At 57.3% G+C, this 112,991-nt stretch carries 115 protein-coding genes and 1 tRNA gene (1 of these 116 running past the window's edge); 64 read left to right on the top strand and 52 right to left on the bottom strand.

Annotated features, from left to right (window positions below):
- The 6 genes from CFB02_RS00585 to tkt form a co-directional block, all read right to left on the bottom strand.
- Positions 1-310, bottom strand: partial view of a chaperone modulator CbpM gene (locus tag CFB02_RS00585; protein WP_088556417.1) — the 5' portion only. 47 nt of this gene lie to the left of the window's left edge; only the first 310 of its 357 coding nucleotides appear in the window; it begins with the start codon at positions 308-310; its stop codon lies off the left edge, out of view.
- Positions 311-323: 13 nt separating this feature from the next.
- The gene (locus tag CFB02_RS00580) at positions 324-1,295 is read right to left on the bottom strand and encodes a DnaJ C-terminal domain-containing protein (RefSeq protein WP_088556415.1); all 972 of its coding nucleotides are present in this window, start codon (positions 1,293-1,295) and stop codon (positions 324-326) included.
- Between the two features lie 154 nt (positions 1,296-1,449).
- Positions 1,450-2,514 carry a class II fructose-bisphosphate aldolase gene (gene fba, locus CFB02_RS00575; protein WP_088556413.1) on the bottom strand — a complete coding sequence of 355 codons (1,065 nt, stop codon included), beginning with the start codon at positions 2,512-2,514 and terminating at the stop codon, positions 1,450-1,452.
- Between the two features lie 54 nt (positions 2,515-2,568).
- Positions 2,569-3,729, bottom strand: coding sequence for a phosphoglycerate kinase (locus CFB02_RS00570; RefSeq protein WP_088556411.1), 1,161 nt, complete (start codon positions 3,727-3,729; stop codon positions 2,569-2,571).
- Between the two features lie 47 nt (positions 3,730-3,776).
- On the bottom strand, positions 3,777-4,820 hold the full coding sequence (gap, locus tag CFB02_RS00565; protein WP_088556409.1) for a type I glyceraldehyde-3-phosphate dehydrogenase: 1,044 nt from the start codon (positions 4,818-4,820) through the stop codon (positions 3,777-3,779).
- Positions 4,820-6,820 (bottom strand): transketolase, encoded by a 2,001-nt coding sequence (gene tkt, locus CFB02_RS00560; protein WP_088556407.1) that lies wholly within the window; start codon positions 6,818-6,820, stop codon positions 4,820-4,822. Before tkt ends, gap begins: the two co-directional genes overlap by 1 nt.
- Positions 6,821-7,055: 235 nt before the next feature.
- Between tkt and CFB02_RS00555 the strand changes: the two genes are divergently transcribed.
- The 7 genes from CFB02_RS00555 (at position 7,056) to CFB02_RS00525 (ending at position 14,275) form a co-directional block, all read left to right on the top strand.
- Positions 7,056-8,057, top strand: coding sequence for a metalloregulator ArsR/SmtB family transcription factor (locus tag CFB02_RS00555; protein ID WP_088556405.1), 1,002 nt, complete (start codon positions 7,056-7,058; stop codon positions 8,055-8,057).
- A 149-nt stretch (positions 8,058-8,206) separates the two neighbouring features.
- Entirely contained in the window at positions 8,207-9,397 is a 1,191-nt protein-coding gene (gene metK / locus CFB02_RS00550; RefSeq protein WP_062781245.1) for a methionine adenosyltransferase, read from the top strand.
- Positions 9,398-9,465: 68 nt separating this feature from the next.
- Positions 9,466-10,860 carry an adenosylhomocysteinase gene (gene ahcY / locus CFB02_RS00545; protein ID WP_088556403.1) on the top strand — a complete coding sequence of 465 codons (1,395 nt, stop codon included), beginning with the start codon at positions 9,466-9,468 and terminating at the stop codon, positions 10,858-10,860.
- Positions 10,861-10,872: 12 nt separating this feature from the next.
- Positions 10,873-11,742, top strand: coding sequence for a methylenetetrahydrofolate reductase [NAD(P)H] (gene metF / locus CFB02_RS00540; protein WP_088556401.1), 870 nt, complete (start codon positions 10,873-10,875; stop codon positions 11,740-11,742).
- Positions 11,743-11,993: 251 nt separating this feature from the next.
- Positions 11,994-12,752 (top strand): transporter substrate-binding domain-containing protein, encoded by a 759-nt coding sequence (locus CFB02_RS00535; RefSeq protein WP_088556400.1) that lies wholly within the window; start codon positions 11,994-11,996, stop codon positions 12,750-12,752.
- A gap of 91 nt (positions 12,753-12,843) precedes the next feature.
- A complete protein-coding gene (locus tag CFB02_RS00530) occupies positions 12,844-13,515 on the top strand; it encodes an amino acid ABC transporter permease (RefSeq protein WP_014578168.1) in 672 nt (223 codons plus the stop codon).
- A gap of 13 nt (positions 13,516-13,528) precedes the next feature.
- The gene (locus tag CFB02_RS00525) at positions 13,529-14,275 is read left to right on the top strand and encodes an amino acid ABC transporter ATP-binding protein (RefSeq protein ID WP_088556398.1); all 747 of its coding nucleotides are present in this window, start codon (positions 13,529-13,531) and stop codon (positions 14,273-14,275) included.
- 38 nt (positions 14,276-14,313) lie between these two features.
- Here the strand turns inward: CFB02_RS00525 and CFB02_RS00520 are convergent, their stop codons facing one another.
- Positions 14,314-14,607 carry a type VI secretion system PAAR protein gene (locus tag CFB02_RS00520; protein ID WP_088559118.1) on the bottom strand — a complete coding sequence of 98 codons (294 nt, stop codon included), beginning with the start codon at positions 14,605-14,607 and terminating at the stop codon, positions 14,314-14,316.
- Between the two features lie 249 nt (positions 14,608-14,856).
- Between CFB02_RS00520 and CFB02_RS00515 the strand changes: the two genes are divergently transcribed.
- From CFB02_RS00515 to CFB02_RS00500, 4 genes are all read left to right on the top strand, one after another.
- Positions 14,857-16,209 carry an adenosylmethionine--8-amino-7-oxononanoate transaminase gene (locus CFB02_RS00515; protein WP_062781235.1) on the top strand — a complete coding sequence of 451 codons (1,353 nt, stop codon included), beginning with the start codon at positions 14,857-14,859 and terminating at the stop codon, positions 16,207-16,209.
- 29 nt (positions 16,210-16,238) lie between these two features.
- Positions 16,239-16,973: a 16S rRNA (uracil(1498)-N(3))-methyltransferase gene (locus CFB02_RS00510; RefSeq protein WP_088556396.1), complete on the top strand. Its 735-nt coding sequence runs from the start codon at positions 16,239-16,241 to the stop codon at positions 16,971-16,973.
- A gap of 119 nt (positions 16,974-17,092) precedes the next feature.
- A complete protein-coding gene (locus CFB02_RS00505; protein ID WP_088556394.1) occupies positions 17,093-18,322 on the top strand; it encodes a DUF445 domain-containing protein in 1,230 nt (409 codons plus the stop codon).
- Positions 18,323-18,432: 110 nt separating this feature from the next.
- Entirely contained in the window at positions 18,433-19,482 is a 1,050-nt protein-coding gene (locus tag CFB02_RS00500) for an HDOD domain-containing protein (protein WP_088556392.1), read from the top strand.
- Here the strand turns inward: CFB02_RS00500 and CFB02_RS00495 are convergent.
- Complete coding sequence (locus CFB02_RS00495; RefSeq protein WP_088556390.1) at positions 19,465-20,826, bottom strand: YihY/virulence factor BrkB family protein; 1,362 nt, start codon at positions 20,824-20,826, stop codon at positions 19,465-19,467. The genes CFB02_RS00500 and CFB02_RS00495 overlap by 18 nt on opposite strands.
- A gap of 200 nt (positions 20,827-21,026) precedes the next feature.
- Here CFB02_RS00495 and CFB02_RS00490 point away from each other — a divergent pair, with 200 nt between their 5' ends.
- Positions 21,027-22,280 carry an OmpP1/FadL family transporter gene (locus CFB02_RS00490; protein WP_088556388.1) on the top strand — a complete coding sequence of 418 codons (1,254 nt, stop codon included), beginning with the start codon at positions 21,027-21,029 and terminating at the stop codon, positions 22,278-22,280.
- A gap of 46 nt (positions 22,281-22,326) precedes the next feature.
- Here the strand turns inward: CFB02_RS00490 and CFB02_RS00485 are convergent, their stop codons facing one another.
- Positions 22,327-23,262, bottom strand: a complete 936-nt coding sequence (locus CFB02_RS00485) for a D-2-hydroxyacid dehydrogenase (RefSeq protein ID WP_088556387.1) — start codon at positions 23,260-23,262, stop codon at positions 22,327-22,329.
- A gap of 93 nt (positions 23,263-23,355) precedes the next feature.
- On the opposite strand from CFB02_RS00485, the gene tmpT reads away from it, so the two are divergent.
- The 4 genes from tmpT to CFB02_RS00465 all read left to right on the top strand — a co-directional run bounded on the left by tmpT (position 23,356) and on the right by CFB02_RS00465 (position 29,206).
- The gene (gene tmpT, locus CFB02_RS00480; protein WP_088556385.1) at positions 23,356-24,009 is read left to right on the top strand and encodes a thiopurine S-methyltransferase; all 654 of its coding nucleotides are present in this window, start codon (positions 23,356-23,358) and stop codon (positions 24,007-24,009) included.
- Between the two features lie 389 nt (positions 24,010-24,398).
- Positions 24,399-26,321, top strand: a complete 1,923-nt coding sequence (locus CFB02_RS00475) for a PrkA family serine protein kinase (protein WP_088556383.1) — start codon at positions 24,399-24,401, stop codon at positions 26,319-26,321.
- Positions 26,322-26,360: 39 nt separating this feature from the next.
- Complete coding sequence (locus tag CFB02_RS00470) at positions 26,361-27,650, top strand: YeaH/YhbH family protein (RefSeq protein WP_227519410.1); 1,290 nt, start codon at positions 26,361-26,363, stop codon at positions 27,648-27,650.
- Complete coding sequence (locus CFB02_RS00465) at positions 27,647-29,206, top strand: SpoVR family protein (protein ID WP_088556379.1); 1,560 nt, start codon at positions 27,647-27,649, stop codon at positions 29,204-29,206. Before CFB02_RS00470 ends, CFB02_RS00465 begins: the two co-directional genes overlap by 4 nt.
- On the opposite strand, the gene CFB02_RS00460 is transcribed toward CFB02_RS00465, so the two are convergent.
- Genes CFB02_RS00460 through CFB02_RS00450 form a run of 3 tightly spaced genes read right to left on the bottom strand, consistent with a single transcriptional unit; the run spans position 29,203 to position 31,576 of the window.
- Complete coding sequence (locus CFB02_RS00460) at positions 29,203-30,540, bottom strand: sensor histidine kinase (RefSeq protein ID WP_088556377.1); 1,338 nt, start codon at positions 30,538-30,540, stop codon at positions 29,203-29,205. The two genes, CFB02_RS00465 and CFB02_RS00460, sit on opposite strands and share 4 nt — an antisense overlap.
- A complete protein-coding gene (locus CFB02_RS00455) occupies positions 30,537-31,208 on the bottom strand; it encodes a response regulator transcription factor (protein ID WP_088556375.1) in 672 nt (223 codons plus the stop codon). Before CFB02_RS00455 ends, CFB02_RS00460 begins: the two co-directional genes overlap by 4 nt.
- A complete protein-coding gene (locus CFB02_RS00450; protein WP_088556373.1) occupies positions 31,205-31,576 on the bottom strand; it encodes a PepSY domain-containing protein in 372 nt (123 codons plus the stop codon). The genes CFB02_RS00455 and CFB02_RS00450 overlap by 4 nt, the downstream gene beginning before the upstream one ends.
- 156 nt (positions 31,577-31,732) lie before the next feature.
- Here CFB02_RS00450 and CFB02_RS00445 point away from each other — a divergent pair, with 156 nt between their 5' ends.
- Both CFB02_RS00445 and CFB02_RS00440 read left to right on the top strand, forming a co-directional pair.
- The gene (locus tag CFB02_RS00445) at positions 31,733-32,197 is read left to right on the top strand and encodes a hypothetical protein (protein ID WP_088556372.1); all 465 of its coding nucleotides are present in this window, start codon (positions 31,733-31,735) and stop codon (positions 32,195-32,197) included.
- A gap of 23 nt (positions 32,198-32,220) precedes the next feature.
- A complete protein-coding gene (locus CFB02_RS00440) occupies positions 32,221-34,143 on the top strand; it encodes an alkaline phosphatase D family protein (RefSeq protein WP_088559117.1) in 1,923 nt (640 codons plus the stop codon).
- Here CFB02_RS00440 and CFB02_RS00435 read toward each other — a convergent pair whose 3' ends face one another.
- The 5 genes from CFB02_RS00435 to CFB02_RS00415 all read right to left on the bottom strand — a co-directional run bounded on the left by CFB02_RS00435 (position 34,144) and on the right by CFB02_RS00415 (position 39,728).
- Positions 34,144-35,502 (bottom strand): TrpB-like pyridoxal phosphate-dependent enzyme, encoded by a 1,359-nt coding sequence (locus CFB02_RS00435; protein WP_062781214.1) that lies wholly within the window; start codon positions 35,500-35,502, stop codon positions 34,144-34,146.
- A 38-nt stretch (positions 35,503-35,540) separates the two neighbouring features.
- Entirely contained in the window at positions 35,541-37,616 is a 2,076-nt protein-coding gene (locus tag CFB02_RS00430) for a TonB-dependent receptor family protein (protein ID WP_088556370.1), read from the bottom strand.
- Positions 37,617-37,717: 101 nt separating this feature from the next.
- Complete coding sequence (locus tag CFB02_RS00425) at positions 37,718-38,455, bottom strand: LrgB family protein (RefSeq protein ID WP_088556369.1); 738 nt, start codon at positions 38,453-38,455, stop codon at positions 37,718-37,720.
- Positions 38,448-38,828 carry a CidA/LrgA family protein gene (locus tag CFB02_RS00420; protein WP_088556367.1) on the bottom strand — a complete coding sequence of 127 codons (381 nt, stop codon included), beginning with the start codon at positions 38,826-38,828 and terminating at the stop codon, positions 38,448-38,450. The genes CFB02_RS00425 and CFB02_RS00420 overlap by 8 nt, the downstream gene beginning before the upstream one ends.
- A 15-nt stretch (positions 38,829-38,843) precedes the next feature.
- Positions 38,844-39,728 (bottom strand): bile acid:sodium symporter family protein, encoded by an 885-nt coding sequence (locus CFB02_RS00415; protein WP_088556366.1) that lies wholly within the window; start codon positions 39,726-39,728, stop codon positions 38,844-38,846.
- A 216-nt stretch (positions 39,729-39,944) separates the two neighbouring features.
- On the opposite strand from CFB02_RS00415, the gene CFB02_RS00410 reads away from it, so the two are divergent.
- Positions 39,945-41,414: a WS/DGAT/MGAT family O-acyltransferase gene (locus tag CFB02_RS00410; RefSeq protein WP_088556364.1), complete on the top strand. Its 1,470-nt coding sequence runs from the start codon at positions 39,945-39,947 to the stop codon at positions 41,412-41,414.
- A gap of 12 nt (positions 41,415-41,426) precedes the next feature.
- Here the strand turns inward: CFB02_RS00410 and CFB02_RS00405 are convergent, their stop codons facing one another.
- Entirely contained in the window at positions 41,427-42,053 is a 627-nt protein-coding gene (locus CFB02_RS00405; protein ID WP_014578194.1) for a TetR family transcriptional regulator, read from the bottom strand.
- Positions 42,054-42,249: 196 nt separating this feature from the next.
- On the opposite strand from CFB02_RS00405, the gene CFB02_RS00400 reads away from it, so the two are divergent.
- Positions 42,250-43,353: a ferredoxin reductase gene (locus CFB02_RS00400; protein WP_227519279.1), complete on the top strand. Its 1,104-nt coding sequence runs from the start codon at positions 42,250-42,252 to the stop codon at positions 43,351-43,353.
- A gap of 54 nt (positions 43,354-43,407) precedes the next feature.
- The gene (locus CFB02_RS00395; protein ID WP_088556361.1) at positions 43,408-44,481 is read left to right on the top strand and encodes a fatty acid desaturase family protein; all 1,074 of its coding nucleotides are present in this window, start codon (positions 43,408-43,410) and stop codon (positions 44,479-44,481) included.
- 43 nt (positions 44,482-44,524) lie between these two features.
- On the opposite strand, the gene CFB02_RS00390 is transcribed toward CFB02_RS00395, so the two are convergent.
- Both CFB02_RS00390 and CFB02_RS00385 read right to left on the bottom strand, forming a co-directional pair.
- Positions 44,525-44,962 carry an RrF2 family transcriptional regulator gene (locus CFB02_RS00390; RefSeq protein WP_014578197.1) on the bottom strand — a complete coding sequence of 146 codons (438 nt, stop codon included), beginning with the start codon at positions 44,960-44,962 and terminating at the stop codon, positions 44,525-44,527.
- A gap of 28 nt (positions 44,963-44,990) precedes the next feature.
- Entirely contained in the window at positions 44,991-45,428 is a 438-nt protein-coding gene (locus tag CFB02_RS00385; RefSeq protein ID WP_227519278.1) for a YbaN family protein, read from the bottom strand.
- A gap of 107 nt (positions 45,429-45,535) precedes the next feature.
- On the opposite strand from CFB02_RS00385, the gene moaA reads away from it, so the two are divergent.
- Positions 45,536-46,528 (top strand): GTP 3',8-cyclase MoaA, encoded by a 993-nt coding sequence (moaA, locus tag CFB02_RS00380; protein ID WP_088556357.1) that lies wholly within the window; start codon positions 45,536-45,538, stop codon positions 46,526-46,528.
- A 60-nt stretch (positions 46,529-46,588) separates the two neighbouring features.
- Here the strand turns inward: moaA and hemN are convergent, their stop codons facing one another.
- Entirely contained in the window at positions 46,589-48,007 is a 1,419-nt protein-coding gene (hemN, locus tag CFB02_RS00375; RefSeq protein WP_088559116.1) for an oxygen-independent coproporphyrinogen III oxidase, read from the bottom strand.
- 191 nt (positions 48,008-48,198) lie between these two features.
- On the opposite strand from hemN, the gene CFB02_RS00370 reads away from it, so the two are divergent.
- Positions 48,199-49,731: a cryptochrome/photolyase family protein gene (locus CFB02_RS00370; protein WP_088556355.1), complete on the top strand. Its 1,533-nt coding sequence runs from the start codon at positions 48,199-48,201 to the stop codon at positions 49,729-49,731.
- A gap of 29 nt (positions 49,732-49,760) precedes the next feature.
- Here CFB02_RS00370 and CFB02_RS00365 read toward each other — a convergent pair whose 3' ends face one another.
- A complete protein-coding gene (locus CFB02_RS00365) occupies positions 49,761-51,449 on the bottom strand; it encodes an HAD family hydrolase (protein ID WP_088556353.1) in 1,689 nt (562 codons plus the stop codon).
- Positions 51,450-51,575: 126 nt separating this feature from the next.
- Between CFB02_RS00365 and CFB02_RS00360 the strand changes: the two genes are divergently transcribed.
- The 4 genes from CFB02_RS00360 to CFB02_RS00345 all read left to right on the top strand — a co-directional run bounded on the left by CFB02_RS00360 (position 51,576) and on the right by CFB02_RS00345 (position 54,768).
- The gene (locus tag CFB02_RS00360) at positions 51,576-52,415 is read left to right on the top strand and encodes a cytochrome c oxidase assembly protein (RefSeq protein ID WP_088556352.1); all 840 of its coding nucleotides are present in this window, start codon (positions 51,576-51,578) and stop codon (positions 52,413-52,415) included.
- Complete coding sequence (locus tag CFB02_RS00355; RefSeq protein ID WP_088556351.1) at positions 52,412-53,008, top strand: SCO family protein; 597 nt, start codon at positions 52,412-52,414, stop codon at positions 53,006-53,008. Before CFB02_RS00360 ends, CFB02_RS00355 begins: the two co-directional genes overlap by 4 nt.
- 99 nt (positions 53,009-53,107) lie before the next feature.
- Positions 53,108-53,254 carry a DUF2256 domain-containing protein gene (locus tag CFB02_RS00350; protein ID WP_075267585.1) on the top strand — a complete coding sequence of 49 codons (147 nt, stop codon included), beginning with the start codon at positions 53,108-53,110 and terminating at the stop codon, positions 53,252-53,254.
- The gene (locus CFB02_RS00345; protein WP_088556349.1) at positions 53,251-54,768 is read left to right on the top strand and encodes an FAD-binding domain-containing protein; all 1,518 of its coding nucleotides are present in this window, start codon (positions 53,251-53,253) and stop codon (positions 54,766-54,768) included. The genes CFB02_RS00350 and CFB02_RS00345 overlap by 4 nt, the downstream gene beginning before the upstream one ends.
- Positions 54,769-54,782: 14 nt before the next feature.
- Here the strand turns inward: CFB02_RS00345 and CFB02_RS00340 are convergent, their stop codons facing one another.
- A complete protein-coding gene (locus tag CFB02_RS00340; protein WP_227519277.1) occupies positions 54,783-55,310 on the bottom strand; it encodes a hypothetical protein in 528 nt (175 codons plus the stop codon).
- A 318-nt stretch (positions 55,311-55,628) separates the two neighbouring features.
- On the opposite strand from CFB02_RS00340, the gene CFB02_RS00335 reads away from it, so the two are divergent.
- The 3 genes from CFB02_RS00335 to CFB02_RS00325 are packed head-to-tail and all read left to right on the top strand — an operon-like array spanning position 55,629 to position 57,455.
- Entirely contained in the window at positions 55,629-55,958 is a 330-nt protein-coding gene (locus CFB02_RS00335; protein WP_227519276.1) for a hypothetical protein, read from the top strand.
- 48 nt (positions 55,959-56,006) lie between these two features.
- Positions 56,007-56,744 carry a HupE/UreJ family protein gene (locus CFB02_RS00330; RefSeq protein ID WP_172835787.1) on the top strand — a complete coding sequence of 246 codons (738 nt, stop codon included), beginning with the start codon at positions 56,007-56,009 and terminating at the stop codon, positions 56,742-56,744.
- A gap of 15 nt (positions 56,745-56,759) precedes the next feature.
- Positions 56,760-57,455: a hypothetical protein gene (locus CFB02_RS00325; RefSeq protein ID WP_088556343.1), complete on the top strand. Its 696-nt coding sequence runs from the start codon at positions 56,760-56,762 to the stop codon at positions 57,453-57,455.
- 85 nt (positions 57,456-57,540) lie between these two features.
- Here the strand turns inward: CFB02_RS00325 and CFB02_RS00320 are convergent, their stop codons facing one another.
- The 3 genes from CFB02_RS00320 to CFB02_RS00310 are packed head-to-tail and all read right to left on the bottom strand — an operon-like array spanning position 57,541 to position 60,558.
- Positions 57,541-58,284: a copper resistance protein B gene (locus CFB02_RS00320; protein ID WP_088556342.1), complete on the bottom strand. Its 744-nt coding sequence runs from the start codon at positions 58,282-58,284 to the stop codon at positions 57,541-57,543.
- Positions 58,281-60,017 (bottom strand): copper resistance system multicopper oxidase, encoded by a 1,737-nt coding sequence (locus tag CFB02_RS00315; protein WP_088556340.1) that lies wholly within the window; start codon positions 60,015-60,017, stop codon positions 58,281-58,283. Before CFB02_RS00315 ends, CFB02_RS00320 begins: the two co-directional genes overlap by 4 nt.
- Positions 60,018-60,030: 13 nt before the next feature.
- On the bottom strand, positions 60,031-60,558 hold the full coding sequence (locus tag CFB02_RS00310; protein WP_088556338.1) for a cupredoxin domain-containing protein: 528 nt from the start codon (positions 60,556-60,558) through the stop codon (positions 60,031-60,033).
- A 201-nt stretch (positions 60,559-60,759) separates the two neighbouring features.
- Here CFB02_RS00310 and CFB02_RS00305 point away from each other — a divergent pair, with 201 nt between their 5' ends.
- The 4 genes from CFB02_RS00305 (at position 60,760) to CFB02_RS00290 (ending at position 63,962) form a co-directional block, all read left to right on the top strand.
- Positions 60,760-61,425 carry a response regulator transcription factor gene (locus tag CFB02_RS00305; protein WP_088556336.1) on the top strand — a complete coding sequence of 222 codons (666 nt, stop codon included), beginning with the start codon at positions 60,760-60,762 and terminating at the stop codon, positions 61,423-61,425.
- Complete coding sequence (locus CFB02_RS00300; RefSeq protein WP_088556333.1) at positions 61,412-62,767, top strand: sensor histidine kinase; 1,356 nt, start codon at positions 61,412-61,414, stop codon at positions 62,765-62,767. Before CFB02_RS00305 ends, CFB02_RS00300 begins: the two co-directional genes overlap by 14 nt.
- Positions 62,764-63,222: a Cd(II)/Pb(II)-responsive transcriptional regulator gene (cadR, locus tag CFB02_RS00295; protein WP_088556331.1), complete on the top strand. Its 459-nt coding sequence runs from the start codon at positions 62,764-62,766 to the stop codon at positions 63,220-63,222. The genes CFB02_RS00300 and cadR overlap by 4 nt, the downstream gene beginning before the upstream one ends.
- Positions 63,223-63,308: 86 nt before the next feature.
- Positions 63,309-63,962 carry a cation transporter gene (locus tag CFB02_RS00290; protein WP_088556330.1) on the top strand — a complete coding sequence of 218 codons (654 nt, stop codon included), beginning with the start codon at positions 63,309-63,311 and terminating at the stop codon, positions 63,960-63,962.
- On the opposite strand, the gene CFB02_RS00285 is transcribed toward CFB02_RS00290, so the two are convergent.
- Both CFB02_RS00285 and wrbA read right to left on the bottom strand, forming a co-directional pair.
- Entirely contained in the window at positions 63,959-64,876 is a 918-nt protein-coding gene (locus CFB02_RS00285) for an AEC family transporter (RefSeq protein ID WP_088556329.1), read from the bottom strand. The genes CFB02_RS00290 and CFB02_RS00285 overlap by 4 nt on opposite strands.
- 122 nt (positions 64,877-64,998) lie before the next feature.
- Positions 64,999-65,598 carry an NAD(P)H:quinone oxidoreductase gene (wrbA, locus tag CFB02_RS00280; protein WP_088556327.1) on the bottom strand — a complete coding sequence of 200 codons (600 nt, stop codon included), beginning with the start codon at positions 65,596-65,598 and terminating at the stop codon, positions 64,999-65,001.
- Between the two features lie 166 nt (positions 65,599-65,764).
- Here wrbA and trhA point away from each other — a divergent pair, with 166 nt between their 5' ends.
- Together trhA and CFB02_RS00270 are read left to right on the top strand one after the other, a co-directional pair.
- Positions 65,765-66,460, top strand: coding sequence for a PAQR family membrane homeostasis protein TrhA (gene trhA, locus CFB02_RS00275; RefSeq protein ID WP_088556326.1), 696 nt, complete (start codon positions 65,765-65,767; stop codon positions 66,458-66,460).
- A 59-nt stretch (positions 66,461-66,519) separates the two neighbouring features.
- Entirely contained in the window at positions 66,520-66,978 is a 459-nt protein-coding gene (locus tag CFB02_RS00270) for an EVE domain-containing protein (protein ID WP_088556324.1), read from the top strand.
- A gap of 24 nt (positions 66,979-67,002) precedes the next feature.
- Here the strand turns inward: CFB02_RS00270 and CFB02_RS00265 are convergent, their stop codons facing one another.
- Positions 67,003-68,355: a hypothetical protein gene (locus CFB02_RS00265; RefSeq protein ID WP_088556323.1), complete on the bottom strand. Its 1,353-nt coding sequence runs from the start codon at positions 68,353-68,355 to the stop codon at positions 67,003-67,005.
- A gap of 220 nt (positions 68,356-68,575) precedes the next feature.
- On the opposite strand from CFB02_RS00265, the gene CFB02_RS00260 reads away from it, so the two are divergent.
- Positions 68,576-69,397, top strand: coding sequence for an ion transporter (locus CFB02_RS00260; RefSeq protein ID WP_088556321.1), 822 nt, complete (start codon positions 68,576-68,578; stop codon positions 69,395-69,397).
- Between the two features lies 1 nt (position 69,398).
- On the opposite strand, the gene CFB02_RS00255 is transcribed toward CFB02_RS00260, so the two are convergent.
- On the bottom strand, positions 69,399-69,770 hold the full coding sequence (locus CFB02_RS00255) for a SirB2 family protein (protein ID WP_088556319.1): 372 nt from the start codon (positions 69,768-69,770) through the stop codon (positions 69,399-69,401).
- 170 nt (positions 69,771-69,940) lie between these two features.
- On the opposite strand from CFB02_RS00255, the gene fabA reads away from it, so the two are divergent.
- Complete coding sequence (gene fabA, locus CFB02_RS00250; protein WP_008169354.1) at positions 69,941-70,450, top strand: bifunctional 3-hydroxydecanoyl-ACP dehydratase/trans-2-decenoyl-ACP isomerase; 510 nt, start codon at positions 69,941-69,943, stop codon at positions 70,448-70,450.
- A gap of 11 nt (positions 70,451-70,461) precedes the next feature.
- Entirely contained in the window at positions 70,462-71,673 is a 1,212-nt protein-coding gene (gene fabB / locus CFB02_RS00245; protein ID WP_088556317.1) for a beta-ketoacyl-ACP synthase I, read from the top strand.
- Between the two features lie 6 nt (positions 71,674-71,679).
- Here fabB and CFB02_RS00240 read toward each other — a convergent pair whose 3' ends face one another.
- The gene (locus CFB02_RS00240) at positions 71,680-72,036 is read right to left on the bottom strand and encodes a helix-turn-helix transcriptional regulator (RefSeq protein ID WP_014578227.1); all 357 of its coding nucleotides are present in this window, start codon (positions 72,034-72,036) and stop codon (positions 71,680-71,682) included.
- A 158-nt stretch (positions 72,037-72,194) separates the two neighbouring features.
- Here CFB02_RS00240 and yegQ point away from each other — a divergent pair, with 158 nt between their 5' ends.
- From yegQ to CFB02_RS00200, 8 genes are all read left to right on the top strand, one after another.
- On the top strand, positions 72,195-73,517 hold the full coding sequence (gene yegQ / locus CFB02_RS00235) for a tRNA 5-hydroxyuridine modification protein YegQ (protein WP_088556316.1): 1,323 nt from the start codon (positions 72,195-72,197) through the stop codon (positions 73,515-73,517).
- Positions 73,518-73,995: 478 nt separating this feature from the next.
- Positions 73,996-75,444, top strand: coding sequence for a Fe-S cluster assembly protein SufB (gene sufB / locus CFB02_RS00230; RefSeq protein WP_008169346.1), 1,449 nt, complete (start codon positions 73,996-73,998; stop codon positions 75,442-75,444).
- Positions 75,445-75,639: 195 nt separating this feature from the next.
- Positions 75,640-76,425, top strand: coding sequence for a Fe-S cluster assembly ATPase SufC (gene sufC / locus CFB02_RS00225; RefSeq protein WP_088556315.1), 786 nt, complete (start codon positions 75,640-75,642; stop codon positions 76,423-76,425).
- A gap of 15 nt (positions 76,426-76,440) precedes the next feature.
- Positions 76,441-77,727: a Fe-S cluster assembly protein SufD gene (sufD, locus tag CFB02_RS00220; RefSeq protein ID WP_088556313.1), complete on the top strand. Its 1,287-nt coding sequence runs from the start codon at positions 76,441-76,443 to the stop codon at positions 77,725-77,727.
- Between the two features lie 6 nt (positions 77,728-77,733).
- A complete protein-coding gene (locus tag CFB02_RS00215) occupies positions 77,734-78,987 on the top strand; it encodes an aminotransferase class V-fold PLP-dependent enzyme (RefSeq protein WP_088556312.1) in 1,254 nt (417 codons plus the stop codon).
- Between the two features lie 13 nt (positions 78,988-79,000).
- Entirely contained in the window at positions 79,001-79,354 is a 354-nt protein-coding gene (locus tag CFB02_RS00210) for a HesB/IscA family protein (protein ID WP_008169339.1), read from the top strand.
- 94 nt (positions 79,355-79,448) lie between these two features.
- Positions 79,449-79,991 (top strand): putative Fe-S cluster assembly protein SufT, encoded by a 543-nt coding sequence (sufT, locus tag CFB02_RS00205; RefSeq protein WP_008169336.1) that lies wholly within the window; start codon positions 79,449-79,451, stop codon positions 79,989-79,991.
- Positions 79,992-80,462: a SufE family protein gene (locus tag CFB02_RS00200; protein ID WP_088556310.1), complete on the top strand. Its 471-nt coding sequence runs from the start codon at positions 79,992-79,994 to the stop codon at positions 80,460-80,462.
- Positions 80,463-80,474: 12 nt separating this feature from the next.
- Here CFB02_RS00200 and CFB02_RS00195 read toward each other — a convergent pair whose 3' ends face one another.
- Together CFB02_RS00195 and CFB02_RS00190 are read right to left on the bottom strand one after the other, a co-directional pair.
- Complete coding sequence (locus tag CFB02_RS00195; protein ID WP_088556308.1) at positions 80,475-81,680, bottom strand: flagellar assembly protein T N-terminal domain-containing protein; 1,206 nt, start codon at positions 81,678-81,680, stop codon at positions 80,475-80,477.
- Positions 81,681-81,716: 36 nt separating this feature from the next.
- A complete protein-coding gene (locus CFB02_RS00190; protein ID WP_062781091.1) occupies positions 81,717-82,265 on the bottom strand; it encodes an LPP20 family lipoprotein in 549 nt (182 codons plus the stop codon).
- A 248-nt stretch (positions 82,266-82,513) separates the two neighbouring features.
- Here CFB02_RS00190 and traF point away from each other — a divergent pair, with 248 nt between their 5' ends.
- The 5 genes from traF to trmL all read left to right on the top strand — a co-directional run bounded on the left by traF (position 82,514) and on the right by trmL (position 87,560).
- Positions 82,514-83,773, top strand: a complete 1,260-nt coding sequence (gene traF, locus CFB02_RS00185) for a conjugal transfer protein TraF (RefSeq protein ID WP_227519273.1) — start codon at positions 82,514-82,516, stop codon at positions 83,771-83,773.
- 135 nt (positions 83,774-83,908) lie between these two features.
- A complete protein-coding gene (locus CFB02_RS00180; RefSeq protein ID WP_088556305.1) occupies positions 83,909-85,030 on the top strand; it encodes a multifunctional CCA tRNA nucleotidyl transferase/2'3'-cyclic phosphodiesterase/2'nucleotidase/phosphatase in 1,122 nt (373 codons plus the stop codon).
- 9 nt (positions 85,031-85,039) lie between these two features.
- Positions 85,040-85,786, top strand: a complete 747-nt coding sequence (locus tag CFB02_RS00175) for a pteridine reductase (RefSeq protein WP_088556303.1) — start codon at positions 85,040-85,042, stop codon at positions 85,784-85,786.
- Positions 85,787-85,911: 125 nt separating this feature from the next.
- A complete protein-coding gene (locus tag CFB02_RS00170) occupies positions 85,912-87,090 on the top strand; it encodes an acetyl-CoA C-acetyltransferase (RefSeq protein WP_088556302.1) in 1,179 nt (392 codons plus the stop codon).
- Positions 87,091-87,095: 5 nt separating this feature from the next.
- Positions 87,096-87,560 carry a tRNA (uridine(34)/cytosine(34)/5-carboxymethylaminomethyluridine(34)-2'-O)-methyltransferase TrmL gene (gene trmL / locus CFB02_RS00165; protein WP_088556300.1) on the top strand — a complete coding sequence of 155 codons (465 nt, stop codon included), beginning with the start codon at positions 87,096-87,098 and terminating at the stop codon, positions 87,558-87,560.
- A 48-nt stretch (positions 87,561-87,608) separates the two neighbouring features.
- Here trmL and secB read toward each other — a convergent pair whose 3' ends face one another.
- Both secB and CFB02_RS00155 read right to left on the bottom strand, forming a co-directional pair.
- Positions 87,609-88,112: a protein-export chaperone SecB gene (gene secB, locus CFB02_RS00160; protein ID WP_088556299.1), complete on the bottom strand. Its 504-nt coding sequence runs from the start codon at positions 88,110-88,112 to the stop codon at positions 87,609-87,611.
- A 144-nt stretch (positions 88,113-88,256) separates the two neighbouring features.
- The gene (locus tag CFB02_RS00155; protein ID WP_008169323.1) at positions 88,257-88,673 is read right to left on the bottom strand and encodes a rhodanese-like domain-containing protein; all 417 of its coding nucleotides are present in this window, start codon (positions 88,671-88,673) and stop codon (positions 88,257-88,259) included.
- A 147-nt stretch (positions 88,674-88,820) separates the two neighbouring features.
- On the opposite strand from CFB02_RS00155, the gene gpmM reads away from it, so the two are divergent.
- The 4 genes from gpmM (at position 88,821) to CFB02_RS00135 (ending at position 93,838) form a co-directional block, all read left to right on the top strand.
- Positions 88,821-90,368, top strand: a complete 1,548-nt coding sequence (gpmM, locus tag CFB02_RS00150; protein WP_088556297.1) for a 2,3-bisphosphoglycerate-independent phosphoglycerate mutase — start codon at positions 88,821-88,823, stop codon at positions 90,366-90,368.
- A 20-nt stretch (positions 90,369-90,388) separates the two neighbouring features.
- Positions 90,389-91,522 carry a murein hydrolase activator EnvC family protein gene (locus tag CFB02_RS00145; protein ID WP_088556296.1) on the top strand — a complete coding sequence of 378 codons (1,134 nt, stop codon included), beginning with the start codon at positions 90,389-90,391 and terminating at the stop codon, positions 91,520-91,522.
- A gap of 97 nt (positions 91,523-91,619) precedes the next feature.
- Entirely contained in the window at positions 91,620-93,026 is a 1,407-nt protein-coding gene (locus tag CFB02_RS00140; protein WP_088556294.1) for a S41 family peptidase, read from the top strand.
- Positions 93,023-93,838: a divergent polysaccharide deacetylase family protein gene (locus CFB02_RS00135; protein WP_088556292.1), complete on the top strand. Its 816-nt coding sequence runs from the start codon at positions 93,023-93,025 to the stop codon at positions 93,836-93,838. Before CFB02_RS00140 ends, CFB02_RS00135 begins: the two co-directional genes overlap by 4 nt.
- Here CFB02_RS00135 and hisF read toward each other — a convergent pair.
- The 5 genes from hisF to CFB02_RS00110 form a co-directional block, all read right to left on the bottom strand.
- Positions 93,835-94,608, bottom strand: coding sequence for an imidazole glycerol phosphate synthase subunit HisF (hisF, locus tag CFB02_RS00130; protein ID WP_088556290.1), 774 nt, complete (start codon positions 94,606-94,608; stop codon positions 93,835-93,837). The genes CFB02_RS00135 and hisF overlap by 4 nt on opposite strands.
- 9 nt (positions 94,609-94,617) lie before the next feature.
- Positions 94,618-95,355, bottom strand: a complete 738-nt coding sequence (hisA, locus tag CFB02_RS00125; protein WP_014578248.1) for a 1-(5-phosphoribosyl)-5-[(5-phosphoribosylamino)methylideneamino]imidazole-4-carboxamide isomerase — start codon at positions 95,353-95,355, stop codon at positions 94,618-94,620.
- A complete protein-coding gene (gene hisH / locus CFB02_RS00120; RefSeq protein WP_088556288.1) occupies positions 95,349-95,990 on the bottom strand; it encodes an imidazole glycerol phosphate synthase subunit HisH in 642 nt (213 codons plus the stop codon). Before hisH ends, hisA begins: the two co-directional genes overlap by 7 nt.
- Before the next feature lie 71 nt (positions 95,991-96,061).
- A complete protein-coding gene (hisB, locus tag CFB02_RS00115; RefSeq protein ID WP_014578250.1) occupies positions 96,062-96,655 on the bottom strand; it encodes an imidazoleglycerol-phosphate dehydratase HisB in 594 nt (197 codons plus the stop codon).
- A gap of 138 nt (positions 96,656-96,793) precedes the next feature.
- Entirely contained in the window at positions 96,794-97,255 is a 462-nt protein-coding gene (locus tag CFB02_RS00110) for an SRPBCC family protein (protein ID WP_088556287.1), read from the bottom strand.
- Positions 97,256-97,448: 193 nt separating this feature from the next.
- On the opposite strand from CFB02_RS00110, the gene CFB02_RS00105 reads away from it, so the two are divergent.
- From CFB02_RS00105 to CFB02_RS00085, 5 genes are all read left to right on the top strand, one after another.
- Positions 97,449-99,614, top strand: coding sequence for an AsmA family protein (locus tag CFB02_RS00105; RefSeq protein WP_088556285.1), 2,166 nt, complete (start codon positions 97,449-97,451; stop codon positions 99,612-99,614).
- Complete coding sequence (gene mutY / locus CFB02_RS00100; protein WP_088556283.1) at positions 99,614-100,681, top strand: A/G-specific adenine glycosylase; 1,068 nt, start codon at positions 99,614-99,616, stop codon at positions 100,679-100,681. The genes CFB02_RS00105 and mutY overlap by 1 nt, the downstream gene beginning before the upstream one ends.
- 75 nt (positions 100,682-100,756) lie before the next feature.
- Positions 100,757-101,029: an oxidative damage protection protein gene (locus CFB02_RS00095; protein WP_088556282.1), complete on the top strand. Its 273-nt coding sequence runs from the start codon at positions 100,757-100,759 to the stop codon at positions 101,027-101,029.
- A 121-nt stretch (positions 101,030-101,150) separates the two neighbouring features.
- Positions 101,151-101,226: transfer RNA gene (locus CFB02_RS00090), tRNA-Phe, on the top strand.
- A gap of 69 nt (positions 101,227-101,295) precedes the next feature.
- The gene (locus tag CFB02_RS00085) at positions 101,296-102,357 is read left to right on the top strand and encodes a hypothetical protein (protein WP_088556281.1); all 1,062 of its coding nucleotides are present in this window, start codon (positions 101,296-101,298) and stop codon (positions 102,355-102,357) included.
- On the opposite strand, the gene CFB02_RS00080 is transcribed toward CFB02_RS00085, so the two are convergent.
- The 12 genes from CFB02_RS00080 to CFB02_RS00025 all read right to left on the bottom strand — a co-directional run bounded on the left by CFB02_RS00080 (position 102,347) and on the right by CFB02_RS00025 (position 110,007).
- Positions 102,347-103,315, bottom strand: a complete 969-nt coding sequence (locus CFB02_RS00080; protein ID WP_088556279.1) for a tyrosine-type recombinase/integrase — start codon at positions 103,313-103,315, stop codon at positions 102,347-102,349. The two genes, CFB02_RS00085 and CFB02_RS00080, sit on opposite strands and share 11 nt — an antisense overlap.
- Complete coding sequence (locus CFB02_RS00075; protein ID WP_088556277.1) at positions 103,312-104,577, bottom strand: hypothetical protein; 1,266 nt, start codon at positions 104,575-104,577, stop codon at positions 103,312-103,314. The genes CFB02_RS00080 and CFB02_RS00075 overlap by 4 nt, the downstream gene beginning before the upstream one ends.
- Positions 104,578-104,703: 126 nt before the next feature.
- Positions 104,704-105,975 (bottom strand): zonular occludens toxin family protein, encoded by a 1,272-nt coding sequence (locus CFB02_RS00070; RefSeq protein WP_088556275.1) that lies wholly within the window; start codon positions 105,973-105,975, stop codon positions 104,704-104,706.
- A complete protein-coding gene (locus CFB02_RS00065; RefSeq protein WP_088556273.1) occupies positions 105,972-106,292 on the bottom strand; it encodes a DUF2523 family protein in 321 nt (106 codons plus the stop codon). The genes CFB02_RS00070 and CFB02_RS00065 overlap by 4 nt, the downstream gene beginning before the upstream one ends.
- Positions 106,292-107,626, bottom strand: a complete 1,335-nt coding sequence (locus CFB02_RS00060; protein WP_088556271.1) for a hypothetical protein — start codon at positions 107,624-107,626, stop codon at positions 106,292-106,294. Before CFB02_RS00060 ends, CFB02_RS00065 begins: the two co-directional genes overlap by 1 nt.
- A gap of 112 nt (positions 107,627-107,738) precedes the next feature.
- On the bottom strand, positions 107,739-108,008 hold the full coding sequence (locus tag CFB02_RS00055) for a hypothetical protein (RefSeq protein WP_088556270.1): 270 nt from the start codon (positions 108,006-108,008) through the stop codon (positions 107,739-107,741).
- 22 nt (positions 108,009-108,030) lie between these two features.
- Positions 108,031-108,255 (bottom strand): hypothetical protein, encoded by a 225-nt coding sequence (locus CFB02_RS00050; RefSeq protein ID WP_088556268.1) that lies wholly within the window; start codon positions 108,253-108,255, stop codon positions 108,031-108,033.
- 10 nt (positions 108,256-108,265) lie between these two features.
- Positions 108,266-108,562 carry a hypothetical protein gene (locus CFB02_RS00045; protein ID WP_088556267.1) on the bottom strand — a complete coding sequence of 99 codons (297 nt, stop codon included), beginning with the start codon at positions 108,560-108,562 and terminating at the stop codon, positions 108,266-108,268.
- 377 nt (positions 108,563-108,939) lie between these two features.
- Entirely contained in the window at positions 108,940-109,206 is a 267-nt protein-coding gene (locus tag CFB02_RS00040; RefSeq protein ID WP_088556265.1) for a hypothetical protein, read from the bottom strand.
- Positions 109,203-109,532, bottom strand: coding sequence for a hypothetical protein (locus CFB02_RS00035; RefSeq protein WP_088556264.1), 330 nt, complete (start codon positions 109,530-109,532; stop codon positions 109,203-109,205). Before CFB02_RS00035 ends, CFB02_RS00040 begins: the two co-directional genes overlap by 4 nt.
- Positions 109,529-109,807: a hypothetical protein gene (locus CFB02_RS00030; RefSeq protein WP_088556263.1), complete on the bottom strand. Its 279-nt coding sequence runs from the start codon at positions 109,805-109,807 to the stop codon at positions 109,529-109,531. The genes CFB02_RS00035 and CFB02_RS00030 overlap by 4 nt, the downstream gene beginning before the upstream one ends.
- Positions 109,804-110,007 carry a hypothetical protein gene (locus CFB02_RS00025; RefSeq protein WP_041646358.1) on the bottom strand — a complete coding sequence of 68 codons (204 nt, stop codon included), beginning with the start codon at positions 110,005-110,007 and terminating at the stop codon, positions 109,804-109,806. The genes CFB02_RS00030 and CFB02_RS00025 overlap by 4 nt, the downstream gene beginning before the upstream one ends.
- A gap of 274 nt (positions 110,008-110,281) precedes the next feature.
- On the opposite strand from CFB02_RS00025, the gene CFB02_RS00020 reads away from it, so the two are divergent.
- The 3 genes from CFB02_RS00020 to CFB02_RS00010 all read left to right on the top strand — a co-directional run bounded on the left by CFB02_RS00020 (position 110,282) and on the right by CFB02_RS00010 (position 111,757).
- Positions 110,282-110,719 (top strand): hypothetical protein, encoded by a 438-nt coding sequence (locus CFB02_RS00020; RefSeq protein ID WP_088556261.1) that lies wholly within the window; start codon positions 110,282-110,284, stop codon positions 110,717-110,719.
- Between the two features lie 536 nt (positions 110,720-111,255).
- On the top strand, positions 111,256-111,546 hold the full coding sequence (locus tag CFB02_RS00015) for a type II toxin-antitoxin system Phd/YefM family antitoxin (RefSeq protein ID WP_088556260.1): 291 nt from the start codon (positions 111,256-111,258) through the stop codon (positions 111,544-111,546).
- Positions 111,491-111,757: a type II toxin-antitoxin system RelE family toxin gene (locus tag CFB02_RS00010; protein ID WP_088556258.1), complete on the top strand. Its 267-nt coding sequence runs from the start codon at positions 111,491-111,493 to the stop codon at positions 111,755-111,757. Before CFB02_RS00015 ends, CFB02_RS00010 begins: the two co-directional genes overlap by 56 nt.
- The last annotated feature ends 1,234 nt before the right edge of the window (positions 111,758-112,991 follow it).

The raw sequence follows: 112,991 nt of genomic DNA, 5'->3' as shown, positions 1-112,991 counted from the left end.
GGCGCGCGACCTTCCTGCGCATGGTTTCAACTTCATCCAGCAGTTCCAGCGACAGGGCCAGCCCCGGCAGATTCATTTTCAGATCCCTTTGCAGTCTCTGGGCCTTGCGCAGCCGGCTGAGGGCCGCAATGTCGAACTGCCAGTGAACGGTCTCGGGCAAATCTTCCAACGGGGCGATGATGCCGAAATTGACCAGCTTGATAACGAACTCTGCGTGGCACTCGCCACGTTCGCAGATTTCACGCAGGGTGAAGGTGCTGCCACTCTGGTCAAGTACCTCTACCGTCAGCACATGATCTTTATTGCTCATACCTTACTCCCGCTCACACGTGAAGCTTGCTGCGTGGATTGAATTGCTTCTCGGCCTCGGCCAGCTGCTCGTAGAGCTTTTCGGCCTCAGGGCTGTGTTTCTCGGGCATGGCAATCTGCAGGATGACAATCTGATCGCCCGGGTGCTTGCCCGGGAAACCCTTACCCTTGAGGCGCAGCTTCCGTCCACTAGTGGAACCCTTCGGCACTTTTACATTCACCTTTGAGCCAACGGTTGGCACGGTCACCGTTGCTCCCAGGGCCGCTTCCCAGGGAGCAATCGGCACCGTGACCAGCACATCCCGGCCCTCCACCGCGAAATGTGGGTGGGGTGCCAGTTCCACTTCAATGAACAGATCGCCTGGTTCTCCGCCACCAATGCCCGGCGCTCCCTGGCCTTTGAGGCGAATATGCTGGCCCTCGCGCATGCCTGCGGGAATCTTCACTTTCAGGGTCTTTTGCCGCGGTATCACCCGGCCATGCTCATCGGCCTCATGTACCCCGAAAGAAACCTGCTTTTCACAGCCGTGAAACGCTTCTTCCATGAACAGGGCGAGCCTCGCATGCACATCCTCACCGCGCATTCTCATGTTCTGGCGGAAACCGCCACCACCGTGGCCCCCAGAGAAACCGCCCTGCCGGCCACCTCCGAATATCTCCTCGAAGAAGTCGCTGAACTGGCGCGCGTCGGCATCGGTATACCCTCCGCCACCGAAACCGGCACCGCTTTGCCAACCCGGAGGCGGCTCGAAAGAACCATCCGCCCTGGCGCCGTATTTACGTAGCTGGTCGTACTCCGCGCGCTTCTCGGGATCTTTCAGTACTTCGTAGGCTTCACCCACTTCCTTGAATTTGGTGTCGGCGTCCTCTTCCTTACTGACATCCGGATGGTATTTCCGTGCCAGTTTTCGGTAGGCTTTTTTTATCTCCTCGGCGGAGGCAGACTCACTCACACCGAGTACGGCGTAATAGTCTTTGAAGTCCATCAGGATCCTCACCACTGGTTATTCTGCTGGGCGTATGCCCGCTTACTAACCACTATATTTGATGAGATTGGGGAAATTACAAGGGGAAGGTCGTTCGTACTTGAGGTGGGTCAGGCATTTGGGGCGGAGATCCGCCCCAAATGAATGACAGAACTTACTTAACTTTCGGATCCAGCTCACCGGAAGCGTAACGCTCGAACATGCGCTCAAGGTTCATCGGCTTGATTTTGCTGGCGTTGCCGGCACAACCGAAGGCCTCGTACCGTGCGATGCACACCTCGGTCATGGCCTTCATGGTTTCCTTGAGGAATTTGCGCGGGTCGAACTCGGCCGGGTTTTCAGCCAGGAAGCGACGAACGGCACCAGTGCTGGCAAGGCGCAGGTCGGTATCGATGTTGACCTTGCGCACGCCGTGCTTGATGCCCTCTACGATTTCTTCGACCGGCACACCATAGGTTTCCGGAATCTCGCCACCGTATTCGTTGATGATCTTCAGCCACTCCTGGGGTACGGAGCTGGAGCCGTGCATAACCAGGTGGGTGTCCGGGATGCGGGCGTGGATGGCTTTGATCTGGTCGATGGCCAGGATGTCGCCTGTGGGCGGACGGGTAAACTTGTAGGCGCCGTGGCTGGTGCCGATGGCGATGGCCAGGGCATCAACGTGGGTTTTCTTGACGAAGTCCGCCGCTTCTTCCGGGTCGGTCAGCATCTGGCTGTGATCCAGGGTACCTTCGGCACCGATGCCGTCTTCTTCACCGGCCTGGCCGGTTTCGAGAGAACCCAGGCAGCCCAGCTCGCCTTCCACGGAGACACCACAGGCATGGGCCATTTCAACGGTGCGACGGGTAACGTCGACGTTGTATTCGTAGTCGGTGGGGGTTTTACCGTCTTCACCGAGGGAGCCGTCCATCATCACGGAGCTGAAGCCCAGCTGGATGGAGCGCTGGCACACGGAGGGACTGGTGCCATGGTCCTGGTGCATGACCACCGGGATGTGCGGGAATTCCTCGATGGCCGCCAGGATCAGATGGCGCAGAAATGGCGCACCGGCGTACTTACGGGCACCGGCGGAGGCCTGGACAATCACCGGCGAATCGGTTTTGTCGGCGGCTTCCATGATGGCGCGCATCTGTTCCAGGTTGTTGACGTTAAAGGCTGGCACACCGTAACCATGCTCGGCGGCGTGATCCAGCATTTGCCGCATCGAAATCAGGGCCATGGGTCGTCTCCTTCATTTGGACTTTAGGGATAGTTGGATTCTTTCAGTAACTCGTTACGCGCCGCGTTCTTCCAGCACCGCTACTGCCGGGAGCGTCTTGCCTTCTACGAATTCCAGAAACGCGCCACCACCGGTGGAGATATACGAGATTTTGTCAGCAACGCCGTACTTGTCAACGGCGGCGACGGTATCACCACCGCCGGCGAGGGAGAAGGCGTCGCTATCGGCGATGGCCTGAGCAAGTGCTTTGGTGCCGTTGCCGAACTGGTCGAACTCGAAAACGCCCACAGGGCCATTCCAGAGGATGGTCTTGGCGTTTTTCAGCAGTTCAGCGAATTCGCCTGCAGTCTCCGGGCCCACATCGAGAATCATGTCGTCGTCGGTGACGTCGGAGATGTTCTTGACCGTTGCGGTGGCGCTTTCGGCGAACTCGCTGGCAACAACCACGTCGACCGGCAGCGGGATTTTGACGCGGCTGGCGATGTCTTTGGCGGTGTCGATCAGGTCGTGCTCGCACAAGGACTTGCCCACCGGGTGACCGGCCGCGGCCAGGAAGGTGTTGGCGATGCCGCCGCCCACGATGATGGAGTCGCAAACCTTCTCAAGGGCGTTGAGCACGTCCAGTTTGGTGGAGACCTTGGAGCCGCCAACGATGGCCACCACGGGTTTGGCCGGGTTATCCAGGGCTTTGCCCAGGGCTTCGAGTTCGGCCGCCAGCAACGGGCCTGCGCAGGCTTCGGGGGCAAACCTGGCCACTCCGTGGGTGGAGGCCTGGGCGCGATGGGCGGTGCCGAAGGCGTCCATCACGTAAACATCGCACAGAGCCGCGTACTTCTTCGCGAGCTCTTCGTTGTCTTTCTTTTCGCCCTTGTTGAAGCGCACGTTCTCAAACAGGACAACTTCGCCATCGGCCACTTCAACGCCATCCAGGTAGTCCTTGATCAGGCGAACTTCCTGGCCCAGTACCTTGGTCAGGTGGTCGGCGACAGGCTTCATGGAGGACGCTTCGTCGTAAACGCCTTCTTCCGGGCGGCCGAGGTGGGACATCAGCATGACTTTGGCGCCCGCGTCTTTAGCGGCCTTGATGGTGGGCAATGACGCGCGAATGCGGGCATCACTGGAGACTTTGCCGTCCTTGACCGGCACGTTCAAATCTTCGCGGATCAGCACTCGCTTACCGGCGAGGTTAAGGTCGGTCATTCTCTTGATGGCCATAACAATCTTCCCTATGTCTGCATGAACTTGGGGTCAGATGAACGCTTTCATCTGACCCCGTTTTCAGTCTTGGTTAACCAGCTTTTGCTGACATCAAGCATCCGGTTCGCGAACCCCCACTCATTATCGAACCAGCACAGCACTTTCACCATAGTGCCTCCGGTTACCCGGGTCTGGCCGCCATCCACCACGCCGGAATGGGCGTCGTGGTTGAAGTCGGAGCTGGCCAGCAGTTCGTCGGTATAGCCGAGTATGCTCTTTAACGGGCCGTAAGCGGCCTCTTTTAACAGCCTGTTCACCGCTGCCACGTCGGTGGCTTTGCCCACATTCACCACCATGTCGATGGCGGAGACATTCATGGTCGGAACCCGCATGGCGACCGAACTGAACTTGCCTTCCATGCTCGGCAACAACCGCTCAATACCTTTCGCAAGACCGGTTTCCACCGGAACGATGTTGTGCAGGGCGCTGCGGGTTCGTCGCAAATCCTGGTGGTGGTAGGCATCGATAACCGGCTGGTCATTCATGGCCGCGTGAATTGTGGTGGTACTGCCCTGCTGCACACCAAAGGCGTCGTCCAGTACCTTGATCACAGGCACCAGGCAGTTGGTGGTGCAGGAAGCGGCTGCAACGATCACATCTTCCGGTGTGAGATCGGCGTGGTTGACCCCGTAGACAACGGTGCGGTCCACATCGGACTCGGCCGGCTGCGAGAAAAGCAGGCGGCTGGCCCCGGAATCGATGTGCTTCTCTGCCGTAGCACGATCCGAGAAGGCGCCGGAACATTCCAGTACCAGATCGACATCCAGCAGGCGCCAGGGCAGCTCTGCCGGGTCAGCGTGACTTAACACGCGGATGGCATCGCCATTGACCATCAGGTCCTGACCCGATACCGAAATGTCACCCTGAAAACGCCCGTGGGTGGAATCGTATCGGGTCAGGTGGGCAATGGTGTCGATATCCGACAACTCGTTGATCGCGACCACCTGCAGGTGGTCGCGGAAGCCGTTTTCATAAAGCGCACGCAACACGCACTGGCCGATTCGGCCGTACCCGTTGATGGCGACACGAAAAGGCGCAGAGTCCGTCATCAGGCGTCCAGCAGCTCAGCAGCCACTTCCAGGACATTGTCGACGGTAAAGCCGAATTCCTTGAACAGCTCGCCGGCCGGCGCGGACTCACCGAAGGTGGTCATGCCGATGATGCGACCGTCCAGGCCAACGTACTTGTACCAGTAATCGGCAATGCCGGCTTCGATGGCAATGCGGTTGGTGACATCCAGCGGCAGGACCTGCTGCTTGTACTCGGTGCTCTGGGCGTCGAACACGTCGGTGGACGGCATGGAAACCACGCGTACGTTCTTGCCCTGATCACGAAGCTGGGCAGCCGCGTCCTGCGCCAGGCCGACTTCGGAGCCGGTGGCAATCAGGATCAGGTCCGGCGTGCCTTCGCTGTCTGACAGGATATAGGCGCCCTTGGCTACGTCCGCCAACTGTTGGGCATCGCGCGGCTGTGCCGGCAGCCCCTGACGGGAAAAGACCATGGCGGTCGGGCCATCGGTGCGTTCAAGCGCTGCTTTCCAGGCCACTGCAGATTCAACAGTATCCGCCGGACGCCACATGCTCATGTTCGGCGTGGTGCGCAGGCTGGCCATCTGTTCGACCGGCTGATGGGTCGGGCCGTCTTCGCCCAGGCCGATGGAATCGTGGGTGAACACGAAGATGGAGCGCTGCTTCATCAAAGCTGCCATGCGCACGGCGTTGCGGCAGTATTCCATGAAGATCAGGAAGGTTGCGCCGTAAGGGACGAAACCGCCGTGCAGGGCGATGCCGTTCATGATCGCGGCCATGCCGAATTCACGAACGCCGTAGTAGATGTAGTTACCGCTGGCGTCTTCCTTGGTCAGACCCTTGGTGTCGGACCAGATGGTCAGGTTGGAGCCGGCGAGGTCGGCAGAGCCGCCCATCAGTTCCGGCAGCAGCGGGCCGTAAGCGTTCAGGGTGTTCTGGGACGCCTTGCGGGAAGCCACGGTTTCGGCCTTGTCCTGGCATTCCTGGATATAAGCCTGGGCTTTTTCGGCAAAGTCGGCAGGCAGGTCGCCAGCCATGCGGCGCTTGAACTCAGCCGCCAGTTCCGGCTCCGCCTTTTCGTAGACGGCAAACTTCTGCTCCCACTCGGACTGGGCAGCGCCACCTTTTTCACGGGCATTCCAGGCACTGGCAATGTCGGCCGGGATTTCGAACGGACCGTACTGCCAGCCCAACTGCTCGCGGGTCAGGGTGATTTCGTCGTCACCCAGGGGGGCACCGTGACAGCTTTCCTTGCCCTGTTTGTTCGGGGAACCGAAGCCGATGATGGTCTTGCAGCAGATCAGCGTGGGCTGCTCGGTGTTGGCGCGAGCGGCTTCGATCGCGGCGCGAATGGCGTCAGCATCATGGCCGTCGACTGCGGGAATCACCTGCCAGCCGTAAGACTCGAAACGCTGCGGGGTGTTATCAGTAAACCAGCCATCCACTTCGCCATCGATGGAGATTCCGTTGTCGTCGTAGAAGAACACAAGCTTGCCGAGGCCCAGGGTGCCCGCCAGGGAAGCCACTTCGTGAGAGATACCTTCCATGAGGCAGCCGTCGCCGAGGAACGCGTAGGTGTAGTGATCAACAATCTCGTGGCCCGGACGGTTGAACTGCGCTGCCAGGGACTTCTCGGCAATGGCAAAACCAACGGCGTTGGCAATGCCCTGGCCCAGGGGACCGGTGGTGGTTTCAATACCCGGGGTGTAGCCGTACTCGGGGTGGCCCGGCGTCTTGGAATGCAGCTGGCGGAAGTTCTTGATGTCTTCGATGGAAACGTCGTACCCGCTCAGGTGCAGCAGGGAGTACTGCAGCATGGAGCCGTGACCGTTGGACAGCACGAAGCGGTCCCGGTTGGCCCACTGAGGGTTGGCCGGGTTGTGGCTCAGGTAGTCGTTCCACAGTACCTCGGCGATATCCGCCATACCCATGGGCGCACCCGGGTGGCCGGACTTGGCTTTCTGAACCGCATCCATGCTCAGCGCGCGAATGGCGTTGGCGAGATCTTTACGAGACGGCATTGACGTTTCTCCAGTGTTTTGCAGGAAAAGAATTCGTAGTGATTAAAGGGCGATCAAAATGAGGCGCGTATTTTCGCCGATTAGTATGTGCCGGGGCAAATCGGCATGTGCCTGTTTCACGATTGTTTGCCTGTGGATTTCCGAAAGGTCTGATTTCAAAGAACGATAAATCTATATCAAAATTTTTTGATATGCCTATTGATTGACCACCCGAAGCCCCCTACACTTCGTTTCCATGACATCCATGAACACACACGCCGATAACCTGTCCTCCGTAGACGCACTGGCCCCGATCTTCAAAGCGGGCGGGGACCCATTGCGCCTGGAGATTCTGCGTGTGTTGAGACGGGATACGTTCGGAGTTCTGGAGCTCAGCCAGTTGTTTGATATGCGCCAGTCCGGCATGAGTCACCACCTGAAGGTAATGAACAAGGCTGGTCTGCTTGAGCCCCAGCGTGAAGGCAATGCGATTTTCTATCGCCGCCCGCTGCACCTGGACAGCGACAAGCCAACCGACCAGACCATCCGGCAGATATTTGAAGCGGTAGACCGGGTGCCATTGCCTCCACATCTGCAGGAGCGCATTGAGTCCATCCGCACACAACGCGCAGACCAGTCCCAGGCTTTTTTCGCCCGGCATGCGGAGCAGTTCCGCGAGCAGCAGGAACTGATCGCCGCCTTTGATCTTTACGCGGAGCCGGTCGCGGAAATGATCCGCAAAAGGTCCCGCAAACATCAATGGCAGGCCGCACTGGAAATCGGCCCCGGCGAAGGTGCCTTCCTGCCGGTTCTGGCAGAGCTTTGTGGGCATGTGGTTGCTCTGGATAACAGCCGGGACATGCTGGCCAAGGCCACCCGCACCTGCATTGATGAACGGCTGAACAACATCGACCTGATAGAAGGTGTTACCGACACCCTGCTGGCCAGGGGCGACGCCTTCGACCTGGTCGTTGCGAATATGGTTCTGCATCACGTGCCCAGCCCCGCTGACATCTTCCTTGATGCCGCGGCTTTGATAAACAACGGTGGCTGCTTCGTAATCAGCGACCTGTGCAGTCACGACCAGGACTGGGCAAAGGCGAACTGCGGTGATCTCTGGCTTGGGTTTGAGCCGGAAGAACTTACCACCTGGGCCGCGGACGCCGGCCTGGTTGCCGGAGAACAGCTGTTTATCGGCTTGCGGAACGGGTTCCAGATCCAGGTTCGGGAATTCTGGAAACACAGCGGTCAGATTTGACGACCTGGATCGCAATATCAACAAATTTTGATATACGGATACGTAGTTTTACGTATCCTCACACAGATCAACAAACCGGATACCGGAAAGCGCTTTAAGAAAACCGCTTACCGGCCTGAATTTGAATCGCTCACAGAGGAGCATGTGCTATGGCTGACTACAACATCTTCACTTCCGAATCGGTCTCTGAAGGCCATCCGGACAAACTGGCAGACCAGATCTCTGATGCCGTGCTGGACGCCATCCTGACCGACGATCCCCATGCCCGTGTTGCCTGCGAGACCATGGTAAAAACCGGTGTTGCCATCGTTGGCGGTGAGATCACCACCAGCGCCTGGGTGGATCTGGAAGACCTGGTGCGCGGCGTCATCAAGGACATTGGCTACACCTCCTCGAAAGTGGGCTACGACGGCGACACCTGCGGCATCATCAACATTATCGGCAAGCAGTCCGTCGATATCGCCCAGGGCGTTGATCGCCAGAAGCCTGAAGACCAGGGTGCCGGCGATCAGGGCCTAATGTTTGGCTATGCCAGCAACGAAACCGACGTACTCATGCCGGCACCGATCACTTTCTCTCACCGTCTGGTGCAGCGCCAGGCCGAGGCCCGCAAGAGTGGCCTGCTGCCGTGGCTGCGCCCGGACGCCAAGAGCCAGGTGACCTGCCGCTACGAAAACGGCCGGGTTGCCGGTATCGACGCGGTGGTTCTGTCCACCCAGCACGATGAGGACGTGACCCAGGAAGATCTGAAAGAAGCGGTGATGGAACTGATCGTCAAGCACGCCTTGCCGCCTGAGCTGCTGCACAAGGACACTCAATTCCACATCAACCCGACCGGCAAGTTTGTGATCGGTGGCCCCGTTGGTGACTGTGGCCTGACCGGCCGCAAGATCATCGTCGACACCTACGGCGGCATGGCACGCCACGGTGGCGGTGCGTTCTCGGGCAAGGATCCCTCCAAGGTGGACCGCTCCGCCGCCTATGCCGGCCGTTACGTAGCCAAAAACATCGTCGCCGCCGGCCTGGCCGACAAGTGCGAGATCCAGGTGTCCTACGCCATCGGCGTGGCCCAACCGACGTCGATCTCCCTGAACACCTTCGGAACCGGCAAGATCAGCGACGACAAGATCATTGAACTGGTACGCCAGAACTTCGATCTGCGTCCGTATGCGATTACCAACATGCTCGACCTGCTGCATCCGATGTATCGGGCAACGGCCGCCTACGGCCACTTTGGTCGCGACCCCTACGAAATGACGGTCGGCGGCAAGACCTTTACCGCCTTCCCGTGGGAAAAGACCGATCGCGCCGCGGCCCTGAAAGATGCGGCTGGTATCTAAATCGATTTCGGGCGTATGTCATCAGGCATACGCCCAAGCCAAACTGATTGAAATGACAGGAGAACACCATGAGCACTCCCGCAGAAAAGCTGAACAGCTTTGATGACTACAAAGTTCGCGATATTTCCCTGGCCGGCTGGGGCCGCAAGGAAATCAACATCGCTGAAGGCGAAATGCCGGCCCTGATTAAGCTCCGCGAGAAGTACAAAGCCGAGCAGCCTCTGAAAGGCGCCAATGTGATGGGCTGTATCCACATGACCATCCAGACCGCCGTGCTGATCGAGACGCTGGTTGAACTGGGTGCGAACGTACGCTGGTCCTCGTGCAACATCTTCTCCACCCAGGACCAGGCCGCGGCCGCCATCGCCGCGCAGGGCATTCCCGTGTTTGCCTGGAAAGGCGAAACCGACGAAGAATACGACTGGTGCCTGGAGCGCACGGTCGGAGCCGATGTGGACGGCTGGGAACCGAACATGATTCTGGACGACGGCGGCGATCTGACCGCCCTGCTCCATGAGAAGTACCCGGAAATCCTGGCTAACTGCCACGGCGTGACCGAAGAAACCACCACCGGTGTGCATCGTCTTCAGGAAATGCTGCGCGAGGGCACTCTGAAGGTGCCGGCCATCAACGTGAACGACGCGGTCACCAAGGCCAAGAACGACAACAAATACGGTTGTCGCCACAGCCTGAATGACGCCATCAAGCGCGCTACCGACCACCTGATGGCAGGCAAGAAAGCCCTGGTGATCGGCTATGGTGATGTCGGCAAGGGCTCTGCGGCTTCGCTGCGCCAGGAAGGCATGATTGTAAAAGTGACCGAGGCCGACCCCATCTGTGCCATGCAGGCCTGCATGGACGGGTTCGAAGTCGTGTCTCCGTACATTGACGGCGTGAACACCGGAACCGAGTCTGCCGTGAACCGCGACCTGCTGCAGAACACCGATCTGCTGGTCACCACCACCGGCAACATGAACGTGTGCGACGCGCATATGCTCAAAGCCCTGAAAAGCGGTGCCGTGGTGTGCAACATCGGTCACTTTGACAACGAGATCGATACCGCCTTCATGCGCAAGAACTGGGAATGGGACGAGGTGAAGCCACAGGTGCACGTTGTTTACCGCGACAAGGCCACCAACGACCACCTGATCCTGCTGTCCGAAGGCCGTCTGGTGAATCTGGGCAACGCCACCGGTCACCCGTCACGGATCATGGATGGCTCCTTTGCCAACCAGGTTCTGGCCCAGATGTATCTGTTCGAGCGCAAGTTCGCCGATCTGCCGGAAGATGCCCGCGAGAAAGGCGTATACGTTCAGGTTCTGCCCAAGCACCTGGACGAGGAAGTGGCTCGGGCCATGGTGGAAGGCTTTGGTGGTGTTATCACCAAGATGACGCCGGAGCAGGCCAAATACATCGGTGTACCTGTCGAAGGCCCGTACAAGCCAGAAAGCTACAAGTACTGATCGGGTAAACAGATGCAATCCCAGAAACAGTTCAAGCGCCGTTTCAGCTTTGAGTTTTTCCCGCCCAAGACGGACCAGGGCAAGGAAAAGCTGCAGAACGTGCGCAACCAGCTGGCCGAGGTGAACCCGGACTTTTTCTCGGTTACCTTCGGCGCCGGTGGTTCCACCCGGGACCGTACCATCGAGACCGTGCTCAACCTGCATAGCCAGGGCATTTCCACGGCACCTCATCTTTCCTGCGTCGGGGGCACCCGCCAGGAAATCGGCGAGCTGCTGGATCTGTACCGGGAGCACGGAATCAACCGGATTGTCGCCCTGCGGGGCGACATGCCCTCGGGTATGGGAGCCGCCGGTGAGCTGCGCTATGCCAACGAGCTGGTGGAGTTTATCCGCGAGCACAGCGGCGATACCTTTAACCTGGAAGTAGCCGCGTACCCTGAGTTTCATCCTCAGGCCCGCAACGCCGAAGAAGATCTGAAGAACTTTGCACGCAAGGTTCAGGCCGGTGCGAACAGCGCCATCACCCAGTACTTCTTTAATGCAGACAGCTACTTCTACTTCATCGACCGGCTGGAGAAAATGGGCGTTACCATTCCGGTGGTACCGGGCATCATGCCCATCGTCAATTTCTCCAACCTGGTTCGTTTTTCGGACATGTGCGGCGCGGAAATTCCTCGCTGGATTCGCAAACAGCTCGAAGCCTACGGCGACGACAGCGATTCCATCCGCAAGTTCGGTGAGGAAATGGTTACTGAGATGTGCGAGAAGCTCCTGGCAGCAGGCGCGCCGGGCTTGCATTTCTACACCCTGAATCAGGTAGAGCCCAGCATCAGCATCTGGAAGAATCTGGGCATCAGTGAGCGGGAGAAGATTGCTTTTTGAGGCACGGAAGCACCAAATCTCGCAGTGAATATGGGGTCAGATGAACGCTTTCATCTGACCCCTTTTTTATTCCCCGTCCGGCGGGACCTCCCCGCCAAGCATTTGATTTCCTGTATACATCTGCGTAATAGTCTAAAGTGTATGCGATGCAGTTCCATCAACGCTCCCCGGAGATCGCCGTCAACAGCAGTGATTGGTCCGGCTTGCCTTACCGGGCAAATGGAGCCTCATAAGAAAGAAAAGGAGAATGTATGAGCACGAAGTGGCTGAAGACCGTAAGCGCCAGTCTGGCACTGACCGTTGCCGCAGGAACCGTGAGCGCAGAAACCCTGCGCGTCGTCACTGACCCGAGTTTCGTTCCGTTTGAAATGATGGACCAGGAAACCGGTGAGATGATCGGTTTCGATATGGAGATCATCCGCGAGGTAGCCGACCGTGCAGGTTTCGAAATTGACCTCAACACCATGGACTTCAATGGCATCATCCCGGCGCTGCAAACTGGCAACGTCGACATTGCCATTGCCGGCATCACGATTACTGAAGAGCGTGAAGAAATCGTCGATTTCTCCGACCCGTACTACGATTCGGGTCTGCGAATCCTCGTTCGCGAGGGTAATGACGACGTTAGCGAATTCGACGACCTCGAAGGCAAGAAAATCGGCACCAAGATTGGTAGCACCAGTTATGACTACCTGGTCAAGAACCTTGAGGCCGATGACGGTGTAACCCCCTACCCGGGCAGCTCTGACATGTACATGGCGCTGATGTCCCGCGCCATTGATGCAGTGTTCTACGATGCGCCAAACGTAGGCTACTTTGCCCGCACCAAAGGCGAAGGCAAGGTGACAACCGTCGGCCCGCTGTACGAAGGCCAGCAGTATGGCATTGCCCTCAAGAGTGGCAGTGAGTGGGTTGATGATGTAAACGAAGCCCTTGCCGCAATGAAGGAAGATGGTACTTACAAAACCATCTACGAAAAATGGTTTGGCCCCATGCCCGAAGGCATGTAAGGGCTCCCGGACCCCAGAGGTCTGATTCCCTTTGCCGGGGCTTCACTGCCCCGGCACTTCGTGACTCCAAAACTCTGCGGAGACTCTCACTGTGGAATTCCAGTTTCAGTTCGACTGGCAGGCAGCCATCGACTCTATCCCTTTTCTGATAAAAGGGATCCCCTACACCCTGCTGATTTCCTTCGGCGGTCTTCTGATCGGTTTTGCTCTGGGCATTTTCTTTGGCCTGCTGAGCATCAACAAGAAGTGGTTCCTGCGGTGGCCGGCAACCGCCTACATCGAAATCTTTCGCGGCACTCCGATCCTGGTTCAGGTCCTGTTTATCTTCTACGGCCTGCCCGACCTGATCGGCGGTCCCATTGATCCGTTGACGGCCGGCATCGCGGCCATCGCTTTGAACTCCGGCGCCTACATATCCGAGGTGGTCCGCGGTGGTGTTCAGTCCATCGATAAAGGCCAGACCGAGGCCGGTCTCTCTCTGGGGCTGTCCCGTACCCAGACCTTCTGGTCTGTCGTGTGGCCTCAGGCGTTCCGCCGGATGATTCCGCCGCTGGGCAACCAGGCTATCGTCAGCATCAAGGACACATCCCTGTTCTCGGTGATTGGCGTGGGCGAACTGGTACGCCAGGGTCAGATCTATATTGCCAACACGTTTACCGCGTTCGAGGTGTACTTCGTGGTCGCAATCCTCTACCTCGCCATCACCCTGTCCCTGTCCATCATTCTCCGCTTCGTCGAGCGGCGCGGACTGGCTTCTGTCTGAAGGAACGTTACCCATGACTCAGATTGTAAAAATGAAGGGCATGAACAAGTACTTCGGCAAACTGCATGTCCTGAAAGATATTGACCTTACTGTTGAGCAAGGCGAAGTGGTGGTTATTATCGGCGCCAGCGGCTCCGGCAAATCCACCCTGATTCGCTGTGTGAACGGCCTTGAAGAATATGAATCCGGAACACTGGAAGTGGACGGCCAGCAGCTCGCGCCCAAGAGCGGCAATCCCAAAGCTCTGGCTGAAATCCGCAAGGAAGTTGGAATGGTATTCCAGCAGTTCAACCTCTTCCCTCACCTCACGGTGAAGAGGAATATCATGCTGGCGCCCAAGAAGGTCAAGGATGCTCCGGAAACCGTCGCCAACGCCACCGCGGAGCGTTTGCTGAACCGGGTAGGCATCGGCAACCAGGCCGACAAGTACCCCAGCCAGCTATCGGGCGGCCAACAACAGCGGGTCGCGATCGCCCGGGCCCTGGCCATGGAACCGCGCCTGATGCTGTTCGACGAACCTACCTCCGCACTCGACCCGGAAATGATCGGTGAAGTGCTGGACGTTATGCGGGAGTTGGCGAAGGAAGGCATGACCATGATGGTCGTGACCCACGAAATGGGCTTCGCCCGTGAAGTGGCCGACCGCGTGATCTACATCCACGAAGGTGCGATTGTGGAGCAGGGCAAACCGGACGATGTGTTCGACAACCCGCAGAACGAGCGCACCCAGGCGTTTCTTTCGCGGGTCCTGGCTCACTGAGCCAGACCAGCCCCGAGAGCCCCCGCCCAAGGGGGCTTTTAACTGTCGCCAATCACCACAGACCCCGACCCAATAGTCACACCGCCACATGAAATAGCCCCGCCTGTCACCGCCGCCGGTTTGCCGTTGATCATGACGGTGGACGAACCACCGGTGATGGTGCGCGGATGAGGTGGATGCTTGGGTTTGGAATGAGGTGCCAGCGGGTCGCCTACCCGGGCAACGGGCCTGCCATCAATCAGCACATCGGGGGAACCAGCAATCACCGGCGTGGGCGGGAAACCTTCGTGATCGGAGCCGAGGTCTCCAAGCAGAACAATCGCTTTACTCATGTCGCGTCCTTTGCGTTTTTGCAGAGCCATCCTGGCTCTTTAGCTGTAAACCGGCAGTTTATACTGAAGCACTCTTCCAGCCAAACCCTTAGATCTCACAGTGTGATGGAATCAGACAGGCGGAAAACGTCGGGCAATACCGTGTCAGCTCAACCTGAAATCCGGGTGGCCGACATCCGCTGTTAACTGTAATATCCGCACAGGTTAACAGCGACAACCCAGAATCAGACCGTCTGACGGAGAATTACCATGCGCAATGCTGACCTCGTCACCCGTGGCCTCAAGTCCGTGTGGCACCCCTGCACCCAGATGAAAGACCACGAAGGCGCCGTGCCTCTGGTGCCCATCAAGCGTGGCGAGGGTGTCTGGCTTGAGGACTTTGAGGGCAATCGATTTATCGATGCCGTCAGCTCCTGGTGGGTCAATCTCTTTGGCCACGCCAATCCGAGAATCAACGCGGCTATCCAGAAGCAGATTGGCGAGCTGGAACACGTTATCCTCGCCGGATTTACCCACGAGCCGGTGGTCAATCTGTCCGAGCGCCTTATTGAAGTGACCCCGCCCGGTCTGAACAAGGTCTTTTACGCCGATAACGGCTCTTCCGCCATCGAAGCCGCCTTGAAAATGAGCTTCCACTACTGGAAGAACCACGGCAAACCGGGCAAGAAAAACTTCGTGAACCTGAGCAACAGCTACCACGGTGAAACCCTTGGCGCCCTCGCCCTCGGCGATGTGTCACTCTACAAGGACACCTATCAGCCGCTACTGATGGAAGTGCTGACAGCCCCCTCACCGGACGCCTTCAACAAGGAGCCGGGTGAGACCGACGAAGCCTATGCCTTGCGCCAGTTTGAAGCCATGGAAAAGCTGCTGGCAGAAAAGCATGAAGAAATCTGCGCTGTGGTTGTGGAGCCGCTGATCCAGTGCGCCGGCGGCATGCGGATGCACCATCCCATCTACCACACCAAGCTGCGGGAAGCCTGCGACCGCTATGGCGTGCACCTGATTGCGGATGAGATCGCCGTTGGTTTTGGCCGCACCGGTACCCTGTTTGCCTGCGAACAGTCGGGCATCACTCCGGATTTCATGTGCCTGTCCAAGGGGCTCACCGCCGGCTACCTGCCTCTGTCGGTGGTACTGACCACCGATGATGTCTACAACGCCTTCTACGACGACTATGAAACCCTCAAGGCGTTTCTGCACAGCCACAGCTACACGGGCAACCCCATTGGCTGCGCCGTGGCGTTGGCGACCCTGGACATCTTCCGGGATGACAATGTGATTGAGAGCAACCGCGCGCTCTCCACGTGTATGGCCGAATCCGTCGCCCACCTTGCGGACCACCCCAATGTCGGCGACATTCGCCAGCATGGCATGACTTTGGCCGTGGAAATGGTGAAAGATAAAGCGTCGAAAACGCCTTTTCCCTGGCAGGAACGCCGTGGCATTCGTGTTTACCAGCATGCATTGACCCGCCAGGCCTTGCTTCGCCCCCTGGGTAATGTGGTTTACTTCATGCCGCCTTACGTGATCACCGAAGAACAGATCCGCCACCTGGCCCAGGTTGCAACGGAAGGCATAGAGATCGCGGTTCGCGACTGACAACCGCCAAGAACCTGAGAGACCAGCTCATGCGCATACCCCGCATCTATACCAATTCTGCCCTCGCCCAGGGCAGCACTGCCGAACTTGATGACAACGCCGCACAACATGTGGGCCGGGTATTGCGCATGCAGCCAGGACAGGAGCTGCTGCTCTTCAACGGTGATGGCAACGACTACCCCGCCACCATTTCCAGTGCCAGCAAGAAGAACGTGGAAGTCCAGGTTGGCACCCCGGAAGCCAACACCACTGAATCCCCACTGGAAATCGTTCTCGGCCAGACCCTCTCCAAGGGTGACCGCATGGACTACGCAGTGCAGAAAGCGGTGGAAATGGGTGTTACCCGTATCGTGCTGCTAACCACCGAACGATGCGACGTAAAACTGAAGGGCGACCGGGAAGACAAGCGCCTGCGCCACTGGCAATCCGTTGCCATCAGCGCCGCCGAGCAGTGCGGACGCGCCCGGGTGCCAGAGATCCTGCCGGTGATGACGGTTTCCGAGTGGCTGGAACACAGCCGCGATTGCGAAGTCCGCCTGGTTCTCCACCACCGCACCGAACACGCCCTGAAGTCCATCATTCCCCCAGAGCGGGTGGCTCTCATGATCGGCCCGGAAGGCGGCCTCTCTCCCGAGGAAATCGTACACGCAGAAAAGGAAGGCTTCCTGCCGGTAGCCCTCGGCCCCCGGGTACTGCGAACGGAAACCGCCCCGGTTGCGGCCATGGCGCTTTGCCAATGGCTGTGGGGCGACATCGGCGGCTGACCGACACCGACCGTACCGCCGTCTCATGTTGGCACGCAAGTCATTGACATAACGGGGTGCCAACAACATTATCCCTGTCGACTCCGGAAGCAAAAAAACGATCACACGCGAGTAACGGGATGACAAGCCTGCTAAGCACCCAAGAATTCTGGCAATACCTCAGTATTCCGGTCATTGCCGCCCTGATTGGCTGGACCACCAACTGGCTTGCCATCAAGATGACCTTCTACCCCCTGGAATTCATCGGCAAACCACCGCTGCTTGGCTGGCAGGGTATTATTCCCTCGAAGGCCCGCAAAATGGCGGCCATCAGTGTCGACGCCACTATCTCCAAGATCGGAACCGTTCGGGAGATCTTCCAGCAGATCGATCCGAAAGTTCTCGCCACCCATATCGTTCACTCCGTCGAACCACGCATCGAGGAATACGTGGACGAAATGATGCTCAAGGAGTACCCCACCTTCTGGGAAAACCTGCCGGCCTCGGCCAGGAAGATGGTCTACGATCGCGTCCGCAAATCCACGCCCCAGCTCGTGGACAACCTGGTGGAAGATGTCTCCGATAACATTGAAGACCTGCTGGATATCAAGGGCATGGTCATCGAGCGCCTGGCCAGCGACAAGGAGCTGCTGAACCGGATCTTTATCGAGTGCGGTGAGGTGGAATTCCGGTTCATCATCAACTCGGGGCTCTACTTCGGCTTTTTGTTCGGCCTGATCCAGATGGCAGTCTGGTATGTCTATCCGAGCTGGTGGGTGCTGCCGTTCTTCGGTCTTCTGGTGGGTTGGGCGACCAACTGGATTGCCCTGAATGTGATTTTCCGGCCGCTGCACGCCAAAAAAGTCGGCCCCTTCCGGATTCAGGGTCTGTTCCTGAAACGCCAGCCGGCCGTGGCAGAGTCGTTCTGCCACATCGTGACCCACGAGATACTCACCGTTGGCAACATCATCAACGCGATTCTCGATGGCCCCAGGGGCGACCGCGCCCGCAACATGGTCAAGAAGCACATCAAACCGCTGGTGGATGAAACCGCCGGCATGGGCAAGGCGCTGACCCAGATGGCCTTCGGACCCACCGGCTTTGCAACGCTCAAGAACAAGGTTGGCGAGAAGGCCATCGAAATATCACAGACATCGTTCAACAACCCGGTGTTCGAGAAGGACCGGGCCAGAGCTGTCGAATCGATCATGGTCGAGCGGATGATTGCGCTGTCATCCGAAGAGTTTCAGGACTTGCTACGGCCCTGTTTCCAGGAGGATGAAATCAAGCTGATCCTGGTGGGCGCATTCCTCGGCTTTGGCGCCGGTATCTGCCAGCTGGTGTTCGTGTTCGGGGAGTCGTTCCTGTAAATTCCTGCCATAATTCACCGGCTTGAAACCTGTGCAAGGATGCGTCGTACATCTATACTCTCGGAAACGGAGGTTCATTACTTCGAACAGGTTCGACCCGGAGGCAACGGATGCCAGGTTTTCTCTCCTGGATTTCAGGATTATTCCCAAGCAAGAAATCAGAACCACCCGCTCCGGAAGCGCGGCTGTTCAATCCATCCCCGGAAAAACCGGCCACCGCCACCCCTGACACCAGCCCGGAGCTTGCCCAACAGCTTGAGGAACATCTGTTCTGCTGGCTGCTGGATGCCGAGCCGGCAGCCCTGCGCGCTGATCTTTCTTCCTACGAGGAAGTGCTGGAGGAGCTTTATCAGCGGCTCACCAGCAATAAAATGGAGGAACTGCCCCGCCAACCCATGAGCCTGCCCATGCTCATGCGGGCCCTGTCCGACGAGTCCACCGACCGCCAGCGGCTCACGGAGATCATTCTTGGTGATCCCTCCCTGACCGATCAATTGCTTCAGATTGCCAACAGCCCCTACTTCCGAACCAGCGACCACGCCATTGAATCGGTGGACCAGGCGGTATTTGTACTGGGGGTAGATGGCATCCGGAACGTCATTTCCGCGGCGGTTATGCGCCCCATGATGGCCGCAAGGAACAGCCGGGAAGCGCTGTTTGGTCAGCGCGGCTGGCGCTGGGGACTGACCTGCGCGCGAGCCGCAGAACTCATTGCCAGAACCCAGGGCGAAGACACCAGTGCACACTTTATGGTGGGCCTGCTGCCCTCACTGGCGTATATCACGATCCGCCGTGAACTTCAGCGTATCTGCCGGTCGCGCACAGCAATCGGCGAACCGGAGCCGGCGCTTATTCGGCATGCTCTGGCGAGATACCAGTGGGCTACCTGTCAGCTCCTGGCGAACGAATGGAACCTTCCCCCCAAGTACCATGCCTACCTTCTGGCCGCGGAACGGCCAGCACCAAAACAGAAGCACACTCCGCTGACGGACGGCATGCTTATTGGCACCCGGGAAGTGCTGAGGCACGCCCATCAGCGCAACCTCGCAGAAGAGGACCTGCCAAAAGTGGTGCGCCTGACCCCGGATCAGATCAGCAACATTCGCAACGCGCTGCAGAAGATGCTTCGGGAAGGCGGCCGTTCAACTGTCAGAAGTTGAGACGGGCTCCCTCTCCGCCACGGCTCCTGGTTTTTCCTTTGCCTCGTCGCCGCGCAATAACTCCGCAAAGGTTCGTGTTTCTTCCACCTTACGGGCTCCCACCAATTCGGCAGGAATCACCTTCGGGAGCCGATCAACAATTCCGTCCTCGTCGTGGCGAACAACCCTGAGAACGTCGCCGATCGTTATCAGATCCAGCGCCCGTCCGGGCACCAGTCGATCGCCCTGACTCCCGGCCAGGCTCAGTAAACCTGCACGGATCAATTTGTCACTGAGAGCCCGGGTTACCTCACCCGGCACCCTCAGCTCGTATTCCAGTAATTCCTGCTGGGGTGCAGGCTTGCCCTCGCTGAAGGGCTTGGCCACCAGCCACATGGTCGCCAGCGCCACATTTTCCTGCAGCTCTGGTGCCAGTTGCACCTCGCGCCGCTTGGCCACGGAGCCGGGATTCTGCAGATAGAAACCGATGCTGGCACCCAGCAGGAGAATCATCCAGTTCAGATAGATCCAGATGAGCAGAATAATGCCGATGGCGAAACTGGAATAGATGGCCGCGTACTTCGCAGACCCGGCAACGAATGAGGCGAACAGCATGCCGGCCGCCTGCCAGGATACCCCGGCCACCAGACCGCCGATGGCCGCATAACGGAGCTTGACCCGGGTATTGGGCATGAATACATAAACGAATGTGAAAGCGCCAACCACCAGGAAAAACGGGGTGAACCGGCTGGCCACAAGAATCACCGAGCCGAACGGTTCGATTTCGATGAGCTTCTGGACGATGGTTGAGGAAAAAATGGTCGCGCTGACGCCAATAGCCGAAACCATCAGAAGCGGTCCCACCATGATCACGCTCAGATAATTGCTGAATCGCTGCGCCATGGAACGCATGTCTGGCACGCGCCAGATCATATTAAAGGAACGTTCGATTTTCTGGAGCAGTGACACCACCGTATAAACCAGCAGCGCCAGGCCCACCGATCCCAGAACGCCGACCTTCATATTATCGACGAAGCCCAGGATCTGTTCGGCAAGATCAATCCCCTGCGGTCCCAGCGGCTCAAAGAACTGGAACAGGAACGGCTCCATCCGCTGATGCACTCCCAGCGCCTTCAATACCGAGAAGCTCAGGGCAAGGAGAGGCACGATACTCAGCAGGGTTGTGTACACAAGACTCATGGCGTGGAGAGTCAATTGTCCACTCAGAACATCCCGGGCCATCGCATAGGCAGTGCGGCCGACCTTGTACAACCAGGTCCAGGGCCAACTCTGGGGCGGATTGGGATTTGCCAGAATCCAGCGCTCAGTTGCCTGAATCCGGTCTTTTAATTGGAATGAAGCCACTTTAGGTCCTATCGTTCCATGTTTTGTTCAGATTATCAGTCAGATATCCGATGTAAACAGAGTATGGCCGATTAACGGCAGTTTGCGAGGCCTACGGATCTAATATAACCATATCATCATTTATTACTTCCTCTTATAACAGGTTTTCTGTAAAAAGGCCGCTATTCAAGAAATGGTATTTTCTGATCAGGTATATTCTCATGCGAATCAAACTTGCTCTGGGCGTTGCTGCACTTACCGCCGTCTCACCGGTGACGGCCCTGGCCACCAACGGCTACTTCAGTCACGGCTACGGCACCATCAGTAAAGGCATGGCCGGCGTAGGTACAGCGCTGTCGCAGGACAGCATTGCGGCGGCAACCAACCCGGCCGGTATGGCTTTTGTCGGTAATCGCATTGATGGCGGTTTCGAAGTTTTTTCGCCACGGCGGGAATACTCAGTGGACGGTCCGGTCTCTCCTCCCCCTGCATTCTCGTTGCAGCCGGGCACCTATAAAAGCAGCCGCAACGGTTTCGTTATCCCCCACCTTGGCTTTAATCGGGAACTTTCCGACACCACAAGTTTCGGCGTTTCGGTGTTTGCCAATGGTGGCATGAACACCGACTACTCTGGTGGAAGTGGCGGGCCTTTCTACGCAGGCCGTACCGGCGTAAACCTCGAACAGCTTTTTATTGCCCCGACCTGGTCCTGGGAGTTCTCCGACAACCAGGCCTTCGGCATTTCACCAATCATTGCCTATCAGCGCTTTGAAGCTGAAGGCTTGCAGAGCTTCGCGCCATTCTCGTCAGACCCGGGGGCACTTTCCAACAACGGCACCGACGATGCCTGGGGTTACGGTTACCAGATCGGCTGGCAGGGTGAAATCACCGACACCCTCCGCGGCGGCCTGAGCTGGCGCAACATTCTGAAGATGAACGAGTTCGACAAATACCGCGGCCTTTTTGCGGAACAGGGCGACTTCGACATTCCCCAGATGTTCAACGCGGGCATCGCCTGGTCCGGACTTGAAAACCACTGGTTTCTGCTGGATATCCAGCACATCCGTTACAGCGAGATCAACAGCGTGGGCAACCCGCTGCTGCCCAATCTGCAGACGGCACAGCTCGGCGATGGTAACGGCGCAGGGTTTGGCTGGGACGACATGACCATCGTCAAGCTGGGTTGGCAGTGGCAGCAAACACCGGCGCATGCCTGGCGGGCCGGCGTCAGCTATGGAGAGAATCCTATCTCCGACGAAGATGTGCTGTTCAACATTCTGGCGCCGGGCGTTCAGGAGTGGCACTTCACTGGAGGATTCACCCACAGCTTCAGCGAAAACCTCGATGTCTCTGGCATGGCCTTTTATTCCCCGGCCAAGACAGTGACCGGTCCCAACCCGCTGGCACCGAACCAGACCATTGATCTGGAAATGTACCAGCTGGGCGCCTCGGTGAGCGTGGCCTGGAAGTACTGAACCTAAAGCCAGTCTGCAAAGCCCCGGATCCGCCGGGGCTTTGCTATTACAGCACAGATTTCAGATTGACAGCGGTGATGCCGACGATCCTCTGCCGCGCTTCCCGACTGGCCCAGGCCGAGTGCGGGGTCACAATCAGATTGGGAATATCGTCCGCCAGCAAGGGGTTGCCGTTGCGGGGCGGTTCCTCGGTCAAGACATCGAAACCGGCGCCGCCGATCTCGCCAGCGCGAAGCGCGTCCGCCAACGCCTGTTCGCTCACCAGGCCACCGCGGCTGGTGTTGATCAGCAACGCGTCTGATTTCATCATCTTCAATTCACGGGCACTGATCAGATCCCGGGTCTCGTCGGTCAGCAGGCAGTGCAACGAGACCACGTCTGCCTGGGGCAGCAGTTCGTCCAGTGGAATTCGCGAATAGCCATCGACCACACCCGGTTCCTGCCCGGGCCGAGCTCCAAGAAGAACCTTCATACCGAAGGCCGCGGCCCGCTCCGCCACGCCCTGGCCCAGATCGCCGTAGCCGACAATACCGAGTGTACGCCCCTCCAGTTCCATGATCGGATGATCCATCAGGCAGAACATGTCACTTTTGCCCCAGCGCCCTGCCTGGACATCGCGGTTGTAATCCAGAAGCCGAGTGGCCAGTGCCAACATCAACGCCATGGTGTGCTGCGCCACCGTTGAGCGGCCGTAGTTGGTCACGTTCATCACCTTGATGCCGTGATCCTTCGCCGCCGCCTGATCGATGTTATTCAATCCAGTCGCCACCACGGCGATGGTCTTGAGTTCGGGGCAGGCCTCGAAATGCTCACGGGTGAGCACGACTTTATTGACCAGCACGGTATCGAACCCCCGGATGCGTTCCAGTATCTGATCCGGCGCGGTCCGATCATACTTTTCCAACCCGCCGGTCACCGACTCGATGGGCGAGAGATCCACATCGTGGCCAAGGGTTTTGGCATCAAGAAACACCGCTTTCATACTTTTCTCCTGAATCCAGATGGCCACAGATTAGGGTAGACTTGGTTAAACGTCCAAAACTCAACATGTCCAAGCACGAACAGGGTATGAACCATGGAACATGAATTCTGGCACGAACGCTGGGCCAAAAAAGAAATCGGTTTCCACGAGGGCACGGTTAACAAGTACCTCTATGACCATTGGCCCGAACTGGCCGGCAAAGGCACCGACGCCGTTTTCGTGCCCCTCTGCGGCAAAGCCCACGACATGTGGTGGCTCCACGACCGCGGCCACCCGATCATCGGTGTAGAGCTGAGCGAACTGGCCTGCAAGGACTTCTTCGAAGAAGCCGGCGAGAAAGCCAAAGTTCATCCCGGCGAACCCTTCATAACCTTCAAACATGACAACCTGCAGCTCTGGTGCGGCGACTTCTTCCAACTGGTACCGGAAGACCTCAAACACGTTCGACTGGTCTACGACCGGGCCGCCCTGATCGCCCTGCCGCCCCACATGCGCAGAGACTATGTGAACCACCTGACCGCCATCATCCCCGACGGCACCAGAATCCTGCTCATCACCCTGGACTACGACACCGAAATCAAGGGCCCGCCGTTCAACGTCAGCAACGAAGAAGTGCAGGAGCTCTACCAGGATGACTACAAGATCGAGCACATCCTGACCAACACCCTGGCCAAGGATCATCCGTTTACAAAGAGAAAAGGCCTGGAAAACGCCTCTGAAAGCGTCTTCCGTTTAACCAAACTCTAGCCTGCCTTCAGGCGGTCGCCTCCGTGGCCTGATCGGAGTGTATCGGGTGGCTTTCTGACAACGAATTTGATGTCTGAGCGAAGCGAGTTGCCAATTCGTTGTCAGAAAGCCACCCGGTGCACTCCAGCCCCCCTCCGCCAAAAGACTACAAAACCAACACACCCGCCTAACATAATTTAATGAACCTTAACCACTCACACACTGTCCAACTCCCGAACCGTGAACTAAGCTCAAATTAAGCAAGCCGACCTCGACAAGAGCGTGCACAGGCTTGTAAGTATCCATTCCTTCCACCCATAACTAAATAAACCGCCCGGACGGGCGGAACTGACTGCAACGGGGAAATTGCGTGAACTGAAAGCTGAAGATACAGCGAGCGAGGGCGATCTATGAGCATACTGCAGCACTTCAAAGACCGGTATGAGAGTACTCAGGAAGAAGAATACAGTCTTGAGGAATACCTGGAGATCTGCAAAAAGGACCCAACGGCCTACGCCACGGCCGCTGAGAGAATGTTAATTGCCATCGGCGAACCAGAGTTCGTCGACACCTCAAAAGATCAGAGGCTTTCAAGGATATTTTCCAACAAGGTCATCAAGCGGTACCCCGAGTTTTCCGAGTTCTATGGCATGGAAGACGCCGTAGAAAACATCGTCTCCTTCTTCCGCCATGCCGCCCAGGGCCTGGAAGAAAAGAAACAGATTCTTTACCTGCTTGGTCCCGTGGGCGGTGGTAAATCCTCCCTCGCGGAAAAGCTCAAGTCACTGATGCAAAAAGTGCCCTTCTACGCCATCAAGGGCTCGCCAGTGAACGAATCTCCACTTGGCCTGTTCGATCCGGCCGAAGACTCCCAAATTCTGGAAGAAGAATACGGCATCCCCGCCCGCTACCTGAACAACATCATGTCGCCCTGGGCCGTTAAACGGCTGCACGAATTCGGCGGCGACATCAGCCAGTTCCGCGTTGTGAAGATGTATCCGTCGGTACTCGATCAGGTTGCTGTCTCCAAGACCGAACCCGGGGACGACAACAACCAGGACATTTCCGCCCTCGTGGGCAAGGTCAACATCCGCATGCTGGAGGATTTCTCCCAGGATGATCCGGATGCCTACAGCTTCAGCGGTGGCCTGTGTAAAGCCAACCAGGGCCTGATGGAGTTCGTGGAGATGTTCAAGGCTCCCATCAAGGTCCTGCATCCGTTGCTGACAGCGACCCAGGAAGGCAACTACAACACCACCGAAGGCATGGGCTCGGTGCCCTTTGATGGCGTGATCCTGGCCCATTCCAACGAATCAGAGTGGCAGACCTTCCGCAACAACAAACACAACGAGGCGTTCCTTGACCGGGTCTATATCGTCAAGGTGCCCTACTGTGTTCGGGTGACGGAAGAAATCGAGATCTACAAGAAACTGCTGAGCAACAGCTCCCTGGAAGGGGCTCCCTGCGCGCCCGACACCCTGGACATGCTGGCCCAGTTCTCGGTGCTGTCGCGCATCAAGGAGCCGGAAAACTCCAGCATCTTCTCCAAAATGCGGGTTTATGACGGCCAGAACATCAAGGACACCGACCCGAAAGCCAAATCGATCCAGGAGTACCGTGACGCTGCCGGAGTGATGGAAGGTATGGACGGGCTCTCCACACGTTTCGCCTTCAAGATCCTGTCCAAGGTGTTCAACTTCGACACCAACGAAGTGGCCGCCAACCCGGTTCATCTGCTCTACGTTCTTGAAAAACAGATCGAACAGGAGCAGTTCCCTGCTGAAACTCATGAGAAGTATCTCCGGTTCATCAAGGAATTCCTGGCACCGCACTATGTGCAGTTTATCGGCAAGGAAATCCAGACCGCATACCTCGAGAGCTACAGTGAATACGGCCAGAACCTGTTCGACCGTTATGTCACCTATGCCGATTTCTGGATTCAGGATCAGGAATACCGGGATCCGGATACCGGCGAAATCCTCGACCGTTCCTCAATCAACGAAGAGCTGGAAAAAATCGAGAAACCGGCGGGCATTTCCAACCCGAAGGATTTCCGCAACGAAGTGGTCAACTTCGTCCTGCGGGCCCGGGCGAACAACGGTGGCAAGAATCCGTCCTGGCTCAGCTACGAGAAACTGCGCGCCGTGATCGAGAAGAAGATGTTCTCGAACACCGAGGATCTGTTGCCAGTGATTTCTTTCAACCCGAAAGCGAGTCAGGAAGATCAGAACAAGCACAAGCAGTTCGTCGAGCGTATGGTCGACCGAGGCTACACGGAGAAGCAGGTGCGGCTGTTGGCTGAATGGTACCTGCGGGTTCGCAAGTCTCACTAAGTCAGTGACCATTCACTGAGCTGGAGTAACGCCATGGGAATGACCCACATAGTCGACCGGCGACTGAACGGTAAGAACAAGAGCGCAGTGAACCGTGAACGGTTCCTGCGCCGTTACCGACACCACATCAAACGTGCGGTGTCGGATGCTGTTCAGAAACGCTCGATCACCGATATAGAGCGGGGCGAGAAAGTCAGTATTCCGTCTCGCGACATTGAAGAACCCATCTTTCACCATGGCCAGGGCGGCAAGCGGGAGATGGTGCATCCGGGCAATCAGGAGTTTGTGGCCGGTGACACCATTCCCAAGCCCGATGCTGGTGGGGGCCAGGGCTCCGGGCAGGGGCAGGCCAGCCCGGACGGGGAAGGCATGGATGAGTTCGCTTTCCAGATAACCCAGGAAGAATTCCTGGATTTTCTGTTCGACGATCTCGAACTGCCCAATCTGGCCCGTAAGAAACTCAAGGATACCGAGGCCTTCAAATATGTCCGCTCTGGCTTCAGCACCGATGGGGTGCCGGCCAAGCTGGATGTGGTGCGCTCATTGCGAGGCGCCCACGCCCGACGTCTGGGCCTGGGAGGCGCACGTAAGAAGAAGATCCGGGATCTGGAGAAACAACTGGAAGCCCTGAAATCGGCGCCAGAGGATCTGGACGCGGCGTTCAGTCACGAGGACCAGATACAGGTTCTGGAGGAGGAAATCGCGCGACTGAAAGCAAACGTTCGCCGCATTCCCTTCATTGACGAAATCGACTTGCGCTATCGCCAGCACCTGAAAAAACCGCAGCCGGCCACCAGCGCCGTGATGTTTTGCCTGATGGATGTATCCGGATCCATGACCCAGATGCACAAGGACATCGCCAAGCGATTTTTCATCCTGCTGTACCTGTTCCTCAAGAAGAACTACAAGAAGATCGAAGTGGTCTTCATCCGGCACCACACCAGCGCCAAGGAAGTGGACGAGGAAGAGTTCTTCTATTCGCGGGAAACCGGGGGCACGATTGTCTCCAGCGCCCTCAAGCTGATGCACAAGATTATTGAATCCCGTTATTCCCCGGCTGAATGGAACATCTACGCTGCGCAGGCGTCCGACGGTGATAACTGGAACGATGACTCACCGGTGTGCGGCAAGATCCTGGCCGACAATATCCTGCCGCTGGTTCAGTACTTTGCCTATGTGGAAATCACGCCGCAGGACCATCAGATGCTCTGGTATGAATACGAGAAGATCCAGGAGCAATTCCCCCAGAGCTTTGCCCTGCAGCAGATCGCCGACCCCGGTGAAATTTACCCGGTATTCCGCCAGCTGTTCGAGAGGAAAGCCGCATGACTAACCTCATGGACCGACCCAATCCGCCCGAAAGCGACCAGCCCAGGGCCCAGGAGCCGATCTCCACGGGCTCTGAGTGGACCTTCGAGCTGATCCAGGAATACGATGACGAGATTGCCAAGTGCGCGGCCGAGTTCGGCCTGGACACCTACCCGAACCAGATCGAGGTGATCAGCGCAGAACAGATGATGGACGCCTACAGCTCCGTGGGCATGCCCGTTGGCTACCATCACTGGTCCTTCGGCAAACAGTTTCTCAGCACATCCAAGGGCTATCAGCGCGGCCAGATGGGCCTGGCCTACGAGATCGTGATCAACTCCAATCCCTGCATTGCCTACCTGATGGAGGAAAACACCCTGCCGATGCAGGCGTTGGTTATTGCCCATGCCTCTTATGGCCACAACTCCTTCTTCAAGGGTAACTACCTGTTCCGCACCTGGACCGACGCCAGCGCGATCATCGATTACCTGGTGTTTGCCCGCCATTACGTGGCTGAGTGCGAGGAGCGCTATGGCGTGGACGCCGTCGAGGAGATCCTGGATTCCTGCCACGCCCTGATGAACTATGGGGTAGACCGCTACAAGCGGCCAGCGCCGATATCGGCGTCGGAAGAAATGCGACGCCAGAAAGAGCGGGAAGAATACCAGCAGAGGCGCATCAACGACCTCTGGCGGACAATACCGAAGCTTGACGAAGACGATGACCCGGTCAGGCGTCGCAAACGCTATCCAGAAGAGCCCCAGGAAAACATTCTCTATTTCATCGAGAAGAACGCGCCCCTGCTGGAAACCTGGCAACGGGAAATCATCCGCATCGTGCGGAAGCTTGGGCAGTACTTCTATCCCCAGCGCCAGACCCAGGTCATGAATGAAGGCTGGGCCACCTTCTGGCACTACACCCTGCTGCATCGCATGTACGACAAGGGGCTGGTGACCGACGGCTTCATGCTCGAGTTTCTCCAGAGCCACTCGGCGGTGGTGTACCAGCCGCCATTCAACAGCCCGTGGTATTCGGGCATTAACCCGTACACCCTGGGATTCTCCATCTTTACGGATCTGCGCAGGATTTGCGAAAACCCGACAGACGAAGACCGTGAGTGGTTCCCGGACATCGCTGGCAGCGACTGGCTGGAGACCCTGCATTTTGCGATGAAGAACTTCAAGGATGAGAGTTTCATCCAGCAGTTCCTCTCCCCCAAGGTAATGCGGGATCTGAAACTTTTCGCAATCCAGAATGATGACCAGGAAGACGTGTACCGGGTAACCGCCATCCACGATGACCCCGGCTACCGGGACCTGCGAGAGAAACTGGCGCGCCAGTACAACCTCAGCTATCGCGAACCCAACATCCAGGTATGGAATGTGGATGTGCGCGGCGATCGCTCACTGACCCTGCGCCATATTCCCGTGGACCGCGTCCCCCTGGGCAAGGAAACTGATGAAGTCCTGCGGCACGTGCACCGGCTATGGGGCTTTGATGTGCACCTCGAGAGCGTGGACGATGGCACGGTTGTGGAAGACCACCACTGCCCGCCCAGGGAAGTTGAGGAGGATTAAGCCGGCAATTCAACGCTGACCCTCAGGCCCCCGAGGCCTGAACGTGTCAGCGTGAGGGTCCCGCCATAGATTCTGACAAGGTCGTTCACGATCGAAAGTCCGAGTCCCGATCCCGAGCGCTCTTCGTCAAGGCGGGCACCCCGGCTGAGAGCTTCGGCGCACTGGGTTTCGGACATTCCCGGTCCGTCATCTTCGACAACGATGGAGAGGCTCTCAGGCGATTGCTCAAGAACCAATTCAACTCGTTTTTCTGCCCAGTTGACAGCATTTTCCAGCAAATTACCGACTATTTCCTGAATATCCTGCTGCTCGAACCTGACAGGCCCGGCCAGTCCAAGATTCTTTTCAAACTGAACGCCCCTACGCGAGGCGAGCCCCTCCAGTGCGGCAAAGACCGGAGTCAGGGCCTCGGCCAGATCCGTTTTCCGGCCCAAACCGACCGGACCCGCCGCCGACGCCCGGGCCAGATGATGCCTGACAGCAGCATTCAGGCGCTGCAATTCCGCACGGAAAGCCTGTTGTTGAGACGCGGGTAACTGCTCGGATAACGTGCTCAGCACAGACAGCGGCGTTTTCAGCGCGTGAGCGAGATTGCCGGCCGCGGAACGGCCGCGTTCAATCAGCGTCTGGTCCCGCTCGAGGACCAGGTTAATCGCCCGCGCAAGGCGGGCAAGTTCCTCAGGAAGATCGGTTGCGAGGCTATTCTGTCGACCGGCTTCGACACTCTTCAGGCTTTTTTCGACGCGTCTCATGGGATCAAGACCCCAGCGTATCTGGAGCCCGATAAGGATCAACAAGAGAACCCCAAGCGTTGCCAGAGACACAGCAAGCAACCTGTGGAAACGAGCGACCTCGGCTCGAACTTCGGTCAGGTCGGCCGCCACTGATACATGCAACGGGTCCGGCAGGTTCGGAATCTGGATCGTGCGCGCCGCCACTCTCAGCGTTTGTCCCCCGGGGCCTGCTGACTGCCGATAGACAACCTGTGAACCTTCTACAACTGGAAGCCGCTGATCCCACAGGGATCGTGAGGTGATCACGCGTTCGGCACCATCAGTTGCCTGCCAGTACCAACCTGAAAAAACCCGCTCAAACCGCGGGTCGCCCAATTGGCGCTCCAGGACCAATGCATCGTTGGGAAGGTCATAGGCGACACCGGCGATCACCACATTCAGCAGGGAACCCAACCGGTTGTTAAATGATGTATTCACGGCCTCGCGGAAATTCCAGGCCAGCAGCCCTCCAGCAACAGGCAAAACCAGCAGAATCAGCACAAGGGCGGACACCATCATCCGTGTGGCAATGCCCCAGCGTTTCAAGCCCGACAAGATCATGCTGGAGCTTTCCCGCCATTCATCCGGTAACCCTGGCCACGAACGGTCTCGATCGACTCTCCGCCAAGCTTCCGACGCAACCGGCTGACCTGGACATCAATCACATTGGAATCCGGCTCCTGATCACCGTCATACACATGTTCGGACAGTTCGGTACGGCTCACTACCCTCGGGGCGGCGTGGATCAGGCGGGACAGCAGCCTGAACTCCTGGGCGGTCAGGGCAACCGGCATTCCGGCACGCGTGACTTGTCCTGCGTGGGTATCCAGGGCAATTTCGCCGACCGTAATCATCGGATGGGCATGACCATGGGCCCGGCGCATCAGCGCACGAAGCCGGAACAGGACCTCCGCCGTTTCGAACGGTTTGGTGACATAATCATCCGCCCCGGCAGAAAAACCGGCGGCCTTGTCGGACCATCGCTCCCGGGCTGTCAGTATCAGGACCGGCAGGTCAATTCCTCGCTCCCGCCAACCCGCAAGCCATTGCACACCGCTACCATCAGGCAATCCGAGGTCCAGAATCACCACGTCGTAGCGTTCGGTGCTCACCAGAAAATCTGCACTGCGACCATCTTCTGCCACTTCCACCAGGAGCCCGGCATTGCTCAGCGCAGCGGCAAGGCCCTCGGCAAGAGCCCTATCATCTTCCACCAGCAATACTTTCATCGGCGCCTCATCCCCTGGATATTACGACCTTCCATTTCAATTATTTCACCGGTTTGGGCATCCACTTCGAATTCCACGACCTGTCCCTGAGGCCCAAGAAGCTCGATCTCGTATATCCGCCGGCCATCATCGTGATCCAGGTCCACATCGATTACGTCACCGATCCAGTCCTTCGAAAGGCTCTCGAGAATCTCGCCAAGAGGTTTGATTCTACCCGCCTGTACCTCCCGGTGCAGGCTGTGCCAATCCTCATCGTCATCGGCAAGAGCCTTGGGCACGCCAGCTACCGAGGCGATCACCAGCACCAGCAATACCGTGAGCACCGAGAGACGGAGGTAGTGATTTGCGGCTTTCGTGGCATTTTTCATGGCGTCATTTTGTCAAAGCCCGGATGAACGAATCATGAACGGAGCACTCACGCTGCGGTAAGCACATCCCGCCTAGGATGCACTCAGGTTGACGGGAAAACCCTTCCTGTCTCCGATCCTGTTTTCAAAACTTTCAACGGCACTAAGGAGATTACTATGAAGACGATCATAGCGCTTGCGCTGGCCGGCGGCATGATTTCCGCTCCCGCAGCGATGGCAATGGGCTCTTTTGAGGATGCTGAACGTATTCTTAAGGCGGGCAGCGACTATGGCATCACCCAGTTCCGAAGTCTCGAATTTGAGTATGAAGGCTACGACGATATAGAACTGGAAGGTTGGGTCGAAAACGATTGGTATGTTGAGCTGGACATGAACGACGATGGCTCTGTAGAACGAGAGCAGCGTCGCAAGCACGGCGGAGAGCCTTCCGGATTGACTGCGGAAGAGGTCCGCAACTACCTGAAGGCAGCACAGGCAGAAGGAATGGACAGGCTCGAGGAGCTCAAGGTCAGTTCCCGGGGCTATATTGAAGTGGAAGGTAATGACCCTTCCGGCCAGGAACTCGAAATTGATTTTCGCGTCGGCGACCTGACGCCGGTCAGGATTGAACGGGATGACTAAAATTGACTGACGGGCACACAGCCATGAAACAAACAACGCCGGGGCCGGTCCTAGCCGGCCCGGTCTTGCGACATGCAGCACCGGACTCACTGGTGCTGTGGCTGGTAACCAGTGAGCCGGCAGAGTTTGCCGCTCTGGTGTTCCATGACTCAGAGACTCTTCTGAACCGGCCGCTAGCCGATTCAGAGGTGATCCGGCTGCGAATGGGTACCCGAGCCTGGTTAAACCTGCTGACCATTACGCCTGAAACTGCTCTTCCACAGGACACCCGGCTGGAATACGACCTGGGGCTCACCAGCGACGGCTCAGATGCTTGCCAATGGATCCGGACGTGGGCTCCACATCTCTGCCCCGAGGGCCGGGAGAGGCCGGGCTTTACCCTGAAATCCAGGCTGGACCGAATACTCCACGGCTCCTGCCGAAGACCCCACCACCCCTCTCCTGACGGGCTGGTTCGAGTGGATGAAGAACTGCAGATGGCACAGAAGCTTGAGGACGTTCCGTCTCTGCTCCTGATGACCGGCGACCAGGTTTACGCCGATGATGTGGCCGGCCCTATGCTGCATGCCATCCAGTGTGTCATTCACCAATTGGGCCTTTACCAGGAGGTACTGGAAGGCGCCTCGCTGTCGCACAGCAAGGAACTGACTTCGGTGGCGAATGCCTATTACCACCGGGATGAACTGCTGCCGGAATCCGAATTCAATGAAGACCTGACCGAGCGCTTCTTCGGTGGCGTCCGCAAACCGGTGTTCACCACCGCCAATGCCGGCAATCACCTGATTTCCTTCGCCGAGGTGATGGCCATGTATCTGCTGGTCTGGTCCCCGGAACCGTGGGCTTGTGTGACCAGTGCTGAGCCGGTCGATGACCCGGACGAGCTGGCGCGCTATCGGAAAGAACAGGCCGCCATCAACGAGTTCCGCAAGAGCCTTCCGCAGGCAGCGCGGGCCATGGCCAACGTGCCCGTCTATATGATCTTTGACGATCATGACGTGACGGACGACTGGAATCTCTCCGCGCTCTGGGAAACCACCGCTTACGAACACCCCTTTTCCCGACGCATTATTGGCAATGCCCTGCTGGGCTATCTTTTGTGCCAGGGCTGGGGCAACCAGCCTGGCAATTTCGGGCAGCTTATCGAACAGTGTCAGAGGCTTTTCGAGTCCAGCAACGGGCAACACGAGCTGGATACGGCCATTCAGGATGATCTGATCGACCAGCTGTTCCACTTTCAACACTGGCACTACAGCCTGCCAACATCACCCAGACTGGTGGTGCTGGACACCCGCACCCATCGCTGGCGGAGTGAAATCCGGCGCAGTCACCCCTCCGGACTGATGGACTGGGAATCACTGACCGATTTCCAACACGAAATCATGGGCGAGGATGCCGTCGTGGTGGTTTCGCCGGCGCCGATGTTCGGGGTAAAGCTCATCGAGATGATCCAGCGGGTGTTTACCTTCTTTGGCAAGCCGCTGTTGGTGGATGCTGAAAACTGGATGGCGCATCGGGGCGCGGCCAGTGTGCTACTGAATATTTTCGGCCACCCCCGAACGCCCAGACACTTCGTGATTCTCTCAGGCGATGTTCACTATTCGTTTGCCTACGATGTGAGGGTGCGCCACAAACAGAACGGCCCCCGCGTCTGGCAGATCACCAGTAGCGGCATCAAGAATGAATTCCCCAACGCCCTGCTGGAATGGCTCGACCGACTCAATCGCTGGCTGTTCGCGCCCTGGTCGCCCCTCAACTGGTTCACCAAGAGACGTCGCATGTGGATTTCACCCAGGTTGCCCGAGGGCCGGGAGGCCGGCGAGCGGCTGTGGAACGGCGCGGGCATCGGAGACGTGCGACTGAACGACGAGGGCGCACCCACCGCCATCCGGCAACTGAATGCCGGAGGCGGGGGTACGATTTTCAAACAGCGGGCGAAAGACGACTGATCAGGCGTTGACCGAGGGCAGCCCGGACAGGGCCATGGCCAGTTCCTGTTCGTCGTATTCATGGTCGCTCAGTTCACCGGCGAAGTAGGAGGTGTAGGCCGCCATATCAAAATGGCCATGACCGCAGAGGTTGAACAGGATCACCTCTTCCTTGCCTTCCCGCTTGCAGCGCAGGGCCTCATCAATGGCGCCCTTGACCGCATGGTTGGCTTCCGGAGCCGGGACAATACCCTCGTTCCTGGCGAACAGGACACCCGCCTCGAAGCACTCACGCTGGGTGTAAGACACCGCATCGAACAGCCCTAACTCTTTGGCGTGGGACACCAGCGGTGCCATACCGTGATACCTCAAACCACCAGCGTGGAATCCCGGCGGTGTAAACCCGGAGCCCAGAGTGTGCATCTTGGTGAGCGGGGTCATGTGGGCGGTATCGCCGTAATCGTAGGCGTACTTGCCGCGGGTCAGCGTGGGACAGGCCGAGGGCTCTACCGCCACAATCCGGGATTTCTCGCCGCCTCTCAGGGCGTGCCCCATAAACGGGAAAGCAATTCCGGCAAAGTTGGAACCACCGCCAGTACAACCCACGATCACATCGGGCCAGCAGTCCGCCATTTCCATCTGCTGCATGGCTTCCAGGCCAATGATGCTCTGGTGCAGCAATACGTGGTTGAGCACCGAACCCAGGGCATACTTGGTGTTCGGGTCCTGGACCGCCAGTTCCACCGCTTCAGAAATGGCGATGCCCAGACTACCGTTATGGTCCGGTGTCTCAGCCAGCACTTTGCGGCCAAACTCGGTCAATTCCGAGGGCGAGGCCACACATTTGGCGCCGTAGGTTTCCATGACCGCCCGGCGATAGGGTTTCTGGTTGTAGGAAACCCGAACCTGAAACACGGTAACGTCGATATCGAACAGGGAGCCGGCAAAGGACAGCGATGTGCCCCACTGCCCTGCTCCTGTTTCGGTGGTGAGGGTGCGTATACCCGCTTCGCGGTTGTAGAAGGCCTGCGGAATCGCGGTGTTCGGCTTGTGGCTGCCGGCCGGGCTCACACCTTCGTATTTGTAGAAAATCTTTGCCGGCGTGCCGAGTGCCTTCTCGAGGCGATGGGCCCGATAAAGCGGCGCCGGACGCCAGAGGTTGTAGACATCACGCACCGGCTCAGGAATCTCTATTTCCCGTTCGGTGGTCACTTCCTGTTCGATCAGCGCCATCGGAAACAGCGGTTCCAGATCCGATGGGCCCACCGGCTGCTGGGTACCCGGGTGCAAGACGGCCGGCAGCGGCTCGGGGAGGTCCGCCTGCAGGTTGTACCAGTATTTCGGCATCTGGCTTTCTTCGAGAAGGAACTTGGTTTGCATGAATTAAAAATCCCTACTGTTTGTGTTGTTATCGCCCCTCAGAATACCCATTCCAGGCCCGCATAAAAAGTTCTTCCCGGGGCAGGTTCGAAATAGCCCCGGTCTTCCACAGGGCGGTTCGCATTGGCATTTATCCGCACGTTACTGAAGTAGTCCTGATCCAGCAGATTGCGGATCCCGGCATACAGGTTCAGGGTCTGATCCGCTATCCGTACTGAATTGCCGGCACGTATACCGACCAGCCAATAGTCACTCACCAGGGTCTGGTTGCTGTTTTCGGCGTAGAACTCGCCTACATACTGCCACTCCAGAGCCGCGAAACGACCGGCTGAACCGCGCCACTCCAGCTCGCTCACCCAGAGCTGCTCCGGCAGACCCGGAATAGCGTTGCCGCTGGCGTCGTTGCCCTGCTCATCCACAAAGTCCCTTAGCTCGTAATCCGCCAGGGTCAGCGCGCTGGTTACCCGCCAGGCGTAAGAAAGGTCCCAGGCCAGACCCAGTTCAAAGCCATTGCGACGGGTTTCACCGGCGTTTTCGTAGAAGGTCTGATCGCCCACGTTAAAGGGCAGGATCTCGTCCTCCACCCGGATTGAGAACAGGGCCATGTCATAGCTGAGGCCACGGCCAAGCATGCCGCGCATACCCAGCTCACGATTCAATGCCTGCTGCGGCTCCAGCTCGGGATTGAAGCCGCCGCCATTCGGATTCGCAAACTCGGTAAAGGTGGGTGACTCGAACGCCGTACCGACGGTGGCGTATACCTGGTGCGCTGGTGCCAGTTTGTAGCTGATACCGGCAACGCCACTGTATTCCCGGAAAGTCCGGTTGCCCGAATCATCGTTACCGTCTTGCAGCCAGTCGTCATCAATGGCCAGACGCAACCGGTCGAATCGCACGCCAAGGGAGACGTTGAGTGCGTCGCTCAGCGCCAGGTCGCCCTGGCCAAACACCGCCACATTGGTAGCACTCTGGTTTTCCGCCTGGGTCTGGCCGGTGATATCGCCATCGATAGACACCGAATAGCGGCGCCGGTCGTCGGACTGATGGTGAACATCCAGGCCGGTAACCCACACTAGGGGCAATCCGGCCAGAGTCGATTCCTGCTGGTACTGGGAACTGATGCCGTAAAAGTGCCGGTCGTAGGCTATGCGGCTGCTTCCGGGAAACGGCAACTGCTGCGCGAAATCCCGGTGGGTGTAGAAGGTGTCGAGGGTGAGTTGGCCGGGAAGGACGCCCGAGTCTTCAAATCTTACACCCAGGGTCTGCTGGTTCACGGTCTGGCTGCTGTCCAGCCTCTTGGCCAATGCGGTGGCCTGCTCCGGATCTTCTTCGGCCTGGGCCAGGGTGAGCCCGCCCGGATCTTCGGATTTGGGGTTATGCAGCGCGTTGAATGTGGCGGTCACCCGCCGCCCAAAATCCAGATCCCGCGCCACACGGGCGTTGAACAGGGCTTTTTCTGCCTTGCTCTGTTCCCGATGGCCATCAAAGGTCAGCCAGGAAAGCGTGGCTATACCGCTGGTATCACCATCAACGCCATTTCCCTGTATCGCGGCCTTGCGATAGTCGTCACTGCCGCCATCAAGCCGCAGGCGACCGCCCTGGGGCAACTCATCACCCAACGCCGTGGAAATATCGATCACACCGCCCGCGGCGTTCCCATACTGAACCGAGGCAGGCCCCCGAATGACCTCGATTCGCTGAGCGGAATCCAGATCAATAGCATCAATCTGCGACTGACCATCGGGCAGCGTGTAGGGGATGCCATCCACCTGAATCCGGATACCCCGAATACCGAAGGGCGCTCTGGCACCAAATCCGCGAGTAGACAATCTTAGATTCTGGGCGAAGTTGTAGCGGTTCTGAAAGAACAGGCCCGGGACGGTATTGAGTGATTCATCCAGTTGCAGGCGCTGCTGGCCCTCACGGATATCGGGTGCGTTGATGACAGAGACCGCCGCGGGCGTTTCGTACAGATCCCGAACCAGTCTTGGTGACGTTACTTGAAGCACCAGCTCCTCATCGTTGCGCAATGACGACTGTGCAATCGCTGGAAGCGAGCTCGACATCCACACCGGTGACAGAACAAGCACTGCCAGGTAGTTATTCCTGCTCAAGGGGCCTCCTCAGGGTTCGCTTATCAAGGTTTCTCTTGATAACGGGTACGCCAGCGATGGGGAAATGGAGTTATCCCATTGAATCCATCGGAAGAGCCGGCTCAGGCGGGGATCCAGGCTTCAAGCAGATCGACCAGCCAGGGCACGAGCAAGGCGGTAGCGAAGGCGGAAAGCGCCATCGCAAGCCCGGAAAAAGCACCCATCTGCGAACTTACCTGAAACGCCCGGGCGGTCCCGATACCATGTGCCGCAACACCCATGGCGATACCTTTGGCGGTGTCATCACGAACCCGGATCCACTCAAAGAGCTTGGTGCCCAGAACAGCGCCCGTGATGCCCGTGACAACAACCAATACGGCAGTCAGCGATGGAAGGCCGCCAATTTTTTCGGAAATCCCCATGGCCACCGGCGCCGTTGCCGATTTCGGGGCCAGGGACATCTGGATCTCCGTGGAGCCGCCCAGAAGACGGGCCAGGCCAATGGAGCTGCCAGCGGCGATCACCACGCCGCAAAAGAGCGAAATGGTCACCGGCAACCACAGCTGCCTAAGCCTGGAAAACTGCTGATACAGGGGGACGGCCAACGCCACCGTGGCCGGCCCCAGCAGAAAGTGAACAAACTGGCCGCCTTCGAAATAATCGCTGTAGGAGGTGCCTGTTGCCAGCAGCAGGATAATGAGCATGGCGACGGAGGTGACCACCGGGTTGGCCAGAGGGTTGGAGTTGGTTTTCAGATACAGCCGGTAGGCCAGGCCATAGGCGACCAGGGTGATCGTGAGCCCCAATAGCGGTGATGCGGAGAGATATACCCAGATGTCTTGCAGGCCCGGCTCATTCATCGCCGCCCTCCTTTTCAGCAAGCGGCTTGGCAAACCAGCGGGTGGTTACCTGCATGATCAGCGCGGTGGCAACCATGGTAATCACGGTACTTAACAACAGCGCCAGGGTTATCGGAAGCCACTCGTCGGCGATGCGGCCAAAGTGCGCCATCATGCCCACGCCAGCGGGAACAAACAGAAGCGAGAGATGACTGAGCAAGGCCGTGGACGCCTGATCGACAGACTCCGGCGCCTTGCCCCGTATCATCAAAGTTACGAACAGCATCACCATGCCAAGTACGGGCCCGGGGATGGGAACACCGAGCAATCGCACTGTAATCTCCCCTACCAACTGGTAGACAAGCAGAAGGGTAATGCCGTTCAGGAACTGCATAACGCAGGACTCCAGTCAGTTTTTGCTCTGTACCGTCGAAATGGGAATGATGCTTCGACCATACATGGCGAGAACAAAGCCGATGGGGAACATCAGCACTCCGTAGACCGCAGCCGGGATCGACATGGCGCTGGATTCCAGCAGCGTCAGGGTGACCATGAGGGCAATGGTGCCGTTCTTTACACCCAGCTCCACCGCGACGGCCAGGGATTCCCGCTGGGTCAGACCCGCCACCCGGCCGGCCGCCAGACCGAGACCAATACCGGCCAGATTCAACAGGATGGTTGCCGGCCCCGCCTGCTTCAGGAGCTCCCAGATCTGGTCGCGAACCCCGTACACCAGCGCCACAATCAGCACCGCCAGAACAATGCCGCCGAAGATACTCACAATGCCCTCGGCCTTGCGGGCAACTTCCGGCTTACGGGTACGAACCACCATCCCGATGGCGACCGGGAAGAGCACGATGCCAATCAGCATGCCCACGGTTTTCCAGACCGGCAGCACAATGTCTTCCTCGGTTCCCATGTAGTGCTGAAGGGCAATATTGGTAAACAGCGGCAGGGTAAGAATGGTGATCAGGCTGGCGCTGACGGTCAGTACTATGGAGAGGGCAATGTTTCCCCGCGAAAGCAGCACAAACAGATTCGAGGTGGTGCCTCCAGGGCAGGCGGCGATGATCACCAGTCCGACCGCTATGGCCGGCGGAACCGCCAGCAACGTGGCCAGCATGAAGGCGATGAGGGGCATGACGAGAATCTGGGCAATGGTGCCGACGATCATCCCTTTCGGATACACCGCCACCTGGCGGAAGTCTCGTATCGTCAGGGTCATGCCGATACCGATCATTATGATGAACAGAGCAATCGGCAGACCTGCCGAGATAAGCGGGCTGGATTCCACAACGCCTCCGGATGTTTTTGTTTTTACTGCAACCAACCGATGAAAAGTAGCACACACTCGCCTCTTTCGGGAGACTAAAACGGCAAAGGTTAAAGGCGATAAGGCACTGCAAAACCGGGGAACTTTATGACCTGAAACATCGTGTCACGAAGCAGTTGCAAGTATACTTGCAACAGATAACTAAAATACGTGGATACTGGTGGAGACACGCAAGGAATGAAACGCCTGGGAACGCTGGATGCCTCTTGGCTGGCCGTAGAATCTGAAGACACCCCCATGCATGTGGGCAACCTGCAGATCTTTTCGCTACCGGAGGGCGCGCCTGAAACCTTCCTCCGGGACATGGTGACCCGCATGAAGGAAACCGGCGATGTCGCGCCCCCCTGGGGTTTAAAGCTTGCCTGGGCCGGGCTGTTGGGTCGGGTACTGGCGCCGGGCTGGAAAGTCGACAAGAAAATCGATCTAGATTACCACGTGCGTCACTCAGCACTGCCGCGCCCCGGCGGTGAACGGGAACTGGGCATACTGGTATCGCGCCTGCACTCCAACCCCCTGGATTTTGCCCGCCCACTCTGGGAATGCCACGTTATCGAGGGCCTCGAGAACAACCGTTTTGCGCTCTACACCAAGATGCATCATTCCATGATTGATGGCATCAGTGGTGTACGCCTGATGCAACGGGTACTGACAACCGATCCCGACAAACGGGACATGCCGCCACCCTGGTCGGTTCGGCCGGAGCGCCGTCGCGGCAGCAAATCCGATTCCGAGGCCAGCGTGCCCGGTGCGGTTTCACAGGCCATGGATGCCCTGAAATTGCAGGCAGATATGGCACCGCGTCTGCTGCAGGCGGGCAACCGGCTGGTGCATTCGGTCCGCCACCCCGAGGACGGTCTGACGGCGCCGTTCACCGGGCCCGTCTCCAAGATCAATCACCGGGTTACCGGCCAGCGCCGGTTTGCCACCCAGCATTATCAGCTCGACAGGATCAAGGAGCTTGCCCACGTTTCCGGCGCTTCCCTTAACGATATCGTTCTGTACCTGTGCGGAACTGCCCTCAGGCGTTTTCTGCTGGAACAGGATGAACTGCCGGACGTTCCCCTCACCGCTGGCATACCGGTCAACATCCGGCCGTCCGATGACGAAGGGACAGGCACCCAGATCAGTTTCATGATCTCTTCGCTTGCGACCGACGAAGCGGATCCACTGACCCGCCTGCAAAACATCAAGTCATCCACCCGCAGGGCGAAAGAGCATCTCCAGAAGTTGCCCAAAAGCGCGCTCACCCAGTACACCATGCTCCTGATGTCGCCTTATATACTTCAGCTGATGTCCGGCCTTGGCGGTCGCATGCGGCCGGTATTCAACGTCACGATTTCCAATGTGCCGGGGCCCCAGAGAACGCTGTACTACGAGGGAGCGAAACTGGAGGCCATGTACCCTGTCTCGCTGATCACTCACGGGGGCGCTTTGAATATCACCTGCCTGAGCTATGACGGTTCACTGAACTTCGGGTACACGGGTTGCAGGGATACCCTGCCAAGCATGCAGAGACTTGCGGTTTACACGGGTGAAGCACTGGACGAACTGGAAAGCCTGATTCTTCCGCCAAAGGCCAAACCGAAAGCTGCGGCCAAGCCCAGCGCGCCGCGCAAACAGCCGACGAAAAAGAATAAAGCGGACTGATACAACGGACAATCAGCCCGCGCTCTGCCAGTGGGCGGCGCCCACGAAAATCAGTTGCAGGAAGCGGGTGGTCCGCTTCCTGATCTGCTCAATCTGGTAGTCGTCGTCGGCGGATACGCCGAGCAGATCGGTCAGGCTGAAGGCGACACTGCGCACCACCAGATCACAGGTCATGTCCAGATCCTGATCGGTCAGATGGTCCACCAGCCTCAACCTGCGCAGGTCATTGGCAAGCTCACTGGCAAAGAAACGCATCTCGCTCCGGATACCTTCCTGCACCGCCCTGCTCTCACCGGCCAGCCCCTGGGCCATGAACAGAAAGAAACTCCGGTTGGCCTGCGCGTGGCTTATGAAGATGGCCACCGACTCTTCAATCAGTTTGTCCGCCTGCAACACATTCGCCCGGGCTTCTCGCATCATCCTGCGTAGCACCAGGCCCAGTTCATCCACAAGCTGCAACCCAAGGTCGTCCATATTGCGGAAATGCCGGTAAAACGAGGTGGGCACCACGCCTGCCTGACGTGTCACCTCCCGGATACCAAGACTGGCGAAATGCCTGCCCTTGCCTACCAGGGTTAACGCCGCGGTCATCAGTTTCTCGCGGGTTTCACCGGGCTTTCTTCGCTGTTTTTCCGCCATCTCGGGTCCGTACTGCCTGCCATTAGCCAATGGCTCACAAGTGTACACAGTCGTAAAAATAAAAGTACAGAATGCTTGTCATTTTGAGCCATTACGAGCTCTGCCGTTGTCAGCCCCCGTTGTCGTGTGTACATTCGTACACATTAGTGAACACTTGTACACAAGGACAGAAGCAAGCCTCAGGGAGGCAATGATCATGTTAGCGAAACAGACCCAGCAAAAAGCTCTTCACTGGCTCGGCAGGCAGCTATTCAACCGGGATGACCCGCAAGCGTTTTTTGACCCACTGCTGGAACGCATCAACCCCATGTGGGTACAAGAGTACACACCAGCCAGAGTGGAGCAGATCCTCTCTGAAACTCGGGACACCAAAACCCTGGTATTGAAACCCGCCAGACGCTGGTCGGGTTTCAGCGCGGGCCAACATGTGAACATCTGTGTTGAAATTGATGGAATCCGCCGAAACCGTACGTTCAGTCTCTCGAGCTCACCTCTGCTCTGGCAGGAACAGGGACTGGTCACGCTGACCATCAAACGCCTTCCCGGTGGCCTGGTGACCAACTGGTTCCACGATCACCTGCACACGGGTGCGGTCATCGGTCTGGGTGAGGCCTTTGGCGAGTTTCAGATACCCGAACCGGCCCGACCGGTGCTGTTCATTGCCGGTGGCAGCGGCATCACGCCAGTGCTGAGCCAGCTTGAGACCATGGCGGCCCGGGATTACCGGGCACCGGTGACATTGCTGTATTTCGTCAGAACCCGTGATGACGTTATCGCCCGGGAGAAACTGCTGGCCCTGGAGGCACGTTATAGCGCCCTCACGCTTAACATCATCGCCACCAACGAGTCCAGGGAACCTCGCTACCTGCGTGACCAGGATCTGGATGCAGTGCCGGGCATCAAGGCCCGGCAGGTCTATCTGTGCGGCCCCAAAGGCCTGATGGATCTGGCCCACGGCCTACTCTCCGAGAGGGGCTTTGCTGACGCGGATATCCACAGCACGTTCTTCTCCGTGCCAGTTGCCGATCTTGGAAAAGAAACACTCGGTGGTGAGGTTCAGTTTGAGAGCAGCCAGATGATGGTCGGTTCCGAGGGCGATACCACCCTGCTGGAAATCGCCGAGGCCGCCGGACTGACCCCGCGCCACGGATGCCGCATGGGCATCTGCCACCAGTGCAGTTGCCGGAAAACCACGGGTACCGTCATCAACCGTCTGACCGGCCAGGCTTCCGGCCCCGGCGAGGAGACTGTCCAACTTTGTATCTCCGTTCCCCGCGGCCCGGTCTCACTCGACCTTTAAGAACCCACACCCGATTTTATCGCGGGGCCTGAGTGCACCGCAGGGAGTATGACCATGAAAAAGATGACCGAAGCGCAACTCGCAGAACTTGAAACAGATCTGAACGCAATCCGGGATGAGGTTCTGGCGGACCTCGGCGGACGGGACGCACGTTACATCCGGAGGATGGTCCGGCTGCACCGGAGTCTCGAAGCCGGTGGCCGGATCATGATGCCGTTCGGCTTCCTGCCGCCGGTGTTCGTTGCTGCCACGGCGACCCTGGGCATTGCCAAGATCCTGGAAAATATGGAGATCGGCCACAATGTCATGCACGGCCAGTATGACTGGATGAACGACCCGAGCCTGCACTCTCAGACCTACGAGTGGGATACGGTGTGCACGGGTGATTCCTGGCGCCGCACCCACAACTATGAGCATCACACCTACACCAACATCATTGGCAAGGACCGTGACTACGGCTACGCCTTGCTGCGACTGACCGATGACGAGCCCTGGAAACCCTGGCACACGCTGCAGTTCATCAATTACATTCTGCTGAGCGTGTTCTTTCAGTGGGGCGTGGGGCTGCACGAACTGGAAACCGAGAAACTGCGGAGCCGGGAAATCAGCTGGCGGGAAAAACTGCCGTTCCTGAAGCAATTCGCACGTAAGGGTGGCCGCCAGGCCTTCAAGGATTACGTGTTCTTTCCGCTGCTCACCTTGCCGGTGGCGCCTGTCGTTCTGACGGGAAATGTTGGCGCCAACCTGATCCGCAACCTCTGGTCATCCACCGTGATTTTCTGCGGCCATTTCACCCAGGACGCGGAAACCTTTACCGAGGAGGAGTGTGAGGGCGAGAGCAAAGGCCACTGGTATCTGCGCCAACTCACCGGGTCTTCAAACTTCACAGGTGGCCGTTGGCTGCACATCCTGAGTGGGCACCTCAGTTACCAGGTAGAGCATCACGTGTTTCCTGACCTGCCTGCCCACCGATATCCGGAAATTTCCGGGAAAGTGCAGGCAGTGTGTCAAAAGCACGGCATACACTACAACACCGGCAGTTTTGCCAGTCAGTACGGAACAGTCATCAAGAGGATACTGAGGCACTCCCTGCCCGGAAAGATGGCTGGGCTTGCCAGAGCTGCCTGACCGGGTTTAACCGGCCAGGCAAGCGAAAGGGGACCTGGCCGGTTCAGGCTATCTGAAGCAATCTCAAAAGCTGGGGTCTGTGCTGTTCCTGAATGACATCGGCAAGCGTGTACTTGTCGAGCACCTCCAGAAACGCTTTCAACGCTTCCCCAAACATTGATTTGAGACCGCACACCGGCGTTATCTTGCACGCATTCTTGGAGGAGAAGCACTCCACGATGCTCAGATCCTGTTCGGTTTCCCGTACCAGGATGCCAATGCTGATATCCGAGGGGGAACGATGCAGACGCATGCCACCCTTTTTGCCACGGATAGTCTCGATATAGCCTTTCTTGTTCAACTGGTGCACCACCTTCATAAGGTGGTTTTTGGAAATATCATAACTGTCGGCGATTTCCTGTATGGTCGCCAGACGATCACCCTGTACTGCCAGATAAATCAGCACTCGAAGTGAATAATCCGTGTAACGGGTGATGTGCATTCAAAGCTCCAGTCGTTATGACAATCGTTCAGTAAGAAGGGCGGGTCACCAGGTAACATGCGGTGCCGCATAAAAACACGCCAGAAATCCCCAGCACCAAACCGGAAGCGCCCAACGCAAACAGCATGCACCAACTGAGCGCCATCATGCTGCACGCCAACACCTTTGCCCTTGTCGGCACCGCCCTGCGTGTGCGCCACTGATCAATGGCCGGCCCAAACCTCGGGTGATCTTCAAGCCACTGAGCAAAGGCTGGCGATCCCTTGCTGGCAAAAAACGCGGCCAACAGAACAAAGATCGTCGTGGGCATAAGCGGCAAAACCACCCCGGCAAATGCCAGACCGATTGATATATACGCAAGAATGCGAAATCCGGTTTTCCCGATACGATCGCCCATCACGGCGCTCTCACTACTGTTGATAATTGCATTTAGTCTACAACGATAGAACCAATGGGTCTCTAGCAAACAGGAACTCTCAGGCTTACGCCCGAAGGGTATCGGAATTGGTGATCCAATCTGCAATACTTGGGCTATACTGAGGTTAAAAAACAATCGGCAACAGGACCCTCCCGATGTCCCAGAACAAGCTGACAGACCGTTTTGGTCGCACTGTCAATTACGTGCGTCTGTCCGTCACTGACCGTTGCGACTTCCGCTGCGTGTACTGCATGGCCGAGGATATGACCTTTCTGCCCCGTCAGCAGGTTCTCACCCTCGAAGAGATCGCTCGCGTTGCCCGTAGCTTTGTAGACCTCGGTACCGAAAAAATCCGTCTGACCGGCGGTGAACCGATGGTCCGAAAGGACATTCTGGAGCTGGTCAAGGAAATCGGTACCTACGGCTTGCGCGACTTCGCCATGACTACCAATGGCAGCCAGCTCGCGACCATGGCAGAGCCTCTGCGCAAGGCGGGGATGCACCGCCTGAACATCAGTCTGGATTCTCTGGACCCCGACAAATTCCACAACATCACCCGCACCGGCAAACTCTCGCAGGTTCTGGACGGTATTGATGCTGCCCGGGAGGCCGGATTCCGGGGCATCAAGATCAATACTGTGGTCATGAAAGGCCGCAACGATGAAGAGGTGCCTGAGCTGGTCGAGTTCGCCCGGAAAAAGCAGGTGGACATTACCTTTATTGAAGAGATGCCCCTGGGCGAGATTTCCGAGCACGATCGGGGTCTGGCGCTGTGCACCAGCGAGGAAGTGCGGGACATTATCCGCAAGCACCACGAGCTGATTCCGGCAACCGAGGACTCCGGCGGTCCAGCCCGTTACTACCGGATGGAGGATAGCGAGACCCGAGTTGGTTTCATTTCTCCCCATTCCCACAACTTCTGCTCCACCTGCAATCGGGTGAGGGTAACCGTTGAGGGTCGATTGCTCCTTTGTCTCGGTAACGAGCATTCAGTCGATCTGATGCGCGTCTTGCGTGGCAACCCGGTGACCGATGACAAACTCCGTGAGACCATCATCAACGCCATGGATCTGAAGCCGGAGCGGCATCACTTTTCAGCGAATGGCGATGTGCAGATTCTCCGCTTTATGAACATGACTGGCGGCTAAAAACGTCAACAAACCCGGAACAGGCCGCGTCCGCCCAACCTGTTCCGCACACCAACCACGTCAAATAATCCGCGAGAACCGCTGGCTGGCGCCCTCTTTGCGGTACAGATCAAAAATCTGGCAGATCGCCCGGATCAGCAACCGCCCTGCGGGCTGAACCTGCAGTGCATTGCCATCATCGGCAATCAATTCATCCTGAACCATGGGCTTCAGACGGCTGAGCTCATCGGCAAAATAACGGTTCAGATCTTCGTTCCAGACGTCTGCGAACAGCTGGCGATCCAGACGAAACTGGCAGATCAGCTGGCCGATCACCCAGCGGCGGATGCGGTCGTCCCGGGACAGGTTCACGCCTTTGATGATCGCCAGTTGGCCGGCATCGATGGCCGCTTCCCAGGAAGGCAGGTCGTGATTGTTCTGGAAATAGGCGTCGTCGGTCTGACCGATGGCGGAAACACCCAGGGACACAAGATCGCATTCGGAGTGGGTGGTGTAGCCCTGGAAATTACGGTGCAGGCGTCCCTCCCGCTGCGCAACGGCCAGGCTGTCATCCGGCTTGGCGAAGTGGTCCATACCGATGTATTCGTAGCCGGCCTCCAGAAGGCGGTTGATGGTGTTGTGCAGGATGGTCAGCTTCTGCTGGGGGCTGGGCAAAGTATCGCCCTGAATCCGGGTCTGCGGATAAAAACGCTCCGGCAGGTGGGCATAGCTGAACACCGACAGCCGGTCCGGCGACATCTCGATCACCGCCTCCAGCGTCTCCGCAAAGCTCTCCGGCGTCTGGTACGGCAGGCCGTAGATCAGATCCAGGTTGATAGAGCGAAAGCCGATTCGTCTGGCCTCGTTAAGCACGGTTTCGGTCATGGCCCGGGGCTGGATGCGGTTGACCGCTTTCTGAACCTCCGGGTTTACATCCTGTACCCCCAGGCTGATCCGGTTAAAGCCGAGGTTCCAAAGGGTTGGCAGGGTATCCTGATCCACTTCCCGCGGGTCAATCTCCACACTGTAATCCCGCTCCTCACCGGTTTGCAGGTTGAACAGCTCCCCGTAACCCGCCATCAGGTGTTCCATCACATCTTTTGGTAAAAACGTGGGGGTACCGCCGCCCCAGTGCAGCTGGGTCACTGGCCGGTCGGCCCCGAACAGTTTTGACTGGATGGCCGCCTCTTTCAGCACCCGCTCCACGTAGGGCATGGCCTTGTCACGCTTTTTGGTGATGACCTTATTACAGGCGCAGTAGTAGCAGAGGTGCGCGCAGAACGGCAGATGGGTGTAGAGCGACAGCGGACGACCACTGGCCTTGCTGCGAGCCGCGGCTTTGACCATATCTTCAATAGGGTAGTTCTGGTTGAACTCGACGGCCGTGGGATAGGAGGTGTACCTCGGGCCGCTCAAGTCGTAGCGGCGGATCAGGGCGTCATCCCAGATGAATTCTGGCAGTGTAGCGTCTTGGGCTTTGAGTGCGGATGTGGGGGTCATGTCAAACTCGGGGTTAGATAAAATCGGGGCCATTCTAAGGCAATCCCTGTCGCCTCTTTTTGATGCGTGTCAGCTGAACGTTGGTTTCAGTTTACCAAGGCTGCATATGAACCACCCTTGGGCTGTTGGCGTACTTGGTTTACCCCTTTGTGGGCATAGCCCGCAGCTTACTGATTGAAGGATTCCCCAGCATGGCTAACCTGATTCTGATTCTCGGCGACCAGTTAACGAGAAACATCAGCGCTCTCGACAACGCCGACAAGGACCGGGATCTGGTGGTGATGGCCGAAGTCCATGAGGAAGCCAGCTACACCAATCACCACAAGAAGAAAATCGTGCTGCTGTTCAGTGCCATGCGTCACTTCGCCCGGCAACTGGAGAGCGATGGCTGGCAGGTTCATTACCAAACCTATCACCCGGACAACGAACACCAGAGCCTTGAAGCAGTGGTTGGCGAACAGCTCAAGCGGATCGGTGCAGAGAAAGTAATCACCACGGAGTGTGGCGAATGGCGGTTGCATGAACAGATCAGTGGCTGGCACGAACGCCTTGGCGTGCCAGTTGAGATTCGGCCAGATGCACGGTTCATTGCCACCAAGCAGGAATTTGCCGACTGGGCGGAAGGCCGCAAGCAGTTGCGGATGGAATTCTTCTACCGGGAGATGCGGCGCAAGACCGGTTTGTTGATGACATCCGACGGCGAGCCCGAGGGTGGCCAGTGGAATTTCGATGCGGACAACCGAAAGAAATGGACCGGCAAGCCGCCAGCCCCCGCACCATTCCGGATAGAGCCCGATGCCATTACCCAAGAGGTTATCGCCCGGGTGGATGAGCACTTCAGCGATCACTTCGGCACCACCGACGATTTCCATTTTGCCGTTACCGCCGAAGACGCGCAGGCGGCGCTCGAGCACTTCATCGATTATGCCCTGCCCTGCTTCGGCGACTATCAGGACGCGATTTCGGACAACGAGGATTGGCTATTTCATTCCATACTGTCGCCCTACATCAATTCCGGGCTTCTGGATCCGGTGGCGGTTTGCGAGGCGGCCGCTCAGGCGTGGTATTCAGGCCGTGCACCGATCAATGCGGTGGAGGGATTTATCCGTCAGATACTGGGCTGGCGCGAGTTCGTGCGGGGCATTTACTGGATGAACATGCCGGGATATGCCAAAGAAAACCGTCTGGGCAACACCCGTGCCCTGCCCTGGTTCTACTGGACCGGGGACACGAAAATGCGGTGCATGCACAAGGCCATTGATGCCACCCGCCGCAACGCGTACGCCCACCATATTCAGCGCCTGATGGTTACCGGCAACTTCGCGCTGCTGGCGGGCATCAAGCCGGAGGAAATCTGTGACTGGTACCTGGCGGTATACGCCGATGCCTATGACTGGGTGGAACTGCCCAACGTGCTGGGGATGGTCATGCACGCGGATGGCGGCTACCTGGGCTCAAAGCCCTACGCCGCCAGCGGCAGGTATATCCAGCGCATGTCGGACCATTGCGCCAACTGCCATTATAAGGTGAACAAGGCCACCGAAGATGACGCCTGCCCGTTCAACGCCCTGTACTGGCATTTCATCGATCGGCATCGGGACGACTTTGCCAAAAACCCGCGCATGGGCATGATGTACCGGAACTGGGACAAGCAGAAGCCCGAGAAACGGGAAGCGCTGCTCCGGCGCGCGGAGAATCTGATCGCCACGATTGAAAAGCTCTAGGTCAGAACATTTTCGTCCTGATCTTTTCCTCAGGGCGGCCCGACTTCGCAGGCCAACACCAACGCCCAGAACTCCGAGAAGTCATTGACCACCACATCCGGCTTGTCCGGATGCTTGTGAGTACCCGGAAAAATCTTGTTCAGCCAGGGCAGATCCCACTGGGCCCCGTTGAAGAATACGGAGGTCAGGCCCGCGCGCTTGGCGGCAATGACGTCAGTCGTGCTATCGCCCACGTACCACACACTGGGGTCAGGCGGATAATCCAGTTTCTGGACAGCCAGCAGCAACTGATCCGGGTGGGGCTTGCGCAGGGGTGTATCGTCGCCGCAGACGTTGACATCAAACAGATGCGTCCACCCGGTATCCTCCACCGCCGCCAGTTCATGCTCGAAAAACTCGCGGTCCCGGTTGGTAATGACACCCACCTGGATGCCCAGCCGCCGTAACCCTTCCAGAACTTCCCGCACCTTAGGCTCAAACGCCTTCACGGTACCGTAGTGTTTCCGGTAATGGTGATTGAACGCCTGATGGGCAATCTGCTTGGCTTCCTGATCGTCCCCGAACAACACCTCAAAGATATCGGTTCGGGAAATCTTTCGGTCTGCCTTCACCTTCGGATGCAGCTTCGCAAACTCCCGCACGTAGGCAACCAGCTTCACATCTTCCGGAGTTTTGCTGTCTTCCGGCGCCACCATGCGGTCCATCAGTTTGAGTTTGTGGAAATCCGGCAGCATGTCGTCCACCGCGTGGTACATGGCGTCGAGGGTGTCTACCAGGGTGGCGTGCCAGTCGAACAGGATGACTGCCGGACGGATGAGCTTGACCACCGCCGGGTGCCAGTCCGGCTCAATCCTCGGCTCGGGTCGCTGTGGCGGCGGAAACGGCCGGGGGCGAACCTCAGCAGGCGTTTGTTCGAAGGCCTCCGGCTGGCTCCGCTCAAGCAGGGCTAAAAGGTCCATGAGGTCCTCAAAGCTGTCCAGAATGGCTGCGGGCGCGTCCCGGTGCGAGAACCAGCTGTCGATCCGGCCAGATTCCCAGCAGGCGCCGTTGTAGAACACGCCCGACACGCCAGCATTGTTGGCGGTGAGCATATCGACGTAGCTGTCGCCCACATACCAGGCCTTTTCATCCGCTGGCAGACCGAGTTTTTCAAGCGCCTTGAGAATCACCTCGGGGTCGGGCTTGTACTCGGTTACGTCGTCGGCACAGACCGTGGCATCGAACAGGCGTCGCCATCGGCCTTCGTCAACCGTCTGTAATTCCCGGTCCAGGAATTCGCGGTTCCGATTGGTCGAAACCGCCAGGCGGATACCCATCGCTTTCAGGGCGCTGAGGTACTCATACGCGCCAGGTTGAAACGGTTTTACCTGCCCGAAATAACGGCGGTAGGCCTCGTTGTAGGCCTTGTGGGCAATCAGCTTGGCTTCTTTGTCGTCGCCAAAGATGGCATTGAAAATGTCCGTTCTTGAAACCCGCCGCTCTGCCAGAATACGCGGATGCAGGCGCCGGAAGATCCGGATGTAGCGCACCAGACGCGCGTCGTCGCCGGTACGGCATTTATCCTCCGGCAGCAGCCGCTCCACGAGCCCCAGCTCTTCCAGTTGCGGCAGCATATCTTCCATGGCACTGAACATGGCATCGTGGGTGTCTACGAGGGTGCCGTGCCAGTCAAAGATCAACACCGACGGTGCTGAAATGGAATCGCAAAATCGGGCCATGCTCCGCCTCCATCAGAAGTTGCCTTAAGTCGACCTTGAAATCCGCCGCCGGGCCGGCAAAACTCAGCGGTACTGACAAGAAAGATAAACCCGGTTTCCACTGCGTGCACGCATCGAGTCTGATCCATGCCAGTATCGAGCTACCTGCTGCCCTACGATTTCTCTCCCCTGACTCTGCTCAGCTATATGTTGGTGCTCGGGTTCTATGGTGTTGCGCTACTGAGGATGCCAGAGCAGGACCGGCCGGGATCGGGCCGGATCGTTACATTCACACTTGGCGTTATGCTCTGCTATGCGGTGATGCAGACCCGGTTCGACTACTACTCCCAGTACATGTTTTTCGTTCACCGGGGACAACACCTGATTCTTCACCACCTGGGGCCAATTCTGATTGCGCTGTCCAATCCGCTGCCCGTGATGCGATTCTGGTATCAGAGGATCTCCCCGTCTGTGCGTTATTGGCTGCAACCTCTGGGGTGGCTTTACCGCCTATTGCAGCAACCCCTGATCGCCTCGGTTCTGTTCGTGGGACTGATCTACTTCTGGCTCTGGCCGCCCATCCATTTTGACGCCATGCTCAGCCGGCAGCTTTACTGGATCATGAACTGGAGCATGCTGCTGGACGGCCTGCTGTTCTGGTGGCTGATCTTCGATCCCCGTAGCCCTGCAGTCACGAATGCGCTTGGCTACGGGAAACGTATCCTGCTGCTGGCGCTGGTGGCGATACCCCAGATGATTCTTGGCGCCTGGATCGTATTTTCCAGGGGCATGGTGTATGACGTATACGAGGTCTGCGGCCGGGCATGGCCGATGCCTCCGGAAACGGACCAGTTGCTGGGCGGCCTGCTGACCTGGATTCCACCGGCCATGATGAGCATCATCGGCATCCTGATTGTGCTTCGCCGGGCCATGCATGAAGATGGCAAATTCCCGAAAAGCCGCTCTCTGGCGGGAGGTAACGCATGAGCAGAATACGGCTACTCTGGCTGATTTTCGTGGTACTGATGTTCACCGGCTGCACCGGGAATGATGAAAGCTGGCATGGCAAAGACATCTCAGGCCTGATGCCCGAGCTTGAGTTCCAGCTCGAGGGCACTGATGGGAATACCGTGACTCCCGCTGACTCACGGGGCACCATCCGGCTGTTGTACTTCGGCTTCACCTCCTGCCCGGATGTCTGTCCGACCACGCTGACCGATCTTCGCCAGTCCGTTGGTCAGCTGCCCGAAGAGTATCGGGACGATGTAACAACCCTGTTCGTCAGCGTTGACCCGCGCAGGGATACGCCGGAACGCCTGGCCAGCTACGTGGATTTTTTCGGTGATCGGGTTGTTGGCATGACCGCGGAAGAACCCGCGCTTCGAGAGCTCACCAAACGGTATCGAACAACCTTCGGTTACGACAAGCCCGACGCCCGAGGCAACTACAACGTCTCCCACAGCAGCGCCGTTTACGTGTTCGATCGCCGTGGCAACGCCCGGCTGCTATTACGCCCCGGCCTGTCGCCCGAGCAGATCAGTGAAGATCTGGCCCAGCTGGCCCGGGAATCAAACTCCTGAGGCTCATACTCCCCGCAGCCATGGGCGCTGATCCCGCCCTGCGACGCAGACGTAGAAAGCCATACATCGAAAACCATTCATCCCGAACGGAAGAGCCTGGTGCCCCACAAAAAGCTGAATCTCCCTGAAAAGACCTGTCCGGTCTGCCAGCGGCCCTTCGCGTGGCGCAAAAAGTGGGCAAAGGACTGGGAAAATGTCCGCTACTGCAGCGAACGTTGCCGGCGCGAGAGGAACGCATCCACATGACGACCGTTGTGTGGTTCAAGCGCGATTTGCGTGCACGGGATCATGCCCCCCTGGCGGCGGCAGCCAGCCTGGGAGAGCCAGTCATTCCGTTGTATGTTATCGAGGATGAGTACTGGCAACTGCCGGATACCAGCGGCCGGCAGTGGGCGTTTATCCGGGATTCTCTGGACGACCTGGACCGACAGTTGCGCAAGGCCGGAAGCCAGTTGCTGGTGATTCGAGGGTCGGTGACCGATGCGTTGAAGCAGCTTCAGGCCCGCCAGGGCATCAACCGCATCTTCTGCCATCAGGAAACCGGCGGACACTGGACCTTCGAGCGAGACAGGGCGGTAATTGGCTGGTGTTCGGAAAACCAGGTGGAATTCCGTGAGTGGAACCAGTTCGGTGTGGTTCGCCGCCTGAGCGACCGGGATGTCTGGGACAGGGCGTGGACCGAGCTGATGCGCCAGCCAGTGCTGGAGGCTCCGACTGCAATCCCGACATCGGATACCCTGAAGACCGATTGGGCTGCCGACAATGGCCAGGGTTTCGAAGTGCCAGACTCATGCCCGGACCGCCAGATGGGGGGCAGCGCAAGAGGAGAAAAGCTCCTCGGCTCCTTCCTGGATCGCCGCTGCGTCGGTTACCAGTACAACATTTCCAGCCCGAACACCGCCGTCAGGGCCTGTTCGCGCCTGAGTCCGTATATTGCCTACGGCACCGTCAGCCTGCGGGAGATCTACCAGGAGGCCAAGGCCACCGGCAACCACCGCAACACCCTGCCCCGAAAAAAGAAAAGCCTGACCAGCTTCCGCTCCCGGTTGCACTGGCATTGCCACTTCATCCAGAAACTGGAAGACGAGCCGGAGTTGGAGTTCCGGGCCATGCACCGGGAAATGGAGGCGTTGAAAACCGGGCCCAATGATTCCGAGCGACTGCAACGCTGGCAGGAAGGCCAGACCGGATGGCCCCTGGTGGACGCCAGCATGCGTGCACTGGCCCACTCCGGCTGGATCAACTTCCGGATGCGAGCTATGCTGATGGCAATCGCCAGCTACCAGCTGTGGCTGCACTGGCGCGATCCGGCCCTTCACCTGGCCCGCTTGTTTACCGATTTCGAGCCGGGCATACACTACTCCCAGACCCAGATGCAGTCCGGCCTGACCGGCATCAACGCCCTGCGAATCTACAACCCGGTGCTGCAGAGCCAGAAACTGGACCCGGAGGGCGAGTTCATCCGGCGGTGGATTCCCGAGCTGGCCGGCGTGCCCAGCGAAATGATCCACACGCCCTGGTTAATGACGCCACTGCAAAAGGAACGATACGGCGGTAACACCTATATCGCACCTGTCAGCGACCACGAGCAGGCAGCCCGTGTAGCCCGCAAGGCGGTGGGCGACTTCAGGAAACAGAGCGTCAGCCGGGCAGAGACAGATCGGGTGCTGCAGCGTCATGGCAGCCGCAAAGGCCCCGTGCAGAAACGACCCGATCTGCCATCGAAGAGCCAATCAGACCAGCTATCCCTGTTTGACTAACCGGCGCCGGAACCTTATTTGCGGTACATCTGCCGCTGGTGCTCAAGCATCTGTTCCATCATCAGCTGCATCTGATTCATCCGGTTCTCCATCATCTCCAGACGCTGCTCGTTGTCCATACCCGGACCACCCGAACGATTGCCCTGGGCATTGCCGGACTGTTTTTTACCCTGACCTTGGTTGTTCATCATGCCCTGGTTGTTCATCATGCCCTGGCCACTACCCATCATTTCCTGACCGTTGCCCATCATGCCCTGGCCCATCATACCGGGCCCCATCATGCCGCCACGCATCATCTGCATGTGCTCCTGCATGTACTCCATGTGTTGCTGGCGCAGTCTCTGTCGTTCAGCGTTGGAGTTGGCGTTTCGCATTTCCTGCATCATGGCCTGCATGCGTGCCATGTTTTCATTCATCTGCTGCACTTGTTCCTGGCTCATCATGCCAGCACCTGGCATTTGCCCTGAGTTGCCCTGAGCAAAGGCAAAGGCAGGCAAGGCAACGAACACGGAACAGGCAACGAAACGACTTAATCTGTTCATGAGATCCTCCTTATTGGCTGCAACAATGTGCATCACCATGAGTAAAGACCATGAAACTGAATTGAAACTGAAAAGTATCCATCAAGAGTGGTTAACAGCATACAGATTGATCTGGGTCATCCAGTTGAACCGCAAACGTTTAAGAGCAATCACATTTCATTGTTTTAATTCCTTAAAAACTGGCTGGGAATGGTATTCTCTCGTTACCAACCATTGCATCGCCCCGTTGCGGATTAACGCACTTACGGAGCTTGAGTTCAGAAGCTGGTTCTTATGATTACGGCCGTTAACCGTAAAAAAAGAATACCGATTATTGTCATGCTGATTGCTCTCATCGGCCTGACCTTCTCAGTCATGGGAGAAACGTTATCCCATGGAGTACCGGAGCTGACTGAAGCCAACATCCTGCACGAAGGCGCTCACGGCCACAGTCATGATCATCACAGCCAGAGCGCGCAAGACCATCAAGACCGACACTCTCATCATGACTCTGGCAATCACTCCCACGAGTCTGCAGACAGGTTGAAAATGCCGGTATTCTCCAACCTGACACCTTCACTCCGGCGCCCTGTTCCCTTTGCTAAAGAGAATCCCCGCAGTTTTCGTTACCGGCTCGACCGCCCTCCGAAGCTCTACAAGATTGTCTGAGCAATGCTGCCTTAGCAGCTGAACGAAAACCCATTCTACGGAGTTACTATGCTGTCAACTTTGCTTGGCAAACCTCGCCACTGGGCGTGGGTTGCTGCCGGCGGAAACCGTTTTTTCTGGATATTCCTGACACTGGGCCTGCTCGGCCTCAGCGCTGATGCGTTGGCCCATGCCGTCGCCCAGGGCGACAAGGGATACATTCAGGAGATTACCGGCATAAACCTGATTGCTTTTACCTACCTCGGTGCCAAACACATGGTTACCGGTTACGACCACCTGCTGTTTCTGCTGGGGGTCATTTTCTTCCTGTACCGCATGCAGCACATCGCTATCTACGTGAGCCTGTTTGCCCTCGGGCATTCCACCACGATGCTGCTGGGCGTGTACTTCAACGTCGGCATTAACAGCTACATCATCGATGCGATTATCGGCCTGTCGATAGTGTACAAGGCACTGGACAACATCGGCGCCTATCAGCGCTGGTTTGGCTTTCAGCCCGACACCAAGGCCGCCACGCTTATTTTCGGGCTCTTCCACGGTTTTGGGCTGTCCACCAAGATCATCGAATACGACATCTCGCCGGACGGGCTGATCCCGAACCTTCTTGCCTTCAACGTAGGTGTGGAAATCGGACAGCTCATCGCCCTCGCCATGATCCTGATTGTGATTAGCTTCTGGCGCAAAACCGACGGCTTTTTCCGCCACGCTTACACCGCCAATGTCGCCATGATGAGCGCAGGCTTCCTGCTCTTCGGTTATCAGCTCACCGGTTACTTTGTCGCTTAATTCTGGAGATTCGCTATGTACAACACCGATATACCCAACCGTGAAGCATTGCCCAGTACTGCCAAACTGATTCGATCGACAATCATTGCTGCCATCGTGGCACTGGTCCTCCTGGTTACCGTGGTAATGCCCGCTGAGTACGCCCTGGACCCTACCGGCGCGGGCCAACTGCTCGGATTGACCGAAATGGGAGAAATCAAGGAGCAGCTCGCCGAGGAAGCCGCCGCTGACGCGGCAGCTGAGATGGTTGCCGTACAATCGTCGGCCGATCAGAAAACTCAGGAAGTGTCGGCGCCTGTCGTGGCCGAAGCCATTGACGAGCCCGCTCCCTCGCCCGAAATCGAGACTGCGTCGGCCGAGCCAGAGCCTGCGACTGAACCAGAAGTTGCGAAGCCGCAATGGCAAGATGAAGTGCGCGTGGTTCTGACGCCGGGCGAGGGAACCGAATTCAAACTGACTATGGAAGAAGGTGCTGTGGCCCGTTTCTCCTGGGTATCTGAGGGTGGCCCGATCAATTACGACACCCACGGCAACGGCAGCGGACAATCCATTTCCTACGAGAAAGGGCGAGGTGTTCCTGAAGATGAAGGAGAGCTTGAAGCCGCTTTCACCGGCGACCACGGCTGGTTCTTCCGGAACCGCAACGACAACGAGATTACCCTGGTGCTCCGCACTGGCGGTGATTATGGACAGTTGAAAAAAGTACTCTGAGGCGCGAACGTGCAGGGATCTGCACGTTTAGCCGGACTTCATAGCCTGCCGGGGCGAGTTCTGCCCCGGCAGGCTATCCAGAAGATCAGAAAGCGATTCGCGCGCCAATCACGGCAAACCAGTCTTCCGTGCTTCCGCCTCCGGCTTCTGCCAGATCCGCGGTGTCGCCATACTTGCGCTCGTGTACCACGCCGACGTAGGGAGAGAAGGCACGGTCAATCAGGTCATAACTCAGCCTCAGCCCCAGCTCGGTGGAATTGAGTCCTTTGCCGACGCCAATCTCCCGATCCTCGGAAAACGCCACAAGGGTCTCGAACGAAGCAGACAGAATCCAGAAGTTGGTGACCAACAACTCGTATTCCGCCTCAAAGTCCGCGGAGGCGTCGCCTTCATCGCTGATGTAAAGGTTGGTGTCCACCTCGAACCAGTAGGGTGCCAGCCCGGTGAGCCCAAGCACGCCATAGACGCGGTCCGGACCTTCCGGAGTATCTATGCGAATCCCGGCTTTGGCATCCCAGAAATCATCCACCGGAGTCTGGGCAACAAACTGGTTTTCCAGGGTTTCCCAGGCATTGTGAGCCTCTTCCCACTCGCCTTCGAACAACCAGCGGAATTTCAGTTCATCAGTGCCATAAAAGGCATCGCCTTCAATGACCGCCAGCTCCTCGCTCGAGTCACTGTACCGGTACTCAAGCTTCTCGGCGGACACCCCCCAGAAGGTCTTCGCCGTCTGGGTCTTTTTGGCCGGATCGTCCTGGGCAACCGCTGGTGTGGACATGGCAGTCACGGCCAGAGCCAGACCGCACATAGAGGCTGTCAACCGACTCATGATTCACCTCCCTGTGTGCCGCCTGGCTTGCCCTCGGCAACGGTGCTGTCCGGGCCACCTTCAACCACGATCTTGCGGAACATGCCGGAGGCGGCGTGGTAGGAAAGATGGCAATGGAACGCCCACTCACCCGGTGCATCCACCTCCGTTTCCATATGGACAGTGGTGGCCGGCGCCACGCTGATCACGTGCTTCAACGGGTTCCACTTGCCCTCACCCACATCAAGGATCGACCACATACCGTGCAGGTGCATGGGGTGGGTCATCATGGTCTCGTTGACGAACTTGAAGCGGACCCGCTCGCCATACTGAAGGACGATGGGATCGGCGTCCTCATACTTGATGCCGTTGATGCTCCACTCATAGCGCTCCATGTTGCCAGTAAGGCGCAGTTCAATCTCGCGGGTTGGCTCGCGGTGTTCGTACAACGGGTTCTGTGCCCTGAGATCGGCGTAGGACAGGAATTTTCCACCATTGCTGGCGGTGGGCATCAACCCGCTGCCTCTGGCATAAAAGGGATCTTCCGGCATGGAAGCTCCATCGCCCCCGCCCATACTGCCATGGCCCATGGCACTGTGATCCATCCCGGCCATTTCACCACCGTTCATGTCGTCTTGGTTCATGCCGGCCATGGCGTCTTCACTCATGTCGCCATGATTCATAGCGCCGTGGTCCATGCCACCGTGATCCATATGCCCGGCCATATCGGCCATGGTCAGCAATGGCGCCTCTCGAAGTTCCGGCACTTCTGCCGTCATTCCCTCTTCCGGCGCAAGAGTCCCCCTGGCAAAGCCCGAGCGGCCCATGGATTCGGCAAAGATGGTGTACGCTTTCCTATCCTTGATGCGAACGATCACATCGTAGGTTTCCGCCACGCCAATGCGGAACTCGTCCACGTTCACCGGCTGGACATTGTTGCCATCGGCCTGGACCACGGTCATTTCCAAACCGGGAATGCGAACGTCAAAATAGGTCATGGCGGAAGAGTTGATGAAGCGCAGACGGATCCGTTCACCCGGCTCGAAAAGCCCGGTCCAGTTCTGCTCCGGCCCCTTGCCGTTGATCAGTGCGGTAAAACCCTGCACATCTTCGATATCCGCTTTCATCATGCGCATATCGCCCCACATCATCCGATCCCGCAACGCTGCCATGAAACCTTTCTCGCCAGACTCCGCGAAGAAGTCCCCTACGGTCTGCTGCTGGCGGTTGTAGTAATCGGCAGACATTTTCAGGTTCCGCATGATGCGATCACCGGAATGGGGATGCTTGTCGGTGAGTTGCACCACGAATTCCCGATCGTAGCGGAACGGCTCGCGACCTTTCGGTTCAATCACGATGGCGCCGTAGGCCCCATTGGGTTCCTGGAACCCGGAATGGCTGTGAAACCAGTAGGTGCCGGCCTGAACAATCGGAAACTGATAAGTGAAGGTTTCGCCCGGTTTGATACCTGCAAAACTGATCCCGGGCACGCCGTCCTGCTCAAACGGAAGGATCAGTCCGTGCCAGTGGATGGACGTCATCTCATCCAGATTGTTGGTTACATTGATGGTCACCTCTTCCCCTTCTTTGAACCGCAGTACCGGTCCGGGTGAGGCGCCGTTGTAACCAATGCCTTCCTTGACGAAATCGCCGGTATCGATCTGTACCCGATCCACCGAAATATTGTACTCAGCGGCACTGGCCGCCATGGAGAATAAACCACCAAAAATGGCGGCCAGCATTCGCTTTTTCATGGAGTGGGCCTGCTTATTCAAAATCAATGTCGCCGTACATACCGGCCTGATAGTGCCCAGGCACGTTACAGGCAAACTCGATGTCGGCTTTTTCGGTGAAGGTCCAAACGATCTCTTTGTTCTCACCCGGCTCCAGCAGAACGCTGTTGGGATCGTCATGTTTCATGGAGTGACCGTCGCCCATGTCCATTTCCATCATCTCGCGATCAATGTGATCGCCCTTGAGCACGCCGTGCTCAACCATCATCTGCATTTCCTTCTGGTGGGCTTCATGCATCGACGGTGTACCAATATTGAACTCGTGCACGAGCCTACCCTTGTTCTGCACAACAAAACGAACGGTTTCACCGGCTTTTACATCGATGGACTCCGGCTCGTAGTAATTGTCGTGCATCTTCACGTTGATGGTTCGGGTGGCTTCAGCTGCCTTCCCGGGTTCACCACTGCCTGTTCCATGCCCACCGCTGTGGGCACCGGCAGCAAAAGCAGTCGCGGACATCGACACTGAGGCCGCAAGAACCAGAAACTTTGATGCATTCATCTCGTCTTCTCCTATGGAATAATGGGATATATATGCCCGATTATTTCCGTTGAAACTTGAGCAATATCCAGAATCGATAAGTACCATCGCTCACCAACCTGAATCCTTTCTGAAAATGACGAATTATTTAGCGTTCAGGCTGGGTTCAGGTAAAAGCGGGACACTGGCACGCTCTGCCATACCTGCAGCAAGGGGACACGAATGCGTTTACTGCTCGTCGAAGATGACCGGCTGCTTGCGGACGGCCTGACCAGCCAGCTGGAAAAGGCGGGATTCAGCGTGGATACCACCTCCTCCGCCAGAGAAGCGTCGGCGCTGGCCGATCACGAGGAATATCGCGCCGTGGTTCTGGATCTCGGACTGCCAGACGGAAATGGCCTGGACGTGCTCCGGAAATGGCGAACGCGTGGCATCAGCTTTCCGGTGCTGATTCTGACCGCCCGCGGTGACTGGCAGGACAAAGTGAACGGTCTGAAGGCCGGGGCCGACGATTACCTGGCCAAACCTTTCCAGACCGAGGAGCTGATTGCGCGGCTGAACGCCATCGTTCGCCGTAGCGAGGGGCGGGTGCATTCACTGGTAAAGGCCGGCCATTTCGAACTGGACGAGAATCGCCAAAGCCTGAAACTGGCCGATGGCACAGAGCACAGCCTCACCGGAACCGAATTCCGGTTGTTGCGTTGCCTGATGAGCCGGCCAGGGCATGTTTTCTCGAAAGAACAGCTCATGGAACAGCTGTACAGCCTGAACGACACCCCCAGCGAAAACGTCATTGAGGCCTACATTCGCAGGCTCCGGAAACTGGTAGGCACCGACACCATCTCGACACGACGTGGCCAGGGGTATCTGTTTAATGATCTGGTTTAAAAAACCGGTATCGGTCAAGGGAACGCTACTGGCACTGCTGCTGCCGGCCGGCATTCTTCTGATGGCTCTCGCATGGCTGGTGCACGGGCTCCTACTTGACCGGATGTCCCGCCAATTTGTGGAAACCCGGCTCAAAGACGAAGTCGCTTTTCTGGAACACCAGATTCGCGATTCCAGTGGTCGGCTGGACACCCTACAGACCGGTGATTATTTCCAGGAAGTTTTTCACCACGCATTCGTTATCCATTCCGACACCCGGACCATTATCTCCCCCGAGAATTGGGCGCCGTTGTTGATGCCACTGGTGAAGTCCGGCGAGGAAGGTACACTGCGCGTCAGTGGCGCCGAAATTGCGGAGGCGCCCTCGGATATCCTTGCTTACAGGAAGTCCTTTCGCGTGGACGACCAGCCCATCGTGGTGATCGTTTCCGAAGACCTTGGTGCCTTGAGCCGGAGCCAGGCCGAGCTTCACGCCTGGACGGCCGTTGTTTCCCTGCTGCTGATCCTGCTGCTGGTTGGCGTTCTCTGGCTGGGCATCAACCTGTCCATGCGCCCCGTGGTGAGCCTCAAGGCCGCATTAAAGCGACTGCAGGATGGCGAGATATCGCGGATTGATGTCAGGGCCCCCGAGGAGTTCCAACCTCTTGTACTGCAGCTCAACCACTTGCTCGACTCATTGGACCAGCGCCTGGAGCGCTCCCGGGATGCGCTGGCAAATCTCTCCCACAGCGTTAAAACGCCCATCGCTGCCGTTCGCCAGATTCTGGAAGATACTGACCGCCCGCTCCCCAACAACCTCAGACAACAAATGGCCGGCAGGCTCGATGATATCGACAGACAACTTGAAGCAGAAATGCGGCGCAGCCGGTTCGCTGGTCCACAGGTTGGCAAAAGCGCCTATCCTCTGAAGCAGGCCCGGGACCTTCTCTGGATGCTCGGCCGGCTGTATCCGGCAAAATCCTTTGAAATGTCGACCGTACTGACCGAAGAACGACGCTGGCCTATCGAAGAGCACGACTTGAATGAGGTGCTGGGCAACCTTCTGGACAACGCCGGCAAGTGGTCCGCCAGATTTGTTGAACTTGGCCTGGAAGAGGATGGGCAAGGATTTATCATCACGGTTGAGGACGATGGCCCCGGAATTCCTCCCAACGCGCTGAACACCCTTGGCACCCGCGGTCTGCGTCTGGACGAACAAACGCCTGGTCACGGCCTTGGGCTGGCCATCGTGAGAGAGATTACAGAACGCTATAGTGGTACCCTACATTTCAGCTCAGGCTCGACCGGAGGATTCAAGGCAACGGTCCATGTTCCGGGTACCACCGGGGGGATAAGGCAGTGAAAATCGGTGAACTTGCCAAGACAACGACTATTCCCGTTGAAACCATCCGATACTACGAAAAGATCGGTCTGCTACCAGAACCGGACAGGGACAACAGTGGCTACCGCTCTTACCGCACTGTCCATCTGGACCGTCTTCTCTTTATCAAACGCTGCCGCAATCTGGATATGGCCCAAGAGGAGATTCGCGAGCTGATCCGACTGGCCGAGCAACCGGAAGCCGATTGCAGCCAGGTGGACGCTCTGCTGGCTCGCCATCTGAATCACGTGCGCGAACGCCTGAAGGAACTGGAGAGCCTGGAAGAAACGCTCGTGCAGCTTCAGGAAGCCTGTACAGACGGGCGCACCGTGCGTGAGTGCGGCATTCTCGGCGGGCTTAGCTCGGTGCTCGAGACCCCGGAGCCCGAGGATCGCCACAATCACGTTCCCGGCACCCATGGGCCGGGCCAGCACTGACGCGTCCTGAGAATTTGCACTGCAACTGTTGACCCTGTAGCTACTACAGGGTTTTTAATAGAGACAGTCGATCACAGGAGGTCTTTATGGCGTGCAGTTGCTCCGCCCCCGAACCCAAATCCCCTGCTCCCGGCTTTCGCAAGGCCTTATGGATTGCGCTCTGGGTGAACCTGGGCATGTTCTTTGTCGAGGGCATCGCCAGCCTGTCATCCGGTTCTGTCTCACTGATGGCGGACGCCATCGATTTCTTTGGCGACAGCGCCAACTACATCCTGTCCCTGACCGTGCTCTCCATGGGAATGTTGTGGCGCGGCCGGGCAGCCATGGTCAAGGGTATTACCATGACGGCATTCGGCCTGGTGGTCTGGGCACGGGCAGTCTGGGTGGTGCAGGCGGGCATAACACCAGAGCCGCTGACCATGGGCGCGGTTGGCCTGCTGGCACTGGCCGCTAATGTAAGCGTGGCCGCAATGCTGTTCAAATTTCGTGAAGGGGATTCGGACATGCGCTCGGTCTGGCTGTGCAGCCGAAACGATGCCATCAGCAACATCGCCGTTATGGTGGCTGCGCTCGGCGTGTTCGGTACCGGAACCGCTTGGCCCGACCTGATTGTGGCGGCCATCATGGGCACCCTTGCGATTACAGCCGGCATCAGCGTGATGCGCCATGCCCGCAGCGACATTGCCCAAGCCAGGGCCAGTGAAGCGCAACCAGCAGCTACAGCATCGAGCAGCCGCTAGAACGCCAGGGAGATCATTACCGGGATAAACGCCAGGGCAAACAGCGTGGTAAGCAACACCGTACCCGCTGCCTGCCTCGGCGAGGTATCCAGCAGCGTGGCGATAACCACGGTGTTAGCGGCAATCGGGGTGATCGAGATGAGGAACATGGCCTTGTGGACCGCTGGCTCATATATGCCCAGCACTGCTGAATCAACCCACCAGAACACAATCGCCACCAGTGGCCAGATCACGAACTTCCCGAAAAACGCCAGCGCGGTGAAACGGACATTGCCCGCCAGCCCACGAAAGCTGGTGATGCTCATGCCGATGATCATCATGCCCAGAATGCTGTAGGCCCCGCGCAGGTTCTCAAACAGTGGCACGAAGATATCAGGAATCCCAACACCCGCCAGATTCAGGGCAATCGCCGCCAGGAAGGCATAGACAGACGGGAGTTTCAGCACCCGCCAGAGCGCATCCTTGATGCTGTAGCGTCCCCTTGCCGCCAAATAGAAGCCCACGGAGTTCTCGAACAGCGTGGTGCCCAGCATGCACACGATGTAGAGCCCGAGCCCCTCTTCACCGAACAGCAACAACGCAACCGGAACCCCGAAGTACCCGGTGTTACCGGAACCCACACACAAGGGGATGATGTTGGCACTGCCGTCGGAGAGCACCCTCTTTGCCAGCTTTAATTGCACAATTCCCAGAACAGAAGAAATCCCGAATACCAGAAAGGGCAGCAGGATGACTTCGGGAGAAAGCGGCGCTGCCATAACACCGGAAAACACCACGGATGGTGTCACGATGTAGAGCATGATGCCGGCTATATGGCGACCACTGGCCTCAAGATAGCGACCGGCCACCCAGCCCAGGGCCACCGTTACATAGAGCGGTATAAGTTTGAAGAAGAGAGCAAAGGCTGCGGCCATCAGGACTCCGTGAGGAAAGGGGAAACTAGAGCGACAGGTGCCGGAGTTTAGCAAAAAAAAAGGGCAGCAAGCTCTCGCCTGCCGCCCTGAAAAACGCTCAACGCTTTGCTAAAACCTCAGTATCATCCGTGCAGCTTTACTGCCAGTTCGGCAACGTGCTTGCCCTGGAAGCGGGCAATGGCGAGTTCCTTTTCACTCGGTTGCCTGGAGCCATCGCCACCGGCGATGGTTGAAGCGCCATACGGCGTTCCGCCATTTACTTCAGAGATATCGAAGAACTCGGGAATGCCATACCCGAGGGGCACAATCACCATGCCGTGGTGCGCCAGGGTGGTCCAGAAAGAGCTGATCGTGTGTTCTTGCCCGCCCCCGGTGCCGGTAGACGTGAACACGCTGGCTACTTTGCCGTGGAGCTTGCCTTCAGCCCACAAGCCGCCCGTCTGGTCCAGAAAGGTACGCATCTGGCCCGCCATGTTGCCAAAACGAGTGGGCGTGCCGAAAATCACCGCGTCGTATTCTGCCAGTTCTTTCGGATCAGCCACTGGCGCTTCCTGATCCGACTTTCCGCCAGCACTGACAAATGCTTCGTCACCCATCGTCTCGGGCACGCGCTTGATGGTCACATCGACACCGTCAACGCCTTTAGCGCCGTCGGCAATGGTGTTTGCCATCGTCTCGATATGGCCATACATGGAATAATAAAGCACAAGCACTTTTGCCATGAGAAGAACCTCCCGTGTCTTAAAATCGATATACGAATGCTAACCAGAGGCAGACTCGAGAGAAATCGGAAGTTTTCCGACAGGTTATTCAGTTTTTCTGAACAGCCCCTCAGGATGGTCACTCTCGGCCATTGCGTACACGTGTACGCTCAAGTATTTTATTGCCATGACACATCAGGAAGACCATTCAGTGACAGCGACAGCAACTCCATCCCCGGTACCCAATACCCATCACCGCATTGAGGAATGGCTGAACAGTGCCACCCACGGGCTCGGCGCCATCCTGAGCGTTATCGGAACCGCGGCCTTGATCATTGGCGCCAGCCAGTTCGGGGATATCTGGAAGATAGTCAGCTTCAGTATTTTTGGCGCTTCGCTGATCCTGCTATACCTGGCCTCCGCCCTTTATCACAGTGCCAGGCGACCGGAACTGAAAAGCGCCTTCAAGACCCTGGATCATTGCGCCATTTTCCTGCTGATCGCCGGTACCTACACGCCGTTCCTCCTGGTAAACATGCGCGGCACAGTGGGCTGGACGCTGTTTGCGGTGATCTGGTCACTGGCGATTACCGGGGTGGTGCTGAAGGTTATTTTCAAGAACCGGTTCAAACTGGCGAGGGTCGGCATCTATATCGCCATGGGCTGGTTGATCACTTTCGCATCTTCCGATCTGGTAGCCAACCTGAGTGAGACCGCCCTGAACCTGACGATTGCCGGCGGCGTTGTCTACACCGCCGGCGTCGCCTTCTACCTGGCTGACCGCATACCTTACATGCATGCGATCTGGCACCTGTTCGTGATCGGCGGCAGCGCCTGCCACTTCAGTGCCATCTACTATGGCGTGCTGCCTTTCAGCGGCTGAACCGAGTACTGTCCTTATTTACCGATGCTTGCGGTACCCGCAGACAATTGGAGTAATTGATGACGAAGTGGCTGGTTAAATCAGAACCTGCAGAATGCGGCATTGAGGATTTTGCGAAAGCCCCGAACGGGGTGATCCCCTGGGATGGCGTGCGCAACTACCAGGCCCGGAATTTTCTGGCGCGCATGGCAGAGGGTGACGAGGTCTTTCTTTACCACTCCAGCTGCAAACACATCGGGATAGCCGGTATCGTAAAGGTCGTTCGCAGCGCCTATCCAGATCCAACCCAGTTTGATCCTGAATCACCCTATTTTGATGCCAAGAGCACCGCTGAGAAGCCTCGCTGGCAAGCCGTGGACATGAAGTACATTCGCACGCTGCCGAAACTGATCCCGCTGGATGAGCTGAAATCCATGGCCGGGCTCGAAGACCTGCCTTTGGTCCGCAAGGGTAACCGGCTCTCGGTGATGCCCGTGAGCGAGGAGGAGTGGCAGATAATCCTGGGCCAGGCTGGCTGACACCGGGGATCTGCCATCGGCTCGTCACTCGTCGTGGGGAATCGGGTCCGGGCTGCGATCCCAGCCCACGAGAGCCAGGGTTGCTACCACGCCTATCAGCAGCCCCATCCATGGCTCAAAGAACGCCAGAGCAGCGCCGATCAGAACCACCGTACCCCTTGAGGCATTGTCCCTCGGGATTGACATGGCGATGTAAGCACAGGCAAAACCGGTCAGTACGAGAGTCAGCGACAGCGCAACACCCAGCAGCGGTTTGAGCCCGGTCAGCAGCGGCAACAGGAAGTAGATGAACGGCAGGCCCATCAGGTAGTAGGAGGCCAGGCCACTGTGCAAGCTGTTCATGGCCTTAGGCCCCTGCTTCCAGCGCTGCACCACAATTACATGTACGCCAGTCCATACCGCTCCCTGAGTCGGGAAGAAGGGCGCCACAATACCCATGATGGCGTTACGGATCGACAGGGAGAAATGGGTGCGGTTCAGGTTAATATCCACGTGCTCGTCCTTGCGCACCTTCAAGCCGTCCCGCAACACTTCATTCCCGGTGACCAGATCGCCAAACAGGATAATGTAGGAAATCAGTGCCAGCGGAATACTCTGGAGAATCATTTCCTGGGACGGCCAACCTATGGCCAACGGCGAAACCTTCGCCAATGCCTCGCCCAGTGGGGGCACCAGGATTCCCCATTGAATATCGAAATTCACCTCGCCGACCAATGGCCCGACGATGGCCGCAGCCAGAAAGCCCGGCAGCAGGCCCAGGGCTCCCAGCATAAAGAAGAACCGGCTGCGCTCCTTGAGCTTCTGCATCGGAATGGAGAACGTGAATATCAGGCAGATGGCACAGGCAAGGCCCGTCGCGATGGGCTGTTCAAGCAGAAAGCGCTCGGCATCGTCCACGAACACCCGCTTGAGCGCGGCTATTGAGGCGCCGAGAATAATGCCGGCCTTGAGCGTATCGGGTAGCCAGATCACAAAGCGACGACCCAGGCCGGTTATTCCGAGAAACAGGACAAGCGAGGCAAACACCAGGCTCAGCGCGGTCATCGCCTGGAACCGGCTGACCGGGTCCTCGTAGCCCCCTATCACAAACGCCAGAATCAGGGGCAACGCGGGAGTAATCCAGCCGCCCGCGTAGGGCTCGCCGAAAACGATCACCGCCGAGGCAATCAAGGAGGCATGAATCATCGACAATGCAACGGCTTCTTCAAAACTGAGGCCGAAAAAGGCAGTCATCACGGGGATCAGGGCCAGGCCTGTGGCGGCCGAAACAAACAGCCCTTGCAAGAACTCGGACCAGCAAAGGCGCGTATGGTAGAACGGCACGCGGAACGTGAACGGCCCCCAGCGCCAGCCGGCTAACTCCGGTCTATCTTCCATGGAATGTCACTCGCTTTTTGATTTTTTTGTTTGCAAGTTGATTATGGGAAGGGTTTGCGAATCGCACGAATGAATATTTCTGATCAGCCTGAATAAATCCTGCTAATTACGTGCAGCCGCATACTATGCACCAAGGATCCCCTTTTGTTGAGGCTATCCAATTCCTTCCCTGGCCTTTAGAATTCGGCCTTCCCCGAATTATCTGGAGCCGTCGTCTGCCATGCCTTCCCAATTAAACCCCGCCTCCGGTTTCGAGAAACTCCGCCGCATTGAGTCCAGCAAGGTTTTCCAGGGCGCAGTCATCACCATCATCATCCTGTCGGCACTGACCATTGGCGCCAAAACCTATGATCTGCCTCCCCTGGTGGAGAAGTCGCTCATCGTGATGGACAACGCCATCACCCTGTTTTTCCTGCTGGAAATCCTGTTCCGATTCGGTGTGTGCACCAACAAGAAACGTTTTCTGTTCGACGGATGGAACCTGTTCGATACCCTGGTGGTCATCGGCAGCCTGATTCCTCTGGACAACTCCGAGGCGGTTCTGCTGGGACGTCTGTTGCGGGTATTCCGGGTGTTGCGCCTGGTGTCGGTGGTTCCGGAGCTCCGGTTCCTGATCAACTCGCTGCTAAAAGCGATTCCGCGAATGGGCTATATCGCCCTGCTGATGTTCATCATTTTCTACATATACGCGGCCATGGGTTCGATGTTCTTCGCCAGCGTGGACGAGGAGCTGTGGGGCGACGTGGCCATTGCCATGCTGACACTCTTCCGGGTGGCCACCTTCGAGGACTGGACGGATGTGATGTACGCCACCATGGAACAGTACCCGCTGAGCTGGGTTTTCTACATCACCTTCATATTCCTGACGGCGTTTGTTTTCCTGAATATGATGATCGGGGCGATTCTTGAGGTCATGAGCGAGGAGCAGAACGCCCAGCAGGCCCAACAGGCCCATGATGAGCGGGACGAGATTACCCGCCAGCTCCAGGCCGTTCAGGTACAACTGGCGGAGCTGACGAAGCAGATCAGCGAAAAGCGCTGACTCAGAACGGCTTGGCCAGGGCCAGATGAAGAATGGCCGTAAATTGCACCAGGGCCAGTACCGCAGCGGAAATTCGAACGGGCTTTCCGAGGGTGGTTTTCAGGGCAAACACGCCAGCAATGATATAGCCGACCAGCAAGACAATTTTGGCGATCAGCCACCCCGGCATGGCCGACGCGTACCCGGCGACAAACACCAGGGAGATCGCTGCCACCAACAGAATGGTGTCATTGATGTGGGGAATAAACCGCAACGGTGTCTCGCGCCAGCCCGGTTTTCCGACCGCGTCGAGCAGCAGGCGCAGGGCAAAGAGGATAATCGTAAGGTACGCGGTGGTCACGTGCAGGTGTTTCAGGATCATGTACGCGGTCATGGAAATTCCCTTGTTAACAGGCGTTTTGCCGCATTGTACGCAATCTGTCGGCAAGCAGGTATGGTTTGGCTTGCTCTGAAACCGGCAATCATCCACTAAAGGTCAATAGCAGCTCCCGAAATTCGAGCTAAAGTATGAGGAAATCATTTTGTAACAGAGACACTGGCACTATGAACCCGGATCATTTTGATAAAGAAGACCTGATCAAATGCGGCCATGGCGAGCTCTTCCCCGGCTCCATGCGCCTGCCCATCAACGAGATGCTGATGTTTGACCGCGTTACGCACATTGCGGACGACGACGGCCTATACGGCAAGGGCAGCCTGGTAGCGGAGCTCGACATCAATCCGGACCTGTGGTTCTTCAAGGTGCACTTCGTTGACGATCCCGTGATGCCGGGCTGCCTCGGCCTCGATGCCATGTGGCAGCTGGTAGGCTTCTTCCTCGCCTGGGGTGGCGGTGAAGGCAAGGGCCGCGCATTGGGCGCCGGTGAAGTGAAGTTCACCGGCCAGGTTTTGCCGACGGCCAAGAAAGTCACCTACCGCCTGGATCTCAAACGCGTGATCAGGCGCAAACTGACCATGGCAATTGCCGATGGCCGGATGGAGGTAGACGGCCGGGAAATCTACACAGCCAAAGACCTGCGGGTCGGCATGTTCACCTCGACCGATGATTTTTAGGAGTTAACAGGATGCGTCGTGTTGTAATCACCGGTATGGGCATTGTTTCCAGCCTTGGTACCAACCAGAAGGAAGTCGCGCAGTCACTCAGGGAATCCCGTTCTGGCATCGGCTTTAGCGAAGAAGCCCGGGACAATGGTCTGCGCAGCCACATCTGCGGCCAGATCAACCTGAACCTGCCCGAATTGATTGACCGGAAACTGTGGCGTTTCATGTGCCCCGCTTCCGGTTACACCTATCTGGCGATGCTTGAGGCTATCGAGCAGGCCGGGCTGACCGATGAGCACATCAAGGCCGACACCACCGGTATCATCTTTGGCCAGGGCGGTGCCTCAACGGTTGAACTGCTGGATTCCATCGATACCCATCGCGACCGCGGTATCCGCCGGGTTGGCCCCTATCGCGTGCCCCGGACCATGGGCAGTGCGATCAACGCGTCACTGGCAACCGGCTTTGGCATCCGCGGCATTAACTACGGCATCACCTCTGCCTGCGCTACCAGCGCGCATTCGATCGGCCATGCCGCCGATCTGATCGCTCTCGGGCGCCAGGATGTCATGTTTGCTGGCGGTGGCGAAGATATCCACTGGACCCTGAGCCTGCTGTTCGATGCCATGGGCGCCCTGTCGACGAAATACAACGACACGCCGGAACTGGCGTCACGTACTTATGACGCGCACCGTGATGGTTTCGTTATCTCTGGTGGTGGTGGTGTGCTGGCACTCGAAGCCCTGGAACACGCCGAGGCCCGAGGCGCAAACATCCTGGCTGAGCTGGTCGGCTTTGGCGCCACTTCCGACGGCGCTGACATGGTCGCCCCCAGTGGCGAGGGCGCTGTACGGTGCATGCAGCAGGCCATGAAAAACCTGGATGGTGAGATCAGCTACATCAACACTCACGGAACCAGCACCCCGGCCGGCGATATCACCGAGCTGAAAGCCCTGAAAGAGACATTTGGCGACAAGATTCCGCCGTTGAGCTCCACCAAACCCCTTTGCGGCCACGCTCTTGGCGCGGCGGGCGTACATGAGGCTATTTACAGCCTGATCATGCTGCGTGACGGCTTTATTGCTCCATCGGCAAATATCCAGGACCTTGATGAAGGGGCCGAAGGCTACCCGATCGTTCGGGAACGCATGGATAACCAGAAACTGGACCTGGTGATGAGCAACAGCTTTGGCTTTGGTGGTACCAATGCCTCACTGGTGTTCAAAAAAGTCTGATCCGGATCAGGATAGCCTGACAGAGCGGTATTCAGCCGGGGATGTCCCCATCCAGCGCTTGAAAGCCCGGCTGAATGCGCTCAACTCCGAAAAACCGAGCTGCTCGGCAATCTCCACCAGCGGTTTGGTCCTGTCCTGCATGTAGGTCAGCGCCTGCCTGCGGCGAACATCCTCCAGCAAACGGGCGAATGTCAGCCCTTCACGCTTCAGTTTCTTGTGCAACGTGTAGCGGCTCATATGCAGCTGCGACGCCACGACTTCCACACCAACTTTGCCACGAGCAAGCTGAACACTGATCAGGGAACTGACCCTGACACTCAGCGAAGCCCGCGCCACCTCTGGCGTCAGAGGCTTTGATGCCATCTGGAATTCCTCCTTTGCAACGCTTCGGCCCGAAAAGCCCGAACCGTGAGCGTACACATGTTAGCCGAAAATAATCAATAAGACCTTTGAGCAGGATCAAGGGAGCGGCCGACCGCATGCGGCAAAATGGCCCGTTTTCAGAATCGCCCGGAGCCACTATGAACACCCCGGAACTGCTCGCCCCCGCGGGCACCCCCGAACACCTTGAAACCGCCTTTGCCTATGGCGCCGATGCGGTCTACGCCGGCCAGCCGCGCTATTCGCTGAGAGTAAGAAACAACAGTTTCAAAGACGTTGCAGCGCTTGGCGCGGGCATTGAACGGGCCCACGAACTGGGCAAACAGTTCTACCTTGTCTCCAACATAGCACCTCACAACGACAAGGTGCGGTCCTATCTGAGAGATCTGGCGCCAGTACTGGAACAAAAACCCGACGCGCTGATCATGTCGGACCCCGGCCTGATCATGCTGGTGCGGGAAAAATGGCCAGACCAACCCATCCATCTTTCAGTACAGGCCAACGCGGTGAACTGGGCCACGGTAGAGTTCTGGCGGCGTCAGGGAATCAGCCGGGTCATCCTCTCCCGTGAACTGGCCCTGAATGAAATTCGCGAGATCCGCGAACGGGTCCCGGAGATGGAGCTCGAAGTCTTCGTTCACGGTGCCCTGTGCATGGCTTATTCTGGCCGCTGCCTGCTCTCGGGTTACATGAACCACCGGGACGCCAACCAGGGCGCCTGCACCAACGCCTGCCGCTGGAACTACAAACAGGTCCAGCACAGCCACGACCAGACCGGCGACCTGATCGCCACCTGCGGCGGCGGCGTACAGGAGGTGGAACCGAAAGAAATCCTGCTGGAAGAGCCTAACCGCCCGGGCGGATTCATACCCGCCTATGAGGACGAGCACGGCACCTACATCATGAACTCAAAGGATTTGAGAGCCGTCCAACACGTCGCTGAACTGGCAAAGATGGGCGTTCATTCCCTGAAAATCGAAGGCCGCACGAAGAGCACCTACTACGTGGCCCGCACCACCCAGGTCTACCGCCGCGCCATCGACGAGGCGATGCAAGGAAAGCCGTTCGACATGAACCTGATGGACGAACTCGAAGCCCTCTCCAACCGTGGCTATACCGAAGGCTTCCTCCGCCGCCACCTGCCACGGGAATACCAGACCTACGAACAGGGCTCCTCATTCCTCGGCACCCAGCAGGTGGTTGGCACCATTACCGACAAGGATGACCAGTGGCTGACCATAGACGTGAAAAACAAATTCGCGCCCGGCGACCAACTGGAACTGATCAGCCCGGCTGGCAACATCCGGTTCTCGGCTAATGTCATGGAAAACCGAAACGGCCAGGCCATGGACTATGCGCCGGGCAGCGGGCATATCGTGCGGATTCCGATACCTGCTGATCTTCCTCAGAATCTGGACCACAGCTACCTCACCAGAATATTGCCCTCGGCGCCTAGCAATTAGTCTGAGGCGGGGTGAGGGGGAAGTCTCCCCAGACTGTGTGTTGCCAGGGATGGCAACACCAAGCCCCCATGGATGGGTTCACGGCGTGTCTGGGGAGACTTCCCGCTCACCCTGCCATGCACTCACCTCAAAAGCCCCAGACCTACAAGAGCCAGACTATCAGCCTCATTACCACCCCCTTAGTGCCCCAAAGGCCGATTAAGGTATAATCACCCCACGCCCAAATTAATACCTGACTATTTTACTCTGGTATTGTATAATCGCTGCCCAGAAGCGATGGATACGAACGGGTTTTCTACTTATTTTTCAGCATCAGCTTTGGAAATCCGTCATCCAAAAAGCGATTGCAGGGCGTACTCACAGGATGAGCGACCACTGCAACACCCAAACTGATGACATCCGATCGACAGCCCATTCATGAGGCTGCCGGCGACACCAAGGGCGCAAGCCCGCGATGAGAGAATACGGAGCGACGATCATGGCGACCACCGACACCGAGGTGAACGAGCTGATCAAACGGGAATACGAATACGGATTTGTAACAGACATTGAATCCGACACATTCGAACCCGGCCTTAATGAAGACGTTATCGCCCGCCTTTCCGGCCTCAAGAAAGAACCGGAATGGATGCTGGAGTGGCGGCTGAAAGCCTACCGTCGCTGGCTCGAGATGGACGAGCCGGACTGGGCCCATGTGGGCTACCCGAAAATCGACTACAACTCGATTTCATATTACTCCGCGCCCAAGCGTCCGGAAGACATGCCCCAGAGCCTGGACGAGGTAGATCCGGAGCTGCTGAAGACCTACGAAAAGCTGGGCATCCCCCTGCACGAGCGCGAGAAGCTGGCCGGCGTGGCTGTTGATGCAGTCTTCGATTCGGTTTCTGTAGCAACCACATTCAAGGAACCACTGGCCAAAGCCGGCGTGATCTTCTGCTCTATCTCCGAAGCAATTCAGGATTACCCGGAGCTGGTCAAAAAATACCTGGGCTCGGTCGTGCCGGCTGGTGACAACTTCTTCGCCGGACTGAACTCCGCAGTCTTCTCCGACGGTACCTTTGTCTATGTACCCAAGGGCGTTCGCTGCCCGATGGAACTGTCCACCTACTTCCGCATCAACGCGGCCAACACCGGCCAGTTCGAGCGCACCCTGATTATCGCCGAAGACAGCAGCTACGTGAGCTACCTCGAAGGTTGCACTGCGCCCATGCGGGACGAAAACCAGCTTCACGCCGCGGTTGTTGAACTGGTAGCCCTCGACGACGCCCAGATCAAGTACTCCACGGTACAGAACTGGTACCCGGGTGATGAAGAAGGCAAAGGCGGCATCTTCAACTTTGTTACCAAGCGCGGTGCCGCCATCGGCAAGAACTCCAAGATCTCCTGGACCCAGGTGGAAACGGGCTCCGCGGTCACCTGGAAGTATCCGAGCTGCGTCCTGAGAGGCGAAAACAGCGTTGGTGAGTTCTATTCCGTAGCACTGACCAACAATTACCAGCAGGCCGACACCGGCACCAAGATGATCCATCTGGGCAAGAATACCTCCAGCACGATCATCTCTAAGGGTATTTCCGCCGGCAAGAGCTCCAACGCTTACCGCGGCCTGGTGAAATTTGGCCCTGGGGCGGAAGGCGCACGTAACTTTACACAGTGCGATTCGCTGCTGATCGGCGACCGCTGCGGCGCGCACACCTTCCCCTACATCGAGAGCAAGAACAAGTCGGCCATCGTCGAGCACGAGGCAACCACCTCGAAGGTGAGCGATGAGCAGATGTTCCTCTGCCGCCAGCGCGGTATCGACCCGGAACAGGCGGTCTCCATGATCGTGAATGGCTTCTGTAAGGAAGTGTTCAAGGAGCTGCCCATGGAGTTCGCTGTCGAAGCCGGCAAACTGCTTGAGGTGAGCCTCGAAGGGTCCGTTGGTTAACAGGACGGCAAGCACAAAAGTATCGCAGAAGCCGTCGGGCAGGCCCTTCCGGGATCGTCGAAATCAGGGATGATTTCGTCGAGCGTACAGGGACGTATTTACAGCGTATCCCGGAAGGGCCTGCCCGATGGCTGACTCCCCCCAGTTAGGGGCAGGCAACAGAATTCAGACGGTTAAATGAGAGAGACGCTACAAATGCTGAGCATCAAGAACCTGCACGCATCCGTTGAGGGCAAAGAAATCCTCAAGGGCATCAACCTGGAAATCAAGGCCGGGGAAGTTCACGCCATCATGGGCCCCAACGGCTCTGGTAAGAGCACCCTGTCGCAGGTGCTGGCAGGCAACGAAGCATTTGAAGTCACCGAGGGTGAAATCACCCTGAACGGCGACAACCTGCTGGAACTTGAAACCGAAGAGCGTGCCCGCGAAGGCATTTTCCTGGCGTTCCAGTACCCGGTGGAGATCCCCGGCGTGAGCAACCTGCAGTTCCTGCGCACCGCCGTGAACGCCATGCGCCAGCACAAAGGCCAGGACGAGATGAACGCGGCCGAGTTCATGAAACTCGCCAAAGAAATTTCCAAGCAGGTGGATCTGGATCCGGCGTTCCTGAAGCGTGGCGTCAACGAAGGCTTCTCCGGTGGTGAGAAGAAGCGTAATGAGATCATGCAGGCCCTGCTGCTGCAGCCGAAGCTGGCGATTCTCGACGAGACCGACTCCGGGCTCGATATCGACGCCCTGAAGGTTGTCTCTGACGGCGTGAATGCTCTGCGCGCGGAAGACCGCGCCATCCTGATGGTGACCCACTACCAGCGTCTGCTGAACCACATTGTGCCGGACTACGTGCACGTTCTGGCAGGCGGCAGGATCATCAAATCCGGTGGCCGCGAGCTGGCGCTGGAGCTGGAAGAACGCGGCTACGGCTGGCTGGGTATCAAGGATGAAGAAACTGCCGACAGTTCAGCCACAAGTTCTGCCAACTAAACGGGAGGTCGCGGAATGAAACCAGCACCCACGCTTTCCACCGCGTTCCTGCACCCGGCCGGGCAGTCCCTGCCGGAGCCCCTGCTCGCCCTGCGCAAGCAGCGTGGAACCGCTCTGGTCGACATGCCGTTGCCGACCCGGAAAACCGAAAACTGGAAATACTCCAGCAAGTACCTGAAGCTGACCGACGACATGGCCATCTCCCTGCCGGCGAATGGCAAGACCGGCAGCGGCCTGGCAGTGCCCGGCTACAAGGTTGCGTTCCTTAACGGTGTAATGATGCCGGAGGCCTGCGAATATCCGGATCTGGACGGCATCAGCATCAAGAGCTTCGGCGACCTGAGCGATGAGGAAGCCAGCGATCTGGCGGATCGCCTGGACAGCACCCTGGACAACAAGGCGGTTCAGATGGCCCGGTTGAATTCCGCCCGGTTTGAAGACGGCCTGCTGATTCGCCTGAAGCCAGACGCAGTGCTCGACCAGCCGCTGTTCATTGTTCACGAGGTAACGGCCGAGGCCAGCGGTTCGGCTTTCCCGCGCATTTTCGTGGATGCCGGCCGTCATAGCCAGATTACGCTCGTGGAGGAGTACATCTCCAGCGGCTCGGCGCAGGTCATGGTCAACACCGTTACGGAATTCAATGTGGCCGACGGCGCCAACATCACCAGCATTCGTCTTAACATGGAAGGCGAGAACGTCCAGCACATTGGCTCCACCGGCGTCCTGCAACAGCGCAGCTCGCGGTTTGAAAGCCATACCGTTGGCTTTGGTGGCCCCCTGCGCCGGCACGACCTTCAGGTCCGGCTTCAGGGTGAAGGCGCTGAGTGCAAGCTCAACGGGGTAGTTGTTACCCAGGGCAAACAGCACTACGACAACCACACCACCATCGAGCACGTAGCTGCCCACTGCAACAGCGAAGAAACCTATCGCAATATCGCAGCGGACCAGTCCCACGCCGTGTTCAATGGCCGGATTCATATCCATCAGGACGCCCAGAAGTCCAATGCGGATATGAACAACAAGAACCTGCTGCTGTCCAACGGGGCAGAGATTGACACCAAGCCGGAACTGGAAATCTACGCCGATGACGTGAAATGTGCCCATGGCGCGACCATCGGCCAGCTTGACGAAATTTCGCTGTTTTACCTGGTTTCACGGGGTATCGGCCGGCGTCAGGCGAACGTTCTGCTCACCATGGCCTTTATCAACGAGCTGGTCGAGCAGATTCCGGTTGAAGCAGTGCGGGAGACGGTCCAGGGCCGTCTGAACCACTTCTTCGAACAGACATTTCAGGAGGCGTAACCGGTTATGACCGATCTGTCCGTGGCAAGCACCGCCAAGCGCACCACCTTCGACGTGGACGCGATTCGCCGGGATTTCCCGATCCTGTCTCAGCAGGTAAACGGAAAGCCCCTGGTGTATCTGGACAACGGTGCGTCGGCCCAGAAGCCGGAGGCTGTACTGGATGCCATGGATCGGTATTACCGTGAGATGCACTCCAACGTCCATCGGGGCGCCCATACGCTGGGAGACCGTGCGACCTCCGCCTTCGAGGGTGCCCGCGAGACGGTTCGAAACTTCCTGAACGCCGAAAGCACCCGGGAAATTATCTGGACCCGCGGCACTACTGAGGCCATCAACCTGGTTGCCAACGGCCTCGCCCCGCGCCTGAAGGCTGGTGACGAGATACTGGTGAGCCACATGGAACACCACGCCAACATCGTGCCCTGGCAGATGATTGCCGAGCGCACGGGTGCGAAGGTGGTACCTGTCCAGGTAACACCGGAAGGCGAGCTGGACCTCGAGTCCTTCACCAGCCTGCTCAATGAGAAGACTCGTGTGCTGGCAATCACCCACGTTTCCAACGTGCTTGGTACCGTGAACCCGGTGGCGGCCCTGATTGAGCAGGCCAAGGCCCACGGAATCATAACCCTGGTGGACGGAGCCCAGGCGGTACCTCATTACCAGCCGGACGTTCAGGCACTGGGCTGCGACTTTTACGTGTTCTCATCGCACAAGCTGTTTGGCCCCACCGGTATTGGTGTGCTTTACGGTAAGGCCCAGTTGCTGGAGGAAATGCCTCCTTACCAGGGCGGTGGCGAGATGATTGAACGGGTATCGTTTGAGCGGACCACCTGGAACACCCTGCCCTACAAATTTGAAGCCGGCACCCCGGCCATCGCCGAGGCAGTTGGATTGGGAGCGGCCATCGACTACCTGAACGGCCTGGATCGTTCCGCCATGGAAGCAGCCGAGATCGCCCTGCTTGATCGGGCCAACCAGCTGGTGGAAACCGTACCCGGCATGGAGATTATCGGTACCGCAAAACAGAAAGTGCCGGTTATATCCTTTAAAATTGCCGGTCTGCACCCCAGCGATATAGGCACGCTGCTGGATCAGCAGGGTATCGCAATCCGCACCGGCCACCACTGCGCCATGCCGCTGATGGATTTCTATGGAGTTCCCGGTACAGCAAGGGCTTCATTCGCGTTCTACAATACCCTGGACGAGGTGGATACATTGTTTACCGCCCTGCAAAAAGTCCAGCGTCTGTTTGCCTGATGGAGGTCGAATCATGACAGCCGAAGTCTTCACCCCGACCGTTGCCGTCACCATGACGCCCAGCGCGGTCAAGCACGTACGCAAACAGCTGGAGAAAAAGCCGGACGCCAAGGGCATCCGGCTGGCCATCAAGAAAAGTGGCTGCTCCGGCTTCAAATACGAAACCCAATGGGTGGAAGACACCGCCGCCGACGACAAGGTGTTTCACATTGATGGCGTCGATGTTTTCGTGAAAGAAGAGCATCTGCCGCTGGTGAACGGCATCGAGATCGATTTTGTGACGGAGGGCGTGAACTCCATGTTCCAGTTCCGCAATCCGAACGCCACCGCAGAATGCGGATGCGGCGAGAGCTTTACCGTAGCGTGAAATTGGGGTCAGATGAAATTGGGGTCAGATGAAAATTTCATCTGACCCCCTCTTAACAGACATCAAAGATTGAAAAAGCGAGGCCCGAACAGGCATGCAAGAACGGGAAGTGGTCCTGACCAAACGCGAGGTGGAAGCCCGCCTTGTTCCTTCCGGAACCGAAATCATGATTCCGTCGGACACCTTTGTGACCATCACACAGTCACTGGGTGGCACCTTTACGGTCGCTGTTAACGGTAACCTTGCCCGGATTGAAGGCCACAATGCCGACGCGCTCGGCAAGAAACCCCTGGAAAGCAGCTTCGAAACCCCGGAAGACGGCACCGTCAACGAAAACCAGGTCTGGGAAGCCATGCAGAACTGCTACGATCCGGAAATTCCGGTGAACGTGGTGGATCTGGGCCTGATTTACGAGTGCAGGATTGAAAATGGCACCGAAGACGGCAACCATGTGTACGTGCTGATGACCCTGACTGCCGCCGGCTGCGGCATGGGCCCGGTGATTACCGAAGATGTGAAAACCAAGCTCGAACATGTGCCCAACGTGGACAAGGTGACCGTTGAACTGACCTTCGATCCGCCCTGGAGCAACGAAATGCTCACCGACGAAGCCAAACTCGAACTGGGAATGCTGTAAATGACTGCCAGTGAACAGGACTTTCTGAACAACCCCCTGGGTAAAGACACCACCCTGGATGACGTTCTCGATGGCTTCGAGCTGCTGGACGACTGGGAAGAGCGCTACGCTTTTATCATTGATCTGGGCAAGCAGCTTCCTGCGTTTCCCGAGGAATCCCGGGTTGAAAAAAACTATGTTCATGGCTGCCAGAGCCAGGTCTGGCTGATTCATCACTACGATGAAGATAGTGGCCGGCTTTACCTGTTGATTGACTCTGACGCCATGATTGTTCGTGGGCTCGCTGCCATCATTCTGGTCGCCCTTAACGGCAAAACCCCGAGAGACCTTCTGGCCACGGACATTGATGAGTTATTCGAGCAACTGGACCTGTTCCGGCACATTTCCCCGACCCGCGGCAACGGGCTCAGGGCGATGGTTGGCAAGATCCGCGACATTGCGGCCGCCGAGGTGGCCAACGCCAGCAATTGATGCCCGTCAGCCCTACCAGATAATCGCTATATCATCTCTCTGGATATTCACGATGCCGCCCAGTTGCGGCATGGTACCCCGGCTGAAATGCGGCTGAACTTTTTCGAGCGTCACTGACAAGTCGCTGTCCTGCAGCTCGGGTGAGTCGTCTGGCGACTCCAGATAGCGTTTGCTGCGATAGATCTTTAGCTCGTCACCCGGCCGAAGGCCCGCTGTGGCGCCCGACTCCAGGGTTACAGAAAAGCCGTCCACCCGCGCAATTCTGGTAATAAAGGGCTGACACGCCAGCGCCTCCGTTACCGCGGCTGCCATCTCTCCGATAACACCATCGACGGACTGGCCGTAGGCTGTTTTCTGGAAGCCGGCCGAGCCGAACCCTGCTGAACTGCCAGGCCCGGCATCCCAATCGGCTGCGGTTTCATATCTCTGGCGGTATACCGGCGCGCCGCTGAAGCCATCAAAGATGACAAGGTCAGCCGCAAACCGGCGCCGTTGATCTACTACGCCAATGCCCCTCTGCATTCTATCCAGTACCGACGTGCCCCACGCCGACGGATCAGCAACGCCAAGATCCCGAATCACACCTGTCACTACGAACTGAACGCCCATTTCTCGGGCCAGCTCAAGCACGTTGGTCAACCGATTGTCGCCCTGTTGTACCGTAGGCGCGTTCAGCAGATCCGTGAACATCCGTGAGGTTGTCGCACCAAAAACCTGCAAGCCACCCTGAGCCACCAAACGCTGCTGGAGTTGTTGCGGCAAAATTTCGCCGGCGTCATCAATCCGCCCCACCCTGGCCTGGTCCGGATACAGCACAGGAAACCCGGTCACTGCGACACGCTTTTTCAGGCGTCCGGAATCTCCCGATCCGCATTGGCTGCGACTCTCGCTGATATCTCCGCGTACAATCACCCGCAATAGGTTACCGCTCTGGTACTCATCCACGATCCGCACATTCCTGGCCCGGGCGCTTGAGGCCAGGTCCATCCGTGACTCGGTGATTACGCCGTTTTTCATGGTGTCGTGCGTGCTCACCCTGGCTTCATACTGCAGGGAAAGGTCCCGGATTGCGGCCTTGCGGGCCTCAGCCCGGGCGGCTTCCAGGTTGCCATTGTGGATATTGGCATGGCCCACGCCTTCCAGAACTACCGCATGGGCGGCAGAAACCACGAAAAGGGCCAGAGCTCCGAGCACAGCCAGTGACAGCAAGCGTTTCATAATTCTCGATACTCCCTACACTCTCTATACTCTCGATCAATCAAGGTAATACAGGGAATCCACGCCTTTACTCTGTACATCGCCCACGCTGTCATTTTCTTGCGGCATGGGAATCGGGCAGAGATCCTGCACCTGATCATCAGCAACCTTGGCCACACAGGCCCGGAAACGTGGCTCGAGCTTCAGTTCCATCACCGTTTCGAAGACACCGTCGCTGTGCTCGTTGACCGCGACCAACTTCGCGCCGCGAATATAGCTGTCCACATAGGTTCTGAAGGTGTCGTTGCGCAGCACAAAATCATTAACGGTGGAACTACCGTACACGACGGTACCGTAGACCCGTTCAACGAGATTCCGGTAGGCGTCCAACTGAGAGGCCCGGCGGGCCATCAGACGTTTGCGGGTATTTGAACGGTCGGCCGCAACATCCTCATAGGTACCCAGACCGCTCACCCGCACAGTAATTGGCTCCAGCATCGTATCCTGACGGGACTGGTTGCCGTTATCCCCCTGATAACTGCCAACCGGCGCACAAGCAGCCACCGTTGTTGCCAGAAGAGGCATAAGTATCCAGCGAAGGTTCATTGCGTGTCTCCAGAAAACGTCATTTCCGGTTTGCCATGAAAAAACTACGCCAGTTTTTCTAACTGCCTGATATTCCGATCAACAACTCCCAACCGTATTGTTTTGCAATCCCTATGCGGCAAAAAACTGCCTCTGTTTACACATCCAAAACAAACCGTTACCCCATGCGTCATGAGCTGGATAAGGTTCTGCCTTACCCTTTCAGGTACGTAACATCTATTTTGCCTTTTTACCTGACAGGATTCTTCATGACCGGATATCGCCTGACCAAACTTTCTTTGGCTATTGGTCTTTCCGTTGCCACCAGTTCTGCGCTGGCCAGCCCGCAGTCGTTTATGTCTGCCCGCTCTTTTGCCATGGGTGGCACTGGAGTGGCGGTTGCAGCGCCATCTGACGCCCCTGCGGAAAACCCGGCCATGATGGCTGCGGATCATCACAGCTGGAACGATGATTTCGGGCTTACGCTGCCCTCCGTGAATGTGCGGGCAGCGGACGAAGAGGAAACTATTGATCAGGTCGATGACATTCAGGACACCATTGATGACTTTGAGCAAGCCATCGACAACCTGAATCAATCAGAAGCACAGGGTCAGGCCGCCAAACTCCGTGATCAACTGCAGGCCTTCGACGAGGATACTGCCCGGGTTAACGCCGGCCTGGGCCTTTCCCTCGCCTTTCCCGGGCCGAAACTTTCGGTAGGGGTGTTCGCCAATGGCAACCTTACGGCAACCGTTCGAGGTGAATACGATGAGAACGACGATGCCATTCTTGAAGCTATCGAGAATGGCAACACCCTGCCGCCCTCCGGCATCACAGATGACCTTGAATCCCGCGGCAAGATTCTTGCCACCGCCGTTTCCGAAGTCGGAATCAGCTTCGCCCGGGAATTCCAGCTGGCCAATGGTCAAGCGATGCAGTTAGGGGTTTCACCCAAGTACATCAATCTGCAAACATTCCAATACACGGAAACCATTTCCGACTTCGAGGATGACGACTTCGACGGCGACCAGTATCAGACGGACAAGAGCGGCTTTAACCTGGATATCGGCGCAGCTTACGCATTCGGCGAAGAGAAACAGTGGAATGCCGGTATCGTGGTCAAAAACCTCATCCCGATGGAGTTGGACTCTGCAGCGAGCCGTCCCGAGCTGGGTGAAGAAGTCCGGACACTGGAACTCAACCCCATGGCCACCGTCGGCATCGCCCACAAGAGTGAGTACCATGTAGTCACTGCAGAAGTTGACCTGACCAAGAAAGAAGCCTTCGGCTTCGAGGACGACACCCAGTGGGCAGCCCTTGGCGCCGAATTCGACGCCTTCCGTTACGCCCAGCTGCGGGTGGGTGTTCGCCACAACCTGGCCAGCAACGATGACAACGACGGCATTGAAGAGAAAACCCAGTTCACTGCAGGTCTCGGACTGAACATAGTCGGCGTCCGCCTCGATATCGGTGCCCTGTACAGCGATGCCGATGTAGGCGCGGCTCTGGAGCTTGGCACCGCGTTCTGAAGCAAACTTCTGTTAAAGCCCGCCCGGGCAGTCCCGGGCGGGCTTTTTTTATGGTAAGCGGCGTCAGAGGTTTGCCTGCCCCGCCCGGGAACCGGATAATCCACCGACACACTCCCGAAAGGAATCAGAGATTTCATGCAGGCCTATCTGGTTGGCGGTGCCGTTCGTGACGAATTACTCGGCCTTGAGGTGAAGGACCGGGACTGGGTGGTCGTCGGTGCAACCCCCGGGGAAATGCTTGCCAACGGTTTCAAGCAGGTGGGCTCGGACTTTCCGGTATTCCTGCATCCCCGAACCCGGGAAGAATACGCCCTGGCCCGCACCGAAAGAAAACAGGGCCACGGCTACCATGGTTTCACTGTCTACAGCGCACCGGACGTCACCCTTGAGCAGGACCTGAAGCGACGGGACCTGACCATCAATGCGATGGCAAAAGCTGAAAACGGCGATCTGGTCGACCCCTTTGAAGGCCGCAGAGATCTGGAAGATCGCAAGCTTCGGCATGTCTCGGAGGCCTTCGCGGAGGACCCCCTGAGAATTCTGCGCACGGCCCGGTTCGCAGCCCGCTTTCACCCGCTGGGATTTTCCGTGTGCGACCAGACCATGGCCCTGATGAAGCGCATGGTGGATAGCGGAGAAGTAGACCACCTGGTGCCCGAACGGGTCTGGCAAGAATTCCAGCGGGCGCTGCATGAACAGGCGCCCGAGGCCTTTTTCGAAGTTCTTCGTGACTGCGGCGCCCTTGAGGTTCTTATTCCGGAATTAGCTTCGGAAAAAGTTTTTCAACTCGCGATGGCGGCACTTGGCTGCGTCCACCGCCGCTTGCACGCCCAGACGGAGGAGCGTTTTGCGGCCCTGCTCTCCCCCCTGGATGCCCCTGTTGCAAAGGACCGGGCAAAAGCCCTTAAGGCACCCAATGACTGTCAGAATCTAACGCGACTGGTTACTGCCTTCACACCCCAGATCCGGGACATTGATGCGCAACGCCCGGACGCCGAAACGCTTTTGGACCTTCTCGACCAAGCGGACGTCTGGCGCCGCCCGGAACGTTTTTCGCAACTCCTGAACGTGCTCGAGTGTGCCTTGCCGGGCGATTCCCGCACACTGGACCTGCTGCGAGCCGCCTCGAAAGCAGCTACCGGCGTTGAGCCGAGAAGCCTCCTGGCGCAAGGGTACAAAGGCAAGGAACTGGGCAGTGCGATCCGCACGGAACGCCTGAAACGCATCGGCGACGCCGTCGCACCGACCAACCACTGAGGAGGCACCATGCCGTCCACAACGCCTGTCGCCCTGATCACCGGCGCAGCCCACCGTCTTGGCGCACAGACTGCCCGGACACTTCACGAAAGAGGGTGGAACCTGGTGATTCACTACCGAAGCCGGGAAGAGCAGGCGAACTCACTGATTGCGCAGATGAACCGCCAACGGCCCGACTCCGCCTGCGCCCTACAGGCGGATTTGAACCAGTTAGCTGGAGTGGACCGGTTGGCGAGTGACGCCGTCGCACAGTGGGGCCGACTGGACGCACTGGTGAACAATGCATCGGTCTTCTACCCCACCCCGACCTCAGAGGCCACCGAAGACGACTGGAACACAATCCTGAACACCAACCTTCGGGCCCCATTTTTCCTGCTTCAGGGATGCCTGGCCGAACTTCGGCGAAACCGCGGCAGCGTCGTAAATCTGATCGATATTTACAGTGAAAGGCCCATCGATGATCACCCGCTGTACTGCGCCACCAAGGCCGGCCTGGCTGCCCTGACGCGCTCCTGGGCAAAAGACCTGGCGCCGGACGTGCGCGTGAACGGCGTATCGCCAGGCGCAATCCTATGGCCAGAAGGCGAAGCAGAAATGGATCAATCCGCCCAGCAGGCAATCCTTCAGAAGACGCCACTGGCCCGCACCGGCAACCTTGACGATATTTCCGAAACCGTCGCGTTCCTGATCTGCGATGCGCCCTTTATCACCGGGCAGATCGTCTCTGTTGATGGAGGCCGAAGCCTGAACATGTAGCACAACCCGCGCATGACGGACCTGTTCTTTGGCCGGTGACCGCTTTCCGGATACAATGCCAGCAGTTTTCAATCCTGTTCGCGCCGGCCCCAATCCCGCGCGCGCCACTGATCCGGAGAATTCCCATGCGTGATGTCGTTATTGTTGCCGCCCGCCGTACTGCTATCGGAACCTTTGGCGGAGGTCTTTCCAGCCTGAGCGCAGACCAGCTGGGAACCGCCGTCATCAAGGCACTAATGGAAGAAACCGGCGTTGCCGGTGACCAGATCAACGAGGTGGTACTGGGCCAGGTTCTTACTGCCGGCTGTGGTCAGAACCCGGCTCGCCAGTCTGCCATTAACGCCGGCATTCCAGCGTCGGTGCCCGCCATGACCATCAACAAGGTCTGCGGCTCCGGCCTGAAAGCGGTTCACATGGCGGTGCAGGCCATCCGCTGTGGCGACGCCGAGATGATGATCGCCGGTGGCCAGGAAAGCATGAGCCAGGCACCGCATGTGCTGCCCAACAGCCGCAACGGCCAGCGCATGGGCAACTGGTCCATGGTCGATACCATGATCAAGGACGGCCTGTGGGATGCCTTCAACGACTACCACATGGGCATCACGGCTGAGAACATCGTAGAAAAATACGGCATCAGCCGTGAAGAGCAGGACGAATTCGCTGCGGCGTCTCAGCAAAAGGCCGCGGCCGCTCGCGAAGCCGGTTATTTCGATGGCCAGATTGTTCCGGTTTCCATTCCCCAGCGTAAAGGGGACCCGATCGTCGTTGACCGCGATGAAGGCCCCCGCGACGGCGTCACTGCCGAGGGGCTTGGCAAACTGCGTGCAGCCTTCAAGAAAGACGGCACCGTTACCGCCGGCAACGCCTCATCCCTGAACGATGGCGCCGCAGCCGTGATGGTCTGCAGTGCCGAGAAAGCGAAAGAATTGGGGCTGACTCCGATCGCCACCATCAAGGCTTACGCCAACGCCGGCGTGGACCCGACCATCATGGGCACCGGCCCGATTCCCGCCAGTCAACGCTGCCTCAAGCTTGCCGGCTGGAGCACGGATGATCTGGACCTGGTGGAAGCCAACGAAGCTTTCGCAGCCCAGGCCATTTCCGTGAATCGCGACATGGGCTGGGACACCGGAAAGGTTAATGTGAACGGCGGCGCCATTGCCCTGGGCCACCCCATCGGCGCATCCGGCTGCCGTATCCTGGTCTCCCTGCTGCATGAAATGGTTCGCCGTGACGTTCACAAGGGCCTGGCCACACTGTGCATCGGTGGCGGCATGGGCGTTGCCCTGGCGGTCGAGCGCTAGGTCCTGTGCTCCACGTTGTGCTGTATGAGCCGGAGATACCGCCGAACACCGGCAACATCATCCGGCTCTGCGCCAACACCGGTTGCCAACTGCATCTGATTGAACCGCTGGGTTTTAACCTGGAAGACAAACAGATGCGGCGGGCCGGGCTGGATTACAGCGAGTACGCAACGGTCAGGCTCCACAAGAGTTACCAGGACTTCCTGGCCAGCGAGCAACCCGGACGCCTGTTCGGGTTCACCACCAAAGGCAGCGCCCATTACCACGAAGTGAGCTACCAGGATGGCGACTACCTGATGTTCGGCCCGGAAACCCGCGGCCTTCCCGCTGATGTCCGCGAGGGGTTGCTGCCTGAGCATCGCCTGCGGGTTCCCATGCAACCGCATAGCCGCAGCCTGAATCTCTCCAATACCGCAGCCCTGGCGGTTTACGAGGCCTGGCGGCAGCTGGGGTTTAACGGAGCGACATAAAAAACCGGCCTGAGCCGGTTTTTTTATATCCGATCACAGTGGTTCGGATCAGTGAGTCTGCTGCTCTTCGCTTGCCTCGCCAGCAGCTTCTTCCTGCTTGCGCTTGAGCGCCTGGGCATAGATGGCGTCGAAGTTCACCGGCGCCAGCATCAGGGCCGGGAAGCTGCCCCTGCTCACAATACCGTCGATCGCTTCGCGCGCATACGGGAACAGGATGGTCGGGCAGTAGGCGCCCAGCATCTGGCCCAACTGCTGGCCTTCGATGCCCTGAACCAGGAACACGCCGCCCTGCTGGATCTCGACGATGTAAGCTACCTTCTCACCTACTTTCGCGGTGACGGTCAGGGAAAGCACAACCTCGTACTGGTTGTCGCTGACCTTATTGTGAGACGTATTCAGATCCAGATTCACCTGCGGCTTCCACTGCTCCTGAAATACCAGCGGAGAGTTGGGTGACTCAAAAGACAGGTCCTTCACGTAGATGCGCTGAAGGGCAAACTGGGGTTGGTTCTGGTTGTCACTGCCTGCTGCGGCTTGCTGATTCTCAGCCATTTTCAATCCTTTCGTTCTCGATCATGGGCTCGGGGCCCGTTGTTATGGGATGTTATGAAGTGTGCTGCCGGGACATTCTACGTTGGCTCCGGGCCGGCTTATGTGAAACAGTGCGGCAGAATGATCTTCAGATCAAGGGCCGCTCTATTTCTTCACCAGCGGAAGATTGCTGGCTTTCCAGTCGGCAACACCGCCGTTCAGGCGAACCACATTGCTGAAGCCTTCAGCGTTCAGCTGTTTAACCGCCATGGCAGAATGCTGGCCCATCTTGTCGGCAACGATGATCTGTTTGTCCTTGAACTTGCTCAGCTCACCAACCCGGCTCTTCAGGCTGTTCAGGGGAATGTTGATCGAGCCGGTAATGCGGCCCTCACCAAACTCCTTGCGGTCCCGGATGTCGACTACAACGGCTTCATCCTTGTTAATCAGATTGACCGCACCCTGGGCCGAGATCTTGGCACCACCACGACGGGACTCCAGAATGAGAATGGCAACCAGGAATGCCACGAACAGCGACACAAGAATGTAGTGGTTAACGACAAATTCAAACAACCGGTCCATGAATTTACCCTGATAATGAGTTTGGCGGGATTATACACAGCCTGCTCCCCGGACAGAAGGTGACGAAAGTGGCCAGTAAATGCGAAAATAGATAAACTTCGTTTTCGTTTTAGTAAATTTACTAACATTTTACTCCCGGACTTAATGATGACTGCAATGCGCAAGCCGACTGCACTGATTATCCTGGACGGCTGGGGCCATCGCGACCCGGCTGAAGACAATGCCATCAGCAATGCCAGCACCCCGTTCTGGGACAAACTCTGGCAAAACCAGCCCAAAACCCTGATCAACACATCGGGTATGTTTGTTGGGCTGCCGCAGGGGCAAATGGGTAACTCGGAAGTTGGCCACATGAACCTGGGCGCAGGGCGCGTGGTCTATCAAAGCCTTACTCGTATCGACAAAGATCTGGAGGAAGGCACTTTCCAGCAAAACGAAGTGCTCTGCTCAGCGATCGACAAGGCTGTTCAGAGCGGCCGAGCCGTTCATCTCATGGGTCTGATGTCGCCCGGTGGTGTACACAGCCACGAAGACCACATTATTGCCGCTGCCGAACTTGCCGCCGCACGTGGCGCGAAGGAAGTTTACATCCACGCCTTCCTCGATGGCCGTGACATGCCGCCCCGTAGCGCAAAGCCATCCCTGGAGAAGGCCGCGGCCAAATTGAAGAGCCTCGGCGTCGGCCGCGTTGCCTCGATTGTGGGCCGCTACTATGCCATGGATCGCGACAACCGCTGGGACCGCGTGGAAGCGGCCTACAATCTGATGACCCAGGGCACCGCGGAGTTCACTGCGGCCGATCCGGTATCCGGGCTGGAACAGGCTTATGAGCGCGGGGAAAACGACGAGTTTGTAACGCCAACCCGGATCCACGCTCCGGGCGAGCCCGAGGGAACGATCAACGATGGTGACACGGTGCTGTTCATGAATTTCCGTGCCGACCGTGCCCGGGAAATGACCCGCACCTTTGTGGAGAAGGACTTCGACGGATTCGAGCGCAAGAAGCACCCGGAACTGGCCGACTTCGTGATGCTGACCGAGTATGCGGCGGACATCAAAGCTTCCTGCGCCTACCCGCCCGAGCAGCTCACCAATGGCCTTGGCGAATATATGGCGAAGCAGGGCAAGACCCAGTTGCGCATCGCCGAAACCGAGAAATACGCCCACGTAACCTTCTTTTTCAATGGCGGCCTGGAAACACCGTTCGACGGTGAAGAGCGCATTCTTGTGCCCTCGCCCAAGGTGGCGACCTACGATCTGCAGCCCGAAATGAGCGCACCAGAGGTAACCGACAAGCTGGTGGAAGCGATCAAGAGCGGCAAGTACGATCTGGTGGTCTGCAACTACGCCAACGGCGACATGGTTGGCCACACCGGCAAGCTGGACGCGGCAATCAAGGCGGCCGAATGCCTGGACGAATGCGTCAAACGCGTTGTCAATGCCCTGGATGAGGTAGGCGGCGAAGCTCTGATCACGGCTGACCACGGCAACTGCGAACAGATGACCGATCCGAATTCAGGCCAGGTTCACACTGCCCACACCATTGGCCCGGTGCCGCTGGTATACACCGGCCACCGCAAAGTTGTGTTGAAGAACGACGGCAGCCTGAGCGACGTTGCACCCTCTTTGCTCGCCCTGATGGGAATGGAGCAACCGAAGGAAATGACCGGGCACAGCCTGGTTGAGATCGGCTGATCCGGGATCGGAACCAACCCTTGCAACTCCACGCGATTCTGGCGCTCGCCCTCCTTCTGGGCGCAGCGCCGGCAACAGCCCAGCAGGATGTAACCCCGGCTCAGATCGAGGAACTCAAGGAACGCATTGAGGACATCGACGACTGGCTGGAGGACGCCGAAGAGGACCGCTCCTCCCTGGAGCGGCAACTTGCCGCGACCGAAAAGAATATCAGCCGCCTGACCCGTGAACGCCGCTCCCTGCGCCAGCAGGCCGAACAGCAGCAGCGGAGGCTCCGTGAACTGGAAAGCGAGGCGCAGGAGCTCACCCGAACCCTTGACCGCCAGCGGGACAGTCTCAAGAAGCAGATCCGCGCCGCCTGGATGGAAGGCGATGCGCCAGCCGTAAAGGTACTGCTTAACGAAATTGATCCGGACAAGATCGCCCGGACCATGACCTACTACGAATACCTCAGCAAGGACACAGTCGACCGCCTGGAGGCGTTCAGACAAAGCCTGCAAGAACTCAGAAGCACACAGGCTGCCGTGCAATCAACCCGGGTTGAACTGGCCAGAACTGAGGGAAACGTCGCTAAACGCCAGCAGGAACTGACGGCATCGAGAAAGGAGCGCCAACAGACACTGGCCGCCCTCAATGCCGACATCCAGAACCGACGCAGCGAACGGGAAGAACTGGAATCCGACCGCAAACGGCTTGAAAACCTGCTGGCGGAAGTCCAGCAGGCGATCAACAACATCCCCTCACCCAATGAATCCCAGCCCTTCGCCTCATTACGTAACAAACTGCCCTGGCCCGTAAAGGGACAGGTCCTGAGCCGCTACGGAGAGCGCTATGCCGACGGCAAACTCCGTCGCAACGGCCTGCTGATCGGCACCGGGGACGAAGCGGAGATCCGCGCCATACACTATGGCCGGGTGGTATTTGCCAACTGGCTTCGGGGCTTTGGCCTGATCACCATCATCGACCACGGCGACGGCTACATGACCCTGTACGGCCACAGCAGCAGCCTGTTCACCAGCCCAGGCGACTGGGTGGCTGCCGGCGAACCCATTGCCCAGGCGGGCCGCACCGGCGGCACAGATTCCCCGGCGCTCTACTTTGAAGTCCGGCACAATGGTAAACCCGACAATCCTGGCCGATGGCTGGCAAACTGAGAGCCCCCGGGAGGGCTGACAAACGTCGCAGGTAACGCCATACTGTCCAGAGTCAGGGAAACCAGACCAACTATCGGAATAAAAACGGGATATGTGAATGAAACGGGTCAGAAGTACACTCCACGCCTTGCCATTACGCAGCATTGCTCTCGCTACCTGTTTCGCAACCGCTTCCGGACTGGCCTGGGCCCAGGATAAAGATGCCGCCAGCGAGCAGCTGCTGGAAGGCATCCAGAACGGCGAACGTGTGGAAATAAGCCTGCCGGATCCCGAGAAGCAGCTGCCACTCGAAGACCTCCGCAAGTTCACCGAGGTATTCAGCCGCATCAAGGATGCGTACGTCGAGGAAGTAAGCGATCGCAAACTCCTCGAAAGCGCCATTAAAGGCATGCTGTCAGACCTCGATCCTCACTCCACCTACCTGGCACCCAAGGACTACGAAGAGCTCGAAGAGAGCACCTCGGGCGAGTTCGGCGGGCTGGGCATTGAAGTGGGCATGGAAAACGGCTTTGTGAAAGTGATTTCCCCCATCGACGACACGCCTGCGCAGAAGGCAGGCGTTCAGGCGGGGGACCTGATCATCAAGCTGGATGAAAAACCGGTTAAAGGTATGAGCCTGGAAGAGGCTGTCCAGCTAATGCGGGGCAAACCCGGCTCGATCCTGACGCTCACCATTATGCGTGAGGGCGAAAGCGCTCCCATCGAAATCGAAGTGGAACGGGACGTTATCAAGGTCACCAGCGTGAAATCCCGAATGCTGGAAAATGGTTACGGCTATGTTCGCATTACCCAGTTCCAGGCGGATACCGGCTCGCAGTTCAAGGATGCCCTAAACGGACTGGAAGACGAACTCGGACGCGATCTTGACGGCCTTGTTATCGACCTGCGCAACAACCCGGGCGGGGTGCTGCAGGCGGCCGTAGAGACCGCAGATGCCCTGCTTGATGACGGACTGATCGTCTACACCGAGGGCCGCATCCAGAGTTCCCGCCTGCGCTTCAGCGCGCGGTCGGGCGACATCATGGAAGGCACGCCTATTGTCGTGCTGATCAACGGCGGCTCCGCCTCTGCTTCAGAAATCCTCGCCGGCGCGCTTCAGGACCATGAGCGCGCTGTGGTGATGGGCACCAAATCCTTTGGCAAGGGCAGTGTCCAGACGGTCATTCCGCTGGATGAGACCCACGCCATCAAGATGACTACCGCGCGCTATTACACACCGGATGGCCGCTCCATCCAGGCCACCGGCATCAAACCCGATATTGAAGTACGTCCGGCGGAACTCAAGGAGCTCGACAGCAAGCCGTTCTTCACCGAAGCGGATCTGAGCGGGCACCTTGAAGGACAGAACGAGGGGCAGGACCAAGATGGAAACGATGATGCCCAGAACGCAACCGGTTCTCTTGCCGACCGGGATTATCAGCTACGCTCGGCACTGAACCTGCTCAAGGGAATCCGGATTCTGAACCCGAACAAGAGCGCCAAGGCAGAAGGAAGCGATCAGTGAGAGTAGTCAGTACTCTGCTGGCCGTAGCATTCTGTTTTACCGCCGGCACGGTGTCCGCGGAGCCGGCCCGAAAAGCACTGCCACCCACCATTGCCATCATTATTGATGACATGGGCCACAGCCTTGTTGAAGGTGAGCGACTGGCAAATCTGGATCAGCCGCTCACGCTGGCTTTTCTACCTTACCGTCCACACACGGACAGCCTGGCCCGGCTCGCCTATAAGCAGCACAAGGAAATCATGCTGCACGCCCCCATGGCCAACACCCGCAACTATGGCCTGGGTCCGGGCGGCCTGACCCCCGAGATGGACGAACAGAGCATGGTGACCACCCTTCGCCGTGCCTTGCAGTCGATTCCCCATGTCCAGGGCGTGAACAACCACATGGGCAGCCTGCTGACCCAGCAACTGCAGCCCATGGACTGGGTCATGAAAGAGCTGTTCCGCTACCCGGTGTACTTTATCGACAGCCGCACCATCGCCTCATCCGTGGCCGGTGATGTCGCAGCGGCGTACCGCATTCCGACCATGACCCGGGACGTGTTTCTCGACCACGAACAGACCGAAGAGTTTGTGGATCGCCAGTTCAAACTGCTGATCAAGCGCGCCAAAGAAAACGGCAGCGCCATCGGCATTGGCCATCCTCACAAAGTCACCGTGGACTACCTGGAGAAGCACCTGCCCAAACTGGATGAGCAGGGCATCGCCATTGCAACCGTCAGCGGCCTTTGGGCCATGCGCAACGGCAATCGGGGGATGTTTGCGGAAGGAGAAAAGCAGGCCATTCGACCTGCTTTTGCAAAGAAAGATTAATCGCGGACTTCTATGCCCTGAGCCTTCATGAAGGCCTTCGCTTCAGGAATGGTGTACTGTCCGAAGTGAAAAATTGACGCCGCCAATACCGCATCGGCACCGCCCTGAGTCACGCCATCGGCCAGGTGCTGCAGCTCTCCGACACCGCCTGAGGCAATCACCGGCACAATCACAGCATCGCTGATGGCTTTGGTCAGCCCGAGATCAAATCCGATCTTGGTGCCGTCCCGGTCCATGCTGGTCAGCAGTAACTCACCAGCGCCCATTTCCACCATCTTGCGGGCCCATTCTACGGCATCCAGCCCGGTGGGCTTGCGGCCACCGTGGGTAAAGATTTCCCACCGGGGCTCCTCGCCCTCTTCACTCACCCGCTTGGCATCAATGGCCACCACGATGCACTGGCTGCCAAAGCGATCCGCCGCTTCCCGGACAAACTCCGGGTTGAACACGGCTGCGGTATTGATCGACACCTTGTCTGCGCCAGCATTCAGGAGCTTGCGTATGTCATCCACGGTACGCACACCACCGCCGACAGTCAGCGGAATGAAGACTTCCGCCGCCATTCGTTCAACGGTCTCGTAGGTGGTGTCACGACTCTCATGGCTGGCCGTGATGTCGAGGAAGGTGATTTCATCGGCACCCTGCTCGTTGTAACGGCGGGCCACTTCCACCGGGTCGCCGGCATCGCGGATATCAACGAAATTGACGCCCTTCACCACGCGGCCTTTATCGACATCGAGGCAGGGAATGATGCGTTTCGCCAGAGCCATAAGCCGCCCTTACCCCTTCAGACCGTCGCAGAAAGCCTGCGCTTCAGCGACATCCAGGGTGCCTTCATAGATCGCACGGCCCGTGATGGCACCAAGGATGCCCTTGTCCGCCACGGTAGCCAGGCGCTTCAAATCATCCATATTGGTCACGCCACCAGAGGCGATAACCGGAATACCACCCTCTTCTGCCAGTGCAGCAGTCGCCTCCACATTGACGCCCTGCATCATGCCGTCTCGGCTGATATCGGTGTACACAATCGCGTCCACGCCGTCGTTGGCAAAGCGCTTGGCAAGATCGGTAGCCATCACTTCCGAGACCTCCGCCCAGCCATCGGTGGCCACGCGGCCGTCTTTGGCATCCAGGCCGACGATGATGTGACCCGGGAATTTTTTGCACATCTCAGTGACAAATTCCGGCTCCTTCACCGCCTTGGTGCCAATAATGACCCACTGCACACCGGCCTTCAGGTAGGCCTCAATGGTTTCTGCAGACCGGATACCGCCACCGATCTGGATGGGAAGATCCGGGTATTTACGGGCAATGGCCTGGACAATCTCGCCGTTGACCGGCTCACCGGCAAAGGCGCCGTTCAGGTCAACCAGGTGCAGCCGACGGGCGCCGGCTTCCACCCAGCGGGTGGCCATATCGACAGGATCGTCACCAAACACCGTGGAGTCGTCCATCCGGCCCTGACGCAGGCGTACACATTTGCCGTCTTTCAGATCGATTGCAGGAATTATCAGCATTTTCCAGTCCAGTTTGTAAAATTCTCGAGCAACTGCAGGCCCGCCCGGGCACTTTTCTCCGGGTGGAATTGCACTGCAAAAATATTGTCTCGCGCGACTGATGCCGCAAGGTCCACCCCATAGCGGGTGCGGCCTGCCATATCAGCGTTGCCCTCGGCTTCTGCGTAGAAGCTGTGCACGAAGTAGAAACGGTCACCCTCGGGAATGTTATGCCAAAGGGGGTGATCAATGGTCTGCTGCACCTGGTTCCAGCCCATGTGGGGCACTTTCAGGCGCTCGCCGTTTTCCGTGAGGTGGTCACCGAAATAGCGTACTTGCGAAGGGAACAGGCCGATGCAGTCAACACCGCCGTTCTCTTCACTGCGGGACATCAGGGCCTGCATGCCCACGCAGATGCCAAGAAACGGGCGATCCTGAGAGACCTCACGAACCAGATCCACTACCCCGAGACGATGCATTTCGGCCATACAGTCGCGAATGGCACCAACGCCAGGGAGGATGACACGATCGGCTTCACGGATTTTTTCGGCGTTGTCGGTGACCAGCACGGTGGTGTCCGGGGCAACGTGCTCTACTGCTTTTTTGGCAGAGTGAAGGTTGCCCATGCCGTAGTCGATAATGGCAACGGTTTTCATGGTTGTTGCGGTGTCCTTGATTGACCGGTAAAAAATGACCGGTTAAAGCGAGCCTTCTGGTAACGAGGCGTTTACAAAGAACCCTTGGTGGACGGTGTAATGCCGGCCATCCGCTCGTCCATTTCAATCGCCATACGCAGGGCACGGCCGAAGGCCTTGAACACGGTTTCAATCTGGTGGTGGGTGTTCTTACCCTTCAGATTGTCGATGTGCAGGGTCACCATCGAGTGGTTCACAAAGCCGTGGAAGAACTCCTCGAACAGGTCCACGTCAAAGCCACCCACGGCACCGCGAGTGTAGGGCACATCCATCATCAGGCCCGGGCGGCCCGACAGATCGATAACGACTCTGGAGAGCGCCTCATCAAGCGGAACATAGGCGTGGCCATAGCGGCGAATCCCCTTCTTGTCGCCAACCGCCTGCTTGAAGGCCTGGCCAAGGGTGATGCCGATGTCTTCCACGGTGTGGTGGTCATCAATGTGCAGGTCGCCCCTGGAAACGATGTTCAGATCCACCAGACCATGGCGGGCGATCTGGTCCATCATGTGTTCCAGAAACGGCACGCCGGTATCGAAACTGGATTTACCGGTTCCGTCGAGATCAATCTCAACGGTGATCTGGGTTTCAAGGGTATTTCTTTCTACCCGAGCCTTACGTTCGGCCATGGGGACTCCGTGACAATTGGGCGGCATAACGCCGGAAAAATTCTATCCGGCGATTATACCTTTTATGTCCGCTGGAGTCCCACAACCGGTTTAATCGCTACGATAGCGAACTTCGGGTATATGGCAGAAAGGGCTTTGTCAGAAAGCCTTCTTCAGATTGTTCATGTAAGTGTCTACGAGGCTGTTGAACTCGTGCTTGATAACCGGGCTGATGGCCAGCTTGAGCAGGCTGGGCAGGGGCACAGTCAGCTCTGCGCTGGTCTGGAACTTCACGGCGGTGGCATTGTCGCCCTTGGACTTGACGGTCCAGGAACCACTCACGACGCCATTGCCCTCGCCCTTCACCGGCTCCCAGTTAATCTTGCCGGCGTCTTTGTCCGAATGGTACTTGCAGGCATAGACCGACTGGATGGCGTGCTTGTCGACGCCGACCTTTTCCATTTCCCAGCGGTAGGCGTTATCACCCAGGTCGGTCAGTTTGTGAACTTTCGGGAAGTGACTGGCTGAACGTGGCACATCCGCCAGCAGATCGAACACTTCATCATAGCTGCCCGGAATCTCAAGTTCGCGGTTCAGCTCAATCGAAACGGTAATAGCCACGGCCAACTCCTTCTTGTGTTTATAGGTATCAATGTAGTCGGAAAATCAGGGTCGTGTATTTTGGCCCAACACTACCGCATTGTCATACTCCCGCGCTGTTAATTTGTTAACCCTGCGTTATCCTTTGGGTCATTAGCGTCGGTATTCACAGCGAATACTGCAAGCTCCGAAAAATAGGAAGGAAGCCTGAATCATGAAAGCCGTCCGTTATGTGCTGATTGCCATCGTTGCACTGATCGTTCTTGCCGTGGCTGCCGTTGCCATCGCCATGGCCGTGATCAACCCCAACGATTATAAACCGCAGATTGAACAGGCCGTTGAGGATGCAACGAACCTGGATCTGGTCCTTGAAGGCGACATCGGCTGGTCTTTTATCCCTCTTGGCCTTGAGCTGAACTCCGTAGAGGCCACCCTGGAAGGTGACCGCTTTGTTGCCCTCGAGCAACTGGTGGCCCAGATCGATTTCTGGTCGCTGATTGCCATGTCGCCGAGGGTAAACACCTTCGTGCTGGACGGGCTGGACGCCCGACTTGAGGTAGACGAACAGGGCAACGGCAACTGGACCCGCATCATGCCCGAGAAGCAAGCGGGAGCGGCAACCGAGGAAACAGCCGGAGCCCAGGATGAACAGGCACAGGAAAGCGAGGGCACCGGCGGCGAGCCTCTGAACTTCAACGTTGAAAACGTTCAGATCAGCAACGCCCAGGTGCACTACACCGACAAGAGCACCGGCCAGTCGGTCACGCTGGAGAACTTCACCGTCAACGCCAGCAACATTACTCTGGGCTCCGAGTTCCCGTTGGAGATCGGGTTCCGGGTAGCCACCACCCAGCCCACGTTTGAAGTGGATGGCAACATCAGCGCCCGCCTGGCGGCCAACGAGGCGCTTAACGAATTCGCGGTATCCGGTCTGAATGCCGTGTTCGACATGACCGGCGAGCCATTTGGCGGCAAAGAGGTCACGGCTGAACTGGCGGGCTCTGCCAGGGCGAACCTGGAAAACGAGACCGCTAACCTGAGCGGCTTTACCGCCAGCCTGGCCAACCTGAACCTGTCGACCGATCTTGACGTTACCGGATTCGGCGACAAGCCAACCCTGAGCGGCGAGATCTCCATCGCCGCGTTCTCGCTGAAGGATCTCCTGAACAACCTCGGCCAGCCCCCGGTGGAAACCAGCGATCCGGACGTACTTGAAGCCATCGCCTTCTCCACCGGCATTGGCGGTCCGGCCGGCAAGGTGGAACTCACAGACCTGACCATCAAACTGGATGACACCACCTTCACTGGTTCCGGCAGTTACAACCTTGCCGACACAGGCGTTGTCTTCCAGCTCCAGGGCGACCAGTTGAATGCCGACCGATACCTGCCACCAAAAGCGGAAGGAGAGGCGGAGGAAGCACCCGCATCCCAGGAAACCGCTGCAGCCGGCCCCGAGGGCGACCTTCTGCCCCTGGAGACCATTCGCAGCCTGCTGCTGGATATTGATCTGGGCCTCGGCCAGCTGATCGTCAGCAACCTGACCATCAACGAAATCAAAGCCAGCACCACCGCGAAAAACGGTCTGCTAAAGGTTGATGAGTTCAGCGGCAAACTTTACGAGGGCAGCTTTGGTGCCAACGTGACCATCGACGCCCGCAGCGACAACCCGAAATGGACCGTTGGCTCAGACGTAACCAATGTACAGACCCTGCCTTTGCTCACCGATCTGGCAGAAGTGGATATGCTCGCCGGCGGGGCAAACCTCAAAGTGAACGCCAACACCTCTGGCAACCGGATCTCGGCACTGCGCAGCAATGCTGACGGACAGATCAGCTTCAACCTCGCAGAGGGCGAGTTCCGCCGAATGAACCTCACACGCATGGCCTGCCAGGGCATCGCTCTGGTCAACCAGGATGAGCTGACGACCACCGACTGGGGCACTACCACACCGTTCAACGACATGCGCGGCACCCTGGAAATCAACGGCAACACCCTCAACAACACCGATCTCGTGGCGGCGCTGGCCGGCATGCGCCTCGAGGGCAATGGCACGGTGGATCTGGCCCAGAGCGAACTGGATTATGAGGTTGGGCTAAGAGTCGTTGGTGAGATCCACCGGGACAACGCATGCCGCGTTACCGAATATGTAGAAAACGCGGTTATTCCCGTGGAGTGCCGTGGCAACTTTGCAGAGGACCCGGCAGGGCTTTGCTCCTTTGACGGCTCCCGCTTCCGGGACACCCTGAAGACCATCGCCGAAAATGCCGCCAAGGCGAAAGCACGGGAGGAAGTGGACAAGGCAAAAGCCAAGGCGGAAGAGAAGGTTAAAGAAAAGGTGCAGGAACAGATCGGCGACAAACTCAAAGGACTGTTCAACTGATGCCGGACAGCTTCGCCAACAAACTGCTCCAATGGTATGACAGCCACGGCAGGCATGACCTGCCGTGGCATCACAACCGGAACGCCTACCGTGTGTGGGTTTCCGAAATCATGCTGCAGCAGACACAGGTAACCACGGTTATCCCCTACTTCGAAGCGTTCATGAAACGCTTCCTGGACGTTCATGCACTGGCCGAAGCCCCGGTGGATGATGTGCTCAGCCACTGGTCCGGCCTTGGTTACTACGCCCGGGCCCGCAACCTGCAGAAAGCGGCGCAAACGGTGGTGCGCGAGTTCGACGGTGAGTTCCCGCAAACCCAGGAGGAGCTTGAATCCCTGACCGGCATTGGCCGCTCCACAGCCGCCGCCATACTGGCCCAGGCCTTTAGCATTCGCGCCGCCATACTGGATGGCAATGTGAAACGGGTGCTGGCGCGCTACCATGCCATACCCGGCTGGCCCGGCCAGACAGCCGTGCTTAACCAGCTGTGGCAACGGGCCGAAGAGCACACTCCGGAACAGCGGGTGCGCGACTACACCCAGGGCATTATGGATCTCGGCGCCATGGTGTGTACCCGCAGCCGCCCGACCTGCGAGAGCTGCCCGCTGCAAGAGGGCTGCAGAGCCTACGCCCAGGGTGAAACCTCACTCTACCCCGGCTCCAAACCGAAAAAGGCCAAGCCCGAGAAATCCACCTGGATGGTGATTCTTGAGGACGGCGAGGGGCGCATTCTGCTTGAGCGTCGCCCGCCCAGTGGCATCTGGGGCGGCCTCTGGAGCCTGCCGGAACTGGACCCGGCCTATGGAGCCGATGAGCTTCAGGAAGCCTGCGAACAGAACCTGGGGCTGGATTGCGCGGAACCGGAGCTGATCAGCGGCTTCCGACATACCTTCTCCCATTACCACCTGCACATACAGCCCGCCCGGCTGAACGTCACCGGCGGCGCCAACACCGTTGCAGACAAGGATCATCTGAAATGGCTACACCGCCATGAAGCCCTGAACCTCGGCCTGCCGGCACCGATCCGGTTGCTGCTGACCGAACCGGAGCAAGCGGCCCTGCTTTGACCTGGTCCGGTAGCGCCTTCAGCCGCAACGATCTGTTATCATCAGCGCCAGCAACATTTGCCAACAGGAGCCACCATGAGCCGTACTGTTTTCTGCCGCAAATTCCAGAAAGAACTGGAAGGCCTGGATTTCCCGCCCATGCCCGGCGCCAAGGGCCAGGATATCTTCGAGAATGTTTCGAAACAGGCCTGGGAAGAATGGCAGGCCCAACAGACCATGCTGATCAACGAAAAACATCTGAGCCTGATGGACCCGAACACCCGCAAGTACCTGCAGGCGCAGATGGAACATTTTTTCAACAACGAACCGTTCGACAAGGCCGAAGGCTACGTTCCACCGGAACAATGAGGCCGGATTGATCAAAGCCTGAGCATGCCTGAAAAGATTCAGAAATTTTTCCGGCCTAGCCTTGACTCAAAACATCGAAACCGGTTTAATAGCGCCCCGTTGCACAGCAGTAGCGCAACATGCCCGGATAGCTCAGTTGGTAGAGCAGGGGATTGAAAATCCCCGTGTCGGTGGTTCGATTCCGCCTCCGGGCACCAAGATTCAACGACTTAGCCCGCCTTGTGCGGGCTTTGTTGTTTTACGTGTCAACAAAAAGTCAACGGACCATGACGACAAGCGACCTACTAAAAATTATCAATGAGAATACAGCCAAATTTTTGGGAGGGCTGTCGCTCTTCCTAACCCTATATGGCGGTTGGCAACTGAGGTTTTACCTTCAAGAATATGGTGTCGGCTTCCCTATAGAACTGAATCTTTTTCCTTTTGTCCTACCGATCACTGGACTTATTTCGCTGCTATTCATTTTAGTACTCACCTGTGGCATTTTCTCAGCGCCACTATTTGCCGCGACAGTGTTTGAGAATGAGTCAGGAATACTCATACCAAGCGTCAAAAAATCTAATGACAAAATCGACCATAAAGCCATACTTGGATATATCTTAAAGATTTATATGGCCCCAACAATTATTTGGGCCACATTTATTTTTGGCTATTATTTTGCATTCGATGACTACCCCTTCTCTTATGCATTTGCGCTGCTTAGTTTAACTTTGGCGATCTACTCTATATACGCTTCAGGGAAACATAGAAAGACCAACAAAAAGCTCTCTAGAATTAAAATCACTGGGGTGTACTTCGCCATAGGTTTGATATCAAGCTGGTCAGCTCTGATCTCAACGATACTGGTTGTAAAGATGTACCCGGAAATCACAGACATCCAGCTGCTTTTAGGTCTAGTGTTTCTAGTCTTACTGAATGCAATGTGCTTCCTTCCGAAGCACTCCCCTATTAAAACAATTTTCGTCGGCAGAGAAGTTCAGGGTTTGGTTGAAACCAGGCCCACTTTGATATGGATGGTTTTGGTGTTCATCGTAGTTTTTGCCATCTCCATTACACCCAGAGCGTGCGAGTTTATAGGCCAGGCGTCACTACGTGCCCTCGGAATTGGCGGTGGAATAGAAAAAAGAATCGTAGATGTAAAATCCACGAAGAAAGATCTGCCATCGATTCTTTTCGATGAAGACGAGAGAGGTTCATCTGAAAACCGTTCGAAAAATCTGTACCTTATTTTAAATAGCGGAAGCTACTCGTATTTTGGATTCGGAGATAACATTTACAAAATTAAGAATGACAACTTCATTGAAATAACACAAATACCTAAAGGCTAGGGGCATAGCAGACGACATCGTTTATCCGTCCTGGGGCAAGGTGGGCATAACGCAAAGTCAACTTTATGTCCGAGTGACCCAGTGCCTTCTGAAGAACAAGAATGTCTCCGCCATTCATCACAAAGTGACTGGCAAAGGTGTGACGACAGACGTGTGTGAGCTGTCCCCGAGGAAGATCTATTCCAGCCCGTTCGACGGCCTTACGAAACGCTGCACTGCAACTGACAAAAGGCACTTCCTTGATGAGTTCCCTGTAGAGCTTGTCTGAGATTGGGACACTTCGTGACTTGCCCGACTTGGTGTAGTTGTAGGTAACTCTGTGGGGCGTGAAGCTAGACATCGTAACGCCCTCTGCTTCCGACCACCTGGCACCCGTTGCCAAAGCCAAGCGAGTCACATGATAGAGACTCGGATTGGACGATGCCTTGCACTCCTTCAGGAGGCGATCAATCTGCTCTTGGTTCAAAAACGCTAGCTCGTGCTCATCCAATTTGAACTTGCGCAGTTTCTTTAATGGGTTGGAATGGTTCCACTCCCCCTGTCGGATAAGCTCATTGAACACAGCGCTTAGGTAGGTGTGTTCATGGTTCAACGTATTCTTGCCTACCCCATCGTTTTCCATTCTAAGCCGCCGGTACATCGCAAAGTCCGACACTGTAAAACGAGTGGCCCTAGGGTTTCGTAGCCGTTCCGCTATGTCGTCCAGTTTCTTTTTGCGGGCAGCACCATCTTTCAACGTGTGTCCGTGCGAGTCGTACCACTGCTGAATCAGGCCCTTAAGGGTCCTAGTATCCTTGCTCGGATTCCAATCTTCTCCAGCTGCATGGCTGTTGAGTGCCCAGCGCTCGAAACGCAGCGCCTCTGCCTTTGAGTCGAAGGATTTTCTGACGCGCTTCTGCCCTCTCCCGCCCGGCTGGATATCTACTTGCCATCGCCCAGATGGTAGCTTCCTGATCATGCCGCCACCTTTGTCAGTAGTCGTCGTTTTATCAGGCCATCCTGGACGAGCTGAAATAGCTCGTTTTCATAGATCTCCCGTCGTCGGTAATAGGCGCACAGGTCCTCCCAAAGTCCGGATTTCTTGAGGCAGTCCCAGGCCTGACGAGGGTTAAAACGGTTGCGTGCATAAATGGACAAGAGATTGCCAAAGGCCAGGGAGACGTTCTTTTCGTTGCCGCAACCGGGTTCCTTTTTTGCGCGTTTGTAGAGCAGATCCGGGGCCGAGTAGCCGAAGCCGATGTCTTCGCGGAGCTTGGTCCAGATGGGGTGCACCCATTCCCGTTTGACCTCGTAACGGTTGCTTTGCAGGGCGTACTGCCAGAGGCCAGTCAGGTGCGGTACCGCGTCCATGTAGGTGTAGATGGGCTTCATGTTGGGCGTGCCCTGGGAGATCTCGTTGACGATCCGGTGATGAAAGCGGATTTCCAGGCGCCAGACGGGCTTTTCCGGGTCATAGCAGGTGTCCGGAAAGCAGTCTTCGTTGCTGGCGCATTCCCAGATGGATTCCATGAAGGCGCGTTTGTCGCTGACATCGACCTCTTTGGATTTGTCGTAGAGGCAGACCTGCAGGCTGTTAGCCTTGCCGAAGGTGTAGGTTTCGCCTCGGCCGTTGACGGTGGAGCCTTCCAGGCCCTGGAAGTGGAAATCGCTCATGCCGTTGTGGACGCTGATGGTTCGGGCCCTTGTGACAAAGTGCTGGGCAAAGTCTTGGGGTGGTTCCCAGCCCTGGAAGTCGACGGCCAGGTGGAGTGCGATGCCAACGGGCTTGATGTTAGTGAGGAAGTACATACCCCACTCCCCAAGCTCGTCGTGGATCTCTTGGCTGGAGCGTTCATAGAGCCATCTGGGGGAGGTTTCGATTTTAACGTGCGTGCCCAGGGTGTCGGCTTCGGCGTAGAAGTTCTGAAGCAGGATCGTCAGGCCGTATTCCCGATTTTGCAGGATGTATTTGAAGCCACCGCGTCTGCCGGATTGCAGGCGGAAAGGGATCTTCTTGATTGTGAGAGTAGCGTCGAAGCCGGATTCGTATTCGGTGGCAATCTCGGCGAGGATTTCGGGTTTCAGGCGTCCCTGGAACAGTTGTCTTACGGTATCCGTGCCGGTCCAAAGGACGTTGACCTTCTTCAGGTTCACTTGCTGGCCTTCCGGACCGATGAAGAGGTCCCCTTTTCCGATTTCGCCGGTGGTGGTGTCGATGCGTTCGAAGTCTCTGATTTTCATCTGTGTCTCACTGTGGTTCTAAGTGGTTAAAAATCGACTACCGTCGTTTTCTATGAGACGTGTTACAGGGACGTCTCAGGGCTGCGCCCCGGCGCCAGCGGAGCGCTTGCTCCTCGCGCATCGTCGCTAGCGCTCCGCTGGCGCCGGGTCTTTCGTGTCGGTGACCAGGGCTGGGAACATGGTTGGCTCGAAGCTTGGCCTGGGTTCGGGTTCTCGGATTCTCATGCGTTGGCAATACAGATCCTGGACGCGCTCCCCGTCCCACCAGAGTTGGCCGTGACAATCTCTGAGGTACAGGACGCGGTAGCCGAAGCTGGAAAGGTCTTGTTGGGTAAGCGCGAACTCCCCTTGCAGATCTTCGCCCTGGAACAGGTAGAGGCGGTTGACGCTGCCGGCGATGCGTAGCTCAACGTCGGCGAAGGGGTGTTCCAGGTGCTGGCGTGAGTTGGGGGCATTTTGTTGTTGGTTTTGGTCTAAAGAACGCTCAGACGGGCTACCAGGCGCAAGGCGGCTCCCATCAGAACCATCAGGGTTAGCGCGACCATCAGCCGTATCACTCTCGGGAACAGCCACCGGATCACCCGAGAGGCGAGCCTTTTCGCGCTCGATAATGTGGTACGCCTGATAGCCGAGCAGCGAGAAGCTGCCCACGATAACCACAACTGCAAGCTGCAACTTGCGATCCTTAAGGATTGAATTACCCCCGACCACCCCTTTGGCCTTGCCGGTTTTCGTCGACTGGTAGCACTCGAAGACCCGGAGGTCGACCTTGTACTCTTTTGGGACACCGATACTATGGGAGGCAGCTTTTCCGCTGTTTTCAGGGTCATGTTCCAGTTCCCTCCATTTGTTTTTCTTCCAGGGCACGATGTGGCCCATTTGCCAATGCCGGAAGGCCTGCTGGGCACTCTGGCGGATTTCTTTGTGGATCTTTCCGATGTTGGGCGTGCACAGGAACAGGTCCCAGTTGTAGTGGCGGTGCATGTCGAAGGCCAGGAGGACATCTGCCGGGCGGTTGTCGCGTTGGGCGGCTTCTTTGCCCCCTGGGTAATCCAGGTGTTCGATTCGGAAGTCCCGTCTGGCCGCGGGATACACCGCCTGGGCTTCGTCGAGGACGATGAGTGCGCCGATCGGGACCCAGTGGAACCATCTTGCGGCGTATTCGAGGGCGTCGCGGGTTTCGGTTTCAAGGTTGATGATTCTGGATTCCGGGCCGCAGGTGACGCCGAAGGCTTCTTCCACCCGTTCGATGGAGTCCAGGCCTCTTATGTTGGTGACAACGCAGCGACCGTCGGGGTAGTCACTATCTTCTCCGGTCAGGGCGGGGATGACGTAGCGTTGTACGACCCCGGCGGATTTGTAGGAGCCGGGTGGGCCATGGTGGATGTTGATGGTCATTTCAGCACTCCCATGACGTACCGGGTCAGGTGCGCATTCAGGATGATGTTCAGGGCGTCGGGGATGCGGAAGTAGGTCAGTGCGCCCATGACTTTGGAGTCGATGGAGCCCCAGTACTGGTTGATGGTGCCGGAGATGTTGAGCTGGTTGAGGACTTCCTGGGCAACACCCCAGGCAAAGCCGACGAAGTAGATTTTGGCCTTGGTCACCCAGATGACGTACCAGGCCGAGAGTTTGACCATGGCGTCGTTGATGAAGGTGGGGATGGCTTCCAGGAAGGCCCAGATGGCGTCGAAGAAGGTGGCAATGAATTCCATCAGTCTCGTGCTCCCATGATGATGCCCAGTGCAATGAAGGTCGCGGCAAAGAGGATGATGGAGCCGAGGATGGAGAGGTCGGCTCCGAACTTGGAAAGACCGGCGTTGAAGGTCTCGCCGTAGAGGGTGATGTTGTTGTCCTGTAGGCCACCGGCCCCGGTGAAGGAGCCGAAGGAGGCCGACATTTCGGCGCGGATGTTGGCGATGAGGGTTTCGTATTCGCCCTGGACGGCGTTGAGCTCATCGAGGCCGTCGGCCAGTTCTAATGGGATGGCTTCCCCGCTCCAGGTAATCGATTCGCCGTCTTCGCCGACGATTTCGGTCTGGCTGTTTCCGTCGCCGTTTCCGCTTCCGCCACCTCCCCCGCCGGGGATGTTACCGATGGCGTCGGTGATGGCCTGGGTACCGTCTTTGATGGATTTGCCGATGCCGTCGAGCTGGTTCTTGATGTTGCCGCGTTCGGTGTTGCCGGAGGAGAGAAGGCCTTTGATGTCGTCGAGCTGGCCGGCCATGCCGGTGAGATCCCCTTCCCCATCGCCGTCGCTGTCCCCGTTGGAGGTGTCGTTTTCGTTGGTACCATCGGGATTGAGGGAGGCGCAGGCGAAGCCGTCTTCGGTAATGATCAGGCCGCCTTTGAAGCCATCGGGGCAGATGGGCGGGTTGGCGTCGTTATTGACGCATTGGCCGGTATAAGCGCCATCGGGGCCTTCCCCAAAGGCGAAGGTTTCGTTGTCGGCGCATTGGTTGTCGCCGGAGCAAACGTTTCTTCGGTTGGCGCCCCAGCCGATGGTGCCGACAAAGTCGTCGGCTTCACTGGTGCATTCGTCGAAGGGTTCGGCATTGCAGCGGTAATCGAGTTCGCCGTAGATGCATTCGGTGACGCATTTCTTTTGCCGTGGGTCATAGCTCATGAAGTTGTAGCGGCATTCTTCAAAGGTTTTTTCCAGGCGGCAGTCAAAGCCGCTTTCCCCGCTGGGATCGGGGACGTGGCCGGTGCCACATTGGCCGCAGGCTGTGCCTTCGGGTACACCGCCTTCATGGCTGAGTTGGGTGCAGGCCTGTTGAAAGACCCGCATGGTACCGCGGCTGGTGCCGGTGCAGTGCTGGGTGGCGTTGTCGGTGATTTCGATGTAGCAGGCGTAGCCGTTGGTCGCGGAGCAGGCGGCGTCGGAGTCGATGAAGGATTGCGCCGAGGACCAGGACTCGGATTGGCTGGGTACCTTGTTGCACTGGTCCAGGTAAAACTGTTGATGCCAGACGGAGGTGGCCGCCTGGGTCTGGACGGATCCGAGCGTCAGTAGCAGTGTGACGAAGGCGAGGATTGAAAGGCGCATCACTGGGACCGTTGTCTGAATGAAAAAGGGCCGGAATCCGGCCCTTACACAGTCCGGTAACCGGACACGAAACAGCCTGTCCAGAGACAGGCTATTAAGATGCTGGTGAGCATTACCGGTTGAGCAGTCGCAGGACGATGCCCACACCGAACACCACGGCAGCAACCGCGATAACCGCCGCAACCGCTGCGGTGGTGTTGGTGGTGGCGTCACCCTGGGCGGCGGTGATCTCTGCGGTGTGGTCCACGGCGAACGCGGTCACAGAGGTTCCGGCGGCCGCGAGTGCAGTACCGATCTTGGCGGCGCGTTTGCCGAAGCGAGCGCGGGCCATGCCCCAGGTTTTGCAGTTGTTTTGCTTTTCCATTTCGATGATGTCGTTCATGTCGTTTTTCCTTTCGGGTTGGTTATGAGATCTTTCTCATTACTTGGATGACTCTTCCGGCACCGACTCCGGTGACGAAGAGAGCCAGGGCGATTCCTGACACCAGGCCGATGACGCTGGCGTCTGGTGCCAGGTATTCCTGAAACAGGACGTCGACGTCCTGATAAGGAATGCTTTGCAGGGTCCCGGTGCATTCGATGCCCTGGGATCCTTGTGTCCATTCACCGTCGCAGGTGATGACGTTCATCAGTTCTTACTCAGGCGGTTTTCTTGATCGGGTCCTGGGGTTTCATGTCCAGGGCCTTGAAGGTGATCTTGCCGCCCTGCCCGGCTTTCATCTGGGCCTTGACGGTGAACATGGCCGGGAGACGTTCGGCGTGGTTGCGCAGCTGGTCGATGTGCTTCCAGTCGCAGGCGATTTTCATGACTTCGTTGCCGACTCGGTTGTCGTCGTCAGCTTCGGCTGGGGAATAGGCCCACAGGGAACCGCCCCGGTTGCCGTCGATGTCGTAGCGGGTGGCGCCGATGATCATGAGGTTCAGGTAGTTTTCCATTGCGTGTGTCCTCTGGTTTCGTTGGGTGTTGCTGTTGCTGGTTGTCCGGCTGGGCCGGGGTTAAATATTTAACTTTGGTTTTCAGTACTGCCTTTCCTGGTGGTGATGGTGGAAAGGGTTTGAGTTGGGTTTTTCGACCCCTTCGGGGCGGGCTCTACTCGCTCTGCTCCTGGCCACTAAGGTGGCCACCCTTACGGGTAACGATCCCTGTCGCCTGCCGCACTCCGTTTGCCGCCTTTGCTCATGGTTCGGAATCAAGGGGCGGGCGTCCTCCCCCGACATCCTCACCACTCCGGATGCGCACTGTGGACCAGCCAGAGCCCGCCACAAGGCCAGGGGGCCTGCGGCCCTGGCGCTACGCGCCAGCCTTGTAACGGTCACTGTCCGGCCCCCTTTTCGTGCGCGAGTGGTGACGATGACGGGGGCGGACTCGTGGGCTTTTCAGGGGGTTGGTCCTGAGTGCCAAAGGTCGGGCAGCCAGCCTCCAGCCAGGCGGTCAGGACGGAACCTCCGAGGGTCCAGAGATCCGTTCCCCGTTGGATGGCTTCCTGTTGCAGCTGGAGGTAGATGGAGGACGGAGCGCAGACGTAGAAACGGCGCTCTTTGTCTTCCACCTGGTCTTTTCTGGGGGGGATATGGCTCATGGTTGCGTCTCCGTGACGGTGGGAAGATCCAGGTGGCCGCAGTCCCAGGCGTCCCGCAGTTGTATAAGGCGGTCAAAGGCCGGGCTGTGATGGCCGCTGGCTTCCAGTTCGTGGATCAGGGCGTCGGTGAAGGCCGCTTTGCAGCGGGCCATGTAGTCGCACGGGTAGTCGGTGCGCACTTCCTGCAGCTGGCTTAGCTGGTGCAGGAGGGTGTCAAAAAGGCCTTCCAGGGCCTGGGCAGTGAGCGCAGAGGACGGACGGGGGCCCTGGAAGGCAAAACTGGCCGCGCTGATGGCTTTGCTGACGTCTTGGCGGTGGTATCTCATGCGGCGGCCCTCAATCCGGTGCAGGCCTGCCCTACTGCCCAGGCGTTGAAGTCGCGGGTATCGTCCTGGAGGAAGAATTCGGCCCAGGTGATGGTGAGGTTGAGGCCGTACCAGTAGAGGCCGGAATCGACACCCATATAGGAAGAAACCATCTGTTGGATCTGGCTCACGCGCAGGGCGGCAAGCTCGTAATCGCCCGCCTCATGAGCCTCACAGGCTTGCTGGAAGCGTAGGCGCATGATGGTTTTCTTCTGGTTGCGAACATCCGGAGTCATTGCCAGTCCTCCTGGTCCAGGGCCTGCTGAGACAGGGCAGCAATGTTGACCATGCGCACCCGGCCGATTTTGAGTGAAGGCAGATGTCCTTTTTCGATCTGGCCCCGTACCTGCCCTTCCGTTAAGCCAGTAAGCTGGGCGTAGCGGTCCTGGGTCATGACCGGAGTTGCGATCAGAATGATTTGCTTTTGCTCGTCCACTGTTTTGCACTCTGCTACACTGATTCACACACAAAACGACACCGATTTAGAACACTTTCGTGTGTCACTAAGACCAATATAACACTTTAAAAACCAATTATCAAAGCTTGTTGCACACTATCCCAAGATTACAGACATCGCAGCAGAAATAGTTGCGTCAATTGAAGAGGATTCATACTTCGATGACCTAAAAAAACCAAGCCTTCCGAAACTCAATCACGACAGAAAGAAAAATATCAGAGAGATAATATGGTATACATCGAAAATAAGATCTTTGATTGAACCACTAATAATTGAAGAGAATGCAAATAGAGAGTCAAAAAATTTTTATGATTTGATAAACAAAAAGAAAGCAAAACTAGAAAAAGGTTTTTACTATGAATTCACAGATGGAGACTTGAAACGAATTCAAGAAATCATAAACGAGCTTAGAGAAAAAATATCCGTATCTGAGCTTTTTGAAGAGAACCACAAGACAAGGCTATTGCGAAGACTAGAGAGGCTGCAGTCGGAGCTCCACAAACGGATGAGTGACGTTGACCGGTTGTGGGGTTTGGTCGGAGATGCTGGAGTTGTTATTGGCAAATTTGGTACTGACGCCAAACCTTTCGTTGACAGAATCCGAGAGATTTCAGACATTGTTTTTCGAACACAGGCGCGGGCGGAGGAGCTTCCCTCTGCGGCAAAGAATCCTTTGCTGGAAAAGAAATGAGAGAAACATCCATAAACGCGGCTGAAGAATGGTTAAGAACGATAGCCACTTTCCTTCTTACTAACCCTCCAAAGAAGCCGCTCATTTATAGTAGTGATGTGCAAAGCGAAATGCGCAGCCCCCGTCAGACAGCCTCGCAATATGTTAAACCTCCAAATATTGTTAAGAGAAAATGGGTGAAATAGAGTTGGTTGGGATAGGAGCTCACAGCGTGCCAACAGAGTAACCACCGATTAGAGGTTTATTGTGGACTACTGCGGTTAGCTACAACCCCATATGCTTAAAACGTGGTGGAAAGTGGTGTTTGTGCACTCGCATACGCTACGGTAAGGCTCTCATAATGCCCTGCCCGGCCCCTTGAAAACCCGCCAACACTACGCCAAGCCACTTTTTAGACCTTTTTTTAGACCTTTTTTTAGTCTATTATTCAGAGTAGTGCCGAATAGCAATGAATGTTGCCGCGAGTGATAGGCTGAGTGAAAGCTAGTGGTGAGCGGGCAACCACAAACTATGGATGAGGGCACGGGAGAACTGACATGAAAAGCCTTTTTGCGAGGCTTGCGGCCACCATTTCGGAGCTGAAAGCTAATCCGAATGAGGTGCTCAACCAGGCCAACGGCGAACCGATTGTGATTTTGAGTCACAACAAACCAAGAGCCTACATGGTGCCTGTCGAGACATTCGAACAGATGCAAGAGCAGCTTGAGGATTACCGGCTTCTACAGGAGGCTCGCAAGCGTATGGATGACGAATCAATACCGGTGAGCATCAATGAGCTACGAGCTGGAATTCAAGAAAAAAGCGCTCAAGGAATGGAACAAACTTAACCCTGCCGTCAAGACGGAGTTCCTGAATATTCTGGAGCGACGCCTAGAGAATCCGAGGATTCCAAAGCATCAGTTAAAGGGATCCTCTGACTTCTACAAAATCAAACTCAGATCCCAAGGCTTTCGCCTGGTTTACCACGTAGACGATGGCAAAGTGGTCGTTACGGTTGTGACTGTCGGTCGCCGCGACACGGTATACAAAGGCTTTTAGGGTGTCCGCATAGTGTCCACGTATCTGCGTTCATGAGTGGTCATGTGTGGAACTACATTTCCGTAAGTGCTTGAATGTGCAGCACTGTGGACTATTGAGCAGCTCTAGCAAAGGATTGAAAATCCCCGTGTCGGTGGTTCGATTCCGCCTCCGGGCACCAAGATTCAACGACTTAGCCCGCCTTGTGCGGGCTTTGTTGTTTTACGTGTCAACAAAAAAGTCAACGGACCATGACGACAAGCGACCTACTAAAAATTATCAATGAGAATACAGCCAAATTTTTGGGAGGGCTGTCGCTCTTCCTAACCCTATATGGCGGTTGGCAACTGAGGTTTTTACCTTCAAGAATATGGTGTCGGCTTCCCTATAGAACTGAATCTTTTTCCCTTTTGTCCTACCGATCACTGGACTTATTTCGCTGCTATTCATTTTAGTACTCACCTGTGGCATTTTCTCAGCGCCACTATTTGCCGCGACAGTGTTTGAGAATGAGTCAGGAATACTCATACCAAGCGTCAAAAAATCTAATGACAAAATCGACCATAAAGCCATACTTGGATATATCTTAAAGATTTATATGGCCCCAACAATTATTTGGGCCACATTTATTTTTGGCTATTATTTTGCATTCGATGACTACCCCTTCTCTTATGCATTTGCGCTGCTTAGTTTAACTTTGGCGATCTACTCTATATACGCTTCAGGGAAACATAGAAAGACCAACAAAAAGCTCTCTAGAATTAAAATCACTGGGGTGTACTTCGCCATAGTTTGATATCAAGCTGGTCAGCTCTGATCTCAACGATACTGGTTGTAAAGATGTACCCGGAAATCACAGACATCCAGCTGCTTTTAGGTCTAGTGTTTCTAGTCTTACTGAATGCAATGTGCTTCCTTCCGAAGCACTCCCCTATTAAAACAATTTCGTCGGCAGAGAAGTTCAGGGTTTGGTTGAAACCAGGCCACTTTGATATGGATGGTTTTGGTGTTCATCGTAGTTTTTGCCATCTCCATTACACCCAGAGCGTGCGAGTTTATAGGCCAGGCGTCACTACGTGCCCTCGGAATTGGCGGTGGAATAGAAAAAAGAATCGTAGATGTAAAATCCACGAAGAAAGATCTGCCATCGATTCTTTTCGATGAAGACGAGAGAGGTTCATCTGAAAACCGTTCGAAAAAATCTGTACCTTATTTTAAATAGCGGAAGCTACTCGTATTTTGGATTCGGAGATAA

The sequence above is a fragment of the Marinobacter sp. es.042 genome, from assembly GCF_900188315.1.
GTDB lineage: Bacteria > Pseudomonadota > Gammaproteobacteria > Pseudomonadales > Oleiphilaceae > Marinobacter.
The sequence above is the reverse complement of the archived record's forward strand: the minus strand, read 5'-3'. Positions and strand labels throughout refer to the sequence as shown.

Bases quoted from the DNA above. Each gene is read 5' to 3' on its own strand.
- CFB02_RS00580 (WP_088556415.1), bottom strand. From the start codon at position 1,295: ATGGACTTCAAAGACTATTACGCCGTACTCGGTGTGAGTGAGTCTGCC.
- fba (WP_088556413.1), bottom strand. From the start codon at position 2,514: ATGGCCCTGATTTCGATGCGGCAAATGCTGGATCACGCCGCCGAGCAT.
- CFB02_RS00570 (WP_088556411.1), bottom strand. From the start codon at position 3,729: ATGGCCATCAAGAGAATGACCGACCTTAACCTCGCCGGTAAGCGAGTG.
- gap (WP_088556409.1), bottom strand. From the start codon at position 4,820: ATGACGGACTCTGCGCCTTTTCGTGTCGCCATCAACGGGTACGGCCGA.
- tkt (WP_088556407.1), bottom strand. From the start codon at position 6,820: ATGCCGTCTCGTAAAGATCTCGCCAACGCCATTCGCGCGCTGAGCATG.
- CFB02_RS00555 (WP_088556405.1), top strand. From the start codon at position 7,056: ATGACATCCATGAACACACACGCCGATAACCTGTCCTCCGTAGACGCA.
- metK (WP_062781245.1), top strand. From the start codon at position 8,207: ATGGCTGACTACAACATCTTCACTTCCGAATCGGTCTCTGAAGGCCAT.
- ahcY (WP_088556403.1), top strand. From the start codon at position 9,466: ATGAGCACTCCCGCAGAAAAGCTGAACAGCTTTGATGACTACAAAGTT.
- metF (WP_088556401.1), top strand. From the start codon at position 10,873: ATGCAATCCCAGAAACAGTTCAAGCGCCGTTTCAGCTTTGAGTTTTTC.
- CFB02_RS00535 (WP_088556400.1), top strand. From the start codon at position 11,994: ATGAGCACGAAGTGGCTGAAGACCGTAAGCGCCAGTCTGGCACTGACC.
- CFB02_RS00525 (WP_088556398.1), top strand. From the start codon at position 13,529: ATGACTCAGATTGTAAAAATGAAGGGCATGAACAAGTACTTCGGCAAA.
- CFB02_RS00520 (WP_088559118.1), bottom strand. From the start codon at position 14,607: ATGAGTAAAGCGATTGTTCTGCTTGGAGACCTCGGCTCCGATCACGAA.
- CFB02_RS00515 (WP_062781235.1), top strand. From the start codon at position 14,857: ATGCGCAATGCTGACCTCGTCACCCGTGGCCTCAAGTCCGTGTGGCAC.
- CFB02_RS00510 (WP_088556396.1), top strand. From the start codon at position 16,239: ATGCGCATACCCCGCATCTATACCAATTCTGCCCTCGCCCAGGGCAGC.
- CFB02_RS00505 (WP_088556394.1), top strand. From the start codon at position 17,093: ATGACAAGCCTGCTAAGCACCCAAGAATTCTGGCAATACCTCAGTATT.
- CFB02_RS00500 (WP_088556392.1), top strand. From the start codon at position 18,433: ATGCCAGGTTTTCTCTCCTGGATTTCAGGATTATTCCCAAGCAAGAAA.
- CFB02_RS00490 (WP_088556388.1), top strand. From the start codon at position 21,027: ATGCGAATCAAACTTGCTCTGGGCGTTGCTGCACTTACCGCCGTCTCA.
- CFB02_RS00485 (WP_088556387.1), bottom strand. From the start codon at position 23,262: ATGAAAGCGGTGTTTCTTGATGCCAAAACCCTTGGCCACGATGTGGAT.
- tmpT (WP_088556385.1), top strand. From the start codon at position 23,356: ATGGAACATGAATTCTGGCACGAACGCTGGGCCAAAAAAGAAATCGGT.
- CFB02_RS00475 (WP_088556383.1), top strand. From the start codon at position 24,399: ATGAGCATACTGCAGCACTTCAAAGACCGGTATGAGAGTACTCAGGAA.
- CFB02_RS00470 (WP_227519410.1), top strand. From the start codon at position 26,361: ATGACCCACATAGTCGACCGGCGACTGAACGGTAAGAACAAGAGCGCA.
- CFB02_RS00465 (WP_088556379.1), top strand. From the start codon at position 27,647: ATGACTAACCTCATGGACCGACCCAATCCGCCCGAAAGCGACCAGCCC.
- CFB02_RS00460 (WP_088556377.1), bottom strand. From the start codon at position 30,540: ATGATCTTGTCGGGCTTGAAACGCTGGGGCATTGCCACACGGATGATG.
- CFB02_RS00455 (WP_088556375.1), bottom strand. From the start codon at position 31,208: ATGAAAGTATTGCTGGTGGAAGATGATAGGGCTCTTGCCGAGGGCCTT.
- CFB02_RS00450 (WP_088556373.1), bottom strand. From the start codon at position 31,576: ATGAAAAATGCCACGAAAGCCGCAAATCACTACCTCCGTCTCTCGGTG.
- CFB02_RS00445 (WP_088556372.1), top strand. From the start codon at position 31,733: ATGAAGACGATCATAGCGCTTGCGCTGGCCGGCGGCATGATTTCCGCT.
- CFB02_RS00440 (WP_088559117.1), top strand. From the start codon at position 32,221: ATGAAACAAACAACGCCGGGGCCGGTCCTAGCCGGCCCGGTCTTGCGA.
- CFB02_RS00435 (WP_062781214.1), bottom strand. From the start codon at position 35,502: ATGCAAACCAAGTTCCTTCTCGAAGAAAGCCAGATGCCGAAATACTGG.
- CFB02_RS00425 (WP_088556369.1), bottom strand. From the start codon at position 38,455: ATGAATGAGCCGGGCCTGCAAGACATCTGGGTATATCTCTCCGCATCA.
- CFB02_RS00420 (WP_088556367.1), bottom strand. From the start codon at position 38,828: ATGCAGTTCCTGAACGGCATTACCCTTCTGCTTGTCTACCAGTTGGTA.
- CFB02_RS00410 (WP_088556364.1), top strand. From the start codon at position 39,945: ATGAAACGCCTGGGAACGCTGGATGCCTCTTGGCTGGCCGTAGAATCT.
- CFB02_RS00405 (WP_014578194.1), bottom strand. From the start codon at position 42,053: ATGGCGGAAAAACAGCGAAGAAAGCCCGGTGAAACCCGCGAGAAACTG.
- CFB02_RS00400 (WP_227519279.1), top strand. From the start codon at position 42,250: ATGTTAGCGAAACAGACCCAGCAAAAAGCTCTTCACTGGCTCGGCAGG.
- CFB02_RS00395 (WP_088556361.1), top strand. From the start codon at position 43,408: ATGAAAAAGATGACCGAAGCGCAACTCGCAGAACTTGAAACAGATCTG.
- CFB02_RS00390 (WP_014578197.1), bottom strand. From the start codon at position 44,962: ATGCACATCACCCGTTACACGGATTATTCACTTCGAGTGCTGATTTAT.
- moaA (WP_088556357.1), top strand. From the start codon at position 45,536: ATGTCCCAGAACAAGCTGACAGACCGTTTTGGTCGCACTGTCAATTAC.
- hemN (WP_088559116.1), bottom strand. From the start codon at position 48,007: ATGACCCCCACATCCGCACTCAAAGCCCAAGACGCTACACTGCCAGAA.
- CFB02_RS00370 (WP_088556355.1), top strand. From the start codon at position 48,199: ATGGCTAACCTGATTCTGATTCTCGGCGACCAGTTAACGAGAAACATC.
- CFB02_RS00365 (WP_088556353.1), bottom strand. From the start codon at position 51,449: ATGGCCCGATTTTGCGATTCCATTTCAGCACCGTCGGTGTTGATCTTT.
- CFB02_RS00360 (WP_088556352.1), top strand. From the start codon at position 51,576: ATGCCAGTATCGAGCTACCTGCTGCCCTACGATTTCTCTCCCCTGACT.
- CFB02_RS00355 (WP_088556351.1), top strand. From the start codon at position 52,412: ATGAGCAGAATACGGCTACTCTGGCTGATTTTCGTGGTACTGATGTTC.
- CFB02_RS00345 (WP_088556349.1), top strand. From the start codon at position 53,251: ATGACGACCGTTGTGTGGTTCAAGCGCGATTTGCGTGCACGGGATCAT.
- CFB02_RS00340 (WP_227519277.1), bottom strand. From the start codon at position 55,310: ATGAACAGATTAAGTCGTTTCGTTGCCTGTTCCGTGTTCGTTGCCTTG.
- CFB02_RS00335 (WP_227519276.1), top strand. From the start codon at position 55,629: ATGCTGATTGCTCTCATCGGCCTGACCTTCTCAGTCATGGGAGAAACG.
- CFB02_RS00330 (WP_172835787.1), top strand. From the start codon at position 56,007: ATGCTGTCAACTTTGCTTGGCAAACCTCGCCACTGGGCGTGGGTTGCT.
- CFB02_RS00325 (WP_088556343.1), top strand. From the start codon at position 56,760: ATGTACAACACCGATATACCCAACCGTGAAGCATTGCCCAGTACTGCC.
- CFB02_RS00320 (WP_088556342.1), bottom strand. From the start codon at position 58,284: ATGAGTCGGTTGACAGCCTCTATGTGCGGTCTGGCTCTGGCCGTGACT.
- CFB02_RS00315 (WP_088556340.1), bottom strand. From the start codon at position 60,017: ATGAAAAAGCGAATGCTGGCCGCCATTTTTGGTGGTTTATTCTCCATG.
- CFB02_RS00310 (WP_088556338.1), bottom strand. From the start codon at position 60,558: ATGAATGCATCAAAGTTTCTGGTTCTTGCGGCCTCAGTGTCGATGTCC.
- CFB02_RS00305 (WP_088556336.1), top strand. From the start codon at position 60,760: ATGCGTTTACTGCTCGTCGAAGATGACCGGCTGCTTGCGGACGGCCTG.
- CFB02_RS00300 (WP_088556333.1), top strand. From the start codon at position 61,412: ATGATCTGGTTTAAAAAACCGGTATCGGTCAAGGGAACGCTACTGGCA.
- CFB02_RS00290 (WP_088556330.1), top strand. From the start codon at position 63,309: ATGGCGTGCAGTTGCTCCGCCCCCGAACCCAAATCCCCTGCTCCCGGC.
- CFB02_RS00285 (WP_088556329.1), bottom strand. From the start codon at position 64,876: ATGGCCGCAGCCTTTGCTCTCTTCTTCAAACTTATACCGCTCTATGTA.
- wrbA (WP_088556327.1), bottom strand. From the start codon at position 65,598: ATGGCAAAAGTGCTTGTGCTTTATTATTCCATGTATGGCCATATCGAG.
- trhA (WP_088556326.1), top strand. From the start codon at position 65,765: ATGACACATCAGGAAGACCATTCAGTGACAGCGACAGCAACTCCATCC.
- CFB02_RS00270 (WP_088556324.1), top strand. From the start codon at position 66,520: ATGACGAAGTGGCTGGTTAAATCAGAACCTGCAGAATGCGGCATTGAG.
- CFB02_RS00265 (WP_088556323.1), bottom strand. From the start codon at position 68,355: ATGGAAGATAGACCGGAGTTAGCCGGCTGGCGCTGGGGGCCGTTCACG.
- CFB02_RS00260 (WP_088556321.1), top strand. From the start codon at position 68,576: ATGCCTTCCCAATTAAACCCCGCCTCCGGTTTCGAGAAACTCCGCCGC.
- CFB02_RS00255 (WP_088556319.1), bottom strand. From the start codon at position 69,770: ATGACCGCGTACATGATCCTGAAACACCTGCACGTGACCACCGCGTAC.
- fabA (WP_008169354.1), top strand. From the start codon at position 69,941: ATGAACCCGGATCATTTTGATAAAGAAGACCTGATCAAATGCGGCCAT.
- fabB (WP_088556317.1), top strand. From the start codon at position 70,462: ATGCGTCGTGTTGTAATCACCGGTATGGGCATTGTTTCCAGCCTTGGT.
- CFB02_RS00240 (WP_014578227.1), bottom strand. From the start codon at position 72,036: ATGGCATCAAAGCCTCTGACGCCAGAGGTGGCGCGGGCTTCGCTGAGT.
- yegQ (WP_088556316.1), top strand. From the start codon at position 72,195: ATGAACACCCCGGAACTGCTCGCCCCCGCGGGCACCCCCGAACACCTT.
- sufB (WP_008169346.1), top strand. From the start codon at position 73,996: ATGGCGACCACCGACACCGAGGTGAACGAGCTGATCAAACGGGAATAC.
- sufC (WP_088556315.1), top strand. From the start codon at position 75,640: ATGCTGAGCATCAAGAACCTGCACGCATCCGTTGAGGGCAAAGAAATC.
- sufD (WP_088556313.1), top strand. From the start codon at position 76,441: ATGAAACCAGCACCCACGCTTTCCACCGCGTTCCTGCACCCGGCCGGG.
- CFB02_RS00215 (WP_088556312.1), top strand. From the start codon at position 77,734: ATGACCGATCTGTCCGTGGCAAGCACCGCCAAGCGCACCACCTTCGAC.
- CFB02_RS00210 (WP_008169339.1), top strand. From the start codon at position 79,001: ATGACAGCCGAAGTCTTCACCCCGACCGTTGCCGTCACCATGACGCCC.
- sufT (WP_008169336.1), top strand. From the start codon at position 79,449: ATGCAAGAACGGGAAGTGGTCCTGACCAAACGCGAGGTGGAAGCCCGC.
- CFB02_RS00200 (WP_088556310.1), top strand. From the start codon at position 79,992: ATGACTGCCAGTGAACAGGACTTTCTGAACAACCCCCTGGGTAAAGAC.
- CFB02_RS00195 (WP_088556308.1), bottom strand. From the start codon at position 81,680: ATGAAACGCTTGCTGTCACTGGCTGTGCTCGGAGCTCTGGCCCTTTTC.
- CFB02_RS00190 (WP_062781091.1), bottom strand. From the start codon at position 82,265: ATGAACCTTCGCTGGATACTTATGCCTCTTCTGGCAACAACGGTGGCT.
- traF (WP_227519273.1), top strand. From the start codon at position 82,514: ATGACCGGATATCGCCTGACCAAACTTTCTTTGGCTATTGGTCTTTCC.
- CFB02_RS00180 (WP_088556305.1), top strand. From the start codon at position 83,909: ATGCAGGCCTATCTGGTTGGCGGTGCCGTTCGTGACGAATTACTCGGC.
- CFB02_RS00175 (WP_088556303.1), top strand. From the start codon at position 85,040: ATGCCGTCCACAACGCCTGTCGCCCTGATCACCGGCGCAGCCCACCGT.
- CFB02_RS00170 (WP_088556302.1), top strand. From the start codon at position 85,912: ATGCGTGATGTCGTTATTGTTGCCGCCCGCCGTACTGCTATCGGAACC.
- secB (WP_088556299.1), bottom strand. From the start codon at position 88,112: ATGGCTGAGAATCAGCAAGCCGCAGCAGGCAGTGACAACCAGAACCAA.
- CFB02_RS00155 (WP_008169323.1), bottom strand. From the start codon at position 88,673: ATGGACCGGTTGTTTGAATTTGTCGTTAACCACTACATTCTTGTGTCG.
- gpmM (WP_088556297.1), top strand. From the start codon at position 88,821: ATGACTGCAATGCGCAAGCCGACTGCACTGATTATCCTGGACGGCTGG.
- CFB02_RS00140 (WP_088556294.1), top strand. From the start codon at position 91,620: ATGAAACGGGTCAGAAGTACACTCCACGCCTTGCCATTACGCAGCATT.
- hisF (WP_088556290.1), bottom strand. From the start codon at position 94,608: ATGGCTCTGGCGAAACGCATCATTCCCTGCCTCGATGTCGATAAAGGC.
- hisA (WP_014578248.1), bottom strand. From the start codon at position 95,355: ATGCTGATAATTCCTGCAATCGATCTGAAAGACGGCAAATGTGTACGC.
- hisH (WP_088556288.1), bottom strand. From the start codon at position 95,990: ATGAAAACCGTTGCCATTATCGACTACGGCATGGGCAACCTTCACTCT.
- hisB (WP_014578250.1), bottom strand. From the start codon at position 96,655: ATGGCCGAACGTAAGGCTCGGGTAGAAAGAAATACCCTTGAAACCCAG.
- CFB02_RS00105 (WP_088556285.1), top strand. From the start codon at position 97,449: ATGAAAGCCGTCCGTTATGTGCTGATTGCCATCGTTGCACTGATCGTT.
- mutY (WP_088556283.1), top strand. From the start codon at position 99,614: ATGCCGGACAGCTTCGCCAACAAACTGCTCCAATGGTATGACAGCCAC.
- CFB02_RS00095 (WP_088556282.1), top strand. From the start codon at position 100,757: ATGAGCCGTACTGTTTTCTGCCGCAAATTCCAGAAAGAACTGGAAGGC.
- CFB02_RS00085 (WP_088556281.1), top strand. From the start codon at position 101,296: ATGACGACAAGCGACCTACTAAAAATTATCAATGAGAATACAGCCAAA.
- CFB02_RS00080 (WP_088556279.1), bottom strand. From the start codon at position 103,315: ATGATCAGGAAGCTACCATCTGGGCGATGGCAAGTAGATATCCAGCCG.
- CFB02_RS00075 (WP_088556277.1), bottom strand. From the start codon at position 104,577: ATGAAAATCAGAGACTTCGAACGCATCGACACCACCACCGGCGAAATC.
- CFB02_RS00070 (WP_088556275.1), bottom strand. From the start codon at position 105,975: ATGACCATCAACATCCACCATGGCCCACCCGGCTCCTACAAATCCGCC.
- CFB02_RS00065 (WP_088556273.1), bottom strand. From the start codon at position 106,292: ATGGAATTCATTGCCACCTTCTTCGACGCCATCTGGGCCTTCCTGGAA.
- CFB02_RS00060 (WP_088556271.1), bottom strand. From the start codon at position 107,626: ATGCGCCTTTCAATCCTCGCCTTCGTCACACTGCTACTGACGCTCGGA.
- CFB02_RS00055 (WP_088556270.1), bottom strand. From the start codon at position 108,008: ATGAACGACATCATCGAAATGGAAAAGCAAAACAACTGCAAAACCTGG.
- CFB02_RS00050 (WP_088556268.1), bottom strand. From the start codon at position 108,255: ATGAACGTCATCACCTGCGACGGTGAATGGACACAAGGATCCCAGGGC.
- CFB02_RS00045 (WP_088556267.1), bottom strand. From the start codon at position 108,562: ATGGAAAACTACCTGAACCTCATGATCATCGGCGCCACCCGCTACGAC.
- CFB02_RS00040 (WP_088556265.1), bottom strand. From the start codon at position 109,206: ATGAGCCATATCCCCCCCAGAAAAGACCAGGTGGAAGACAAAGAGCGC.
- CFB02_RS00035 (WP_088556264.1), bottom strand. From the start codon at position 109,532: ATGAGATACCACCGCCAAGACGTCAGCAAAGCCATCAGCGCGGCCAGT.
- CFB02_RS00030 (WP_088556263.1), bottom strand. From the start codon at position 109,807: ATGACTCCGGATGTTCGCAACCAGAAGAAAACCATCATGCGCCTACGC.
- CFB02_RS00015 (WP_088556260.1), top strand. From the start codon at position 111,256: ATGAAAAGCCTTTTTGCGAGGCTTGCGGCCACCATTTCGGAGCTGAAA.
- CFB02_RS00010 (WP_088556258.1), top strand. From the start codon at position 111,491: ATGAGCTACGAGCTGGAATTCAAGAAAAAAGCGCTCAAGGAATGGAAC.